Annotated in this window: 93 protein-coding genes, 4 tRNA genes and 3 pseudogenes (1 of these 100 running past the window's edge); 74 read left to right on the forward strand and 26 right to left on the reverse strand. The window is 34.6% G+C overall.

Annotated elements, in window-relative coordinates; all coding sequences use genetic code 11:
• Positions 1 to 79: 79 nt before the first annotated feature.
• The 3 genes from AC1Q8L_RS25860 (at position 80) to AC1Q8L_RS25870 (ending at position 331) form a co-directional block, all read left to right on the forward strand.
• A tRNA-Gly gene (locus AC1Q8L_RS25860) sits at positions 80 to 154 on the forward strand.
• A gap of 14 nt (positions 155 to 168) precedes the next feature.
• A tRNA-Cys gene (locus tag AC1Q8L_RS25865) sits at positions 169 to 239 on the forward strand.
• 10 nt (positions 240 to 249) lie between these two features.
• A tRNA-Leu gene (locus tag AC1Q8L_RS25870) sits at positions 250 to 331 on the forward strand.
• A gap of 186 nt (positions 332 to 517) precedes the next feature.
• Here the strand turns inward: AC1Q8L_RS25870 and AC1Q8L_RS25875 are convergent.
• A complete protein-coding gene (locus tag AC1Q8L_RS25875) occupies positions 518 to 838 on the reverse strand; it encodes a DUF3884 family protein (RefSeq protein WP_000149819.1) in 321 nt (106 codons plus the stop codon).
• A 352-nt stretch (positions 839 to 1,190) separates the two neighbouring features.
• Here AC1Q8L_RS25875 and AC1Q8L_RS25880 point away from each other — a divergent pair, with 352 nt between their 5' ends.
• The 13 genes from AC1Q8L_RS25880 (at position 1,191) to AC1Q8L_RS25940 (ending at position 17,941) form a co-directional block, all read left to right on the forward strand.
• A complete protein-coding gene (locus AC1Q8L_RS25880) occupies positions 1,191 to 1,910 on the forward strand; it encodes a YebC/PmpR family DNA-binding transcriptional regulator (protein WP_000532949.1) in 720 nt (239 codons plus the stop codon).
• 147 nt (positions 1,911 to 2,057) lie between these two features.
• Entirely contained in the window at positions 2,058 to 2,519 is a 462-nt protein-coding gene (locus tag AC1Q8L_RS25885) for an NUDIX hydrolase (RefSeq protein ID WP_000400463.1), read from the forward strand.
• 483 nt (positions 2,520 to 3,002) lie between these two features.
• Entirely contained in the window at positions 3,003 to 3,779 is a 777-nt protein-coding gene (locus AC1Q8L_RS25890) for a transglycosylase domain-containing protein (protein ID WP_000664716.1), read from the forward strand.
• A 187-nt stretch (positions 3,780 to 3,966) separates the two neighbouring features.
• Positions 3,967 to 4,617 (forward strand): DsbA family protein, encoded by a 651-nt coding sequence (locus tag AC1Q8L_RS25895; RefSeq protein ID WP_000841308.1) that lies wholly within the window; start codon positions 3,967 to 3,969, stop codon positions 4,615 to 4,617.
• A gap of 115 nt (positions 4,618 to 4,732) precedes the next feature.
• Positions 4,733 to 4,806 (forward strand) — tRNA-Gly (locus AC1Q8L_RS25900).
• Between the two features lie 202 nt (positions 4,807 to 5,008).
• A complete protein-coding gene (gene queG, locus AC1Q8L_RS25905) occupies positions 5,009 to 6,151 on the forward strand; it encodes a tRNA epoxyqueuosine(34) reductase QueG (protein ID WP_000345209.1) in 1,143 nt (380 codons plus the stop codon).
• A 44-nt stretch (positions 6,152 to 6,195) separates the two neighbouring features.
• Positions 6,196 to 7,083, forward strand: coding sequence for an amidase domain-containing protein (locus AC1Q8L_RS25910; protein ID WP_000279322.1), 888 nt, complete (start codon positions 6,196 to 6,198; stop codon positions 7,081 to 7,083).
• A gap of 58 nt (positions 7,084 to 7,141) precedes the next feature.
• On the forward strand, positions 7,142 to 7,630 hold the full coding sequence (trmL, locus tag AC1Q8L_RS25915) for a tRNA (uridine(34)/cytosine(34)/5-carboxymethylaminomethyluridine(34)-2'-O)-methyltransferase TrmL (protein ID WP_000538147.1): 489 nt from the start codon (positions 7,142 to 7,144) through the stop codon (positions 7,628 to 7,630).
• 127 nt (positions 7,631 to 7,757) lie between these two features.
• The gene (locus tag AC1Q8L_RS25920; RefSeq protein WP_000657161.1) at positions 7,758 to 9,827 is read left to right on the forward strand and encodes a sensor domain-containing protein; all 2,070 of its coding nucleotides are present in this window, start codon (positions 7,758 to 7,760) and stop codon (positions 9,825 to 9,827) included.
• Between the two features lie 391 nt (positions 9,828 to 10,218).
• Positions 10,219 to 12,114 carry a PrkA family serine protein kinase gene (locus AC1Q8L_RS25925; RefSeq protein ID WP_000353273.1) on the forward strand — a complete coding sequence of 632 codons (1,896 nt, stop codon included), beginning with the start codon at positions 10,219 to 10,221 and terminating at the stop codon, positions 12,112 to 12,114.
• A gap of 452 nt (positions 12,115 to 12,566) precedes the next feature.
• The gene (gene yhbH / locus AC1Q8L_RS25930) at positions 12,567 to 13,742 is read left to right on the forward strand and encodes a sporulation protein YhbH (protein ID WP_000503516.1); all 1,176 of its coding nucleotides are present in this window, start codon (positions 12,567 to 12,569) and stop codon (positions 13,740 to 13,742) included.
• Positions 13,743 to 13,870: 128 nt separating this feature from the next.
• On the forward strand, positions 13,871 to 16,921 hold the full coding sequence (locus AC1Q8L_RS25935) for an NEAT domain-containing protein (RefSeq protein WP_000812466.1): 3,051 nt from the start codon (positions 13,871 to 13,873) through the stop codon (positions 16,919 to 16,921).
• A gap of 156 nt (positions 16,922 to 17,077) precedes the next feature.
• Positions 17,078 to 17,941, forward strand: coding sequence for a GNAT family N-acetyltransferase (locus tag AC1Q8L_RS25940; RefSeq protein WP_000289530.1), 864 nt, complete (start codon positions 17,078 to 17,080; stop codon positions 17,939 to 17,941).
• Positions 17,942 to 18,020: 79 nt separating this feature from the next.
• Here the strand turns inward: AC1Q8L_RS25940 and opuD are convergent, their stop codons facing one another.
• Entirely contained in the window at positions 18,021 to 19,571 is a 1,551-nt protein-coding gene (gene opuD / locus AC1Q8L_RS25945) for a glycine betaine transporter OpuD (protein WP_025118071.1), read from the reverse strand.
• Between the two features lie 246 nt (positions 19,572 to 19,817).
• Here opuD and colA point away from each other — a divergent pair, with 246 nt between their 5' ends.
• From colA to AC1Q8L_RS25980, 7 genes and pseudogenes are all read left to right on the forward strand, one after another.
• Positions 19,818 to 22,715, forward strand: coding sequence for a collagenase ColA (gene colA, locus AC1Q8L_RS25950; RefSeq protein ID WP_001036411.1), 2,898 nt, complete (start codon positions 19,818 to 19,820; stop codon positions 22,713 to 22,715).
• A gap of 246 nt (positions 22,716 to 22,961) precedes the next feature.
• Positions 22,962 to 23,510: an NfeD family protein gene (locus tag AC1Q8L_RS25955; protein ID WP_001173144.1), complete on the forward strand. Its 549-nt coding sequence runs from the start codon at positions 22,962 to 22,964 to the stop codon at positions 23,508 to 23,510.
• Positions 23,511 to 23,522: 12 nt separating this feature from the next.
• Positions 23,523 to 25,091 carry a flotillin lipid rafts scaffold protein FloT gene (floT, locus tag AC1Q8L_RS25960; protein WP_000155000.1) on the forward strand — a complete coding sequence of 523 codons (1,569 nt, stop codon included), beginning with the start codon at positions 23,523 to 23,525 and terminating at the stop codon, positions 25,089 to 25,091.
• Between the two features lie 248 nt (positions 25,092 to 25,339).
• Positions 25,340 to 26,374, forward strand: a pseudogene (locus AC1Q8L_RS25965) (HAMP domain-containing protein); the annotation flags it as partial.
• An 81-nt stretch (positions 26,375 to 26,455) separates the two neighbouring features.
• Positions 26,456 to 27,316: a methyl-accepting chemotaxis protein gene (locus tag AC1Q8L_RS25970; protein WP_369812832.1), complete on the forward strand. Its 861-nt coding sequence runs from the start codon at positions 26,456 to 26,458 to the stop codon at positions 27,314 to 27,316.
• A 144-nt stretch (positions 27,317 to 27,460) separates the two neighbouring features.
• Positions 27,461 to 29,068: an ATP-binding protein gene (locus AC1Q8L_RS25975; protein WP_003269387.1), complete on the forward strand. Its 1,608-nt coding sequence runs from the start codon at positions 27,461 to 27,463 to the stop codon at positions 29,066 to 29,068.
• A 2-nt stretch (positions 29,069 to 29,070) separates the two neighbouring features.
• A complete protein-coding gene (locus tag AC1Q8L_RS25980) occupies positions 29,071 to 29,763 on the forward strand; it encodes a response regulator (protein WP_000503468.1) in 693 nt (230 codons plus the stop codon).
• Between the two features lie 46 nt (positions 29,764 to 29,809).
• Here AC1Q8L_RS25980 and AC1Q8L_RS25985 read toward each other — a convergent pair whose 3' ends face one another.
• Positions 29,810 to 31,114, reverse strand: coding sequence for a CitMHS family transporter (locus AC1Q8L_RS25985; protein WP_000880483.1), 1,305 nt, complete (start codon positions 31,112 to 31,114; stop codon positions 29,810 to 29,812).
• Positions 31,115 to 31,368: 254 nt separating this feature from the next.
• Between AC1Q8L_RS25985 and AC1Q8L_RS25990 the strand changes: the two genes are divergently transcribed.
• The 20 genes and pseudogenes from AC1Q8L_RS25990 to AC1Q8L_RS26085 all read left to right on the forward strand — a co-directional run bounded on the left by AC1Q8L_RS25990 (position 31,369) and on the right by AC1Q8L_RS26085 (position 51,375).
• Entirely contained in the window at positions 31,369 to 31,623 is a 255-nt protein-coding gene (locus AC1Q8L_RS25990; RefSeq protein ID WP_000857376.1) for a hypothetical protein, read from the forward strand.
• A 135-nt stretch (positions 31,624 to 31,758) separates the two neighbouring features.
• Positions 31,759 to 32,262, forward strand: a complete 504-nt coding sequence (locus AC1Q8L_RS25995) for a nitrous oxide reductase accessory protein NosL (RefSeq protein ID WP_000865665.1) — start codon at positions 31,759 to 31,761, stop codon at positions 32,260 to 32,262.
• A gap of 286 nt (positions 32,263 to 32,548) precedes the next feature.
• Complete coding sequence (locus tag AC1Q8L_RS26000; protein WP_000287336.1) at positions 32,549 to 33,418, forward strand: ankyrin repeat domain-containing protein; 870 nt, start codon at positions 32,549 to 32,551, stop codon at positions 33,416 to 33,418.
• 142 nt (positions 33,419 to 33,560) lie between these two features.
• A pseudogene (locus AC1Q8L_RS26005) lies at positions 33,561 to 33,836 on the forward strand (GNAT family N-acetyltransferase); the annotation flags it as partial.
• Positions 33,837 to 34,144: 308 nt separating this feature from the next.
• Positions 34,145 to 34,711, forward strand: coding sequence for a glycerol-3-phosphate responsive antiterminator (locus tag AC1Q8L_RS26010; RefSeq protein WP_098835750.1), 567 nt, complete (start codon positions 34,145 to 34,147; stop codon positions 34,709 to 34,711).
• Entirely contained in the window at positions 34,708 to 35,805 is a 1,098-nt protein-coding gene (locus AC1Q8L_RS26015) for an ABC transporter ATP-binding protein (protein WP_000571384.1), read from the forward strand. Before AC1Q8L_RS26010 ends, AC1Q8L_RS26015 begins: the two co-directional genes overlap by 4 nt.
• On the forward strand, positions 35,805 to 36,737 hold the full coding sequence (locus AC1Q8L_RS26020; RefSeq protein ID WP_000573796.1) for a carbohydrate ABC transporter permease: 933 nt from the start codon (positions 35,805 to 35,807) through the stop codon (positions 36,735 to 36,737). Before AC1Q8L_RS26015 ends, AC1Q8L_RS26020 begins: the two co-directional genes overlap by 1 nt.
• The gene (locus AC1Q8L_RS26025) at positions 36,734 to 37,555 is read left to right on the forward strand and encodes a carbohydrate ABC transporter permease (RefSeq protein WP_000635946.1); all 822 of its coding nucleotides are present in this window, start codon (positions 36,734 to 36,736) and stop codon (positions 37,553 to 37,555) included. The genes AC1Q8L_RS26020 and AC1Q8L_RS26025 overlap by 4 nt, the downstream gene beginning before the upstream one ends.
• Positions 37,556 to 37,576: 21 nt before the next feature.
• Positions 37,577 to 38,953 (forward strand): ABC transporter substrate-binding protein, encoded by a 1,377-nt coding sequence (locus AC1Q8L_RS26030; RefSeq protein WP_000060580.1) that lies wholly within the window; start codon positions 37,577 to 37,579, stop codon positions 38,951 to 38,953.
• Between the two features lie 437 nt (positions 38,954 to 39,390).
• Positions 39,391 to 40,095, forward strand: a complete 705-nt coding sequence (locus AC1Q8L_RS26035) for a metallophosphoesterase family protein (RefSeq protein WP_000821970.1) — start codon at positions 39,391 to 39,393, stop codon at positions 40,093 to 40,095.
• A 195-nt stretch (positions 40,096 to 40,290) separates the two neighbouring features.
• The gene (locus AC1Q8L_RS26040) at positions 40,291 to 40,962 is read left to right on the forward strand and encodes a response regulator transcription factor (protein WP_001238622.1); all 672 of its coding nucleotides are present in this window, start codon (positions 40,291 to 40,293) and stop codon (positions 40,960 to 40,962) included.
• On the forward strand, positions 40,959 to 42,209 hold the full coding sequence (locus AC1Q8L_RS26045) for a sensor histidine kinase (protein WP_080017751.1): 1,251 nt from the start codon (positions 40,959 to 40,961) through the stop codon (positions 42,207 to 42,209). The genes AC1Q8L_RS26040 and AC1Q8L_RS26045 overlap by 4 nt, the downstream gene beginning before the upstream one ends.
• Before the next feature lie 230 nt (positions 42,210 to 42,439).
• Positions 42,440 to 43,261: a hypothetical protein gene (locus AC1Q8L_RS26050; RefSeq protein WP_000728588.1), complete on the forward strand. Its 822-nt coding sequence runs from the start codon at positions 42,440 to 42,442 to the stop codon at positions 43,259 to 43,261.
• Positions 43,262 to 43,268: 7 nt separating this feature from the next.
• The gene (locus AC1Q8L_RS26055) at positions 43,269 to 44,024 is read left to right on the forward strand and encodes a C39 family peptidase (protein WP_080017752.1); all 756 of its coding nucleotides are present in this window, start codon (positions 43,269 to 43,271) and stop codon (positions 44,022 to 44,024) included.
• 394 nt (positions 44,025 to 44,418) lie between these two features.
• Positions 44,419 to 45,321, forward strand: a pseudogene (locus AC1Q8L_RS26060) (HAMP domain-containing protein); the annotation flags it as partial.
• 120 nt (positions 45,322 to 45,441) lie between these two features.
• Positions 45,442 to 46,260, forward strand: a complete 819-nt coding sequence (locus AC1Q8L_RS26065) for a methyl-accepting chemotaxis protein (protein ID WP_434166820.1) — start codon at positions 45,442 to 45,444, stop codon at positions 46,258 to 46,260.
• A gap of 78 nt (positions 46,261 to 46,338) precedes the next feature.
• Entirely contained in the window at positions 46,339 to 47,943 is a 1,605-nt protein-coding gene (locus AC1Q8L_RS26070) for a sensor histidine kinase (RefSeq protein ID WP_000746401.1), read from the forward strand.
• Positions 47,940 to 48,647, forward strand: coding sequence for a response regulator (locus tag AC1Q8L_RS26075; protein WP_000598688.1), 708 nt, complete (start codon positions 47,940 to 47,942; stop codon positions 48,645 to 48,647). The genes AC1Q8L_RS26070 and AC1Q8L_RS26075 overlap by 4 nt, the downstream gene beginning before the upstream one ends.
• Positions 48,648 to 48,769: 122 nt before the next feature.
• Complete coding sequence (locus AC1Q8L_RS26080; RefSeq protein ID WP_000528101.1) at positions 48,770 to 50,116, forward strand: 2-hydroxycarboxylate transporter family protein; 1,347 nt, start codon at positions 48,770 to 48,772, stop codon at positions 50,114 to 50,116.
• A 59-nt stretch (positions 50,117 to 50,175) separates the two neighbouring features.
• Positions 50,176 to 51,375, forward strand: coding sequence for an NAD(P)-dependent malic enzyme (locus AC1Q8L_RS26085; RefSeq protein ID WP_000880783.1), 1,200 nt, complete (start codon positions 50,176 to 50,178; stop codon positions 51,373 to 51,375).
• A 292-nt stretch (positions 51,376 to 51,667) separates the two neighbouring features.
• On the opposite strand, the gene AC1Q8L_RS26090 is transcribed toward AC1Q8L_RS26085, so the two are convergent.
• On the reverse strand, positions 51,668 to 52,192 hold the full coding sequence (locus tag AC1Q8L_RS26090) for a DUF4871 domain-containing protein (RefSeq protein ID WP_000719680.1): 525 nt from the start codon (positions 52,190 to 52,192) through the stop codon (positions 51,668 to 51,670).
• A 187-nt stretch (positions 52,193 to 52,379) separates the two neighbouring features.
• Entirely contained in the window at positions 52,380 to 53,306 is a 927-nt protein-coding gene (locus AC1Q8L_RS26095; protein WP_001059049.1) for a DMT family transporter, read from the reverse strand.
• A 120-nt stretch (positions 53,307 to 53,426) separates the two neighbouring features.
• Here AC1Q8L_RS26095 and pdxR point away from each other — a divergent pair, with 120 nt between their 5' ends.
• Positions 53,427 to 54,827, forward strand: coding sequence for a MocR-like pyridoxine biosynthesis transcription factor PdxR (gene pdxR, locus AC1Q8L_RS26100; RefSeq protein WP_098311686.1), 1,401 nt, complete (start codon positions 53,427 to 53,429; stop codon positions 54,825 to 54,827).
• A gap of 32 nt (positions 54,828 to 54,859) precedes the next feature.
• Here pdxR and AC1Q8L_RS26105 read toward each other — a convergent pair whose 3' ends face one another.
• The 3 genes from AC1Q8L_RS26105 to AC1Q8L_RS26115 form a co-directional block, all read right to left on the reverse strand.
• A complete protein-coding gene (locus AC1Q8L_RS26105; protein WP_000351212.1) occupies positions 54,860 to 55,372 on the reverse strand; it encodes a GNAT family N-acetyltransferase in 513 nt (170 codons plus the stop codon).
• 145 nt (positions 55,373 to 55,517) lie between these two features.
• Positions 55,518 to 56,972, reverse strand: a complete 1,455-nt coding sequence (locus AC1Q8L_RS26110) for a HAMP domain-containing sensor histidine kinase (protein ID WP_000041025.1) — start codon at positions 56,970 to 56,972, stop codon at positions 55,518 to 55,520.
• Positions 56,973 to 57,037: 65 nt separating this feature from the next.
• A complete protein-coding gene (locus AC1Q8L_RS26115) occupies positions 57,038 to 57,709 on the reverse strand; it encodes a response regulator transcription factor (RefSeq protein ID WP_000238956.1) in 672 nt (223 codons plus the stop codon).
• Between the two features lie 330 nt (positions 57,710 to 58,039).
• On the opposite strand from AC1Q8L_RS26115, the gene AC1Q8L_RS26120 reads away from it, so the two are divergent.
• Positions 58,040 to 58,162 carry a hypothetical protein gene (locus AC1Q8L_RS26120; RefSeq protein WP_001085006.1) on the forward strand — a complete coding sequence of 41 codons (123 nt, stop codon included), beginning with the start codon at positions 58,040 to 58,042 and terminating at the stop codon, positions 58,160 to 58,162.
• Between the two features lie 357 nt (positions 58,163 to 58,519).
• Here AC1Q8L_RS26120 and AC1Q8L_RS26125 read toward each other — a convergent pair whose 3' ends face one another.
• Entirely contained in the window at positions 58,520 to 59,026 is a 507-nt protein-coding gene (locus AC1Q8L_RS26125) for a GNAT family N-acetyltransferase (protein ID WP_000405868.1), read from the reverse strand.
• Positions 59,027 to 59,257: 231 nt separating this feature from the next.
• On the reverse strand, positions 59,258 to 60,064 hold the full coding sequence (gene fdhD / locus AC1Q8L_RS26130; protein ID WP_000529236.1) for a formate dehydrogenase accessory sulfurtransferase FdhD: 807 nt from the start codon (positions 60,062 to 60,064) through the stop codon (positions 59,258 to 59,260).
• Positions 60,065 to 60,363: 299 nt separating this feature from the next.
• Between fdhD and fdhF the strand changes: the two genes are divergently transcribed.
• The 7 genes from fdhF (at position 60,364) to AC1Q8L_RS26165 (ending at position 71,927) form a co-directional block, all read left to right on the forward strand.
• Positions 60,364 to 63,300 carry a formate dehydrogenase subunit alpha gene (gene fdhF, locus AC1Q8L_RS26135; protein ID WP_098311687.1) on the forward strand — a complete coding sequence of 979 codons (2,937 nt, stop codon included), beginning with the start codon at positions 60,364 to 60,366 and terminating at the stop codon, positions 63,298 to 63,300.
• 12 nt (positions 63,301 to 63,312) lie between these two features.
• Positions 63,313 to 63,795: a helical membrane plugin domain-containing protein gene (locus AC1Q8L_RS26140; protein WP_001040540.1), complete on the forward strand. Its 483-nt coding sequence runs from the start codon at positions 63,313 to 63,315 to the stop codon at positions 63,793 to 63,795.
• Between the two features lie 155 nt (positions 63,796 to 63,950).
• Entirely contained in the window at positions 63,951 to 65,822 is a 1,872-nt protein-coding gene (locus AC1Q8L_RS26145; protein WP_001164721.1) for a glycerophosphodiester phosphodiesterase, read from the forward strand.
• 368 nt (positions 65,823 to 66,190) lie between these two features.
• Positions 66,191 to 67,324 (forward strand): alanine dehydrogenase, encoded by a 1,134-nt coding sequence (ald, locus tag AC1Q8L_RS26150; protein WP_001219741.1) that lies wholly within the window; start codon positions 66,191 to 66,193, stop codon positions 67,322 to 67,324.
• A 103-nt stretch (positions 67,325 to 67,427) separates the two neighbouring features.
• Entirely contained in the window at positions 67,428 to 68,843 is a 1,416-nt protein-coding gene (locus AC1Q8L_RS26155) for an amino acid permease (protein WP_098311688.1), read from the forward strand.
• Between the two features lie 316 nt (positions 68,844 to 69,159).
• On the forward strand, positions 69,160 to 69,537 hold the full coding sequence (locus tag AC1Q8L_RS26160; protein ID WP_000918378.1) for an ArsR/SmtB family transcription factor: 378 nt from the start codon (positions 69,160 to 69,162) through the stop codon (positions 69,535 to 69,537).
• A gap of 23 nt (positions 69,538 to 69,560) precedes the next feature.
• Entirely contained in the window at positions 69,561 to 71,927 is a 2,367-nt protein-coding gene (locus AC1Q8L_RS26165) for a heavy metal translocating P-type ATPase (RefSeq protein ID WP_000796573.1), read from the forward strand.
• A 175-nt stretch (positions 71,928 to 72,102) separates the two neighbouring features.
• Here the strand turns inward: AC1Q8L_RS26165 and AC1Q8L_RS26170 are convergent, their stop codons facing one another.
• On the reverse strand, positions 72,103 to 73,566 hold the full coding sequence (locus tag AC1Q8L_RS26170; protein ID WP_000150177.1) for a nicotinate phosphoribosyltransferase: 1,464 nt from the start codon (positions 73,564 to 73,566) through the stop codon (positions 72,103 to 72,105).
• A 198-nt stretch (positions 73,567 to 73,764) separates the two neighbouring features.
• Here AC1Q8L_RS26170 and AC1Q8L_RS26175 point away from each other — a divergent pair, with 198 nt between their 5' ends.
• The 3 genes from AC1Q8L_RS26175 (at position 73,765) to AC1Q8L_RS26185 (ending at position 77,037) form a co-directional block, all read left to right on the forward strand.
• The gene (locus AC1Q8L_RS26175; RefSeq protein ID WP_001187938.1) at positions 73,765 to 75,036 is read left to right on the forward strand and encodes a helix-turn-helix transcriptional regulator; all 1,272 of its coding nucleotides are present in this window, start codon (positions 73,765 to 73,767) and stop codon (positions 75,034 to 75,036) included.
• 2 nt (positions 75,037 to 75,038) lie between these two features.
• Positions 75,039 to 75,170, forward strand: a complete 132-nt coding sequence (gene nprX, locus AC1Q8L_RS26180; protein WP_000738910.1) for a quorum-signaling peptide NprX — start codon at positions 75,039 to 75,041, stop codon at positions 75,168 to 75,170.
• 166 nt (positions 75,171 to 75,336) lie between these two features.
• Positions 75,337 to 77,037, forward strand: coding sequence for a M4 family metallopeptidase (locus AC1Q8L_RS26185; RefSeq protein ID WP_000730376.1), 1,701 nt, complete (start codon positions 75,337 to 75,339; stop codon positions 77,035 to 77,037).
• Positions 77,038 to 77,100: 63 nt separating this feature from the next.
• Here the strand turns inward: AC1Q8L_RS26185 and AC1Q8L_RS26190 are convergent, their stop codons facing one another.
• The gene (locus AC1Q8L_RS26190) at positions 77,101 to 77,649 is read right to left on the reverse strand and encodes a TVP38/TMEM64 family protein (RefSeq protein ID WP_000852231.1); all 549 of its coding nucleotides are present in this window, start codon (positions 77,647 to 77,649) and stop codon (positions 77,101 to 77,103) included.
• A gap of 398 nt (positions 77,650 to 78,047) precedes the next feature.
• On the opposite strand from AC1Q8L_RS26190, the gene AC1Q8L_RS26195 reads away from it, so the two are divergent.
• A complete protein-coding gene (locus AC1Q8L_RS26195; RefSeq protein WP_000822706.1) occupies positions 78,048 to 78,566 on the forward strand; it encodes an RNase A-like domain-containing lipoprotein in 519 nt (172 codons plus the stop codon).
• Between the two features lie 16 nt (positions 78,567 to 78,582).
• Positions 78,583 to 78,855, forward strand: a complete 273-nt coding sequence (locus AC1Q8L_RS26200) for a hypothetical protein (protein ID WP_000288806.1) — start codon at positions 78,583 to 78,585, stop codon at positions 78,853 to 78,855.
• A gap of 42 nt (positions 78,856 to 78,897) precedes the next feature.
• On the opposite strand, the gene AC1Q8L_RS26205 is transcribed toward AC1Q8L_RS26200, so the two are convergent.
• The 3 genes from AC1Q8L_RS26205 to AC1Q8L_RS26215 all read right to left on the reverse strand — a co-directional run bounded on the left by AC1Q8L_RS26205 (position 78,898) and on the right by AC1Q8L_RS26215 (position 82,776).
• Entirely contained in the window at positions 78,898 to 80,160 is a 1,263-nt protein-coding gene (locus AC1Q8L_RS26205) for a VanW family protein (protein ID WP_000777371.1), read from the reverse strand.
• A gap of 234 nt (positions 80,161 to 80,394) precedes the next feature.
• Positions 80,395 to 81,411 carry an LCP family protein gene (locus tag AC1Q8L_RS26210; RefSeq protein ID WP_002153524.1) on the reverse strand — a complete coding sequence of 339 codons (1,017 nt, stop codon included), beginning with the start codon at positions 81,409 to 81,411 and terminating at the stop codon, positions 80,395 to 80,397.
• 186 nt (positions 81,412 to 81,597) lie between these two features.
• A complete protein-coding gene (locus AC1Q8L_RS26215) occupies positions 81,598 to 82,776 on the reverse strand; it encodes a NupC/NupG family nucleoside CNT transporter (RefSeq protein WP_000668876.1) in 1,179 nt (392 codons plus the stop codon).
• A gap of 91 nt (positions 82,777 to 82,867) precedes the next feature.
• On the opposite strand from AC1Q8L_RS26215, the gene gloA2 reads away from it, so the two are divergent.
• The 3 genes from gloA2 to aspA all read left to right on the forward strand — a co-directional run bounded on the left by gloA2 (position 82,868) and on the right by aspA (position 86,268).
• Positions 82,868 to 83,254 carry an SMU1112c/YaeR family gloxylase I-like metalloprotein gene (gene gloA2, locus AC1Q8L_RS26220; RefSeq protein WP_001017682.1) on the forward strand — a complete coding sequence of 129 codons (387 nt, stop codon included), beginning with the start codon at positions 82,868 to 82,870 and terminating at the stop codon, positions 83,252 to 83,254.
• Positions 83,255 to 83,362: 108 nt separating this feature from the next.
• On the forward strand, positions 83,363 to 84,661 hold the full coding sequence (locus AC1Q8L_RS26225; protein WP_072941006.1) for a hemolysin family protein: 1,299 nt from the start codon (positions 83,363 to 83,365) through the stop codon (positions 84,659 to 84,661).
• A 173-nt stretch (positions 84,662 to 84,834) separates the two neighbouring features.
• Positions 84,835 to 86,268: an aspartate ammonia-lyase gene (aspA, locus tag AC1Q8L_RS26230; protein ID WP_000562125.1), complete on the forward strand. Its 1,434-nt coding sequence runs from the start codon at positions 84,835 to 84,837 to the stop codon at positions 86,266 to 86,268.
• 39 nt (positions 86,269 to 86,307) lie between these two features.
• On the opposite strand, the gene AC1Q8L_RS26235 is transcribed toward aspA, so the two are convergent.
• Positions 86,308 to 87,927, reverse strand: coding sequence for an L-lactate permease (locus tag AC1Q8L_RS26235; RefSeq protein WP_000109093.1), 1,620 nt, complete (start codon positions 87,925 to 87,927; stop codon positions 86,308 to 86,310).
• Between the two features lie 818 nt (positions 87,928 to 88,745).
• On the opposite strand from AC1Q8L_RS26235, the gene AC1Q8L_RS26240 reads away from it, so the two are divergent.
• Both AC1Q8L_RS26240 and AC1Q8L_RS26245 read left to right on the forward strand, forming a co-directional pair.
• Positions 88,746 to 89,033 carry an ArsR/SmtB family transcription factor gene (locus tag AC1Q8L_RS26240; RefSeq protein ID WP_000081428.1) on the forward strand — a complete coding sequence of 96 codons (288 nt, stop codon included), beginning with the start codon at positions 88,746 to 88,748 and terminating at the stop codon, positions 89,031 to 89,033.
• Between the two features lie 191 nt (positions 89,034 to 89,224).
• Positions 89,225 to 89,404 (forward strand): acid-soluble spore protein H, encoded by a 180-nt coding sequence (locus AC1Q8L_RS26245; protein ID WP_000382679.1) that lies wholly within the window; start codon positions 89,225 to 89,227, stop codon positions 89,402 to 89,404.
• A gap of 37 nt (positions 89,405 to 89,441) precedes the next feature.
• Here AC1Q8L_RS26245 and AC1Q8L_RS26250 read toward each other — a convergent pair whose 3' ends face one another.
• Positions 89,442 to 90,791 (reverse strand): peptide MFS transporter, encoded by a 1,350-nt coding sequence (locus tag AC1Q8L_RS26250; RefSeq protein ID WP_000338315.1) that lies wholly within the window; start codon positions 90,789 to 90,791, stop codon positions 89,442 to 89,444.
• Positions 90,792 to 91,171: 380 nt separating this feature from the next.
• Positions 91,172 to 92,140 carry an ABC transporter substrate-binding protein gene (locus AC1Q8L_RS26255; protein ID WP_001010277.1) on the reverse strand — a complete coding sequence of 323 codons (969 nt, stop codon included), beginning with the start codon at positions 92,138 to 92,140 and terminating at the stop codon, positions 91,172 to 91,174.
• Between the two features lie 172 nt (positions 92,141 to 92,312).
• On the opposite strand from AC1Q8L_RS26255, the gene AC1Q8L_RS26260 reads away from it, so the two are divergent.
• From AC1Q8L_RS26260 to AC1Q8L_RS26270, 3 genes are read left to right on the forward strand one after another with little or no spacing between them, the layout of a single operon-like run.
• Entirely contained in the window at positions 92,313 to 93,317 is a 1,005-nt protein-coding gene (locus tag AC1Q8L_RS26260; protein WP_000925211.1) for a FecCD family ABC transporter permease, read from the forward strand.
• Complete coding sequence (locus tag AC1Q8L_RS26265; protein WP_000760059.1) at positions 93,314 to 94,372, forward strand: FecCD family ABC transporter permease; 1,059 nt, start codon at positions 93,314 to 93,316, stop codon at positions 94,370 to 94,372. The genes AC1Q8L_RS26260 and AC1Q8L_RS26265 overlap by 4 nt, the downstream gene beginning before the upstream one ends.
• A 12-nt stretch (positions 94,373 to 94,384) precedes the next feature.
• Positions 94,385 to 95,206: an ABC transporter ATP-binding protein gene (locus tag AC1Q8L_RS26270; protein ID WP_001167953.1), complete on the forward strand. Its 822-nt coding sequence runs from the start codon at positions 94,385 to 94,387 to the stop codon at positions 95,204 to 95,206.
• A gap of 28 nt (positions 95,207 to 95,234) precedes the next feature.
• Here the strand turns inward: AC1Q8L_RS26270 and AC1Q8L_RS26275 are convergent, their stop codons facing one another.
• Positions 95,235 to 95,966 carry a class I SAM-dependent DNA methyltransferase gene (locus tag AC1Q8L_RS26275; protein WP_000885964.1) on the reverse strand — a complete coding sequence of 244 codons (732 nt, stop codon included), beginning with the start codon at positions 95,964 to 95,966 and terminating at the stop codon, positions 95,235 to 95,237.
• Positions 95,967 to 96,179: 213 nt separating this feature from the next.
• On the opposite strand from AC1Q8L_RS26275, the gene AC1Q8L_RS26280 reads away from it, so the two are divergent.
• From AC1Q8L_RS26280 to AC1Q8L_RS26295, 4 genes are all read left to right on the forward strand, one after another.
• Positions 96,180 to 97,370, forward strand: a complete 1,191-nt coding sequence (locus AC1Q8L_RS26280; RefSeq protein WP_000095904.1) for a glycine C-acetyltransferase — start codon at positions 96,180 to 96,182, stop codon at positions 97,368 to 97,370.
• A 44-nt stretch (positions 97,371 to 97,414) separates the two neighbouring features.
• The gene (locus AC1Q8L_RS26285; RefSeq protein ID WP_000723124.1) at positions 97,415 to 98,380 is read left to right on the forward strand and encodes an L-threonine 3-dehydrogenase; all 966 of its coding nucleotides are present in this window, start codon (positions 97,415 to 97,417) and stop codon (positions 98,378 to 98,380) included.
• Positions 98,381 to 98,492: 112 nt separating this feature from the next.
• Positions 98,493 to 99,035 (forward strand): orotate phosphoribosyltransferase, encoded by a 543-nt coding sequence (pyrE, locus tag AC1Q8L_RS26290; protein WP_000417032.1) that lies wholly within the window; start codon positions 98,493 to 98,495, stop codon positions 99,033 to 99,035.
• Positions 99,022 to 99,444: an NUDIX hydrolase gene (locus tag AC1Q8L_RS26295; protein ID WP_001189939.1), complete on the forward strand. Its 423-nt coding sequence runs from the start codon at positions 99,022 to 99,024 to the stop codon at positions 99,442 to 99,444. Before pyrE ends, AC1Q8L_RS26295 begins: the two co-directional genes overlap by 14 nt.
• A 37-nt stretch (positions 99,445 to 99,481) precedes the next feature.
• Here AC1Q8L_RS26295 and AC1Q8L_RS26300 read toward each other — a convergent pair whose 3' ends face one another.
• The 3 genes from AC1Q8L_RS26300 to AC1Q8L_RS26310 form a co-directional block, all read right to left on the reverse strand.
• Complete coding sequence (locus tag AC1Q8L_RS26300) at positions 99,482 to 101,365, reverse strand: vWA domain-containing protein (RefSeq protein WP_001248879.1); 1,884 nt, start codon at positions 101,363 to 101,365, stop codon at positions 99,482 to 99,484.
• Positions 101,366 to 101,368: 3 nt separating this feature from the next.
• Positions 101,369 to 102,262 (reverse strand): ATP-binding protein, encoded by an 894-nt coding sequence (locus AC1Q8L_RS26305; protein ID WP_000892992.1) that lies wholly within the window; start codon positions 102,260 to 102,262, stop codon positions 101,369 to 101,371.
• 127 nt (positions 102,263 to 102,389) lie between these two features.
• Entirely contained in the window at positions 102,390 to 103,919 is a 1,530-nt protein-coding gene (locus AC1Q8L_RS26310) for a cardiolipin synthase (protein WP_000743035.1), read from the reverse strand.
• Positions 103,920 to 104,133: 214 nt separating this feature from the next.
• On the opposite strand from AC1Q8L_RS26310, the gene AC1Q8L_RS26315 reads away from it, so the two are divergent.
• On the forward strand, positions 104,134 to 104,487 hold the full coding sequence (locus AC1Q8L_RS26315) for a hypothetical protein (RefSeq protein ID WP_001106379.1): 354 nt from the start codon (positions 104,134 to 104,136) through the stop codon (positions 104,485 to 104,487).
• Positions 104,488 to 104,967: 480 nt separating this feature from the next.
• The gene (locus tag AC1Q8L_RS26320) at positions 104,968 to 106,671 is read left to right on the forward strand and encodes a putative bifunctional diguanylate cyclase/phosphodiesterase (protein ID WP_000893346.1); all 1,704 of its coding nucleotides are present in this window, start codon (positions 104,968 to 104,970) and stop codon (positions 106,669 to 106,671) included.
• A gap of 31 nt (positions 106,672 to 106,702) precedes the next feature.
• Here the strand turns inward: AC1Q8L_RS26320 and AC1Q8L_RS26325 are convergent, their stop codons facing one another.
• Positions 106,703 to 108,100: an amino acid permease gene (locus AC1Q8L_RS26325; protein WP_000448445.1), complete on the reverse strand. Its 1,398-nt coding sequence runs from the start codon at positions 108,098 to 108,100 to the stop codon at positions 106,703 to 106,705.
• A gap of 449 nt (positions 108,101 to 108,549) precedes the next feature.
• On the opposite strand from AC1Q8L_RS26325, the gene treR reads away from it, so the two are divergent.
• From treR to treC, 3 genes are all read left to right on the forward strand, one after another.
• Entirely contained in the window at positions 108,550 to 109,260 is a 711-nt protein-coding gene (gene treR, locus AC1Q8L_RS26330; protein ID WP_000987242.1) for a trehalose operon repressor, read from the forward strand.
• Between the two features lie 142 nt (positions 109,261 to 109,402).
• A complete protein-coding gene (gene treP / locus AC1Q8L_RS26335) occupies positions 109,403 to 110,830 on the forward strand; it encodes a PTS system trehalose-specific EIIBC component (protein WP_000513942.1) in 1,428 nt (475 codons plus the stop codon).
• Positions 110,831 to 110,843: 13 nt separating this feature from the next.
• Positions 110,844 to 112,505, forward strand: coding sequence for an alpha,alpha-phosphotrehalase (treC, locus tag AC1Q8L_RS26340; RefSeq protein ID WP_000656151.1), 1,662 nt, complete (start codon positions 110,844 to 110,846; stop codon positions 112,503 to 112,505).
• 33 nt (positions 112,506 to 112,538) lie between these two features.
• Here treC and AC1Q8L_RS26345 read toward each other — a convergent pair whose 3' ends face one another.
• The 3 genes in view from AC1Q8L_RS26345 to gerKA are tightly spaced (each overlapping or abutting the next) and all read right to left on the reverse strand, a layout consistent with a single transcriptional unit that may run on beyond the window.
• Positions 112,539 to 113,663 (reverse strand): Ger(x)C family spore germination protein, encoded by a 1,125-nt coding sequence (locus tag AC1Q8L_RS26345; RefSeq protein ID WP_000474045.1) that lies wholly within the window; start codon positions 113,661 to 113,663, stop codon positions 112,539 to 112,541.
• Positions 113,644 to 114,750, reverse strand: a complete 1,107-nt coding sequence (locus AC1Q8L_RS26350) for a GerAB/ArcD/ProY family transporter (RefSeq protein WP_000185797.1) — start codon at positions 114,748 to 114,750, stop codon at positions 113,644 to 113,646. Before AC1Q8L_RS26350 ends, AC1Q8L_RS26345 begins: the two co-directional genes overlap by 20 nt.
• A protein-coding gene (gene gerKA, locus AC1Q8L_RS26355; RefSeq protein ID WP_492339516.1) for a spore germination protein GerKA crosses the window boundary here: on the reverse strand, positions 114,731 to 115,343 show its 3' portion. It continues 890 nt past the right edge of the window; only the last 613 of its 1,503 coding nucleotides appear in the window; its start codon lies off the right edge, out of view; it ends in the stop codon at positions 114,731 to 114,733. Before gerKA ends, AC1Q8L_RS26350 begins: the two co-directional genes overlap by 20 nt.

The raw sequence follows: 115,343 nt of genomic DNA on the forward strand, positions 1-115,343 counted from the left end.
GGGCTATAGCCAAGCGGTAAGGCAACGGACTTTGACTCCGTCATGCGCTGGTTCGAATCCAGCTAGCCCAGCCATTTTTGCGGAAGTAGTTCAGTGGTAGAATACAACCTTGCCAAGGTTGGGGTCGCGGGTTCGAATCCCGTCTTCCGCTCCAATAAAATTTAATATGGCGGCATAGCCAAGTGGTAAGGCAGAGGTCTGCAAAACCTTTATCACCGGTTCAAATCCGGTTGCCGCCTTTTCTTTTGTGCCGATGTGGCGGAATTGGCAGACGCGCACGACTCAAAATCGTGTTCCTTCTGGAGTGTCGGTTCGACCCCGACCATCGGTATCATGAACGTCGTAAAAAAACTCTATACAATTAGTATAGAGTTTTTTTGTGTTTTCTTTTCATTACATGACAAAATAAGCACAAAAAGTGTACGGTGAGTAAACTGCGAAACATTAAAAGGATAAAAACAAACATTCAATTTTATCCTTTTAATTGCGGTATTCTATAATATGCCCTTCGAGCACTCTAGAGAGAATTTCTCCACCCGGGTGACATGAAGTTAAATCCGACACCACCAGTAGATATTAGTACATGATCAGCTGTTAATTTCGTAATTTCTAAAAACTTCTTTTCAAACTTTTCTCTGTTGTATTTGTACATAGTTGAGTGGCACGACCACATGTGCGTTGAAGTACTCAACCAGTCCCTTAATTCCTTCAATTCAGGAAACGCCTCAAATTGGATTGGTTCATCTAATTTCATGAATCTTACTTGATAGATAGTTGGGTTTAACTCCTCTCCTATTCCTTTAAAAGCATGTAATTTTTTCTCATTTGAATGTGTCATAATTCCCCCTTTACCTTTTCTTCAAATTTTTCCCTATTTTTATTGTACAACAATAGAAAGTAATTATGGGGATATTATGGAAATCGGTATCTGCAATATAAAAAGACTCTAATAGAAATGTTAGAGTCTTTTTTGTTAAATTATATTATGTGATGCTAAAATTCGTAATAAACTTAGGAATTCATGTATAATATAACTTGTCGAAAGAACAAAATGATAGTGATTTATATTATGTCTGTAATATGAATCAAAAATGAACTTTTTATATTTCTTTTAAAAATGTGTTGAACACACATTATATTTCATATTAATATTTTTATGTAGATTTAAAACGAGAAAGAGAGTGGAAAGTATGGGCCGTAAATGGAACAATATTAAAGACAAAAAAGCATCAAAAGATGCAAATACAAGCCGTATATACGCGAAATTTGGACGTGAAATTTATGTGGCGGCAAAACAAGGCGAGCCAGATCCAGAATCAAATCAAGCGCTTAGAGTCGTATTAGAACGTGCGAAAACATACAATGTACCAAGAACAATTATTGATCGTGCAGTTGAAAAAGCAAAAGGCGGTTCAGAGGAAAATTATGACGAGCTTCGTTATGAAGGATTTGGACCAAATGGAGCTATGGTTATTGTAGATACACTTACAAATAACGTAAACCGTACTGCAGCAGATGTACGAGCTGCATTTAGCAAAAACAGTGGTAACATGGGTGTAAACGGTTCTGTAGCTTACATGTTTGATGCGACAGCTGTTATCGGCCTTGAAGGTAAAACATCAGATGAAGTTCTTGAAATTTTAATGGAAGCAGATGTAGATGCACGTGACATTCTAGAAGAAGAAGATGCTGTTATCGTGTATGCTGAACCAGATCAATTCCATTCAGTACAATCTGCACTTAAAGGTGCTGGTGTTGAAGAATTTACAGTTGCAGAATTAACAATGCTTGCACAAAGTGATGTTACACTTCCTGAAGATGCTCAAGTACAATTTGAGAAAATGGTTGATGCATTAGAAGATTTAGAAGATGTACAACAAGTTTACCACAACGTAGACTTAGGAGAGTAATACGATGAAAGCCCCTTTTCGTTTAACGAATAGGGGCTTTTTTTATGAAGTTAATTAAGGTGATGAATTATTAAAGGTATTTTGGTGTAGATAGGGAATATGCTTATAGGGATATATGAAATAACCATTATTTCTAGGAGGCTTAGTATGGAACATAAGACACCAAAGCATATAGTTGCCGTAGCAGGTTATTTAACAAATGAGAAAAATGAAGTGTTATTAACAAAGGTACACTGGCGAGCTGATACGTGGGAAATGCCAGGAGGACAGGTAGAAGAAGGAGAAGCACTCGATCAAGCTGTCTGTAGGGAAATAAAAGAGGAAACAGGGTTAACGGTGAAGCCTATCGGAATTACCGGGGTTTATTATAATGCCTCTATGCACATTCTAGCTGTTGTTTTTAAAGTAGCATATGTGAGTGGCGAAATAAAAATTCAACCTGAAGAAATACAAGAGGCTAAATTTGTTGATTTAAATGAAGAGAACATAGATGAGTATATAACTCGTCCTCATATGAAATCCAGAACGCTTGATGCAATGAGAGCAACACATTGTATTCCGTATGAAACGTGGGAAGTACAGCCATATAATTTAATAGGAAGATTGTAAAGAAAAGAGTAGCTGATTTGAGATACATTCAAATCACTACTCTTTTTTGTATACTGTTTAAGAAAAAGGTCAAAATAATAATAGTGTTAGTATTGATTTATAGAACGTTTGTTCTGTATAATGTATATGTTATATACATTAAGATTACTAGATACTCAAAAGTACATATATTTGTAGATGATATAATTAAAGTATAAAGTGAAAATATAATAGCCTTAAGGCTTACTCTGTTATTGGTTATTCGTGATTGAATATAATCTATATTCAATATTTCAGATGAATAGTAGATAAAAAAGGTCTGTGATACAATACTTTTTTACCCCGCTATTTGCCGGGAACGTGATTGGTGAGGGCTGATTAAAGTTTCACTTTATACCTTACAATGATGTAAGGTACGTGTAAGAGAAATCGATGGGATATTTTTTTACAACAATGTATTCTTAAAGTAAGAGTTATATGCTGTGTGGAAAAGAGGTGTTCAAGATGAAAGAACGAGTATTATCTAGGGTGAACTATCATCAAAAAGTTGCATTAAATCCAATGACTAAACTTTTTTATAAAGCCATTATATTATTATTATTGTTAAGTTGTACGTTATTATTCATTGGAAATGTAATGATTGAGAAAAGTGACATTAGTAAATTACATGTACCGGCTAATTTAGAGGTGCCAGAATCATTAACACATGCATTTATTGCGACAGAAGATAAAAGATTTTATCATCATAACGGTTTAGATTATATAGCAATTATTAGGGCCTCTGTTGAGAATATAAAGGCTGGTGGTGTCGTGCAAGGAGGAAGCACGATTACACAGCAGCTATCTAAAAATGCTTTTTTAACTAATGAGCGTACATTTTCTCGTAAGTGGAAAGAGATTTTTTATACGAAAAAAATTGAACGCACATTTACGAAGGATGAAATTTTAAAATTATATGTAAGTAACATTTATTATGGTGAAGGAGCATGGGGAATTGAAAAAGCAGCAAACCTTTACTTCGGTAAAAAGGTGAACCAATTAACGTTGGCTGAAAGTGCAATGATGGCTGCTGTAGTAAAAGCACCTGCTTATTACTCACCTGCCCAAAATTATGATAAAGCAGTAGAGAGACGAAATGTTGTGTTGAGACTAATGGAGAAAGAAGGCTATATAAGCCATGATGAGTATGTTCAAGCAGTTAGTGAGAAATTAGTAATTCGTCATGATATAAAAATAGAGCAGTCGATGTTAAATAGTGCGCGTAAAAAAGCAGTAAGTTAAGAGAAGTTCCTACAGAGGAGCTTCTTTTTTTGAATAAATTGTGACAAATTGTGACACAATATCGTCACAATTATTGTGTTTTTGTAATTTATGTGAGCGTGTTCATTGCGTGACGTATATAAGTGTTGATATTATGTGTATTGTGTACAATGCTGTATACAGAATATGAATTTAAAGAGGAATGTATATGAAATCAAATAAACTCATGGCTCTTGGTATAGTTTTTTCTATCGCAGTATTGATTGTAATTGGAACAATTGCGTATAGCATCATAAATGACAAGAAAGATAAAGGGAATGAGATGTTTGCTTATTCCACGCAACAATCTTTAGGGAAAGATGATGCTCCAGTTAAGGTAGTTGAATTTGGAGACTTTAAATGTCCTGCTTGTCGTACTTGGGATGTAACAGTATTACCTCGATTAAAAGAAGAGTATATTGATAAAGGCAAAGTGCAGTTATATTTTATTAACTTCCCATTTATCGGAAAAGACTCGGATTTAGGTGCAGCAGCTGGTGAAGCAATTTATAAACAAGATAAAGATTCATTCTGGATTTTCTATGATGAGATTTATCAAAATCAAAAGAAAGATACGGAAGAATGGATTACAGAAGATTTGCTTCTTAGCATTGTGAAAGAGAAACTTCCAAAAGTTGATGTAGAGCAATTTAAGAAAGATTTACACAGTAAAGAAATTACAGAAAAAGTACGTAAAGATTCAGATCGTGCTCAAAAATTAAAAGTTCAAGGTGCTCCTTCAGTATATGTAAACGGAAATCTTGCAAACCCTGATTTCGATAGTATGAAGAAGGCCATTGATAAAGAATTGAAAAAGTGATGAGGTCTCTCATCACTTTTTCGACTTTTTTCGATAAAATTCTTGCCTCTAATTTTTTAACATGCTATACTACTTTACATAAGTTATTCTAATATCTTATATGTAATTCATATTTGCGGGTGTAGTTTAGTGGTAAAACAAGAGCCTTCCAAGCTCTGGTCGAGAGTTCGATTCTCTTCACCCGCTCCAAATTTTATTAAATGTTTTTCTATAAATTGTGATCAACGCAGTGTTTCGTTTCCGAGATAAACGAGGCATTGCGTTTTTTAATGTTTGAAAAATATAATTACATGCGAAAATAGAAGTAAATAATAGTATTCCAAAAGTGAATTACTAACCAATAAAGTCGTTACATAAGGGATGATGGATTCATCTGAGGAGGCGATTAAGAGTGGATTTTGAACAATTAAAGCAAGATGTAATTGCGTATAGTAAAACAATTGGCATAGATAAAATAGGCTTTGCGAGTGCTTCTCCTTTTGAGGAATTAAAGCAGCGCTTAATCCAGCAACAACAATTAAATTATCAATCTGGATTTGAAGAGCCTGATATAGAGAAGAGAACGAATCCGCAACTTTTATTACCGGGTGCTAAATCAATTATTGCGATTGCTTTAGCATATCCTTCAAAATTAAAAAATGCACCATTAAGTAAGCGTGGAGAACGCCGTGGAATTTTTTGCCGTGCTTCTTGGGGACAAGATTATCATCTTGTTTTACGAGATCGTTTGCAAAAATTAGAAGCATATTTAATTGAAAAACTTCCAGATATAGAAGTGAAGTCCATGGTTGATACAGGTGAATTAAGTGATCGAGCTGTATCAGAGCGTGCAGGCATTGGCTGGAGTGGGAAAAACTGTGCTATTATTACACCTGAATTCGGTTCGTACGTATACTTAGGGGAAATGATTACAAATGTTCCATTCCCGCCAGATAAGCCGATAGAAGATCAATGCGGGGGCTGTACGAAATGTATCGATATTTGTCCTACAGGTGCTTTAATACAGGGGGGACAGTTAGATTCGAAGAAGTGTATTGCGTTTTTAACACAGACGAAAGGATTCCTACCTGAAGAATATCGCGATAAAATAGGAAATCGTATATATGGATGTGATACGTGTCAGACTGTTTGCCCGAAAAACAAAGGAATGGATTTTCATAATCATCCTGAGATGGAGCCGGATCCTGAGCTAGTTAAACCATTATTAACGCCACTTTTAACAATTAGTAATCGTGATTTTAAAGAGAAATATGGGATTATGTCAGGGTCATGGAGAGGGAAAAAGCCACTGCAAAGAAATGCGATTTTAGCATTAGCACATTTTAAAGAAGCATCGGCAATTCCTGATTTAATTGGTGTTATGAAAGATGACCCAAGACCGGTATTGCGCGGAACGGCAGCATGGGCACTTGGGAAAATTGGGGGAGATGGAGTAGGCGAAGCGATTGAGAAAGCGATGGAACGTGAGAAAGATGAAGAAGTACTTCATGAAATGAATCGCGGGCTTGAATTGTTAGCACAGAAAAAAGAGTAGATAATATTTCCCTTTTTCATATTGTAATATGGGAGGGAAACGAAATGGCTGTAAAAATGAATATTGAAAAGCAAGTACAACAGTTTTTAGCATATATCACAGAGAAACGAACAGACGTGGATGGTATTGCTGAGGATTTACTACAAATGGCACAGAGAAAGAAACAATTGTTTCAAAGGCGTAGTGCACATATAGTGAAAGCAATTGCGGATGTTTCTTTCATTAGACAATTAAATAGTAATGACCATCAAGAAATTGATTATCAAATACATTTTAAATATTTAATTAAGCATAAAGAATTATTTTATATTGAAGAGGAACAATTAAAACGAAGAGTTTGTTTAAATAATAGTCGGATTATAGGCGATTATGATATTGAAGTGTCAGAAGAAATTAGAATGGGTGAGACATTAGAAAGGGAAATTACGAAAGAGAAGTACGGTTCTTATCAGTATAATCGTTTAGAGGCAGTGAAATATGCAGAGCGTTGGTGGGATGACCGAAATCCTATGTATCGTAATTTCCCTGATAATTGTACGAATTTCATTTCTCAATGTCTTCATACTGGAGAAGTACCTATGAACGGATATCCTAATATTCGTAAAGGATGGTGGCAAAGGGAGAATCAGTGGAGTTGGAGCTGGGCTGTTGCACATTCTTTTTATTGGTATTTGTCAGGTGCTACAACAGGACTTCGAGCAGAGGCGGTAGAGAGGCCAGAAGAACTTATTCTTGGAGATGTAATTGCTTATGATTTCGAGGATGACGGAAGATGGAATCATACGACGATTGTAGTAGCAAAAGATGCAGATGGTATGCCGCTTGTAAATGCACATTCAGCAAATAGCCGTCGACGTTATTGGAACTATGAAGACTCTAGTAAATATACACCACAAATGAAATATAAATTCTTTCATATTATTAATGGGTAGAGATTTTTCGCTCAAGTGGTATAATACGTAGTAGACAAAAAACAGAGGTGAATATCGCGTGGGAGTACATGTTGTTTTATATCAGCCAGAAATTCCAGCAAATACAGGAAATATTGCTCGTACTTGTGCAGCAACTGGAACAGAATTACATTTGATTAGACCGCTTGGATTTTCAACGGATGATAAAATGTTAAAGCGTGCCGGATTAGATTATTGGCAGCACGTGAAAATTACGTATTATGATTCAATTGAAGAATTTTATGAAAAAAATAAAGATGGTGAATTCTTCTATTTAACGAAGTATGGCGAGAAAGCTCATACAGCGTTTGACTATAGCAAGCGCGAGAAGGATTACTATTTTGTATTTGGAAGAGAAACAAACGGCTTACCAGCTAATGTAATCGAAGAAAACTTTGATCATTGTTTACGTATTCCAATGACAGATAAAGTACGTTCATTAAATTTATCTAATACAGCAGCAATTTTAATTTATGAAGCATTCCGTCAACAAAATTACCCTGGATTAGATTTAGAAATCGTTTATTAAAAGTCGCCATATGGCGACTTTTTTTTATAAAATAAAAATAATATGTGATCATACGTTTAAAAGAGAGGACATAATCATATAGAATGGGATATATGATTAAAAATAGATAAGACGGGTTGAGATAAATATGAAGGAAGAATATAGTAATCAAAATACCTTTTTAAGTATGATAGATATGGATTTAATTAGACAAGGGTTATTACATGCTATTCAAGATTTAGTATTTATATTGAAAGTTATTGATGATGAAACGTTTAAATATATGTATGTGAATAAAATAGGAATGGATTATGCTAGGTTAAGCGAAGAGTGCTATGGAAAAACTTTTGCAGAAGTATTACCGAAAGATATAGCGGGGATATTGCAAAGGCAATATGAAAAAGTAGTGAGAGAAGCGAAAGCACACACTTTTTGTGATGTAGTCAAATTACCAAAAGGTGAGATACATTATGAATCTTCACTTAATCCTGTCTGCGATGAAGAAGGAATATGTCAATTTGTTATTTGTATTACAAGAGATATTACAGCTCAAATTGAGGAGAAGACAGAGATAGAGGAAAAACAAATGTTATTTAAGTCGTTACTGGAATATAATAATGACTCAATTATATCTATAGATTCTATAGGGAGAGTTACATATGCAAATCCGGCAACGTATGAAATATTTGGATACCGGTATGAGGAATTAAATAATAAATTTATTTTTGAATTTATTAATAAAGAATATGAAAAAGATTTTCAAATTATATTTAAGGGATCGATGCAAGGAAAAGCAAAACAAATTGTTTCAAAGAAATATGTTCATAAAGAAGGGTACGAGCTATATATTTCTTTGAGAACTATCCCGATTATTGTGAACGGTGAAATTGTTGGAGTGTATATTGTCACGAGAGATGTTACAAGGCAAGTATTAAACGAAATGCGAACAGAATATTTAGCTTACTATGACCAGTTAACAGGATTAATGAATAGAATTTCATGTACAAATAAGTTAAATACTTTTTTAAAAGAGAGTATAAATTTTGCGCTTGTATTTATAGATTTAGATGAGTTTCATCGTATTAATGATACATTTGGTCATAAAGAGGGAGATAAAGTATTACAAAAAGTGACAGAATGTTTAAGCAATCTAAAAATAGAAGGTATGCACTTATTTAGAGAACACGATGATCAATTTGTTATGTTGATAGAAAATATAACGAAAGAATGTGTAGAGGAAGTTGCAAAAAGCATACTGAAAAATATTAGTGAATATTTTGTAATTGAGAAAGAAGATGTATATTTAAGTGCGTCAATTGGAATTGTAATGGCTCCAGCAGATGGAGAAGATGAAAAAATACTATTTCAGAGAGTCGATGCTGCCTTAGAAAAAGCAAAAGACAAAGGAAAAGGACATTATCATTTTTATTGTAGTGGATTAGACTGTGAGCGTGAACAAAGGTTTATAATAGAAAACCAGTTACATCGTGCTATAGAAAAAAATGAATTTTTCTTATATTATCAGCCACAAATTAATATTGAGACGAAAAAAATAGCTAGTATGGAAGCTTTAATAAGGTGGGAGAATAAGGAATTAGGATTTGTTTCTCCAAACCAATTTATTCCGTTGGCAGAAAGAACAGGATTTATTATTAAGCTCGATGAATGGGTAGTAAATCAAGTGTGTCAGCAACTGCGCGAATGGTTAAATAAAGGATATGAAGTGGTCCCAATTGCAGTTAATATTTCAGCTAGACACTTTCGCTCTATTACATTAATAGAGATGATTACACGGGCTTTAAATAAGTACAATGTACCAGCTCATTTATTAGCGATAGAGGTTACAGAAGGAGCTCTTATACATAAAGATATATCGAAGAGAGTGTTACTACAATTAAAAGAAGAAAATTTAAAGATTCATTTAGATGATTTTGGAACAGGTTATTCATCTTTAAGTTACTTAAAAACATATCCAATTGATACTTTAAAAATTGATCGTTCTTTTATGGAAGGTATACATATAGATGAACGTGATACGAATATTACAGCTGCAATTATTCATTTAGCTCATACTTTAGAATTGAATGTAATTGCAGAGGGAGTAGAAAAAAAGGAGCAAATACAGTTTTTGAAAGAAAAGAATGTGAAGCTTGTACAAGGTTATTATTATAGCCGACCACTATCCAAATATGATATGGAAAATATGTATTATAAATAATGCATAAAAAATGATGTGCTAAAAGCACATCATTTTTTATGTGTACCTGGTTTGTCATTGTAACCGGATGTAAAAATCGCTGTAAGAAATGTGAGTGATACACCTAAAATTAATAATAATTTCATACTAATATCCTCCTTACTTTTTTCGGTTCACGAGTTTTATTTATTACCCAAAATGTATGTAAGGTTCTTAGAAGAAAAGAATTTATTTATAATGAATAGCAGTGTAAAAACGTTAATACCTATATTATACAGAATTTTCTTTGAATTTTGGAGAGAATTTTAGCGTGCTATTATATATTTCGTTTTGATTTAAAGAATGTTTAAGGACATCCTAGCATACCTTTTATAATAATCCGATTGAACAAGGAGATGGGGGAGGAGCTATAATGGATATTCTAAAAAAGATTGAACAGCATCGAGCAGCAGAAGAACGTTTACAATGGGAAGGTACGTTTGCGGAGTATTTGGAGCTTGTGAAAGAAAGACCATGGGTGGCTCAAACAGCACACTCTCGCATTTACAATATGATAAAAGATGCCGGAATTGAAGAAGTTGATGGTAGAAGAAAGTATAACTTCTTTAGTAATCAGCTCTTTGGATTAGAGGATGCTCTAGAACGTCTTGTAGAGGAATATTTTCATCCATCTGCAAAACGATTAGATGTTAGAAAAAGAATTTTATTATTAATGGGTCCTGTTAGTGGAGGGAAATCAACGTTAGTTACGATGTTGAAACGAGGATTAGAAACATATTCAAGAACAGATCGCGGAGCAATTTTTGCAATTAAAGGATGCCCAATGCATGAGGATCCACTGCATTTAATTCCACATCATTTACGAGATGATTTCTTTGATGAGTATGGAGTTAGAATTGAAGGGAATTTATCACCACTAAATGTCATGCGTTTAGAGCAAGAATACGGATCAAGAATTGAGGATGTAGTTGTAGAGCGTATTTTCTTCTCTGAAGATCGCCGTACAGGGATTGGTACATTTAGCCCGTCTGATCCAAAATCACAGGATATTGCAGATTTAACAGGTAGTCTGGACTTTTCTACGATTGCAGAATATGGTTCAGAATCAGATCCCCGTGCGTATCGATTTGATGGAGAATTAAATAAGGCAAACCGAGGAATGATGGAGTTCCAAGAGATGTTAAAATGCGATGAGAAGTTTTTATGGCACTTATTATCGCTTACGCAAGAAGGGAATTTCAAAGCGGGAAGATTTGCGCTTATTTCAGCAGATGAATTAATTGTAGCACATACGAATGAAACAGAGTATCGCTCATTTATAGCAAATAAGAAAAATGAAGCATTACACTCAAGAATTATTGTAATGCCAGTTCCTTATAATTTACGAGTAAGTGAAGAAGAACATATTTATGAAAAAATGATTCGTGAAAGTGATGTGTCGAATGTTCACATTGCACCACATACACTTCGCGTTGCAGCAATGTTCACTATTTTAACTCGTTTAAAAGATCCGAAGCGTCCGGATATTGATTTAATTAAAAAGATGCGTTTGTATGATGGAGAAACGGTAGAAGGTTATAATGCGATTGATGTAGAAGAATTACAACGCGAATATCAAGATGAAGGTATGAAGGGTATTGATCCTCGTTATGTCATTAACCGAATTTCGTCTACAATCATTCGAAAAGAGGTACCATCTATTAACGCGTTAGATGTACTTAGATCTTTAAAAGATGGGCTGGATCAGCATCCATCGATTAGTAATGAAGACCGTGAACGTTATATGAATTTCATCTCATTAGCGAGAAAAGAATACGATGAAATCGCGAAGAAAGAAGTACAAAAAGCGTTTGTTTATTCATATGAAGAATCAGCTAAGACGCTTATGGATAATTACTTAGATAACGTCGAGGCGTACTGCAATAAATCGAAATTACGTGATCCGTTAACAGGGGAAGAAATGAGTCCAGATGAAAAACTAATGCGCTCAATTGAAGAGCAAATTGGAATTTCAGAAAATGCTAAGAAAGCATTCCGTGAAGAGATTTTAATTCGCATTTCTGCTTATGCCCGTAAAGGAAAACGCTTTGATTATAATTCACATGAACGTCTTCGTGAAGCGATTCAGAAAAAACTATTTGCTGATTTAAAAGATATAGTGAAAATTACAACATCAACGAAAACACCGGACGAAAATCAGCTTAAGAAAATCAATGATGTTGTTGCACGTTTAATTGATGAGCATGGCTATAATTCTTCTTCAGCAAATGAATTACTACGCTATGTAGGTAGCTTGTTAAACCGATAGTTTGATAACAAAACGCTGTCTCTTGTATTTTGCGGGACAGCGTTTTATTATCCGTTCATATGTGTGTAAAGTGTCATACCTTGTCCAAATGTAATAAATTAAGATGCAATTTCATGAATTTATTGTCAATTATTTTTACAATATGCATATGATAGAGTAACCAACCATTCATACGAAAAAAGCCAACACAATACAATATGTTGCAAAGTAAAAATGTGTGCAACAATGCATTGTGTTTCTTTCTTATCAGTGGCTGAATATTTCTTTCTATTATGTGAGTGGCAAAATTTTGTTTAGGATGCTCGGGGTATTGTATGAAAAACGTTATAAATGTTTATGGGATGATTTTCTATGGGCAGTTACCTTTCAAATATTCTAGCTTGCACATTACAGAACAAAATTTGTAGCTTGCTGTTCATACAGGAAGACAATTACAGTAAGGAGGGAAAGGAATGGGCGAAGAAAATCAACCAAATTATACGATTTCACAGGAAAACTGGTCCCTCCATCGCAAAGGATATGACGACCAACAGCGCCATCAAGAAAAAGTACAAGAGGCAATTAAGAATAATTTACCCGATCTTGTAACAGAAGAAAGTATAGTTATGTCTAATGGCAAGGATGTTGTAAAAATACCAATTCGTTCTCTAGATGAATATAAGATTAGATACAATTATGATAAAAATAAACATGTTGGGCAAGGAAACGGTGACAGCAAAGTTGGTGATGTCGTTGCGAGAGATGGATCAGGTGGTCAAAAACAAAAAGGGCCAGGAAAAGGGCAAGGAGCAGGAGATGCAGCTGGGGAAGATTACTATGAAGCTGAAGTCTCTATTTTAGAATTAGAGCAAGCGTTTTTCAGAGAGTTAGAGCTGCCTAATTTAAAGAGAAAAGAAATAGATGAAAACCGGATTGAACATGTTGAATTTAATGACATTAGAAAAACAGGATTATGGGGAAATATCGATAAGAAACGAACAATGATATCCGCATATAAACGAAATGCGATGCGTGGTAAAGCATCTTTCCATCCAATTCATCAAGAAGATTTAAAGTTCCGTACTTGGAATGAAGTATTAAAGCCAGATTCAAAGGCTGTTGTGTTAGCGATGATGGATACGAGTGGATCGATGGGAATGTGGGAGAAGTATATGGCACGTAGTTTCTTTTTCTGGATGACAAGATTTTTACGCACAAAGTATGAAACAGTTGATATTGAATTTATTGCTCATCATACAGAAGCGAAAGTCGTTACAGAAGAAGAATTTTTTTCAAAAGGAGAAAGCGGTGGAACAATCTGCTCCTCCGTATACAAAAAAGCACTCGAGCTAATCGATAATAAATATTCACCAGACCGCTATAATATTTATCCATTCCATTTTTCAGATGGTGATAATTTAACATCAGATAATGCTAGATGTGTAAAGCTTGTGGAAGAATTAATGAAGAAATGTAATATGTTTGGATATGGGGAAGTGAACCAGTATAACCGCCACAGTACACTCATGTCAGCCTATAAAAATATTAAAGATGAAAACTTTAGATACTATATTTTAAAGCAAAAAGCAGACGTATTTCATGCGATGAAAAGCTTTTTTAGAGAAGAATCAGGTGAGAAAATGGCATAACCTCTTTTAAAGAGGTTCTTTTTTTGTAAACTTTTTATTTTTTCAGTTGACAATGATAATGAAAATCATTATCATTTATTCGAGAAATGATTACATTTCGAATTATATATTTCAGAGGAGATGTAAAGTTGAAACAAAATAAAAGAAAACGTATAAATGCAATGATTATAGTGGCGACGTTATCACTTCCGTTTGCTGTTTATTCAACACCTGCTTTAGCGGCAGTAGCAATTGAGACGAATAAAACGGGACAAGGTTTAGAAGATGGTACATATGACGCTGTTATTAAGGCGTATAAAGATAAAACGAATGAAGAGTCTATGGCAGCTGTTTATATAAAGGATCCGAAACTAACAATTGAGAATGGAAAGAAAATTGTAACAGCAACGTTAAGTGATAGTGATTTCTTTCAATACTTGAAAACAGAGGATATTCATACTCCAGGTGTGTTTCATGATGTGAAAGTAATATCAGAAGATAAAAAGAAAAATGGAACGAAAGTGATTCAATTTGAAGTAGGGGAATTAGGAAAAAGGTATAATATGCGAATGCATATTTATATTCCAACAATGGCCTATGACAATAAGTACCAAGTACAGTTTGAAGTAAATACATTGAATTTAGAGAACAATGTTCCAGAAAAACAAAAGGAAAATAAAGAGGATAAAGTGGATCAACAAGATGAAATTGGAAATGTAATAGTAGATAAGCAACTACAAAGGCATATTAATAAATATAATTTGAATAGAGAAAATCTAGATACCCCAATAACTAAGGAAGATTTATTAAAAGTTAAATCTTTAATAGTCGTTGAAGCTAAAAATAAAGGAATACAAGACGTAAGCGGTCTAGAATATATGACGAACTTAGAAAACTTAAAGTTGGAAGAAGTTAAGTTAAAAAATATAAAATTTATCTCGGAATTGAGACAATTAAAATCATTAAGTATAACCTATGGTGAACTTGAAGATATTGGACCTTTGGCTGAGTTAGAGCATATTGAGTTTTTAACTTTGAGAAACAATAAAATCTCAGATTTAAGCCCATTAAGCCAAATGAAGAAGATTAAAATGCTAGATTTAAATAGTAATTATATAAAAGATATTAAACCATTATTTACAGTGAAATCTTTAAGGACTTTGACTGTGGCAAATAATCAAATTAGTAATGATAACCTTGCTGGAATTGAGCAATTGAAAAATGTAAAAAACTTATCTTTAAGTAACAATGGACTTACGAATATTGAACATATTACATCAATGAAAAAATTAGTAGAGTTAGATCTTGCTAAAAATGAATTAGAAAACATCGAACCTTTATCAAGATTATCTACTGTACAATCACTTAATTTAGAAGAAAACTATATTTCAGATATAACGCCACTTAGTCACTTAACAGACTTATATGATTTAAAGCTAGGTTCAAATGAAATTCGTGATGTTAGACCTGTTCAAGAGCTAGGAAAAAGAATATATATCGATATTCAAAGACAAAAAATCTTTTTAGATAATGTAGAAAAAGATAAGGAAGTTAAAATACCTATCTATAATTTACAAGGAGAGCCACTTGATACTATTCAATTGAAGAGTGAAGATGGGATAGTTAATAATGGTTCTGTTAAATGGGGGACTACTGGTGAAAAAACATACGAATTTACGTTGGATATAAAGCCAGAAGAGAATCGTATTAAGTTTAATGGAACAGTAATTCAAAATGTTGTTGAAAGATTAGACGAAATCAAGGAAACAATAAAAGAGGATAATGAACAAAAGGAAAATGTAATTCTCGATAAAACTTTACAACAACATATTAATAAAGAGAATTTAGGTAGAGAGAATTTAAACGCTTCTATTACAAAAAAAGATTTATTACAGATTAAAAAATTAGAGATACTTAAAGAAAATGGAAATGAGATAAAAAATATAACAGGTTTAGAGTACATGACGAACTTAGAAAAACTCACTTTAGAAGGAGTAGGCCTGAAAAATATTGAGTTCATCTCAAACTTGAAACAATTGAATAATGTGAATGTATCTCATAATCAAATTGAAGATATAACACCACTATCTTCATTGGAAAATTTACAGTGGTTAAATCTTGCGGACAATCATATTAAAGATGTAACGGTTATTGGTTCCATGCTAAACTTATTTAGCTTAAATTTAGCTGGAAATGAGATTCGTGATGTAAGGCCGTTAATACAATTAGGTCAGTGGTTTACAATTGATGTTGGAAGACAAAATATCATTTTAAATGATGCAAAAATAAACGAAGAAATTCAAGTTCCTGTATATGATTTAGAAGGAGAAAGTATTGAAAATATTCAATTGGTAAGTGAGGGAGGGACGTTTAATAACGGAGTAATAAAATGGAGTACCCCAGGTGAAAAGGTGTATAAATTTGATTTAGATTCTGATGAAATTAGCATAAGGTTTAACGGAACAGTAATACAGAATATAGTGGAAAAAGAAGAAGAAAAAGAGCCGGTAAAAGAAATTGAAGAAACAAAAGAAGAAGTGAAAGAACCGGTAAAAGAAGTTGAAGAAGCGAAAGAAGAAGTAAAAGAACCGGTAAAAGAAGTTGAAGAAGCGAAAGAAGAAGTAAAAGAACCGGTAAAAGAAGTTGAAGGTACACAAGAAGAAGTGAAAGAACCGGTAAAAGAAGCGAAAGAAGAAGTAAAAGAGCCAACAAAAGAAGTTGAAGAAACAAAAGAAGAAGTGAAAGAACCGGTAAAAGAAGTTGAAGAAGCGAAAGAAGAAGTAAAAGAGCCGGTAAAAGAAGTTGAAGAAACAAAAGAAGAAGTGAAAGAACCAACAAAAGAAGTTGAAGAAGCGAAAGAAGAAGTAAAAGAGCCAACGAAAGAAGTTGAAGAAGCGAAAGAGGAAGTGGACGAGCCAACAACAGGAGTTGAAGGATCGAAAGCGGAGGTAAAAGAAACAGGAAAAGAAATTGAAGGTTCAAAAGACGCGGTAAATCAATCAGCAGTAGTCCAAGAACAAAACGTGAATAATCAAGTTGTGAAAGAAAATAAACAAGCTGTTAATAAGCAAGAAGAAAGTAAGAAATCATTAGGAGCAACAGGTGGACAAGAGAATACATCAACATTACTTTCAGGCATAGCGTTAGTTCTTTCAGCACTGAGTATGTTTGTATTTAGAAAGAGATTATTTAAGAAATAAAAAACGTTTTATCTTATTATAACGTAAGATGATTATATGAGTTTTTGAGAAGACATTATCATGGCGATTTCATTTTGAAATATGCTTATGGTGATGTCTTTTTTAGAAGGATATAAATGGAAAAGGTGTGAATATATTAGTGAAGGAGGAGAGGTTATGTATGTCAGTTCTATTTTGAAAATTGAAGAGGTGGCAGCATTTATTGCGAATATGAATAAAGATGCTACTCATCATGTTGGCTATTGTGGAGATGAGAAAGAGGAGTTGTTACAGACAATTATTCATGATTTTTCAGATATAGGCTGGGAACAATCTTTTGTTGCTACTTATGAGAATAATAATTTAATAGGTTTATTAGGATTTGATGTGGATGAAGTAAAGAAATGTGCAGAGATATGGGGACCGTTTATTATCGCAGAGAATTGGGAAGAAGTTGCTTTACATATGTGGAAGGAACTTATAGAAAAGGTGCCTTTTCATATTGAGAGATTTTATGGTTTTTATCATGTGGAAAATAATAATTGTGCCCGTTTAATGAGGAATTTACATGCAAAAGAACAAGGTCGACATAGTATTCTCGTTTTAAATAATATTGTGGAGCACCGTATTATATGTAATGTAGAAGAGGCTTTACCACAAGTGTTTGAGCAGTTTATCGCTTTACACAATCATGTATTTTCTAATACGTATTATGACGGAAACGAAATTATTGAACGTTTAAGTAATACGAATAAATTATTTGTAAGTATGAAGAATGATAAGTTAGAAGGTTATGTATATGTGGAAGTAAATCCAGAGTTTCAAGAAGCGAATATTGAATTTATTGCAACCGCTGAAAATAGTAGAAGAAAAGGTGTCGGAGAGCGGATATTACAAGGGGCAATTCAGTATATTTTCTCCTTCCAAGGGATGAGAGAGACAGTACTATGTTTGAATACGAATAATGATCGTGCGATGAAATTGTACAAGAAAGTAGGTTTTGAGGAAAAAGCATGTTTACAACACTATATAATAGAGTGAAAAACCCATTCATATGAAAATGATATTTCATATGAATGGGTTTTATTACGGATTTAAAAGTAATTTGAGGTGCCAATTGTTACATAACTTTTTTTATTTTTTGAGATACTTCTTTCGTTTGCGAATTAACATCTTCTTTTCGCAGCTCTTTAAAGAGCGAAGTAACCATAAGAACGACTACGATAGAAAATGGTAGTGCTGCGATTATAGCTGCAATTTGTAGTGCATTTAATCCTCCAGCTTGTAATAAAAGAGCTGCAATGATCGCGATTGTTAATCCCCATATAAGTTTTAAACTATTTTTCGGTGATAAGCTTCCGTTACTCGTTTGCATGGAAACAACAAATGTTGCTGAATCAGCAGAAGTAACGAAAAATGTGGCTACTAAAATTAACCCGATAATCGTTAAAAATGTAGAGAATGGTAGATGTGAAATAACAGCAAATAATCCAATCTCTGTACCATTTTTTGCAATTTCATCAGCTATTCCAAGCAATTGGAACATTTCCATATGAATTGCGGTACCACCAAATACTGCAAACCAAAATGTACAGATAAGAGTTGGGACTAATACAACTCCAAAAATAAATTCTTTTATTGTACGCCCTTTAGAAATACGTGCGATAAATGTGCCGACGAATGGAGACCAAGAAATCCACCATCCCCAATAGAAAATAGTCCAGTTTTCAATCCAAGAAGAAGATTTTTCATTAAATGCTCCTAAATTTAATCCCATACTAGGCAAAGCTCCAATATAAGAACCGAGTGTAGATGTGAAATATTTCATAATAAATACGGTTGGCCCTAAAAGTAAGAAAGAGATGAGTAAAATACCTGCAAGAGAGAAATTCAAGTTACTCAAATATTTAATCCCACGATCTAAGCCAGTTTGTGCACTTGTTAAATATAAAACAGCGAAGATAGCTATAAGTACGAGCTGGGTAAGTAAAGTGTTATAAATGGAAGGGAATAAATAGCTTAATCCTCCAGCAATTTGTTGAGCACCAATCCCAACAGATGGTACAATGCCAAACACTGTGGCTAAAACAGCTAAAATATCAACTGTTTTTCCGATACGAGAATTTTTCGATCGATTAAATAATGGAGTAACTGTAGCCCCGATAGTGCTACCTTTTTGTTTGCGGAATGTGAAATATGCAATTGTTAAAGCGACCATTGCGTATAGTGACCACGGAAAGAGTCCCCAGTGGAAAAATGAATATTGCATAGCGAGTTTGGCGCTTTCTTCTGTACCTGCTTTTCCTGTTAATGGATCTGTAAAATGTGAAATCGGTTCAGCGATTCCATAAAAGAGGAGTCCAATTCCCATTCCTGCCCCAAACAACATGGATAGCCAAGATGGATAATTATATTTTGGCTTTTCTCCATCTTTACCAAGACGAATAGAACCGTACTTAGAAAATGCTAAATAAGCAGCCAAAATAATCATTGTAGTCATAAGTAGAGAGTAAAACCACCCAAATTTATTGAGGATAAATGAGTTTAAAGAAGATGTAACACTTTGTAAATCGTAGCCTTGTATCCAACTTGCTGGGGTAATTCCCCATATAATGAATAATGTTGTTAGCAAGAAGGAGATATAAAATACACTGTTTTCTTTTTTTATCATAGAATCCCACCCTTATTTAATAAAGTTAACAATTATAATAATCATAACAATTAAGTTTTTAATTGTCAAAAAATTTCCTTTTTATAATGTGAAAGGATGCAATTTGTTTTAGGTAGGTAAAGAGCAATGTGTTCACGATATGTACAAATTATAGGAAGAAATAATATGAAATATTGCATTTTATATTGTTACATCCGGATTTTATGTTAAATTCTTGAATGGAATATTAAAATAGGGGGCAAGGATATGAACAAGAAATCAAAGATCAATAAAGTGATGCTTAGCATTAGTACAATGGCTTTATCGTTAGGCGCACTTCAAACTCATGCAGCAGCGGAAGAAAAAGTACCGTATAACGTGTTGAAAACGAAACCGGTTGGAATTGAAAAGTCGGTAGATGAAGTTGGACATATTTCAAAAGTTGATGAAACTTTATCATTTCAAGAACGTTTAAAAGTAGGAGATTTTTCACAGCGACCAGCATCTATTACGAAGAAAACTGCAGTAAAGCAAGTTAAAGAAAGCTATTCAATGGCTGATTTAAACAAAATGAATGATCAAGAATTGGTTGAAACGTTAGGCAGTATTAAGTGGCACCAAATTACAGACTTATTTCAGTTTAATGAAGATGCAAAGGCTTTTTATAAAGATAAAGGAAAAATGCAAGTCATTATAGATGAATTAGCTCATAGAGGTAGTACATTTACAAAAGATGATTCAAAAGGAATTCAAACGTTTACTGAAGTGTTGCGTTCAGCTTTTTATCTTGCATTTTATAATAGTGAATTAAGCGACTTAAATGAAAGAAGCTTCCAGGATAAATGTTTACCTGCTTTAAAAGCAATCGCAAAAAATCCAAACTTTAAGCTTGGTACAGTTGAACAAGATACAGTCGTATCTGCATACGGTAAATTAATTAGTAATGCTTCAAGCGATGTTGAAACGGTTCAATACGCATCGAATATTTTAAAGCAATACAATGATAATTATACTACTTATGTAAATGATCGAATGAAGGGACAAGCAATATACGATATTATGCAAGGTATTGACTATGATATACAGTCGTACTTAACTGAGGCTCGTAAAGAAGCGAATGAAACGATGTGGTATGGAAAAGTAGATGGGTTTATTAATGAAATAAATCGTATTGCTCTTCTAAATGAAGTAACGTCAGAAAATAAATGGCTCGTTAATAATGGCATTTATTTTGCTAGCCGTTTAGGGAAGTTTCATAGCAATCCAAATAAAGGATTAGAGGTTGTTACACAAGCGATGCATATGTACCCGCGCTTAAGTGAACCTTATTTTGTTGCGGTAGAACAAATTACAACAAATTATAATGGTAAAGATTATAGTGGGAATACAGTAGATTTAGAGAAAATACGTAAAGAAGGAAAAGAGCAATACTTACCAAAAACGTATACATTCGACGATGGATCAATTGTGTTCAAAACAGGAGATAAAGTATCAGAAGAAAAAATTAAGAGACTATATTGGGCTGCGAAGGAAGTAAAGGCACAGTATCACCGTGTAATTGGAAATGACAAAGCGTTAGAGCCAGGAAATGCGGATGATGTATTAACGATCGTAATTTATAATAGTCCAGATGAATATCAGTTAAATAGACAATTGTATGGATATGAAACAAACAACGGTGGAATTTATATTGAAGAGACAGGAACATTCTTTACATATGAGCGTACGCCAGAGCAAAGTATTTATAGTTTAGAAGAGTTATTCCGTCATGAATTTACTCATTATCTGCAAGGGAGATATGAAGTTCCTGGTTTATTTGGAAGAGGAGATATGTATCAAAATGAAAGGCTAACTTGGTTCCAAGAAGGAAATGCAGAGTTTTTCGCAGGATCTACTCGTACGAATAACGTTGTACCAAGAAAGAGTATAATTAGCGGATTATCATCTGATCCTGCAAGCCGTTATACAGCAGAGCGTACACTATTTGCTAAATACGGTTCTTGGGATTTCTATAATTACTCGTTCGCATTGCAGTCTTATTTATATACGCATCAGTTTGAAACATTTGATAAAATTCAAGATTTGATTCGTGCGAATGACGTGAAAAATTATGATGCATATCGTGAAAATCTAAGTAAAGATCCTAAGTTAAATAAAGAGTATCAAGAGTATATGCAGCAGTTAATTGATAATCAAGATACATACACTGTACCAGAAGTAGCTGATGATTATTTAGCTGAACATGCAACGAAGTCATTAGGAGCGGTGAAGAAAGAAATTAGTGATACGTTGCCTATGAAAGATACAAAAATGACAAAACATAATTCTCAATTCTTTAATACATTTACATTAGAAGGTACGTATACAGGTAGTGTCACAAAAGGTGAATCAGAAGATTGGAAAGAAATGAGTAAAAGAGTAAATGAATCTTTAGAACAATTGGCGCAAAAAGAATGGAGTGGCTACAAAACTGTTACAGCATACTTTGTCAATTATCGTGTGAATAGCTCAAATGAATTTGAATATGATGTAGTCTTCCATGGAATCGCAAAAGATGATGGAGAAAATAAAGCTCCAACGGTTAATATAAATGGCCCTTATAATGGTCTTGTAAAAGAGGGAATTCAATTTAAAAGTGATGGCTCAAGCGATGAAGATGGAAAAATTGCTTCTTATTTATGGGAATTTGGAGATGGAAGCACAAGTGCAGAAGTGAATCCAGTACATGTATATGAAAGAGAAGGTTCTTATAAAGTATCGTTAAGAGTAAAAGATGATAAGGGAAAAGAGAGCAGAAGCGAAACAACTGTTACGATTAAAGATGGAAGTTTAACAGAATCAGAACCAAATAATCGTCCAGAGGAAGCAAATCGTATCGGGCTAAATAGTACTATAAAAGGTAGTCTTATTGGTGGGGACCACACTGATGTTTATACATTTAATGTAGCATCAGCGAAAGATATCGACATTTCTGTTTTAAATGAGTATGGAATTGGGATGACATGGGTACTTCACCATGAATCAGATATGCAAAATTATGCGGCTTACGGTCAAGCTAATGGGAATCATATAGAAGCAAAATTTAATGCAAAACCAGGTAAGTATTACTTGTATGTATATAAATATGATAATGGCGATGGAACATACGAATTGTCAGTAAAATAAGCGCTTTTCCAATGTATGTTTAACTTTACTTTTTGTGGAAAATAGTATATTATATAGATATATAATATATCGGTTATTTTCTAGGAGGAGCCTGTCACAATAGGTTTCTCCTGTTCTTTTTTAGAGGCCTGTCTTACAGGCTTTTATTTAAAAGGGAAATGACTGAAAATTAAGAATGATAATCTTTGAAAGAGGTGGGGCATACACATAACAAAAAAGGGATTGTTTAAGAGAGGGGGATAAGAAATGGCTTTGTTTGGTTATCCACTTGAAACAATTTATTTATATGGATTTATTATTGCTACTATACTCACTGTTATTTATATCTTTTTTGGAGATATATTTGAATCGATATTTAGTTTTGGGGGCGGATCTGTATCCGTTGTTACTTTATTACTTAGTTTTTTCGCCATGTTATGTGGACTTAGTTATATAGGAGAATATTTATTTTCCTTTAATAGCATTCTTATTTTTGGGGCTGCATTTGCTATATCTTTTATCGGTGTTTTCATCATGAAAATACTAATTTTAAAACCGATTGCAGAAGCAGAACAAAATACCGTACAACGTATGGATGAATTTATCGGTTGTAAAGGAGAAGTCATTACGACAATTCCTACAGAAGGATTTGGTGAAGTATTAATTTCATCCCAATTTGGAAGTAATGCAATCCCAGCTAAAACTGTTGGAAAAAAAGATATTTCGCAAGGAACAGAGGTTATTATCGAGGGAGTCCAAGATGGTGTTTTACTTGTACAAAACATCGCTTATTCTTTAAAGAAACCAAAATTATAAGGGGGAATTTACATGACGATTCCATTAATTATCGGTGGAGTTTTACTCGCAATTTTAATTCTACTCATTTTAGTATTTATTACGAAGTATCGTACGGTTGGTCCGGATGAAGCGTTAATTGTTACAGGGAACTGGCTTGGTGGAGGAAAGAATGTAGTTACCACTGATGATGGAAAGAAGATTAAGATTATTCGCGGGGGCGGTACTTTCGTAGTTCCAATTATGCAAAGAGCAGAGCCTTTAAGCTTATTAAACTATAAATTAGAAGTTGGTACACGTGATACGTATACGAAACAAGGTGTACCGATCACAGTAAACGGTGTTTCTATTATTAAAGTGGGATCAACAATTGAAGAAGTTTCCACAGCAGCTGAACAATATTTAGGAAAAGAAACAGAAGAGTTAAAAATAGAAGCAAAAGAAGTTTTAGAAGGGCATCTCCGTGCTATCTTATCTTCTATGACAGTAGAAGATGCGTATAGTAATAGAGAGCAATTTGCTCAAAAGGTACATGAAGTAGCTTCTACAGATTTAAAGAAGATGGGACTTCGCATTGTTTCTTTCACAATTAAAGAAATAATGGATAAAAACGGATACTTAGATGCGCTTGGTCAGCCCCAAATTGCGACAGTTAAGCGTGATGCAACAATTGCGAATGCAGAGCGTGAAAAAGAAGCACGTATTGAAAAAGCCCGTGCTGAAAAAGAGGCAAAAGAAGCAGAATATCAACGTGATGCACAAATCGCTGAAGCTGAAAAACATAAAGAATTAAAAGTACAGTCTTATAAGAGAGAACAAGAACAAGCGCGTGCAGATGCGGATCTTTCTTACGAATTACAACAAGCGAAAGCACAACAAGGTGTTACAGAAGAGCAAATGCGCGTTAAAATCATTGAGCGTGAAAAGCAAATTGAGTTAGAAGAAAAAGAAATTGCGCGTCGTGAAAAGCAATATGATGCAGAAGTTAAGAAAAAAGCCGATGCAGATCGCTATGCTGTTGAGCAATCAGCGGAAGCAGAAAAAGTAAAACAAATTAAAAAAGCCGATGCGGATCAATATAAGATTGAAGCAGAAGCGAGAGCACGTGCAGAAGAAGTACGTGTAGAAGGTTTAGCGAAGGCGGAAATTGAAAAAGCACAAGGTCAAGCGAAAGCGGAAGTACAAAAAGCGCAAGGTACAGCAGAGGCAGATGTTATTAGATTAAAAGGTTTAGCAGAAGCAGAAGCGAAACAAAAAATCGCAGAAGCATTTGAATTATATGGTCAAGCGGCAATTATGGATATGGTTCTTAAAATGCTTCCAAGTTATGCGAAGGAACTTGCAAGTCCGCTTAGTAATATTGATAAAATCACAGTTGTCGATACAGGCGGCGGTGGTAAAAATAGCGGGGCCGGAAAAGTTGCGGGTTATGCGACTGATTTAATGGCAACGATGCAAGAAACGTTAAAAGCTTCTTCTGGCATTGACTTAAAAGAGCTATTAGAAGGATTTGCAGGAAAAGGAGCGGTACAACAATTATCAAGCGATAAACCTGTTGTATCTGTAGTAGAAGATGAGAAAAAAGAAGTAGAAAAAGAATAGTAAGGTGAAAAGAACCTCTAGTAAGTGAAATACTAGAGGTTCTCCTATGAATTATAATATTTCGAATAATATACATTTTTATACATTGTTTTAATTATTTAATTTATATAGAATGAAAAAGATATGTATCAATTCTTTAGATGTATAAAAAGATAGAGAGTCTCATTGATACATTTAAATCGTATTATTTTTATAGAAAGATTAAATGTTAATTAATTACATTTAAAACGGTATGGAGGGGTAGAAGTATGTTTCAAGGGAAATTAAGGAGTAGTAGTTTAAAAACAAAGTTACTTGTATCATTTATTATTATTTTAATTCTTCCAAGTATTGTAATTGGTTGGACGTCTTATCAACAGGCGAAGACGAATTTTAATGAAACAATTTTAAACTCGGCGAAAGATAATATAAAAATTTTGGATAATGTAATTAATAAGGAATTGGATAGTAAAAAAATAGATGCAACTTATTTTACGAAATTATTTACACAATCAAGTTACCAAGCAGATCAAATTCAAAACATACAAAATAAACTAGAAGAATACAATAAACTGCATCCAGAAATGGAAGCAATCTATACAGGATCTAGTAATGGACAGTTCATTCAATCACCAGCTATTCAGATGCCAGATGGATATAATCCTACAGAAAGAGATTGGTATAAAGAGGCAGTGAAGAAAAGCGGAGAAGTAATTGTAACTGCTCCATATAAGTCAAAAACGACAGGAAATATTGTTATTACACTAGCAAAACAAAACGAGGATAAAAGTGGAGTTCTTGGGATTGACTTAATCATTAATGATATCGTTACTACTTCTAAGATGGTTAATATCGGTAAGGAAGGATATGTAGCGATATTTGATCAAGATAAAAATGTAGTAGCGCACCCGAAAATGAAGCCAGGAGAGAAATTAGAAGAGAAACTTAGTAAAGAATTGTATAAACAGGAAGCTGGGGATTTTCATTATTCATTAGATGGTGAAGATCGCAATATCACTTTTAAAACGAATAAGAAAACTGGATGGAAAATAGCAGGAATTATGCCTTCCAAAGAAATTATCGAAGCGGCTGAACCTATTTTCTATAAAACAATAACTGTTCTTGGAATTTCACTAATAATCGGTGGGATTGTAATTTACTTCATAATTGCGTCTATTATTAAACCGTTAAAACAACTTGTCATATCATCGAAGAAGATTAGTGAAGGTGATTTAACAGAATCAATTACAGTTCATTCTAAAGATGAAATTGGACAGCTAGGAGAAAGTTTTAACGAGATGGCTGCATCGTTACAAAGTGTCATTTCTAATATAAACACTTCAGCAAGTCATGTAGCGGCATCTTCAGAAGAATTAACAGCTAGTATGAAGCAGACAAGCGAAGCAACGGAACAAATTACACAGGCTATAGAGCAAGTATCAAGTGGTGCAGAAATACAAACGAAAGAAGTTGAAGAAGGAGCAACATTGTTAGAAGAAGTTACAGAAGGAATTCAGCGTGTTGCAGATAGTTCTTCATTAGTATCTACAGCCTCTATGTATACGAAGAAAAAAGCTGAAAATGGTGGGAAGTTAGTTGAACAAACTGTGAATCAAATGCAATTAATTCATGAGTCTGTTTCACAGTCAGACAAAATCATTGGTTTGTTAGACGATAAGTCGAAACAAATTGGAGCAATCCTTGAAGTAATTCAACATATTGCAGAACAGACAAATTTATTAGCGTTAAATGCGGCAATTGAGGCTGCGAGAGCTGGAGAGCAAGGTAGAGGATTTGCAATTGTAGCAGATGAAGTGCGAAAGCTAGCGGAACAATCAGGACAGTCTTCTACGGAAATTGGGAAACTAGTGAAAGAGATTCAATTTGATATAAAAGAAACAGTAAGCTCTATGAATCAAGTTGGAGCAGAAGTACAATCAGGACTTGTAGTTGCAAATGAAACGAAGCAAAGCTTTGTCGAAATATTGAAGTCTACAAATGATACAGTTGTACAAATTGATAGCATGGTAGATGTAGCAAAACAAATGACGGTAGATGCAAAACAAGTAAGTGCATCTATTAATGAAATTGCAGCTACGATTGAAGAAAATGCCGCAAGTGTTCAAAATATTGCTGGTTCCTCTGAGGAACAATTAGCTTCAGTAGATGAAATAAATGCAGCAGCAGTCCATTTATCACAAATGGCAGAAGAATTACAAGAGATGATTGGTAAGTTTAAAATATAATAATAAACTGTTAAGAAACGAAGTAGTACTTATGCTTCGTTTCTTTTTTTATGAAGATAAAAAAGAAAGAAATATATAGTAACCGTGTTATGATAATAAAAAACTGTATTTTCTTTAAATTCTATCTTTAATCATGTTAGGGGAATGGTTTTGAAATTTAAAAAATTAAAACTCCAACCGAGAATTACATTAACTATTAGTACACTTATTTTAGTTGTACTTATGCTAACGAGTTATTTGTTTTATTACATATTATCTGAAACGGTAGAAGAGCAAATTGGTAAACGGGCTTTGCATGTTGCGAAAACAGTTGCCGCGATACCAGAAATTCAGGAAGCTTTTCAAAAAGAAAATCCAGCTTCTATTATTCAGCCAATCGCAGAAAAAATTCGAATTGATACAGAGGCTGACTTTATTGTAGTTGGAAACAAAGAGGGGATTCGTTATGCGCATCCTGAGCGAGATAAAATAGGAGAAAAAATGGTTGGCGGAGATAATAAAGGCGTTTTATTAGAAGGGAAATCTTATGTTTCTAAAGCTAATGGATCATTAGGCCCTTCGTTGCGTGGGAAAGTCCCAGTCCGTAACCAGGAAAATGAAATTATTGGTGTGGTGTCTGTTGGGTTTTCAATGGCTGATATTCATGGAGCGGTAGAAGTGTATGGAAAGCGTGTATTTTGGATTACAATAATAGGTCTTTTAATTGGAATAATCGGCTCTATATATTTAGCGGCAAGTATAAAAAGAATGATGTTCGGGATGGAACCAGAAGAAATTTCATCTTTATATGAAGAGCATAGTACAGTGATTCAATCTGTACGTGAAGGGATTATTGTAATCGATAAAAATGGCATGATTAGTTTAGTCAATCAAGCAGCTTATGATATTCTTTCGCTAGATAAGCAACAAAATATTATTGGGGAATTTATTTTAAATGTAATTCCTAATTCAACGATACTAGATGTACTTCAAACTGGTGAAGAACAGTTTGATCGTCAATTAAATATAAAAGGACAGGCTGTTATTGCGAACCGTCTACCTATTAAAGTAAAGAATAAAGTAACTGGCGTTGTATCGAGCTTACGTTTGAAATCTGAAATGGATCAGTTAACAGCAGAATTATCTCAGACGAAGCAATATACAGAGGCATTACGAGCGCAAACGCACGAATATAACAATTTATTGTATACGCTTTCAGGTCTTATCCAATTAGAATCATACGAAGATGCTTTAGAGCTTATTCATAAGGAAACAGCGGTATATCAAGATTTTGTTCAATTTATTATGAAGCGGATTCAAAATCCATGGCTAGGTGGAATTTTAATTGGATTTTATAATAGAGCACGAGAGTTGAAGATTGATTTTATGCTAGATAGAGAAAGTGGTTTAGACAAATTAAGTCCACATATTGAGAGTAATTATGTCGTTTCTATTTTAGGAAATTTAATTACGAATGCATTTGAAGCAATTGAAAAAAATGAAGAGAATGATAAGAAAGTAAGGATGTTTGTAACTGATATTGGAGAAGAAATATTAATTGAAGTGGAAGATTCAGGGCAAGGGATTCATGATGAAATAATTACTAGCATATTCTATAAAGGCTTTTCGACGAAAGAAGGAGGAGAGCGAGGGTATGGATTAGCAAAAGTGAAAGAGTTAGTAGAAGATTTAAATGGAAGTATTGCGATTGAAAAAGGGGATTTAGGTGGTGCGTTATTTATTATTGCACTACCGAAAGAGAGAGGCGAATAGTAATGGGTGAGGAGATTGAAGTATTAATTGTAGAAGATGATATTCGGATTGCTGACATTCATCGTCGTTTTACTGAAAAAATTGAGGGATTTAAAGTAATTGGAACGGCAACGACTGGAGAACAAGCGAAAGAATGGCTAGAGCTTGTGAAGCCACAGCTCGTGTTATTAGATGTGTACTTACCTGATATGCAAGGAACGGAACTTGTCACATATATTAGGAATCATTTGCACGATACAGATATTATTATGATTACAGCGGCATCGGAAACAGATGTAGTGAGGCACGCCCTACGGGGCGGAGTAACAGATTATATCGTAAAGCCACTAATGTTTGATCGATTTAAAGCAAGTCTAGAAGGCTATCAAAAAAAGATTATACAGTTAAAGAAGAACAATCAATTATCTACGGAACAAATTGAATATTTATGGTCTCAAAGAGGCGTGAAGGGAGATCAAATAGAATATGCCCCGAAAGGGATAGATCCTTATACTTTAGCGAAAGTAAAAAAGCATATGTTAACAGTTAATGAAGAAGGGATTACAGCAGAAATGTTAAGCTCAATGATTGGAGTAAGCCGATCAACGGCAAGGCGCTATTTAGAGTATTTGATATCTGGGAAGAAAGTCCACGCAGAGCTAATATATGGAAGTGTTGGGAGACCGGAGAGACGGTATTTTCTTGCTTCTTCATAATAAAAAACAGTAGAGGATTTTATTTCTTCTACTGTTTTTTTGCATCTTATATTGGAATAATCCCAATTACAATTCCGGTAATTAACATAACCATTGTCGTTCCAACGGCCCACAATAAAGTGAAGCGTTGATGTTCACCGAAATCAACTTTGGCCATTCCGACCAATAAATAAGTGGAAGCGACAAGAGGACTTAATAAGTGAACGGGTTGCCCAAGTAAGGAAGCGCGTCCCATTTCAGCTGCACTAATTCCGTAAGTAGCAGCAGCTTTCGTCAAAATAGGTAATACCCCGAAGTAAAATGCATCATTAGACATGAAAAATGTGAATGGCATACTGAGAAGTGCTGTAATAATTGGTAGTTGTGGTCCAAGTGCATCTGGTATAAGAGTTACTACACTGTTAGCCATTGCATCTACCATTTTTGTTCCAGATAAAATACCAGTGAAAATACCGGCAGCAAATACGAGAGAAACAACTGCTAATACATTCCCTGCATGAGAAGCAATACGTTCTTTCTGTTGCTCTAGGTTTGGATAGTTAATCATAACAGCAATAGCAAAAGCGACTGTAAATAAAACAGGTAACGGCATAACTTCTAGTATGAGACAAACAAGTAATGCAGCGGTTAATAAAAAGTTAATCCATAGAAGTTTAGGGCGTTTATGCGCTGCAGCTTCAACAGTTGCAGCTTGCTCATCCATTGTTTGCATTTGTTTTAAATACTGTACATCCATAATTCCTAAACGTTTTCTTTCTTTTTTTCCAAGATAGTAGGCAACGAAAACAACCCAAATTGCACCAGCAATCATTCCTGGAATAAGAGGTGTAAATAATTCGGAAGCCTCAAGTCCAAGTGCGCTCATAACACGAGCTGTGGGTCCACCCCAAGGTGTAAGATTTGTTACCCCCGCCCCTAACATAACAACTCCAGCCAATATGAGGGGGTTCATTCCAAGGCGCTTATATAGTGGATACATTGCAGAAACTGTAATCATGTATGTTGTTGTACCATCACCATCTAGAGAAACGATAATAGTCAATATAGCCGTTCCGACAACGATTTTTAAAGGATCTCCTTTTACAAATTTTAAAATCTTACTAATGACAGGATCAAATAAACCGCTATCAATCATAATCCCAAAATATAAAATAGCGAACATAAGCATAATACCAGTAGGTGCTAATTTTTGAATCCCCTCTAACATCATAGGCCCCATATTGGCATAGAATCCGCCAATTACTGCAAAAACACTCGGAATTAATATTAAGGCTACTAGTGCTGACATACGTTTCGTCATAATTAAAAACATAAAGACAAATACCATCACAAATCCAAGTAGTGCTAACATGTAATTTCCCCCTCAAAAGAATGATTGCGCTTTCAAAATAGAATAAAAATTCAGAAAAAGGTTTTTTATTTATAATAAAAGCATCTATTCAAATGGTAAATAATTTGAAAAATAACATCATTAGAAGCATAATTTTTATTTTGTTCATTTTGTTCACGGTAGTTAATTTGAATTTTTAAAAAGTAAGCCACTCCTCGTAAGAATGGTAGAATAAGATGAAAATAGTGAAGTGTGAAATAGGGAGTAGATGTTATATGAAAACGAGAATAGAAGAGATTTATAGCTCTTATGAAGGAAAAGTAGAGGAGATTTTTATTAATGAATCTTCTTACGTATATGAATGGGAAAAATTACTGATGATCCGAAAAAATGACGGTGAGCTAAAAAAAATTGCAGTCGGGATTAGTGGAAATATAAGATTGGTAAATGTAGAAGTTGGACAGGAAATTAGTGCGGATACATTATTAGTTAAATTAGAAGATGATTTATTAATTACAGGTTGTGAGTGATGAGAGATGTGTAGAAATAACTACACATCTTTTTTTGTTTCCTATATTACAAAAAGCACATTGTTTTTTCACAAATCTCACACAACCTTTTGGTATTCTTTTCGTGGAGTATACGGTTTCTAGGGAGGAATATTGATGAAAGTAAAATATGTCGTACTTGCTATATGTTTATGTTTCGTATTTACAGTAGTCGGGTGTGGGAAAAAGGAAACAGCAGCTGTTGCCATTGATGAGAAACATGATAAATGTGATATTTGCCAAATTGGGGTAACAGATAATCAATTTGCAACAGAAATTATTTTAGAAAATGGAAAAGCGTTAAAGTTTGATGATATCGGTTGTATGTATAAATGGATGGAGATCAACTCAGATGAAAAGACGAAAGAGAAATTTGTCCGAGATTATGATTCGAAAGATTGGATTTCGTTAGAAGACGCTACTTACGTATATGATAAAACAATAACGACACCGATGGCTTATAATGTCATTTCATTTAAAAATAAAAAAGATGCAGAGAGCTTTGTATCTAACTATAAGGGGAAAGTTCTTTCGTATAAAGAGCTAGCAGAGCATAAATGGGAAATGAATAAAGAGATGATGGGGAAACCGAAAGCAGGAAATCATGGTGGACATCATTAATAGAAAAAGACAACTATGTAGTTGTCTTTTTCTATTATTACTCAGGTGCAAATATAGAAAAGGTGTAAAATTTTTAGCAGAACGGTTACAATGGAATATAGTAACCTAAAGCAATCATTTATGTACTTTTTAGAAATGTATACAAATGCGGTAAAAACGTGCTAAACTAATTGCTTCATAATGTTAATGATGGGGCCATCAGGCGTATCATTTCAATAGGTTGAGAAACATAGTATAAGCTTAAGATAATCCGATTAAAGAAGGAATCTAAAGGGCTTATGGATAAATGTACTCAAGAAGAGTTATTGTATGTGATGGAGGAATGGTTAAGAAAACATTATCTTTCATAGGAGCTGTAGTTGTGAGAAAACAAAAAATTTTATTATGTATTTTATTAGGACTTTTAATGACGGTAGTGGCTTGCGATAAGCAAGAAGAACCAGAATCGAAACCGGTTCATGTGAAAAATGAAAAGAAAAAAGAGAAGCATAAAGAACAGGAAGAATCTAAAGAAGAGAAAAGTATAAATTTAATGGACAAACAGTTGTTACTTTCAGCTACTCTTGGAGACACAGAGACAGCTATGAAGTTGATTCAGGATGGAGCGAATATAAACGTAGAAGGTGACAACGGAGAAACGCCTGTCCTTGCAGCGACGTACCAAAATCATGTAGAGACAGTTAAAGCATTAATTGGTGCAGGTGCTAATATTGAAATTAAAGATGAGAAAAAAAGTAATCCACTTCTTTATGCAAGTAGAGAAGGATATACGGATATTGTAAAAGTATTAATTAATGCAGGAGTTAATACGAAAGAAACGACTAGGTCAGGTGGGACAGCACTTATTTCTGCATCTGAACGTGGCCATGTAGAGGTTGTTAAAGAATTATTAGAGCATACAGATATTGATGTGAATTATAAAAATGAACGTGGTGGAACAGCGCTATTAGAAGCAATTGTATTAGGAAATGGTAGTGAAAACCATAAGAAAGTAATTCAATTGCTTATTGATCACGGTGCAGATGTAAACATGGCTAACAAGGAACATCTGACGCCACTGCAATACGCTGAAAAAAGAGGTTTTAAAGATATTGTAAATATGTTGAGGGTAGCTGGAGCGAATGAAGTAGTACAGCCACAACAACCAGTAGAGTAAAAAACGAAAAATAATCCCATTTAGATAGACAGAATGAAGAAATCAGTTAGTATGATGGATTCAGTAATGTGTATTTGAATGGGATTTTTATTTTGAACATGAAAAATAGATTATGAATGGATGGTATATGGAGTAAATAAGGAGGCAACCTTATTTGGCAATTGTAAAAAATGAAAAAGTAGTTTCTGTTTGTTGCAGTGCCAGAAGTACGCCCGTAGCTGCTGAGGCAAGTGTGGAAACTTTAGCGGAGTTTCAAGGGAACGGATATGGTACTGATGTTGTTACAGCCTGGGCCATATCAATACAAGAGAAAAGGCGCATTCCACTTTATAGCACCGCTTGGGATAACTTTAGTTTGCAAGCAGTGGCAAGCAAACTAAAAATCATTAACTATGGAATGAATTTACATATTGATTGAATTTTAAGTATTGTTTCGTTCTATTTATTTATATTTTAATATCTAGATTAATGTAAAAAATGATGTGGTGAATATTAACATTCGATTAACACCTAATTAACAATCTATCAAAACTGACTTAATAAATGCGTAATATAGTAAAAGTAACAAAATAACTAGGGTAGAGAATATTTGAGAACACCCACTTACATATAATGTGCCACTTTCTTAGGTGTGCTCTATTCCCTAGAGTTCAAATAAGGAGAAAGGCGTTCTATGTAAGTAGGTGTTTTTAGTTTGGATAAAAATAGAACAGTTAGGTGGAATGAATGTTTAAAGAACCTTATATTACGATGATAAAGGATTGGAAAGGATACAAAGCATACAAAAAATTGCCGAAAACAGTTTTTCTTATGACTGGTTCAATGCTGGAATTACCAGAGCGTGTATATGAATTGCAGAAACATGGACATGATGTATTTCTTCATTGTGATTTTATACAAGGTTTAAATACGAATACAGAGGAAGCGCTTTTGTATATTCAAGATGTTATCGGGGCACAAGGTATTATTTCAACAAAGGGTTCGACAATTCGAAATGCTAATAAAATTGGATTGAAAACAATTCAACGTATTTTTATTGTAGATACTTTATCTCTTACTAAATCAATTGAAAATTGTAAAACGACTAAACCAAATGCAGTAGAGATTATGCCGGGGATTATGCCTTCTATAATTAAACAGCTAGTAGAGGAAATAGAGTTTCCTATTATTGCAGGCGGGTTGATTCAAACGCGAGAAGATGCGGAAATTGCAATTCGTGCAGGAGCAAGTGCGATTTCAACAAGTCATTATGAAGTATGGATACATGAAGAAAAAAGGAGTGCAACTTTGTGATTGAATTGAAAAATGTTTCAAAGGTATATAAAAATGCAGAAGAGACAGCGGTTAAAGGCGTATCGGTTCATATTAAGAAGGGCGAATTTTTTGTTTTAGTTGGGCCTTCGGGATGCGGGAAAAGCACATTATTACGAATGATCGCTGGCTTAGAAGAGATTTCTTCGGGAGATTTAATTATTAATGAACGTGTTGCAAATGATCTAGAGCCGAAAGACCGTAATCTATCAATGGTATTTCAAAATTATGCATTATATCCACACTTATCTGTAGAAGAAAATATTTTATTTGGACTTAAGGTAAGAAAAGTACAAAAAGAAGAGCGACAAAAGCGACTAATGGAAGCTATTGAAATGGTAGGACTGAAAGAGTATGTGAAAATGAAACCAGGTCAATTATCAGGCGGACAAAGACAGCGTGTTGCGCTTGCTAGGGCGATCGTGAGTCAAGCACCAATCTGTTTAATGGATGAACCACTTTCGAATTTAGATGCGAAATTACGTGCGCAAATGAGAATTGAAATTAGAGAAATTCAGCAGCGATTAGGAATTACGATGATTTACGTTACCCACGATCAAATAGAAGCGATGACTATGGGAGATCGTATCATGGTTTTAAATAAAGGAAGTATACAGCAAGTTGGAACACCACTTGACATATATAACGAACCAGCAAACGAATTTGTTGCAAGCTTTATAGGTTCTCCTTCTATGAATATAAATGATGGAGAAGTGGATAAAGAAAAAGGTGTATTACATATAGGGAAATTGCAAATTCCATTATCTATTAGACAGTTAAAGCAATTACCAGAAGGAACAATTCGCATAGGCATGCGCCCTGAGCATATTGCACTGTCTGAGGAGGGACAAGAAGTGACGTTGCAATCTGTAGAAGTATTAGGGAATGAATCTATATTGAACTTTGCGGTAAATGGAACAACTTGGAGTGCGAAAGTTATCGGACAGTTACTCCTGAACAAAGGTGACAAAGTAAAATTATTATTCTCGCAAGAAAAGTTATGCTTCTTTAACGAAAACACGAATGAACGCTTAAAAGTGGTAGCTGAAGAAGAGTTGAAAGTGGTGGCGAAATAATGATCGAAGTAAGTAAGTTACCAGTTCAAACAAAGGTGTCAAAAAAGAAAAAATTATGGGAGAGAACGAAAGATTTAAGAATAGGATTATTGTTTTTGGCGCCATCTATTTTGCTATTTTCGATTTTTCTGTTCTATCCATTGTTTAGGACGATTTATTATAGTTTTTATTTAACCGATATACATGGAGAAGCTAATCTCTTCGTTGGCTTAGAAAATTATCAATATTTATTCTCTGATCCAGCCTTCTACAAAAGTATAAAATCAACTTTATTATTTGTTTTATATACAGTTCCTACGAGTATTATATTTGCTTTGTTTCTTGCATTGATTGCAAATGGAAAGGTAAGAGGTATTGGGTTATTCCGAGTTCTGTTTTCTTCGACGATGGGAATATCAGTAGCTGCTAGTGCAGTGATTTGGCTATTTTTATTTCATCCAAGTGTAGGATTATTTAATAATATATTAGCCTCTATGAACCTTCCTGCAATCGCATGGTTAACGAGTCCGGACTGGGCACTATTCTCTGTATCAGTTACAACAGTTTGGGTGAATACAGGTTTTGCATTTTTAGTTATATTAGGTGGTTTACAAAATATTGATACGTCTTTATATGAGAGTGCATCTATAGATGGTGCTAGTTATTTATATAAGCTTCGCCGTGTTACATTACCGATGCTATCGCCAACTTTATTCTTTATTGTAACAGTAACATTAATTAGTGCGTTCCAAAGCTTTGGACAAATTGATATTTTAACGCACGGTGGACCAAATGATGCAACGAATTTAATTGTGTACTCGATTTACAAAGAGGCGTTTGTGAATCATCAATTTGGAACAGCAAGTGCACAAGCGATGGTATTATTTGTTTTCATTTTCATTGCTACATTACTTCAATTTAAGTTTGCTGAGAGAAAGGTGCATTATAAATGATTGTTAAACAGTGGAAGCAAAATTTCCTATTATACATGCTGCTCATAATTAGTGCAGTAATGGTATTTTTTCCTGTACTGTATGCGTTTTTAATAAGCTTTATGACACCAGACGATATTCAAATGAGAAGGTTATTTCCAACTCAATTTACTTTTGATAATTTCATTAATATTTTTCAAAAAGTACCACTTTTTACATACTTATATAACAGTTTAATTGTATCGACAGTCGTTATGATTGGACAACTTATCGTATCAAGCTTAGCGGCGTATGCTTTTGTTTTTCTTCAATTTAAAGGGAGAAACTTAATTTTCTTCCTGTTTATTTCAACGATGCTTATTCCGTGGGAAGCAACGATGGTACCTAACTTTTTAACGATTCAAAACTTTGGCTGGATCAATAGTTTCGCTGGGATGACAGTGCCGTTTTTTGCAACAGCTTTCGGTATTTTCTTGTTACGCCAACATTTTATGACACTCCCGAATGAACTGAAAGAAGCTGCTTTTATTGAAGGGATTGGAAATATAAGATTTTTATTCAGCGTTGTAATACCGTATTGTAAAACGAGTTTTATTACGCTTGGAGTATATAGCTTTTTAACAACATGGAATATGTATTTATGGCCACTTTTAGTGACCACTGATGAAAAAGTAAGAACAGTGCAAATCGGTGTAAAGCAGCTTCAGTCTCAAGAAGTTGCAACTGATTGGGGGAGTGTAATGGCCGGTGTTACGGTTATCGTTATTCCAACATTGATTTTACTATTTTTAGGACAAAAACAATTACAACAAGGATTAACAAAAGGTGCAATTAAATAACTAAGAGAAGGTGAGCTTAAAATGAGTTTAGTAAAAAAAGGTGCTGCTCTATTAATGGCAGCAACAATGGCATTATCTAGTGCCGCTTGTTCAAATAGTAAAACAGAGGGAAAACCTGAAGCGCAGGCAAAAGTAGCACCAGTTGAAAAAAATGGTGATAAAACTGTAATTCGCTTCTGGCATGCGATGGGTGGAAAAACACAAGGTGTACTAGATGGTCTTGTTGCAGACTATAATAAGTCACAAAATAAATACGAGATAAAGGCAGAGTTCCAAGGGACATATGAAGAGTCTTTAACAAAATTTAGAACGATGTCTGCAACGAAAGAAGCGCCAGCTCTTGTTCAATCGAGTGAAATTACAACGAAATATATGATTGATAGCAAAAAAATCACACCAATTGATAGCTGGATAAAAAAAGATAAGTACGATACGTCAAAATTAGAAAAAGCAATTACAAATTATTATTCAGTTGATGGAAAAATGTATTCTATGCCATTTAATTCATCTACACCAGTATTAATTTATAATAAAGATGCTTTTGCAAAGGCGGGCTTAGATCCAGAGAAAGCTCCGAAAACATATGCGGAATTACAAGAAGCAGCGAAAAAGTTAACGATTAAAGAAGGCGGAAATGTAAAACAATATGGATTCTCCATGCTTAACTACGGTTGGTTCTTTGAAGAATTGTTAGCGACACAAGGTGCTTTATATGTAGATAACGAAAACGGCCGTAAAGATGCTGCAAAGAAGGCGGTATTTAACGGTAAAGAAGGACAGAAAGTATTTGGAATGTTAGATGATTTAAATAAAGCTGGCGCACTTGGAAAGTATGGAGCAAGTTGGGATGATATTCGTGCCGCGTTCCAGTCTGGACAAGTTGCTATGTATTTAGATTCTTCAGCAGGTGTTCGTGATTTAATTGATGCATCTAAGTTTAATGTAGGTGTTTCATATATTCCGTATCCAGAGGATTCGAAACAAAATGGTGTTGTTATTGGTGGAGCATCATTATGGATGACGAATATGGTTTCAGAAGAAACGCAACAAGGTGCTTGGGACTTTATGAAATATTTAACGAAGCCAGACGTACAAGCAAAATGGCATACTGCAACAGGTTATTTCTCAATTAATCCAGATGCATATAATGAGCCATTAGTAAAAGAGCAATATGAAAAATATCCGCAGTTGAAAGTAACAGTAGATCAACTGCAAGCGACGAAGCAAACTCCGGCAACACAAGGTGCTTTAATTAGTGTATTCCCAGAATCAAGAGATGCAGTTGTAAAAGCATTAGAAGCAATGTATGACGGGAAGAATAGTAAAGAAGCGTTAGATGAAGCTGCCAAAGCAACAGATAGAGCAATTAGCATTTCAGCTCGTACGAGTCAAAAATAAGAGAAAGCCGTATCCTTAAAAGGGATACGGCTTTCTCTATAGGGAGATAAGGGATCAAAGAAATGATGAAGTCTTATCTCTTTTATATGAGTAAAGGGTCTAGAGTGAATGTTGTCCTTTTCATTATTTATTTAACTCCATTGCGACTTGTTTACCATTTACGAAAACCTCTACTACCGCTACTACAACTTCCATTACTTTTTTCATCTCTCATCTCTCCTTATTTTTTGTTTCATTTCTTACTCTCAGTATAAGGAAATACAGTAATTACAACTATCGAATTGGATGACAAGAGACTTACATTGTTGTAAGGATAATAGTTTAGTTTGTAATAAAGTGAAACTGTAATCAGTGGGGGACTTACTGCCCGTTAATGCGGGATTTCAATTCTGAACTTTCTGTCGTTTTGAACTATAATTAGAAAGAGGGGGGATAATATGAAAAGAATTCTTGTTATTAGTGATATTCATGGAGAGATAGAAAAGTTCGAACAGTTATTGGAAGAAGCTCAATATGATGCGAAACAGGATCAATTAATCTTACTGGGAGATTATGTAGATCGTGGTCCAAATGCGCGTGCTGTAATTGAAAAGGTAAGAGAATTGAAAGAAGAGGGAGCACTCATTTTAAAAGGAAATCATGAAGATATGATGATTAAGGCGTTAACGACAAATGAGGAACGTTCATGGAACCATTGGGTAAAAAGAAATGGTGGAGATAAGACATTATATAGCTATGGATTTGTAGAAGAGGATATTGCGGTTAATGAGAAAGACTTCCAAAAACCGATGTTACAATCTCGTGTATTAGAGGAACATATAAAGTTTATTCAAGAATTAGATCATTACATTGAAACAGAAGAGTATATATTTGTACATGCTGGGGTTGAACCGATGAAACGAGTTTCTGAATCTGAACCATATACGTTAATGTGGATCCGTAATGAATTTCATAATGGATATAGTGGTGAAAAGGTTGTTGTATTTGGGCATACGGAAACAAAAACGCTTCATGGTAGTGAGGATTGCGGAGTGTATTTTGGGAGTAATCGTATTATTGGAATTGATGGCGGGGCTGTGTATGGTGGTCAGCTAAATTGTTTGGAGTTGCCGAGTAAAAAGGTATATGTAATAAAAAATTGAAAGAGATAAGAGGAATCTTATTTCTTTCAATTTTTTATTAAGCTAAATTTAAGACAAAGTTTTTATAATAAAACTTCAAAATTTTAGAAGGAAATAGTTAAAAATGAAAATACGTAATGTAACTACATTCTTTTGTTATGAAGAGAAGAAATGTAATAATAAATAGAATTGAACTATTTGATGGAAGGTGAGAGCATGCGATTACTTGTAGTAGAAGATAATGCCTCGTTATTAGAGTCTATCGTACAAATTTTGCGTGATGAATTTGAAGTAGATACGGCAATAAATGGAGAAGATGGATTGTTTTTAGCGCTTCAAAATATATATGATGCAATTTTGCTGGATGTGATGATGCCAGGGATGGACGGATTTGAAGTAATTCAAAAAATACGTGATGAAAAGATTGAAACACCAGTCCTGTTTTTGACAGCGAGAGATTCTTTAGAAGATCGGGTGAAGGGATTGGATTTTGGTGGAGATGACTATATAGTTAAGCCATTCCAGGCCCCTGAATTAAAAGCGAGAATTCGCGCTTTACTACGCAGAAGTGGTAGTTTAACAACCCAGCAAACGATTCGTTATAAAGGGATTGAATTGTTCGGAAAAGATAAAGACGTTCAAGTAGATGGACAAAATATTAAGTTGACATTGAAACAATATGAGCTACTAGAGTATCTCATTCAAAATAGCGGGAAGATTTTAATGCGTGAACAAATTTTTGATCGTGTTTGGGGATTTGATTCAGATACGACAGTAGCCATTGTGGAAGTGTATGTGCATCATTTGCGTAAAAAATTAGAACCATTCGGTTATCAGAAAGATATTCAAACCGTTCGAGGTATTGGATATATATTAAAAGAACAATGAAAAAGGGAAGTATGTTTCAAAAGACACGCATTCGTTTGACTATAGTGAATTCATTAGTATTTATCCTATTAATAGGTATATTAGGTAGTATTATTTATTCATACACATATAAGCGTATTTATAATGAAGTGGATCAATCTATAAAAATGATGGCTCAGTATAGAGAAAAATTAGATGTTAAAATACCACCAAGAAAACGTATGGAGAATATCCAAATTGGAGATCCGCGAGTAACTAGAATAACTTGGAATGGGAAAATAGTGAAAATAGAGGGCGATAACCGTAAATTCCGTTCTATTTTTGAAGAGAATTTGGAAAAGTTTTCTCCGGAAAAAATAGGGGAGTTACAAGATATCAAAGTACAAGGACGATATTTTAGAGCATTTTCGCTTCAAAAAGATGGAGAAATAGTTCAAATCGTGCGAGATATAACAGCGGAAGAAGGAATGTTAAATACTTTATTTTTAATTCTTATTATAGGTTGTAGCATAGGAAGTTTATGTGCAATAGGAATCGGCTTTTTCTTAGCTGGTAGGGCACTCGTACCTATTCAAAATTCATGGGAGAAACAGCAGCAATTCGTTTCTGATGCATCACATGAACTCAGGACACCACTTGCAGTTATTCAATCAAAAACGGATGTTTTATTCCAGTCACCATCCGCTACGATAGAAGAAAAAGCGATGGATATTTCTACAATTTCAAAAGAATGTAGGCGGTTATCGAAACTCGTTAGTAATTTATTATTGCTAGCACGTTCTGATTCTAATCAAATTGAGATGGATAAGAAAACATTTGAACTTGATAAATTGTTAGAAGAAATAGTAGCTCCATATAAGGAGATTGCTTCTTATCAAGAAAAAGAAATGATGCTAAAAGTAGAACGTGGTGTATCTTTTATGGGGGATAGAGAGCGGATTCATCAAATGATGGTCATACTGTTAGATAATGCGATGAAGTATACAAACGAAGGTGGGCATATTCAAATCGATTGCACGCAAACGAGTAGTTCAATTCGTATACATGTGAAAGATGACGGGATAGGAGTGAAAGAAGAAGATATTCCGAAATTATTTGATCGTTTTTATCAAGGGGATAAAGCAAGAAGTACGTCAGAAGGAGCTGGATTAGGTCTTTCAATCGCAAATTGGATTGTAGAAAAGCATTATGGAAAAATATCAGTAGAGAGCAAATGGGGAGATGGAACTTGCTTTGAAGTGATTTTCCCTAAAAATCAAAAAATATAAGTAAGAAGACGATCTTGTTTTTACAAGGTCGTCTTTTTTAAGGGAAAGTTAAGAAACTATTTATATTATGTATGGCATAAAGAAAGTTCGTTACATGAAGAAGAGACTAGGTGTATGTGAGTGAGTTTTATCAATCATAATGTTATCTCAAGCAGCGATGAGATGTATGTATAGTATTAAAAAAACTAGGGGAATGATGGGAAAGAAAGTATAAGAGGGAGGAATTAATTTTGAAAAAGAAAATGATGACGGTATTCACTATTGGAGTAATGAGTTTAAGTATATTAGGGGGTGCCTCTCCTTCTGAAACACAAAAAGGAAAGACAGATTACACACAGCGCAGTAAAGAACAATTGAACAATGGTAAGATACATGCAGTGCATACAGAAGAAAAAGCAGAGAAACTAGGTATTGAAACGGAAGGAAAAGAACAAATTACACTAGAAAAAGAAATTCATGAAACAGAAGTAGGAAGGGAAGCAGAGCAGTTAGGCATATCGATTGAAGGAAAAGATGTTGGGACGCTGTCAGAAGAAATCTATGAAACAAAAGTAAAGCAAGAAGCGTTAAAGCTAGGTATATCTATAGAGAATACATCAATTGTAGATTTAATTACTCAAATTAATGCGATTAAAATTAAAGATGAAGCAGATAAATTAGGTATTTCGACAGATGGACAAGAAATCGAAGACATCGCGGAAGAAATCTACGGAAAGAAAGTAAGAGAAGAAGCAGGAAAGTTAGATATTTCTCAAAAAGGAAAAGAAATTGAAGAGTTAGCACAAGAAGTGTACGAACAAAAAGTACAGGAAGAAGCAAAAAAATATCATATTGATTTGTATGGTAAAGATATATATCAAATATTAAGAGAAATTAATGAACAAATGGTGCTACAAATGGCAGATGAGCTTAATATGGATAAAATGAATATGAATATTCAAGAGTTAGCGGAAAAGATAAAAAAAGATCAGCCTGAAAAAGGAAAAGAACTAAATTTTGTACCGATGATACGAACGGATGCTGACGCATTTTATTCTTATTTAACGAATTAATAAGGGCGTGAAAGGGATAAGAAAATTGAAGTGGTATATATGTACAGCTTTACTAGGTACAGCAATATGGAGTGTATATACAAATGGAATTCCAAAGTATGTAGAGAAGTTAACATTCTCAAATATACAAAGAGGAAAAGAAACGGAGTTTAGTAATAACGATGAAAAAGTCATCTTATCAAATGTTCCATTAATTCAGCAGTTACCAGAATTGGATAGAGGCTGTGAAGTGACAAGCTTAGCGATGATGTTACAATACGCTGGTGTTTCAGTGGATAAGATGACATTAGCAAATGAAATAAAAAAAGTTGATTTTATAGACGATGGTGTGCGCGGGAATCCAAATGAAGGATTTGTAGGTAATATTTATACATTCTCTGAATCAGGATACGGTGTATATCATGGGCCACTTTTTCAGTTAGCGGAAAAATATTTACCTAATAAAGCTGTAGACTTAACAGGGAAGAATATAGAAGAAATTTATAAGAGGGTAAAAGCAGGGCAACCTGTAGTCATGATCACAAATGCAACATTTGCACCATTAGATGCAGATGAATTTACTACATGGGAAACAAATAGTGGAGATGTTTCAATTACGTATAATGAACATTGTGTAGTGCTTATTGGATATGATAAGGAATTTGTATATATTCGAGATCCTCTTAATGAAAGTTTAGATGTAAAAATACCGAGAGAAAGTTTTGAAAAGGCATGGATGCAAATGGGGAGTCAGGCGATTAGTTATGTGAAAAGCTCTAAATGAATGAGTAAGGAAAGAGATGTAAGGAATTGTAAGAGGAGTTTTTGTGGGGGTTTTTTGTTACGAAATAAGAGAACTTGAACTTATTATATAAGCTGAAGTTCTCTTATTTTTTTATGATTAAATCTTTAGAAGGAGTGAATATGAAAAAATGCATAATTGACGAAAAATTTACATGTTATCATTATATATTGTTTTATATATGTAAATTGTATAAAATGACACAAGTATCCACATTACATAAAGGAGGCTTATTATGCAAAAAATATTTAACGGGGTTAAATGTATGAGTATCAATAAAAAATTAATCATTTCATTTTTTATTATTTTAACTATACCAGGAATTATTATCGGTGGTGTTTCATATCAAACTGCCAAAACAAATTTTGAACATCAAATGACAGATAAGGCAAAGGAGAATATTTCGATTTTAAATACTGTTATTTCTCAAAATATAGAAGAGAAATTTGTTGATGCGACGTACTTTGCAGACATCTTAACAGAGGATACATATCCAAATGGACAAGAAGAAATAGTAAGAACGAAGTTAGCACAATATATAAAGCTTCATCCAGAAGTAGAAGGTATTTATATTGGAACAGAGACGGGAAAGTTTATAAGAGAACCATTTATTCAAATGGCTGATGGGTATAATCCAACAGATAGATCTTGGTATAAAGAAGCACATGAAAATAAAGGGAAAGTAATTGTTACTGCGCCATATCAGTCAGCATCTACAAAAAATATGGTAGTGACAATTGCGAAAGAAGTAAAAGATGGTAAAGGTGTTATAGGAATTAATTTAAACTTAGATAACATCTTAAAAATTTCCAAAATGATTAACATTGGTGAAAAAGGTTATGCAGTTATTTTAGATCAAAATAAGCAAATTGTTAGTCATCCATCTAGAAAACCAGGTACAAAAGTTACTGATCCTTGGATTAAACCAATTTATGAAGATAAACAAGGAAATGTGTCTTATACAGAACAAGATGATAAAAAGAATTTAATCTTTGCAACAAATGAGAAAACAGGCTGGAAAGTAGTTGGAGTTATGTTCGATGAAGAAATTACCCAAGCTGCAAATCCAGTGTTTTATAAGACTTTAATTGTTATTGCTATCGCTATTGTATTTGGTAGTGTATTAATTTATTTCATTACAAAGTCTATTACAAGGCCATTACGAAAAATAGCTGAATCGGCACATAAAATTAGTAAGGGAGATTTAACAGAGAAAATTACAATCCATTCCAAAGATGATATAGGGAAACTAGGGAATTCATTTAATGAAATGTCTACGTCTTTACAAGATGTTATTACCCAAATTAGCTTTTCAGCAGAACATGTTGCAGCATCGGCAGAAGAGTTAACAGCGAGCGTACAGCAAGCGAATGATGCGACAGATCAAATTACAATTGCAATGGAGCAAGTATCAGGTGGGGCTGAATCACAAAGCCAAGGTGTTGAAGAAGGTGCGGCTACATTACAACAAGTAAATACAGCAATTCAAGATGTAACTGGAAGCGCAGAGTCAATTTCTATTTCCTCATTACATGCGCGAGAAAGAGCTGAAGAGGGAGAAGATTTAGTTGAACAAACCGCAAAACAAATGCAGTCTATTTCTAGGTCGGTATCCGAGTCAGATGCTATTATTAAACTTCTTGATGAGAAATCAAAGCAGGTAGGAGCTATTTCTGAAGCAATTCAAAATATCGCTACTCAAACGAACTTATTAGCTTTAAATGCGGCTATTGAAGCAGCAAGAGCAGGTGAACAGGGACGAGGATTTGCTATTGTAGCAGATGAGGTTAGAAAATTAGCAGAGCAATCAGGAGAGTCATCTGGAGAGATTGCAAATTTAATTGCAGAAATTAAGGCGGATATTGAACATACTGTTAAGGCAATGGATAATGTGAATGGAGAAGTTCAACAAGGCCTTGATGTTGTAACAAAAACGAAAGTAAGTTTTACGGAAATTTTAAGTTCTACTACACATATTGTTTCTCAAGTTAATCAAATGGTAGAAACAACGAAGAGAATTGCGGGAGATGCAAATGAAGTGACAAATGCTATTGATGAAATTGCAGCGGCTGCAGAAGAAAATACAGCTAGTATGCAAAGTGTTGCAGCTTCAACAGAAGAACAAGTTAATTCAATGGAAGAAATTAGTTCTGCTTCGCAAAACTTAGCTGGGATGGCAGAAGAATTACAAGCGATGACTAGTAAATTTAAAGTATAATAACAGCAGATAAGTAAGGTGAAAATAATATCACCTTACTTATTTTTCTATTCAGCAATTAGGGGAGTCATTAACGGGATGAAAAAAAGAAAAAGACTATGGAATTTATGGAAAACGATTACATTGTTAGTTTGTACAGTTGTGATTTTTTCTTTACTTGTGACAGATATATTAATTAGTCACAATGTAGAACGGACAACGGAGGATAACCAAGCAGAGAAAGCAAAAACAATTGCACACATTGTGGCGAATGATTCGATTGTAATCGATGGCTTGATTGGGAAAGCAGATACTTCTGCAATCCAAACGTATACAAATAGGATATTAAAAAACACAGGTGTTCAATTTATTGTAGTTATGGACATGAATGGAATAAGAAAATCACATCCAAATCCTCAAAAAATAGGTCATCATTTTATTGGGGGAGATGAAGGGCCTGCATTGAAAGGAAAGGAACATGTATCACTGGCAGAAGGAACTTTAGGTATTTCAATGCGAGTGTTTGTACCTGTATTTTCTGAAACGGGTGAACAGCTTGGAGCGGTGGCGGTCGGTATTTCAGCAGATAATGTAAAAGAGAGAGTTAAGGAAAGTAGATATATCATTTATATTGGAGTTGGAGTTGGAGTATTAGTCGGAATTATAGGAGCGATATTGCTAGCTAGACATATAAAGAAAAGCTTATTCGGTCTTGAACCTCACAGGATAGCAAAAATTCTTGAAGAAAGAAATACGATGCTACAATCTGTAAAGGAAGGTATTATTGCTGTAGATAAAGAGGCTAGAGTAACGCTAATTAATAATGAAGCGAAACGTCTATTTAAAAAAAGCGGACTTGAAGAAGATTTTATCGGTAAAGATGTTGAGTTGTATATGCCGAATTCACGTATAAAAGAAGTATTGCAAACGGGAGAAGTACAATTAAACGAAGAACAAAATATTTATGGAATTACGATTGTGACGAATCGAGTTCCTTTATATGTAAAAGGAGAAATAGTTGGCGCAATTGCAACATTTCGTGATAAAACAGAGATTCGAAAACTAGCAGAGGAACTAACTGGTATTAGACTATATGCAGAAGCATTACGGGCACAATCTCATGAGTTTATGAATAAGATGCATGTCGTATTAGGGCTTACACATATGAAACAGTATGAAGAATTACAGAAGTATATAAGCGGTATGGTATCAGAGCATCAATATGAAATTGGTGGAGTTATGAAAAGAATAAAAAATCCAGTATTTGCTGGTTTTTTACTAGGTAAGCTCAGCTATGCTAGAGAGAAGAATATCAAATTAATTATAAGTGAAGATTCTCATATGCCGGAAATAGATGATGAAAGTATTACTCATGAACTTATTACGATTGTGGGAAATTTAATTGATAATGCGTTAGAGGCAGTGACGAATTGTGAAAAGAAGCAAGTTGAAGTTGAGATACAACAAGGGGATATATTAACTATTACAGTGCAAGATACGGGAAAAGGTATACAAGAAAAAGAAATAGAGGAATTATTTACGAAAGGTTATTCCACAAAGGGAGATAACCGCGGTTATGGTTTGTATCTTGTAAAAGAAAGTATACAGCGAATAAATGGGGAAATTGATATACATTCATTAGTAGGAAAGGGAACAACGATAACAATTGAAATACCTAAAGGTAGGGATGAGAGGCAAATATGATTAAAGTTTTAATTGTAGAAGATGACCCGATGGTAGCAATGTTAAATACGCATTATTTAGAGCAAGTAGGAGGGTTTGAACTTGTTCAAGCAGTTAACTCAGTAAAGTCGGCGATAGAAGTATTAGAGAAATCACGAGTGGATTTAGTATTACTTGATATTTTTATGCCTGAAGAGACTGGGTTTGAGCTTTTAATGTATATTCGGAATCAAGAAAAAGAAATCGATATTATAATGATTTCAGCTGTACATGATATGGGGAGTATTAAAAAAGCATTACAATACGGAGTTGTAGATTATTTAATTAAACCATTTACATTCGAACGATTTAAAGAGGCATTAACTATATATCGAGAAAAACTTACTTTCATGAAAGAACAACAAAAGCTTAGTCAATCGGAATTAGATTCGTTAATTTTACAAAAAGAAAAAAGAGAGCCTACTGTCACTAAAGAGCTTCCGAAAGGATTAACGAAGCAAACGTTGCAATTAATTTGGCAGAAGATCGAGTCGTTGAATGGACGAGCGTTTACAACAGATGAAATGGCACAATTAGTTGGAATTTCAAGAGTTTCTATTCGGAAATATGTAATGTTTCTGACTGACATTGGGGTGTTAGAAAACGAAATGATGTACCAACATGTGGGAAGACCTGTAAGTAAATTAAGATGTGTTAATCAAAAGAAAATAGAGTTTTACGTATAAGCGACTTAGTATAAGTCGCTTATACTTTTTTTAATTACAAAATCAATTACAAAACTTACAAAAACTATTTTTACTATTGAAAGCGTTTTAATATTGTTATTAAGAAAACGAGGGGGTGCCATATGGGAAATCAAAAGAATGTGGAAGCGGTATCATTTTCTGACGGAAATGAAGTACAAAGAGAATCTTTCGCTTCTAAAATTATGAATGTAAAAATCGGTGTTATACCTTTACCGTTATATGTAGTATTGGCTGCTATTATTTATGGGGCATCTGTATATAATAAATTGCCAGCAGATATGATTGGTGGATTTGCAGTTATTATGATCATGGGGATTTTCTTAGGCGATATTGGGATGAGAATTCCAATTTTAAAAAATATCGGCGGTCCAGCAATACTTTCGTTATTTATTCCATCATTACTTGTATTTTTTAACTGGATGAATCCAGCTTCAATGGAAGCTGCGACTATGTTAATGAAAAAATCGAACTTTTTATATTTATATATTTCTTGTTTAGTAGTCGGAAGTATTTTAGGAATGAACCGTAAAGTGTTAGTACAAGGTTTCGTTCGCATGTTTATTCCTTTAGTAGTAGGGACGTTAGCTTCTGTAGCAGTAGGGTTATTGGTCGGTTCATTATTTGGATTTGAAATGAAGCACACATTCTTCTTTATCATCGTACCAATTGTAAGTGGTGGTATCGGGGAAGGGATTTTACCATTGTCGCTAGCTTATAGTGATATTTTAAATGAATCGTCAGCAACGTTTGTATCACAGCTTATTCCAGCAGCTATTATTGGAAATATGTTCGCAATTGTAAGTGCAGGGTATATGAAGCGTTTAGGTGAGAAGAAACCGGAGCTTAGTGGTAACGGTGTATTAGTGAAAACAGACAATCAAGCAGAATTATTAAAAGAACAAAATACAGAGAAGCCAATTGACTTCTCATTAATGGGAGCAGGTTTATTAATTGCGTGTACGTTCTTCATCTTCGGAGGATTTGCTTCTAAGTTCATCGGTATTCCTGGGGCAATCATTATGATTTTTTCAGCAGCACTTGTGAAATACTTTAAATTAATGCCAGCAAAAATGGAGCAAGGAGCATTCCATTTATATAAATTTATTTCGAAGAATTTAACTTGGCCTTTAATGGTTGGATTAGGATTGCTATATATTCCGTTAAAAGACGTAGCAGCAGTTCTTTCAGTAGGATATGTTGTTGTGTGCGCATCGGTTGTTCTTACAATGGTAGCATCAGGTTTTCTTGTAGGGAAAGTGATGAAGATGTATCCAGTTGAATCGGCGATTGTAACTGGATGTCATAGCGGTTTAGGCGGAACTGGAGATGTTGCTATTTTATCTGCTTCAAATCGTATGGAATTAATGCCGTTCGCGCAAATTTCAACTCGTTTAGGCGGGGCGGCAATGGTTGTAACGGCGACAATATTATTAAAAATGTTTTCATGATCAAACAAGCTAGCTATATTCATATAGCTAGCTTGTCAAATTAAGGGGAGATTATAAGTATGTTAGCAAATCAAATTAATGAAAGATCATTGTTATTGCATAAAGAATTAGTAGGGAAAATTGAAATTACAAGTAAAGTGGAAGTAAATTCAGCGGATGATTTAAGCCTGACGTATACACCAGGTGTAGCGGAGTCTTGTAAAGCAATTGCGGCAGATGAAGAAACGGTGTATGACTATACAGCACGTGGTAATATGGTGGCAGTTGTTTCAGATGGAACAGCGGTACTTGGTTTAGGAAACATTGGACCGAAAGCGGCTATGCCTGTTATGGAAGGAAAAAGTATTTTATTTAAGAAATTTGCGAATGTAGATGCTTTCCCATTATGTTTAGGCACAACGGATGTAGATGAAATCGTTACCCTTGTAAAAAATTTAGAGCCTACATTTGCAGGGATTAATTTAGAAGATATTGCAGCACCACGTTGTTTTGAAATTGAAAAACGATTAAAAGAAGAGACGAATATTCCTGTATTCCATGATGATCAACATGGAACAGCTATTGTCGTTTTAGCAGCTGTTATTAATGCATTAAAAGTTGTTAGCAAACAAATGGATAATGTGAAAATCGTTATTAACGGTGCGGGTTCGGCAGGAATTGCAATTGGAAAATTATTATTAAAGGCTGGTACAAAGCACATTACGCTAGTTAGCCTAGAAGGTATTGTTTGTGAAGGTGAAACATGGATGAACGAAGCACAAATTGAAGTTTCAAAAAAGACAAATCGTGAACATGTGCGTGGAACGTTAAAAGAAGCGATTCACCAAGCTGATATTTTTATTGGCGTATCTGCTCCTAACGTATTAACGAAAGAACTTGTACAGACGATGAATGAGAAAGCAATTGTGTTTGCAATGGCGAATCCAATTCCAGAAATCTTCCCTGAGGATGCATTAGAGGCTGGGGCAGCTGTAGTAGGAACTGGGCGCTCGGATTATGCGAATCAAGTAAATAATGTATTGGCGTTTCCCGGAATATTCCGCGGTGCGTTAGATGTGCGCGCAACTGATATTACAGAAGAGATGAAATTAGCGGCAGCATATGGGATCGCTAACATCATTACTGACGAAGAACGTAATGCGAATTATGTAATCCCGAATCCATTAGATAAAAGAGTTGTTCCAAGTGTTGCAGAAGCAGTAGCGAAAGCAGCTATTGATTCGGGCGTGGCGCAAATTACGAAAATACCAAGTTATTAATAGCTAAAAGCAGTGCCTAAAAGGCACTGCTTTTTTGAGATAAGAAATCAAAATAATGAAGAAGTGTAGAATTATTTATATTTCTTCACTATTTATTTAATTCCATTGCAACTTGTTTACCATTCACTAAAACCTCAGTTACTGCTACGATTACTTCTATCATTTTTTTCATCTCTCATCTCTCCTCGTTTCATTTCTTACTTTAAGTATAAGAGAAGAGAGATAATTCAACTATCGAAGTACATGCCGTAGAAATTACATTGTTGTAAGAAAGTGGTTTATTTTTGTCACTTTACTCAGCGGTGATTACAAACTGATCATAATATTTTTCATTCACATATATATTTAATAACCATAATCCAGATGAAGGTAGTGACATAGTGAGAGGGAGTTCGTTTGCAGTAGAATCGATTGTATTTGAAGTGGTCCAAGTTTGTTTGGAAGTTTCTTTTTGAAAGAGTACTGGTGTCGGAGTTACAGATCCTTGTTTTAGCGCAATAATAGACAATTTTCCAGTTGGTATTTCAGAATCTAGAAAGTACCACATTATTTCATTTTGTTCATTCGCGATAATAGGACTATCAGCCATTGCGATTTTTCCTTCGATGCCTTTTAAAGGTATTTTTCCGTCTATGAATGAGGGGGCTTCTTCCCAATTTACATCTTTTAAAACACTAAGATGAAAGAAGGAAGGTGCGTTCACTTGATTGGATGACGTTGCGACAGCTTCAGTTTTAGATGCTTTTGAATCAGGTTGTGCTGGTGTGCATCCAGTGATGAGGAAGGAGAGAAGTAGCATAGTTCCGATTTTTTTCATGGTGCCACACTCCTAGTTTTTATTGTTAGTGTAATTGTATTTGCTAGAAGGCGGGACAATTCCTTTAAAGTATAAAAAGAGGTCATAAGTTTTGTACGACCTCTTTTGACATTTTTTATCCCGTAAAAGCCCGATTGGTGTAGGTTAATAATCAGTGGGAGATAGCCCCACTAATTAAAGTTTCACTTTATACTTGTTCAGTTGTATAGGTTGGTTCGGTTTCTTTTTGAGGCATCGTCAAAAAAATAACGGACAGAACGATACATACGCCGCCTAATAATTGATATGTTCCAAAAGATTCATTTAGCCAAGTAATTGAAACGATGGCAGCTACAAGGGGTTCAATGCTAGATAAAATGCTTGTTTCTGTTGCTGCTAAATATTTAAGACTACCGATATATAGAAGGAAAGAAAGGGTACCACTAATAATGATAAGGATAAGCATAGAAAAAGTTTTTAGTGTAAGGGTTTGTGAAAAGTGATTCCACCCGAATGAACGATTATAAATAAGTAGTGCAATTCCTCCGATTAACATCCCCCAACCAATTACTACAGTTGTCCCACATTCTTTAATGAGAGAAGCCGGATGAAGGGTATAAAATGCAAATCCAATTGCTGTTAATAGTCCAAAAATAATAGCTTCTTTAGATAAAACAACATTTTCAATTGAGCCATTTGTAATAATAAAGTATGTTCCTATTAGCGCGGCTATAATTGCGAATAGTTGCATGGAAGCAGGGAATTTTCTTTGTTCAAATGCAACATACATGGTTATAAGAACAGGACCTAGAAATTGAAATAGTGTTGCTGTGACCGCGTTACTAATATGAACTGTTTCGATAAAGGCGTATTGCGCACCAAGCATGCCGAGAATAGAGAAAATAATAAGTTGTATAAAATATCTAGGGTGTTTCCAAATTTGAAATATGTTTTGTTTCTTTATAAGTAAGAAAGACAAAATAAATATTCCTGCGAGCAACAATCGAATTGTTAAAAAATCAATTGAGGATACATTAGTATGTTGAAATAGCCACTGAATCATTGGACCAGATAATCCCCATAATGTAGCCCCTGTAATAATCATAATGAGTCCGATACGTCTACCATTGTTCATTATCATGTTTCTCCTCTCCAGTATTTGATTTTTTATGTGTGACATGATAAAAGGAATTATATATAACTTCTGGTACTGTAAAAAGTATCAGATTTTATTTTTATTAAGGGGTCAGATATTATGTTAGAATTAACGCCTAATTTAAATATGAATAGTAAAAAGGCATTGTATGTGCAATTGTATGAGTATATAAAAAAAGAAATTAAAGATGGATCGATTGTCCCTTTTACGAAATTACCGGCTAAGCGAAAGTTAGCGATACATTTACAAGTAAGTAAAAATACAGTAGAGGCAGCGTACGAACAATTACTTGCAGAAGGTTATATTGAGTCGATATCGAGAAAAGGTTATTTTGTATGCAAGATTGAGCAAATGGTTCATATAGAGGATAGCGGAGAGAGAATAGAAGAAGTACCGTTTCAGGAGAAGAGTTATAAATTTGACTTTACACAAACAGGAATTGATACAAATGCTTTTCCATTCAATATGTATCGGAAAATTGTAAATGAAATATGGCAGCCGCATAATAACGAACTTCTCTTTCTAGGACACCCTCAAGGGGAAGCGAGCTTAAGAGAAGAGATTACGAATTATTTGTATGAATCTAGAGGTGTACGTTGTTCAGCTAGTCAAATTATATTAGGAGCGGGAACACAAATATTAGTGAAACTATTGTTTCAATTGTTAAAGGGAAGCAATTATGCAGTTGAAAACCCAGGGTATCATAGAAAGATGGTTGTTTTTGAAAAGGGGGAAGCAAGAGTCCAAATGTTATCTTTAGATAGAGATGGAATTTGTATTGCAGATTTAGAAAATAGCAATGCGAATGTTGTATTTGTTACACCTTCCCATCAGTTTCCATATGGAATGATTATGCCTATTACGAGAAGGATGCAGCTTTTACAATGGGCAAAGAAAGAAGAGAGCAGGTATATTATTGAAGATGATTACGATAGTGAATTTCGCTATTCTGGAAAGCCTATACCGGCGCTGCAAGGGTTAGATACAGAGGGGAAAGTTATTTATATGGGGACGCTATCTAAAGCATTATTGCCATCGCTACGGATGAGCTATATGGTGTTGCCGAAGAAATTAATTAAAAAGTATCAACAGCAATATTTATTTTATACACAAAGTGTTTCAAGAATGGACCAAGAAGTGATTAGAAGATTTTTAAATGAAGGCTATTGGGAAAAACATATTCATAAAATGCGTGTCGTCTACCGAAAGAAGAGAGATCGACTTGTTTTTGAAATAGAGAAGTATTTCTCTAATCGTGTTGAAGTGATAGGAGAAGATTCGGGATTACACATTTTATTAAAAGTGCATAATGGAATGCGGGAAGAAGAATTAATTCAAGAAGCTGCGAAACATAGTATCAAAATATATCCTGTGTCTACGTACTATAAAGACGGTACGGCGCCTGAGAGTGTAGTTTTACTTGGGTTTGCGATATTATCAGAGGAAGAAATTGCGAAAGCGATTCAATTATTACACACGGCATGGTTTACAAGAAAGTAAAAAACATCCTCCAAACATGAGGATGTTTTTTATTATTTATTTTCATCTAAGAATAAGACCATATGCTCTTCGTCCCAATATTGTCCGTTATATTTTAATGAACGTTCTTGTACACCGAATGTTTTAAAACCTAATGATTCATAAAGTTTTTTCGCTCCATCGTTTCCAACAACAACATCAAGCATAACTTGTTCTACTTCTAAAGATTTAGCAAGCTCAAGACATTCTTTAATAAGTGCTTTTCCTGCTCCAAGTCCGCGTGCTTTTGGAGATACATATACAGAACCGATTTTAGCTTTATGTTCTTGTTTTACATATGGTTTCGTTTCCAGTGTTGCAACCCCGATTAATTTTCCATCTTTAAATGCACCTAGCGTATAGTTTTCATCTTGTGCTAATTTTTGTGCTTTATATTCAATCGCACACTCTTTATTAATAATATCTTCATAAGAAGAGCTGAATGCTTCAGGGTTTTGCTTTAATCCTTCTACGCGAAGTTCTAAGTAAATTTCTGCTTCGTCTTTTGTTAATACATGGATATCCAATTATATCACCCTCCAAATCTTTGCAAATGTACCTTTATTTTATATTGAAATAAGAATAATTTCAAAAGCTTAGCTTATATGAACTGTTTTTATGAACAAAATAACACCAGTAGTGTTTACTACTACTGGTGTTTTCACACGCATATTATTCAAAAGGTAGCTCGATTATAAAGTTTGTTCCCGCTCCTAATTGGCTTGTTACTAGAATAGAACCGTTATGCAATTCTACAATTTCCTTTGCAACAGCTAGCCCGATACCTTTTCCGCCTGTAGCTCGTGTTCTAGATTTATCGACACGATAAAAACGGTCAAATATATGCGGGATATCTTCTTCAGGAATACCTTCACCTTCATCTTGTACACTTATTGTAAAAGAATCTGTTTTTGTAAGTACACGTATCGTAATGGCTGTGTTTTCTGGCGAATGTTGATAAGCGTTGTGTAATAAATTTAACATAACTTGTTCCATACGTCTTTCGTCTATACAAACTTCTAAAACATCTTTGCAATATACATGAAGTTGCATTTGCTTATTTGTTAATGTTGTTTTTGTTTTTTCTACCATTCGTTCTAAAAATGGCTGAAGAAGCACTTTTTGTTTTTTTATAACAAATTGGTGTTGTTCTAATTGTACAAGCATAAATAAATCTTGGACGAGATCGGTTACACTATCCGTTTCATCCTCAATGATTTGTAAGTATTCTTCTCGCTCCTCTTTTGTTAAAGAGTCTCTCTTTGCTACCTTCGCATAACCTTTCATATAGGTCAATGGAGTTAATAGTTCATGAGCGACACTAGCGAGAAATTCATTGCGCTCTTTTTTCATATACGTAAGTTCACTCGATAAATCTTCAATTGTTTTTGCTAAACTTCCGAGTTCATCATTTCGTTTAATACCTAATTGAATTGGCTTGTTTAATTTTGACATTTTTTCTGTCGCTCTCTTCATTTTTACAAGTGGTTCTGTAATAACGCGTGAAAAAACAAAGACAGAAATTGTTGTTAAAATAATTGTTAAAACGCTAATGATAAGAAATTGGTTCATGAGTTTAAGCAACATATTTTCTAGGAAAGATGTTTTTAATAACATATATAGCTTTCCTTGAAACTTTGTTGTGTTAAGTGGGCTTACTGTTGTGATGAACTTTGATTTTTTCCAGTTCCTTTCAACGACTAAGCCGCCGTCTGGGACAGTTTCTGTTTTACAAGTAAGTTGTTTTTGCATATCTTTTGTTACGGGTTCTGAGGTGGAAATAATTTTGCCGTTATGGTCAGTAATAATGATAGCTATATCGGAGTTAGAAATTGATTCCGATTCAACTAAGTGTGCAGCCTCATTCGTAATATCGAACTCAGGGTACACAGGACGTTTAGGATTTTTATTATGTTCAGCGTGTTTCATTTCTTTATAATATTCATCCCGTCTCTCGCGGCTTTTAATTTTTTTACTATAGCGATTACCTTTCTCTAAAAGAGCATCTGTTTCCTCTACAATACGCATTTTTGAAAGGCTTTTATAAAAAGATACGAAAGCAATTGTTTCAATACATAAAGCTAATATTAAAAAGTATGTCCCAATTTTAAGGGAAAGTTTACTCATTTTTTCACCATACCTTATTCATAATAAAGAGTCAGTGGTATACGATTTCCCACTGACCGAAGTAATTATTCACTTTTCCATTTATATCCGACTTTATAGACCGTTTCTAGGTAATCTTCAATCGGAAATCCTTTTTTGCGTAGTTTATCACGGATATTACGAATGTGTGAGTCAATTGTTCTATATTCGATATCTGTTTCATAGCCCCAAATTTTTTCGATTAAATCATCTCGGCTATAAGCACGGTTTGTATTTTGCAAAAATAGCCCGAGTAACGAAAATTCGATAGGAGTTAGCGAGATTTTTTCATCATAAACTGTGACAGTATGTTTCGTTTTATCCCACTCAATACCATTGAAACTAACAAAGCCATCTTTTTTTGTACGGCGTAATATAGCCTCGATTCGTGCGACTAATACATGCTCATCAAATGGTTTTGTAATATAATCATCTGCGCCCATCGTGAGGCCTTTCACCATATCGTAGTTTTGGTTGCGAGCTGTTAACATAATGATAGGAACGTTGGAAATTTGACGAATTTGATAGCAAGTATCCCATCCATCCATATTTGGCATCATAACATCTAATAAAATAATATCGAATTCTTTTTGTTCGATTAATTTTAGTGCTTCAAGGCCAGAGGTAGCTTTCATACAAAAATAGCCGCGAGGGCTTAAGAACAGATCTAATAATCGTAACATACGTTCTTCATCGTCTACTAATAAAATTTTTACCATAATCTTGTGCACCCCAAACTGTTCATTCTACTTGTATAGTTTACATGAAAATAATAAAAAACTCTTTTTATGTGATTGAATGGAGGGCTGATTTTTTCGCTCAGAGTAATTGACATAAAAAATGCACTAGTTTTGCACAACTATTTTTTATAATAGAAAACGTAGCGACACAAAATACCCTATGTTGCGACATAACGTCATGTCATTTTATTTATAAAATGACAATTCCATTCTATTGTGTATGTGAGATAGAGAGGGTTTTCGTATTCACCTCGCATCGGATAAGAAAAATTTCCTATCTCACACTTTTTTTAAAAGGAGATCATACACATGAATTCAAAAGAAGAAATTTCAAAAAAAGAAAAGCAAGATCGTAATACGGTTGTCATGTGCGTTGCCGTATCTATGGTTATTATTATAAGTTGCGTAAATAAAATTTTGGGGATTTTATAATATAAAAAAAGCTGATTGCTTCTTAAGAAGCAATCAGCTTTTTTCGTTGTTAGGGGGAGTATTTCTATATAATAAACCAAGGTAAAATTGCTAATCCAGAAGTTATAATTGCTGTAGTAAATATTAAAAGCATAGCTCGTTTGTTTTGTTTCATGTCACATTCTCCTTTACATATCAAGTACATGCGATCAGTGTGAGATGTGGTTCCCCACTGAGTAAAGTGTCACTTTATATTTTTAGTATAATGAATGGTAAGGATTGGTACGATCGATAAAGGTGACATGAAGATTACATTGTTGTAATGAAAAAAGCATCTTTCTTAATAAAAAGATGCTTTTGGAAAACTATATTGAAGTATTAATCATTTAAGAACAGAACCATATGTTCCTCGTCCCAATATTGACCGTTATGTTTTAATGAACGCTCTTGTACGCCGTAAGTTTGGAAACCTAATGATTCATATAATTTTTTGGCACCGGCGTTACCAACTACAACATCGAGCATAAGTTGTTCTACATGTAATTTATCGGCATTTTCAATAATTGCTTTAATAAGAGCTCGTCCTGCTCCAAGGCCACGCGCTTTTGGGGAAACGAAAACGGAACCGATTTTTGCTTTATGTTCTTGTTTAATAAAAGGCTTTGTTTCTAAAGTAGCAATGCCGATTAAATCATCATCTTTGAAGACCCCTAGAGTATACTTATCCGGATTGCTTAATCGTTTTGCCATAGCAGCTACAGGATCCTCATGTTTCAAAACATCTTCATAGGAAGAGCTAAAAGCTTCCGGGTTCTTCGTTAAACCTTCCATACAAACTTTTAAATATATTTCTGCGTCCTCTGTCGTTAATAAGCGAATTTCCATAGTTGTAACCTCCTTGGTCGATTTCAAATAAAATAAATCCATTACTTTTATAAGATTGTGTATGTGTTTTGTTAGCAGTCTCTTTTAATTTGTAAAAGAATGAAAAGATATATGCTACAATGCTTTGTTTTTTAATATGTAATGAAATTATATATTAACTTTATTAACTATTCAAGTATTTAATATATTACATTTTCATAACTAAAATAACTCCTCAATTGAGGAGCTATTTTAGTTATTCGATTGATAACCATCAATTCGATGTGGATGTGTGTAAATATTACAAGATTCATTTCTAATAAATCCTACGACTGTAATGCCTAAATCGTGAGCAAGTTGCAATGCTAGTTTTGTTGGGGCAGATTTAGATAGAACAATTTCACATCCGATTTTTGAAACTTTGAGTAAAATTTCGGATGAAATACGTCCGCTAAATGCGATAATTTTTCCTTTAACAGATATATCATTGCGTAAACAATGACCGTATATTTTGTCTAATGCATTATGTCTTCCGATATCCATTCTTGATAGAAGGATATTATTTCGATCACATAGCGCGGTATTGTGAACACCACCAGTTTGGCGAAAGGTAGTGGAAGATTGTTGTAAAGTATTCATTAAGTAAAAACATTCTTCAGGAGTAATTTTTACATGTATATCATGTAAGTCTTTTGCTTTTGCCGCATCGTTTACGAAAATAAAACCTTGTCTACCTTTTCCGCAGCAAGAAGTGATGTATCGTTTATTATATAAAGTTTGATAGAGCAGATTCACTTTTGATGATTTTACATGGACAATTCCGTTATCTTTTTGAACCCATAGTTCTTCAACATCGTTATAGGAAGAAATAATCCCCTCAGAAATTAAAAAACCAATTACCATATCTTCAATATAATTTGGTGTGCATACGACTGTTACATATTCTTCACCATTCAATTTAATAGTAATAGGAGATTCTGTAACAATCTCGTCAAGTTGTTTTGAAAATGTACCAGATTGATAACGTACAATTGTATAAGTCTCTTGCGTAGGCCCCATATTTAATTCCCCTTTTATATGTATTTCTCTCCCACATTTATCATAAAACAATGGGAAAATAAAAACACCTATTAACAAGAAGATCACAGATTATTTTGGTTATTATTGTATATGTACGATATAATAGAACTGTAGAATAGTGATATTTTCAAGCTTTCGTAGTTATACCTTATAACATCTAGAATCGACTTCATAAGAAAGTATTTGGGTAGAGCGTTTCAAAAATATGTACAGTAATGCGATTTTGAAAACGGATTCATAATTGTGTTGTACAGTTGGTTGTAAGGAGAGGGGAAACTATGGCAGAACAGACAGTCCGTGTAACCGTCGATGGTAAAGAATTTTCTGCATCAGGTGAAAAGACGATACTACAATTATTTAACGAGAGTAATTTGGAACATCCTCAAATTTGTCATGTACCAGAAGTAGATCCAATTCAAACTTGTGATACGTGTATTGTAGAAGTAAATGGAAAGTTATTGCGTGCTTGTTCAACGAAATTAGAGAACGGTATGCATATCGAAAGACAGTCCCAGCGTGCAAAAGAGGCACAGACTGAGGCAATGGATCGAATATTAGAGAATCACCTACTGTATTGTACCGTTTGTGATAACAATAATGGTAACTGTAAAGTCCATAATACAGTACATATGATGGGAATTGAGGAACAGAAATATCCGTATGAGCCAAAAGTAAGTGCGTGTGAAGTGGATATGTCACATCCATTTTATCGATATGATCCAAATCAATGTATTGCTTGTGGGCAGTGTGTAGAAGTATGTCAAAACTTACAAGTGAATGAAACTATATCGATTGATTGGAGCTTAGACCGTCCACGTGTTATATGGGACAATGGTGTAAGTATAAATGACTCATCTTGTGTAAGTTGCGGGCAATGTGTAACAGTATGTCCATGTAATGCGTTGATGGAGAAATCAATGTTAGGTGAAGCTGGATTCATGACTGGATTGAAACCAGATGTGTTAGATCCGATGATCGATTTTGTAAAGGATGTAGAGCCTGGATATAGTAGTATTTTAGCAGTTTCAGAAGTAGAGGCTGCGATGCGTAAGACGAAAGTGAATAGAACAAAAACAGTTTGTACATTTTGTGGTGTAGGTTGTTCATTTGAAGTATGGACGAAAGACCGCCACATTTTGAAAGTACAGCCTGTTTCAGATGCGCCGGTTAACGGTATTTCCACATGCGTAAAAGGCAAATTTGGATGGGATTTTGTAAACAGTGAAGATCGAATTACAAAGCCATTAATTCGCCAAGGAGATATGTTTGTTGAAGCTTCATGGGAAGAGGCTCTTGAAGTTGTTGCATCCAATATGCAGCATATTAAATCAGAATATGGAAGTGATGCATTTGGGTTTATTTCTTCTTCGAAAGTAACGAATGAAGAAAATTATCTTATGCAAAAACTAGCCCGTCAAATATATGGAACGAATAATGTAGACAACTGTTCCCGTTATTGTCAATCTCCAGCAACAGACGGTTTATTTAAAACTGTCGGTATGGGCGGGGACGCTGGAACAGTGAAAGATATTGCGGAAGCTGGCCTTGTCATTATCGTTGGAGCAAATCCAACAGAAGGACATCCTGTACTTGCAACGCGTGTAAAACGTGCTCATAAATTACATGACCAAAAATTAATTGTGGCGGACCTTCGTAAACATGAAATGGCAGAGCGTGCGGATTTATTCATTCATCCGCGCCAAGGAACTGATTATGTATGGCTCGCTGGTATTACGAAATATATTATTGATCAAGATTGGCACGATAAAAAGTTCATAGCTGAAAATGTGAAGAATTTTGATGAATATAGCAAAATGGTAGAAAAGTATACGCTTGATTATACAGAAGAAATTACGGGGATTTCGAAAGAAAATCTGAAAGAAATGGCTCGTATGGTATATGAAGCAGATGGTACTTGTGTACTTTGGGGAATGGGTGTAACGCAAAATACTGGAGGAAGTACAACTTCAGCAGCAATTTCAAATCTATTGCTTGTTACGGGTAATTATCGTCGTCCTGGTGCAGGAGCATATCCATTACGCGGACATAATAACGTACAAGGCGCTTGTGATATGGCAACATTACCAAACTGGCTTCCAGGTTACCAAGCAGTTTCAGATGATGCGCTCCGTGCGAAATTTGAAAAAGCATACGGTACTACAATTCCGAAAGCACCAGGCTTAAATAATATTGCAATGTTACTTGCGGCAGATGAAGGAAAACTGCGTGGTATGTATGTTATGGGTGAAGAAATGGCTTTAGTAGATTCGAATGCCAACCATGTACAACATATTTTAGCGAATTTAGATTTCCTTGTTGTTCAAGATATGTTCTTATCGAAAACAGCTCGTTTTGCTGATGTTATTTTACCGGCAGCACCAAGCTTAGAAAAAGAGGGAACATTTACGAATACAGAGCGCCGTATTCAAAGATTATATGAAGTATTGAAGCCGCTTGGTGATTCAAAGCCAGACTGGTGGATTTTACAAAAAGTAGCTCGTGCACTTGGCGGGGACTGGAATTATGAAAATCCAAGTGAAATCATGGATGAAATTGCATCGCTTGCACCTTTATATTCTCAGGCAACATACGATCGTTTAGAAGGATGGAATAGTTTATGTTGGGGTAGCCATGATGGCAGCGATACACCACTATTATATGTGGACGGATTTAACTTCCCAGATAAACTAGCTCGTCTATCATTAGATGAATGGGTACCACCAGTTGTAGCGCCAGATGAGTATGATTTACTTTTAAATAATGGTCGTATGTTAGAACATTTCCATGAAGGGAATATGACGAATAAATCGGCTGGTATTTTATCTAAAGTATCTGAAGTGTTCGTTGAAATCTCGCCTGAACTTGCCCTAGAGCGCAATGTGAAAGATGGTGGTCTTGTAGAATTAGCATCACCATTTGGGAAAATTAAAGTACAGGCACTTGTTACAGATCGTGTAACGGGGAAAGAGCTATATTTACCGATGCATGCAACGGTAAATGAAGAGGCAATCAATATTTTAACTGGAACGGCGACAGATCTTTATACGTGTACACCAGCGTACAAACAAACGATGGTAAAGATGCGTGTACTACGTGAAAAAGGGAATCGTCCGTTACCATCTTCAAACCCGAGAGATAAAAAGCGTAATCCGCAAAACGGTGTTGAAATCCAGCAAAAATGGCAAAGAAAACAATACGTATCAATTGTGGACTAGGGGGCGGAGAGAGTGGCGAAAGAAATTACTGTAATTAAAAAGAAAGTTGTAACAGAGGAAGAACAGAAACAGCAAGTAGCAGATGAACTTCTAAATGAGCTATCTAATAATCGTGAAGCAGTAGAAGAAACGATGCAGCTTTTAGCACAGTTGCAGAAGGCTGGTATATTAGATGCGGCAATTAGTTTGCTTGCTGCGAAGGAAGATGTTTCAAAAATCGCTGTGGAGCAATTAAATCGTGAACCCGTTAAAAATGCGTTAAATAATATGATGGGGGCAGGAGAAGCGTTATCTTCAGTTGACCCAGAAATAACGAAGCAAATTACGTCAAGTTTAGTTACAGGATTGCAATTTGCAACAGATGAATTAAATAGTGGCAAAAAAACAAAAGTGATGGATTTCTTTAAAGTATTAAAAGATCCAGATATCAATAGAGCTATTACATTCGGTTTTAGCTTCTTGAAAGCATTTGGACAAGGGCTAGAGAAAAAATAGAATAAATGAAAAAGTGATGGGAAGTAGCCATCACTTTTTTCATTATATGTATAAGAGTGTTCATGTTAAGCGGAATATATTATTATTAAAAAGATGGATTAGAACTGGAAATATGGAATCCATCTCAAATACCGTTTTAGAATTTGGAGGAATATATGCAACACCGTAAAAAACTATCTATACCAGGAGTAATGAGACATTCCTTTCAAACAGTTAAATTTGCTTTTTGGAATGTATTAACTTTTCAACTTGCTTATAAATTATTAGCAGCGATTGTGTTTGTTCCGCTATTTGGAATTATTTTTAATAAGTTATTGTATTTTGGTGGTTATGCAAATGCGACAAATGATGAATTATTAGCGTTTTTAAAGACGCCTTATGGCATCTTAGCAATCGTAATTTTATCATTGTTAGCACTGTTTCTTATCTTTACGGAATTTGCGGTGCTTATTATTATTTCGTATTTCGCTCATAAAAGACAGAAGGTGAAATTACGTCCGATTTTATATAAAACGGTAACGTATTTACCTACTCTTTTCACATATTGCTTACCAGGATTTATTTTATATGCTGTCGTATTGTTGCCTCTTTTAAATATGGGATATGAAACGGCATTAATCCCGCAAATTCAAATTCCTAACTTTATTACAGGAGAACTGTTTAAGACAACGATGGGGCAAGTTGGTTATTACACGTTCTTTGCTGTAGTCGCGTATTTGAATCTTCGATGGATTTTCGTTCTACCTATTGTTGTTTTAGAGCAAAAATCATTTCGCGTGGCAGCACGTAAAAGTGCAAATTTAGTAAAGGAAAGCTTTTTTAAAGTACTACTCTTTTTAGTAGGATTTTTTATTTCAATTGGAATTGTATATGTCGTATTTTTGGGAATATATTTATTGTGCCTATGGGGTGTTTATGAATTTACAAACCCGAAAGGAACATTTGCATTATTAGCTGAATCAACGATTTCTGTATTTTTAACGAGCACATTGTATTTATTCAGCTTTATCGTGACGCCATTTTATATTATGGCGATTACGCGATTATACTTACAAAAGGTACCGGTTGAAGATGTTTTATTAGAAGAAGGATTAGATTATTCGAAAACGAAAGCAGATAAATGTTTCTTCCAAAAACATCGTTGGAAATTCATTGGCGTATACATTGTAGGGATTATTACTGCGGGAATGGTCGTTGCCTTCATTGTAACGTTTATTTCAAATTCGTATAAAGAACCGATTATTATGGCGCACCGCGGGTATATATCAAAAGGCGTAGAAAATACGAAAGAAGCTGTGCAAGGTGCTATTGATGCAAAAGCAGACTACGCTGAAATAGATGTATTACAAACGAAAGACGGTGAACTAGCGGTTATACATGATTTGAAGCTGAAACGTCTCGCAAATGCAAATGTGCATGTGTCAGATTTAACGATGGTTGAGTTAAGGCAGCTTACCCTTAGTCAAGATGGACTTTCAGGACAAATAAGTACACTTGATGAAATCATTAAGCTAGCAAATGGCAAAATCAAACTTAATATAGAAGTGAAGCTTCATGGGGGCGAAAAAGACTTTGTAAACAAAGTCTTAAAAACGATTAAAGATAATGAATTTGAGAAGCAATGTGTAATTCAAACGTTACACTATCCGCTTATTAAAGAGTTTAAGCGTGCAAATCCAGATATAAAAGTAGGGTATATATTGTATGCAAGTAGAGCTAACTTAAAGAATGTGAAGGCTGACTTTTACGTAGCAGAAGAATATATGTTAAATAAGAAATTAGTAAAAGAAGCAAGGAAGTTAAACAAACCAATTTACGTATGGACAGTAAATGATATGGAAAATTTAAAGGCATATTATAAGTTAAACGTAGATGGTATCATAACTGATTACCCTGAAGATGCACGTGAAACAATTAAGATGTTAAAAGAGCAAGAAGCGGAAGAAAGTGATCTGTTTGATAAAATTACTGAAACGACAGATGATTTGTTTTTAAAATTATTTATAAGTTACCCAGCTGCTAGCTAAATGCTAGCAGCTATTTTTTTGTGAAAAGAATATATCTCTAAAGTATTAAGTAAAGTAATAACTGTATATGTATACGTTATCGCTTAGTTTTTTACATTGTTACATTATTGTCAAATAATAAATGATTACTGTTTATTTTGAAGAAGTATAATAAAAATTGAGTGAAAGATAATGGAATGTCACGAAACCCCTAATAGAATCAATGTTTTATATATTTACACTATTCTAAATATATAAACTTTAGAAAAATGATATGTTAGCGTTTTCATAACTTTTAAGTTATGCTAGAATAAGGACATAAGTTATTAATTATTACAAAAAGAAAAAAGAATCTCTTTTTTCTGTTAATTATAAGGGGGCATTTCATTATGCGTATTGGGGTACCAGCAGAAATTAAAAACAACGAAAACCGTGTGGCAATGACACCAGCAGGTGTTGTACATTTAATTCGTAACAATCACGAAGTATTCATTCAAAAGGGTGCAGGTTTAGGATCTGGTTTCACAGACGCTCAGTATGTTGAAGCGGGAGCAAAAATTGTTGATACAGCTGAAGAAGCTTGGAACATGGAAATGGTTATGAAAGTTAAAGAACCAATTGAAAGCGAATACAAACACTTCAGTGAAGGCTTAATCTTATTCACATACTTACACTTAGCTCCAGAGCCAGAATTAACAAAAGCGTTAATTGAGAAGAAAGTTGTTGCGATTGCATATGAAACAGTACAATTAGAAAACCGTTCTCTACCATTACTTGCACCTATGAGTGAAGTAGCTGGTCGTATGGCTGCACAAATTGGTGCGCAATTCCTTGAGAAAAACAAAGGCGGTAAAGGTATCTTACTTGCAGGTGTTCCAGGAGTTAAACGTGGTAAAGTAACAATCATCGGTGGTGGACAAGCTGGTACAAATGCTGCTAAAATTGCAGTTGGACTAGGTGCGGATGTAACAATCATCGACTTAAGCGCAGAACGTCTTCGTCAATTAGATGACATTTTCGGAAACCAAGTAAAAACTTTAATGTCTAATCCTTACAATATTGCAGAAGCTGTAAAAGAGTCTGATCTTGTAATCGGTGCAGTATTAATCCCAGGTGCAAAAGCTCCAAAACTTGTAACAGAAGAAATGATTAAATCAATGGAACCAGGTTCTGTTGTTGTAGATATCGCGATTGACCAAGGTGGTATTTTCGAAACAACTGACCGTATTACAACTCATGATAACCCAACTTACGAAAAACACGGCGTTGTTCATTATGCAGTTGCAAACATGCCAGGTGCGGTTCCACGTACATCAACTCTTGCATTAACAAACGTAACAGTACCATATGCAGTACAAATTGCTAACAAAGGCTACAAAGAAGCTTGCCTAGGCAACTCTGCATTACTAAAAGGTATTAACACATTAGATGGCTATGTAACATTTGAAGCAGTTGCAGAAGCTCACGGTGTAGAGTACAAAGGTGCTAAAGAATTATTAGAAGCAGAAACAGTATCTTGCTAATAGAAGCATTATACAAAACAAAATCGAACAATATATAATACAACATGATAAGAGCTAAGAGATAATACCTCTTAGCTCTTCTTAGTAAAAGGGGGCATACATCGTGGCCAACCTATTTAAAAAGAAATCCGTTACGCAATTGTTAGGGGAAAGTAAAAGTAAAACTTTGACGAAAACGCTAGGGGCATTTGACCTAACAATGCTAGGGATTGGTGCGATAATTGGTACAGGAGTTCTAGTATTAACTGGATTAGTAGCAGCAAGAGATGCTGGTCCAGCAGTTATTTTTTCATTTATGATTGCAGCAATTGTTTGTGGATTTGCAGCATTATGTTATGCAGAAGTTGCATCTACACTTCCTGTTTCAGGTAGTGTGTACACATATTCGTATGCAACAATTGGTGAGTTTGTTGCTCATTTAATGGGATGGACATTGTTATCCGTATATGTCGTAACGACTGCCGCAGTAGCTGGCGGATGGACGGGTTATTTCAATAATTTAGTGAGTGGACTGGGACTTGAAATTCCGAAAGCGTTGCTAACAATTCCAGCGCAAGGTGGTATGGTAAACTTACCAGCAGTTATCGTTACGTTAGTGATAACTTGGTTATTATCACGAGGTACGAAAGAAAGTAAGCGTGTGAATAACATAATGGTATTAATTAAAATTGGTATTGTTGTTTTATTCATTGCAGTTGGTGTATTCTACGTGAAACCAGAAAACTGGATACCATTTGCACCTTACGGTTTAAGTGGAGTGTTCGCAGGGGGAGCAGCAGTATTCTTTGCTTTCTTAGGATTTGATGCATTAGCAACTTCTGCTGAAGAAGTAAAAAATCCGCAACGTGATCTACCAATTGGTATTATTGCTTCGTTAGTTATTTGTACAATCATTTATGTTGTAGTTTGTCTCGTTATGACGGGTATGGTTTCTTATAAAGAGCTAGATGTACCGGAAGCGATGGCATATGTGTTAGAGGTTGTAGGACAAGATAAAGTGGCTGGTGTAATTGCTATTGGAGCTGTAATCGGTATTATGGCTGTAATTTTCGCTTACATTTATGCGACAACACGTGTATTCTTCGCAATGAGTCGTGACGGTTTATTACCAAAATCTTTTGCGAAAATTAACAAGAAGACTGAAGCGCCAACATTTTCAGTTTGGTTAACAGGAATTGGTAGTGCTTTAATTGCTGGATTTATCGATTTAAAAGAATTGTCGAATTTAGCGAATATTGGAGCGTTATTAACATTCGCCATGGTTGGTGTAACTGTTATCATTCTTCGTAAAACGCATCCGAAATTACAACGTGGTTTTATGGTACCACTTGTACCGATCTTACCGATTATTTCAATTGCATGTTGTCTATTCTTAATGGTAAATTTACCGTTAACAACATGGATATACTTTGGTATTTGGTTAGCGATTGGAGTAGTTGTATACTTTGTTTATTCGAAAAAGCATAGTCATTTAAAAGACGATGGAAGTTCGCAGGATAATTTAAATCAAGCTAATTAAAGGGATATAAACACAGTAAGCCTTGTGCGTCTAGGGAGCGCGCAAGGCTTTTTCTTTTGTTGAAATAAAGGGAACATATATTACTTTGTTGAATTTTTATGTCGGAATATGAAAAAAGGGTGTGCGAATTGTACATCCTTTTTTGTATGAGAATATAGAGGATGCGGAAAATATGTATATGCCTTACTAAAATGTGAACGGAATGTTCATAAAAAAAATTCAGATTTCATTGACACATATGAGTAGGCGCTCATATAATAAGAGTATAAGATATATGAATGATTGTTCATATGTTCAATTAAAGAGGTGAGCTATTATGGCTGGAAATAAAGTAGAAACACCACAAGAGACATGTTCTCAAACGATAATTCATGAAGAAGTTGTAGAGCAAGTAAAACAAACAATTCCAACTGATGAAAGTTTAAGTAAAGTAGCAGAACTATTTAAAGTATTAGGTGACCGTACACGTACGAGAATATTACATGCGCTATTTGAAGCTGAAATGTGCGTTTGTGATTTAGCTTATTTATTAGGAATGACACAATCATCTATTTCGCATCAGCTTCGTGTGTTAAAGCAAGCGAAACTTGTGAAGAATCGTAAAGAAGGAAAGGTTGTTTATTATTCGTTAGCTGACCAGCACGTAATTCATATCTTCGAGCAAGCATTTGAACACGTAAACGAAGAAGAATAAAAAGAACGCGAGGAGGGAGAACGATGGCTGAAGCGTTAGTGAAAAAGAAACTGATGTTAGAAGGTTTAGATTGTGCGAATTGTGCAATGAAAATTGAAAAAGGTGTTGGGAATATAGAAGGAGTAAATTCTTGCTCTGTAAACTTCGCAACAAAGACAATGATCTTAGAAACAGCACAAAATAAAGAAAACGAAGTTGTTACGGAAGCAAAACAACTCGTTACAAAATTAGAACCGCATATTAAAGTGCAAGAAGAGCAAAAAAATAAAATTGCTAAAGAAGTATTTATATTAGAAGGTTTAGATTGCGCGAACTGTGCAATGAAAATTGAAAATAAAGTGAAGGAAATGCCAGCTGTCTCAGAAGCAACTGTTGATTTCGTATCGAAGAAACTACGAGTAGAAGTTGCGAATAAAAGAGAACTAGAAGCAACTGTAGCAAATATAACAAATGTCGTTCAAAAGTTAGAGCCAGATGTGAAAGTTGTTCGTGAAGAGAAGAACGGTCATGACCACGGACATAGTCACGATCATGGTGAAGCAAACGTGAAAAAGATGGTAGGGAGATTAGTGGTCGGCGGAATTTTGACAGCAATTGCTGCATTAGCGAGCTTACCACAAATGGTAACAATTCCGTTATTCGTCCTTGCTTATTTATTAATAGGTGGAGATATCGTTTGGAGAGCGGTAAGAAACATGACTCGCGGCCAAGTATTTGATGAAAACTTCTTAATGGCAATTGCAACTGTAGGAGCCTTTGCAATTCAGCAATATTCAGAAGCCGTAGCAGTAATGCTATTTTATCAAGTAGGAGAACTATTCCAAAGCATTGCGGTAAACCGCTCTCGAAAATCAATTACTTCATTAATGGATATTCGTCCTGATTATGCGAATGTAAAGATTGGGAATGAAACGAAACAAGTATCACCAGAAGATGTACAAATTGGCGATTATATTATCGTTAAGCCAGGTGAGAAAGTACCATTAGACGGAAAAGTAATTGAAGGAACATCAATGGTAGATACTTCAGCATTAACTGGTGAATCTGTACCACGTGAAGTTGAAGTTGGAAATGATGTATTAAGTGGCTTTGTGAACCAAAGCGGTGTATTAACAATTGAAGTTACAAAAGAGTTTGGTGAATCAACTGTATCGAAAATTTTAGATTTAGTTCAAAATGCAAGCAGTAAAAAAGCACCAACAGAAAACTTTATTACGAAGTTTGCGCGTTACTACACTCCAGTTGTAGTTATTACAGCGGCGATCATGGCGTTTATTCCACCGCTTATTTTAGAAGGGGCTACATTCTCTGAGTGGATTTATAGAGCTTTAGTGTTCTTAGTAATCTCTTGTCCATGTGCGTTAGTTGTATCCATTCCTCTTGGATTCTTTGGAGGTATCGGTGGTGCATCTAAAAGTGGTGTGTTAGTAAAAGGTAGTAACTATTTAGAAGCTTTAAATGATGTAAAATATATTGTTTTTGACAAAACAGGAACATTAACAAAAGGTGTTTTCAAAGTTACAAAAATGGAACCGAGCGAAGGTACTACAAGCGAAGAGTTATTAGAGTATGCGGCATTTGCTGAAGTGTATTCTAACCATCCAATTGCCCAATCTATTCGAAAGGCATATGGAAAATCAATTGATGAAAAAATAATCGATGATTATAACGAAATTTCTGGTCACGGTACAGTCGTAAAAGTACAAGGAAAAGAAATTTTTGCAGGTAATGCAAAATTAATGAGAAAAGAAAATATTGAATTTAAACAACCAGAAACAGTAGGAACATTAGTTCACGTTGCTGTAGATGGAAAATATGCAGGTTATATTGTTATTTCTGATGAGGTAAAAGAGGATTCGAAACAAGCGATTCAAAAGTTAAAAGAACTAGGTATTAAAAAGACAGTAATGTTAACTGGTGATGCAAAAACAGTTGGTGAAGCTGTCGGTAAAGAATTAGGCTTAGATGAAGTTCATGCGGAATTACTACCGCAACAAAAAGTAGAAGAGATTGAAAAAATTGATGCAGCGAAGCATGGAAAAGAAAAAATTGCCTTCGTTGGTGACGGTATTAACGATACACCAGTATTAGCCCGTGCAGACGTTGGTATTGCGATGGGTGGTTTAGGATCAGATGCAGCAATTGAAGCGGCAGACATCGTTATTATGACTGATGAGCCTTCAAAAATTGCGACAGCTGTAAAAATTGCAAAACGCACAAGAAGTATAGTGTGGCAAAATATCATCTTTGCTTTAGGTGTAAAAGGGATCGTTCTATTACTTGGTGCCTTTGGTATTGCAACAATGTGGGAAGCTGTTTTCTCAGATGTTGGTGTGACACTACTTGCAGTGTTAAATGCAATGCGTGTATTACGAGTGAAAGGTTTATAAAAAAGAGGACGCAACCTGCGTCCTCTTTTTTATTGGTTATTTTGTTGAAATTGATTTAATAAAATAATATAATATTAAAATTTACAAATAAAAAACATTCGTCGTATTATTTTAATATATTTTTTACAAATATCCATATAGTATTGAAAAAACAGAGAAGGAGAAACTTCTCTGTTTACTTTTGTATGTTTTTTTCAACTTGTTCTCGAACAGTTTGAATGTAATTCATTTTATGATCCCAACATTCTTGGCTTAAATCGACAGGATACTCTTCGGGATTTAAAGTTCGCATGTATTCTTCCCAAAATAGAGCGAGACTCTGTTCATTATATTGTTGAATATCTAATATACTTGGTAGTTCATATGTTCTTTCACCGTTAACGAAAATGTCTTTATGGAGTTCACGGGCTTCAAAGTTTGTTACAAATTTACTTATATATGTGTGAACTGGATGGAACATTTTTAAGCGCTCTTCTTTTCCAGGTTCTTCAGAATCTAACGCAATATAATCGCCTTCTGCATGATCGTTAACCCGATTGATAATACGATAAATTCGTTTCAGTCCTGGAGTGGTAATTTTTTCAGGATTAGATGAAATTTTAATCGTATCATTTAATTTTCCGTCAGTATCTTCAATTGCAACTAGTTTGTAAACAGCCCCTAATGCAGGTTGCTCAAAGGACGTAATTAATTTCGTCCCAACACCCCATACGTCAATTTTTGCCCCTTGAGATTTAAGGTGCATAATTGTGTATTCATCTAAATCGCTAGAAGCGATAATTTTTGTATTTGTAAACCCTGATTCATCTAGTAGTTTTCGTGCCTTTTTCGATAAATAAGCCATATCACCACTATCAAGACGTATACCATAGAAATCAATACGATCCCCAAATTCTTTTGCAACACGAATTGCATTTGGAACACCAGATTTCAATGTGTCATATGTATCAACGAGAAAGACGCACTTCTTATGAGTTTCAGCGTATTTCTTAAACGCAACGTATTCATCGCGATATGCTTGAACGAAAGAGTGAGCGTGTGTGCCAGCTACAGGGATCCCGAAGCGTTTCCCAGCACGAACGTTGCTTGTAGAGGAGAAACCACCAATAAAGGCAGCGCGTGTCCCCCAAAGGGCGGCATCGAACTCATGGGCACGTCTTGTGCCGAACTCTAAAAGCTCATCATTACTTGCAGCATGTTTCATACGAGCAGCTTTTGTTGCAATTAATGTTTGGTAATTCACAATATTTAAGAGGGCGGTTTCAATAATTTGTGCTTCACCCAGTGGTGCATCAACACGTAATAAAGGCTCGTTATTAAATACAACTTCACCTTCTTGCATACTGCGAATCGTCCCAGTGAATTTCATATTTTGTAAATAATGAAGGAATTCTTCTTCAAATTTTAATTCTGCTAAATAAGCGATATCGCTTTCAGTAAAACTGAAATTTTCTATGTACTCTACAATTTTCTCAAGGCCAGCAAAAACAGCGTAGCCGTTCTCAAATGGAAGCTTTCGAAAATATAAATCAAAAACAGAACGGCGATTATGAATACCATCTTTCCAATATGTATAAGCCATGTTGATTTGATATAGGTCTGTATGTAAGGCATAACTATCGTCTTTATAATGAGTCATCGCGAGAACACCTCCATAATTTGGTTATAGTATACCAATTTTTCACCATTCGTAGCAAAGAAGAGATATTGAAGTGAAGTCAAGAGAGAAAAAAATGAAATTATGCATATTTTTTAGAAAATTTATATTTATCAATTTATATTTCTCCAGATTTTATGTATTATTAGAGTAATGGGGTAATGAGAATGGAGGAGGACAATGCAACAAACATTAGAAAAAATAGGCAAACAAGTCTTTTACAAACGGCTTCAGCAAAAAATGACACAAGAAGAATTATGTCAGGGCATTTGTTCTGTCTCATACTTAAGTAAGATCGAAAATGGAAAGATCGAAGCATCAGAAGAAATTCTACAATTGCTCTGCGCAAGACTAGAAATTGCTGTGACGGATTTGAGAGATGTAGAAGAAGATGTGAAGGGGAAGCTAGATGAATGGTTAAATGCACTAGTTCATTTAGACAAGCAACAAGTAGAACGTATATATGAAGAGTTGCAAGGTGAAATGAAGCATGTGTTGGATTTTGAAATTATAAATTATTATAAACTGCTGTATACACGTTATTTAATTATGAAAAGGGATATTTCTGCACTCGAAGAAGAATTAGATAAGTTGAAGAAGGTATATAAAAAATATTCTCCATTTCAGAAGTTGTTATATATGTATAGTAGAGGATTATTGTGCTGTTTACAGTATAGATGGAAGGATGGGCTAGATTACTTATTAAAAACAGAAGTAATGGCCAAAGAACAAGGGTATCATGAAACAGGTTTGTATTATAATATAGCGCTTGCATATACTCATTTAGATATTCATCATCTTGCAATTCATTTTGTAAATATGGCATTAGAAGGATTTCGTAGTGAATATAAGTTTAGAAACATAATTAATTGCCAAATCCTTATTGCGGTAAGTTATACAGAAAAAGGTCAGTATGAAGAAGCTTTAAAAATGTATGAGAGTATATTGAGAGAGGCCACATCTTTTGCTGATAAGGATGTACTATTAGCTATTACTTTAAGTAATATGGGAAGTATCTATTATAAAAAAGGCAAATATCAGCAAGCGAAAAAATATTATTTAGATAGTCTACAACTTCAAAAACAAATAGATTTAAACTATTTAGATACAATATACGAAATGGCACTAGTATGCATTAAATTAGAAGAATTGGAAGAGGCAAGGACATTAATTGATAAGGGAATTGATGCAGCAAAACAGGAAGAGAGATTTAATGCAAAATTATATTTGCTTTTAATGCTTAGATATAAATATTTTGAAGAAGCAAAAGATTATAAAGCATTTTTGGAAAATGAGGCTATCCCGTTGTATAAATCTGCAGGAAATAAAATAGAATTAAAGAAAGTATACGTTGAACTAGCAGAACATTTTTCCAGTTTATCGAGATTTGAAGAAAGTAATCGATATTATAGGTTAGTTATTGATTTAATGAATGATAATAAGGAGGAATAAACATGAAAAAGATGGTATTTGGAGTATTGGCGTTTATATTGACTCTTACAGTTGCTGGAGGAATACATCAATATAGCAGTAAACCTGATATTGTTGGTCAACAAGCTAAAACTGTTGAACAAGTTAATTTATAATCTCCACCCTTTCCAATCGGAAAGGGTTTTTTCAATATTTGTTCCTCAAAATTCTACAAAACTTGAGAAAATAATTATTTGAATTTTTAGTATATTAATAGTGGAAACATAATGCTAATATGAAACTACTCTTTTTCAAAAAAATTTTTTATTAGGGGGAAGGTTCATGAAAAAGAAAAGTTTAGCGTTAGTGTTAGCGACAGGAATGGCAGTTACAACGTTTGGAGGGACAGGCTCTGCATTTGCGGATTCTAAAAATGTACTCTCTACGAAGAAGTACAATGAGACAGTACAGTCACCTGAGTTTATTTCTGGTGATCTAACTGGAGCGACTGGTAAGAAAGCAGAATCTGTTGTGTTTGATTACTTAAACGCAGCAAAAGGTGATTACAAGCTAGGGGAAAAGAGTGCGCAAGATTCTTTCAAAGTGAAACAAGTGAAGAAAGATGCTGTAACTGATTCAACAGTAGTACGTATGCAACAAGTTTACGAAGGAGTACCTGTATGGGGTTCTACTCAAGTAGCTCACGTAAGTAAAGACGGTTCTTTAAAAGTATTGTCTGGAACAGTTGCACCTGATTTAGACAAAAAGGAAAAGTTAAAAAATAAAAATAAGATTGAAGGCGCAAAAGCAATTGAAATCGCGCAGCAAGATTTAGGGGTAACACCGAAATATGAGGTAGAACCAAAAGCGGACTTATATGTATATCAAAATGGTGAAGAAACAACATATGCATATGTTGTAAATCTAAATTTCTTAGATCCAAGTCCAGGAAACTACTACTATTTCATTGAAGCAGACAGCGGTAAAGTATTAAATAAATATAATAAATTGGATCATGTAGCAAATGAAGATAAATCACCAATTAAGCAAGAGGCTCCTAAACAGGATGCGAAAGCAGTAGTAAAACCTGTAACAGGAACAAATAAAGTAGGAACTGGTAAAGGTGTATTAGGAGATACGAAATCACTCAATACAACATTATCTGGCTCATCTTACTACTTACAAGATAATACGCGCGGAGCAACGATTTTCACATATGATGCGAAAAATCGTACTACATTGCCAGGAACTTTATGGGTAGATGCAGATAATGTTTTCAATGCAGCGTATGATGCAGCGGCAGTAGATGCTCATTACTATGCAGGTAAAACATATGATTATTATAAAGCTACATTTAATAGAAACTCTATTAATGATGCAGGGGCACCGTTAAAATCAACAGTTCATTACGGAAGTAAGTATAATAATGCATTCTGGAACGGCTCACAAATGGTATACGGAGATGGAGATGGTGTAACATTCACTTCATTATCTGGTGGAATTGACGTAATTGGTCACGAATTAACGCATGCTGTTACGGAAAATAGCTCGGACTTAATTTATCAAAATGAATCAGGAGCGTTAAATGAAGCGATTTCTGATATCTTTGGTACTTTAGTAGAATTCTATGATAACCGTAACCCAGATTGGGAGATTGGTGAAGATATTTACACGCCTGGTAAAGCGGGAGATGCGCTTCGCTCTATGAGTGATCCAGCGAAATATGGTGACCCAGACCATTATTCTAAGCGTTACACTGGTACTAGTGATAACGGTGGGGTTCATACAAACAGTGGTATCATTAATAAACAAGCTTATTTATTAGCAAATGGTGGTACGCATTCGGGTGTAACTGTAACGGGCATTGGTAAAGATAAGTTAGGTGCAATTTATTACCGTGCAAACACACAATATTTCACGCAATCTACTACATTTAGCCAAGCTCGTGCTGGTGCAGTACAAGCTGCAGCTGATTTATATGGTGCGACTTCTGCGGAAGTAGCGGCAGTTAAGCAATCGTTTAGTGCTGTTGGTATTAACTAAGGATTTAAAGGATAGCTATTAATAAAATACCTCAAAAATAAAGAAGGAGCATAGGCTCCTTCTTTATTTTTTTCTCCATTTTTTCCACAAATAATATAATCCGATACAACCTGCGATTGTCACAATCCACTTCGCTTCATTTGTTCCGTTCATGACTTGGTATGCCGAATATACTTCAATCAATAATGCCGGTATTTTACCTATTGTACTGGCAATACTGAAGGAGAGTAATGACATTTTCCCTAGAGCTGCAAATAAAGTCACGATACTTGATGGGATGAAAGGTATCAATCGAAACGATAGAACGAGTAGAAAGGCCTCTCTACCTTGTACATAAAGAAGACGCTCTACCTTTGGGTACTTATTTACTTTATCGTGAGTGAACTTTTGAAGGCCTATGCGGTAAATATAAAACGAGATAATAGCCCCTAAGGCCTCACCTGCGATTGAAATGATTGTGCCATTTGTTACACCGAAGAGCTGTATATTAATGGCGGTTAAAAAGATGCTAGGAATAACGCCTAAAAGACTAATGATGATGTTAATTAAGATACTAAGTGGAATTGCGATTGAATAGTATTCTGTTAAGAAATTTTGAATCGTTTCAGCCATTGTTTAAAATCCTTTATCTTTTTTTGCATTACACCATATTTCGTTTGTATAGGCAAGGGTAAATTTACATAATGTAGAAAAACGTTGATAAGAAGGGGTCTTTATACCTTATGTGGGTATTGGGTATATAAAAACAGGGGTATTTTAAAATGTTTTGAAAAACACTATAAAAACCTTTGTATAAAAGAGTTTTATAGTTATATTATCACTGTTTTTATATGGGAAATAATCATAAAATATAGGGGGTATATATTATAAAAGTCGAAAAATAGAGGATTGATGAAATTGCGCGGGTAAATATGGAAAAATAGATGAAAAAAATGAAAACTGATAGATTTTTTCGTTGTGAAATTGACTTTTAGTGAAGTTGCGATAATAATCATGAAAGAGGTGATATGATGAAACGAATAAGTAGTCTTTTCTTGAGTGGTTTATTGGCACTAATGCTGATCTTAAGTGGATGTGCAGGAAAAGAACAAAAAACAGAGAAACAAACAGGGAATCAATCGACATCAGTAGAAAAAATTAGTGATAATATTTTAGATGAAATGGAAGGGCCACCTAAAAATGGTCATACGATTGAAAGACATGTAGGCAAATCAGAAGAAGATTTGAAGAATCGCTTGAAGACAGATAAAGTATCAGCAGCAAGTACATACTATGACAAGGAAACAGCAACGAAAGCTGTAAAAGATAGTTTGAAGCAGCATGATAAGGAAATTCAAGACTGGTTAAAAAATTCTAAAGAGGCTCGTCTCGTATTAAATACAACACATTCATTCCCGGTTGGAAAAACGGTAATAAAGAAAAATATGAGTGTAAAAGACAAGTTGGTAAAAACTGTTACTGTTTTAGCAAGAGATAAGTCAGGAGAATTAGGGTTTAAGATTATTACTTCTTATCCATCTGATAAATAAGAAGGGGGAGTACATTATGTATACGACATTACAATACTTTCTTAAATCGTACTGTACGTTAAGTATTCATGAGGATGAAATAGTAAGCGTGATGGAAGAGTTTATTGAACAAGAAGACGAAGAAATCGTTTTGAAATTACGTGATGAATTAATAAATATGAAGAAAAAGAACGTGTGGGAAGAGGCGTGTGTATTAGCTGCGAAGGAAGGGAATCGTATGTGGTCTTTAGAAGAAACGAAAGACCATCTTGAAACTTTTTTACTATTACTGCAAAAGAAAAAGGCGTGATTAAATCACGCCTTTTTCTTTATGCTATTCGGTTGATATTATCTATTCTTTTGGAGCGCTTTTATATACGCTTTTTGAAATTTGTCCATTTGATATTACTGCCCCGTTTTGTGTTACTTTTTTATACGTAACCGCTGTGATTTTATCACTAGTCCTACTAATTACTTGGGAAGAAACTTCAACATTTTTACCAGTATTTGTACCGAAAATGCGTGTAGTAATACTACCTCCATTTGAAAATGCTTGAATATAAATATGATTGCCCGTATTATTTTTAAATTTTAAATCTGGACCATAATCTGCTACTGCTGCATCTTGCCCAAGTGGTAAATAATTTACCGGCATAGAATGATTGCTTCGAGAAACAATGCCTAAATCTGCCCTTAAAGCTGCGCTGTATAAAGTACTACTGACTTGGCAAACTCCTCCGCCTGCACTTTGTATTACTTTACCTTGTGAATATACTGCTGCAGATTTATAACCATGTGCAGCATCAGTTACGCCAACGCGGCCATTAAAACTAAATGTTTCATCAGGTGCGACAATAACCCCACTTAAAGTATTGGCTGACTTATTTACGTTAAATGATTGATTTCCGTTACGGCCGGCCATTGGAGTAGAATATTCAGCGATGACTTCTTTAATACCCATTTTCTGTATGTCTTCTGTAGAACGTTCTGGTTTTATAAATGTAACTGGCAATGTAACATCTGATTTACCAGTAGTAATAGCTTCGTTTGTTAAATCGTTTAGTTTCCCTTTATCAATTTTTTCTCCGTTTTGGCTTTGACTAACATTTACTGTTGAGCCTTCAATACTCAATTCTGCATTAACAGGATTTTTTAATGTTTCATTATATTTATCTTTTATAAAGGTTTCATAAGCTGTTGCATTTAATTGTGGTGTTAATTTATAGTCACGTTTTAATTCACCGTTTTCAGCTTGCTTACGCATTTTGTAACGATTCATTACGTTTCCTTCTTGTTCTTTGAAGATTTTGTCAATAATATCTTTCTCTTTATAATTTATCCCTAAATCTTTCCATGTGTAAGTTTGTTTATCGTTTTGGAATATGTAGGTAAGGGATTTTTGATCTAACTCAGTTACCTTTTGATTAATAATTGCTTGAATATCTTTCCTATTTTTTCCTTCGAGAGAAATACCTTCAAATGTAGTATTTGGTAATGCAGTAGTATTTAATTGATTATTTAATTTGGATACATATTGATATCCCCCAACACCGCCTACACAAAGTAATATGCCCCCAGCAATTGCAGAACCAATCAGTATTTTACTTAGCTTCATTTATTTCCCCCCAGAAATTTATGTATAAATATATGTATTACATTTTTTGTATAAAAATGATGAAAATAACATTATGTACGTACTAGTATACTATTATTTTCACTGTGTGTGTAATGTTTTCATAAAAAATGTTACATAGCTGTAATAATTGTCACTTCTTGTCACAATGTGTATGAAAAATATGTTGAAAAATATAATAAAAAGGCTGTCTAGAAAGATCTAGCAGCCTTTTTATTATAATTTTTTATGTTCATTTTTATTCGTAACACCGAGATGTTTTTGAAGGGTAGTTGAAATAGTGTCGACGCTTTTTTCATTTGGAACGTAATAATAAATACCACCTATATATTTATCTGTACCTTCTACTTGCATTTTTTCCATCTTTAAATTTGAATCCATTGAATTTTTTGTAATTGTCATCATATCATCAAACGTTAAATTGGTTTTTAAATCCTTATCGACAGCGTCTAGTAGGCCACCGATTTTATTAATGGAATTAAGAGATAGTGCCTTTTCAGCAATGGCCTCTAATACAAGCTGTTGTCGTTGGCCACGCATATAATCACTATCGATATGACGAGTTCTAGCTAGCGCCAATGCTTCTTCTCCATTTAAATGTTGACGTCCTTTTTTAAGATGAATTGCATCTGCTTCATCTTTACTATTTTGCTCTGTGAACTCAACTGGAACGTCTACAGTAATACCACCAAGAGAATCAACAATTTTAATAAAGGATTTAAAGTTGAATTTTACATAGTAATCAACTGGAACATCTAAAAAGTTCTCTACCGTATCAATTGTGCTGTCTACACCACCGAATACGTGCGCATGTGTAATTTTATCGTATTTATCACGTGATTTAATGTAGACGCGTGAGTCACGTGGAATGCTTACAAGTTTAACGGATTTATCGTTTTTATTAATTGTTGCAAGTAATAACGCATCTGTTCGAGTCGCTTTTCCATAACCTTTTTCCCTAATTTCACTTTCATCAACACCCATAATAAGTACGGAAATGTTGTCGGTCATAGGTTTAACAGCTTTTTCACGTTTACTGGACTTATCTCCTCGACCTAGTTCAGCATAAGCATTATTTAAGACGGACTTTGCTTTACTGTATATATGGAAGGAGTAGCCTCCTGCTCCAAGTGCTACAATTAGTAATGGAATAAGAAGGAACCAAAGTAGGCGTTTTTTCTTTGAGCGTCCTTTTTTGGCTCGCGTATTGTTGTTCGTGTCGGATTTCATCATTTTTTCTCCTTTAAAACTATCAAAGTGTATACATTTAGAAGTGTATTCAAACACATAAAAAATATTTTACGCTAAATAAAAGCGATTGTACATGTATAAAAAATAGATGTCTTGATTATTTATAAGACACCTATTCGTTATTGTATACAAAAGATAGGGATAAGAAAATGATAAAATTTTACCTAATTACAACATAATGCTTACGATAATTGCAGATAAAATGCTAACGAGAGTAGCTCCATATAGTAATTTAAGGCCAAACCTCGCAACAACGTTTCCTTGTTCCTCGTTTAGTCCTTTTACCGCACCTGAAATAATACCAATGGAAGAGAAATTGGCAAAAGACACAAGGAAAACAGAAATAATACCAACTGTACGGGGGGAAAGGCTATTAGAAATTTTACTGAGGTCCATCATTGCAACAAATTCATTTGTTACAAGCTTCGTTGCCATAATGCTGCCAGCTGCGACAATTTCAGAACTTGGTACACCGATAAGGAATGCGATAGGTGCAAATATATAGCCGATTAATTGTTGGAACGTAATACCGAATATAATGAGGAACAGGTCATTAATACAACTAATTAATGCGACGAATCCGATGAGCATAGCGCCGACAACAATGGCTACACGAAAACCATCAAGAATGTATTCTCCAAGCATTTCAAAAAAGCTCTGTTTTTCACCTTTGATTTCTAAAATATCTTCGTCATCTTTAACGTCGTAAGGGTTAATGATGAGTACGATAATAAAACCGCTAAATAAATTGAGAACGAGTGCAGTTACTACATATTTAGGTTCAATCATTGTCATATAGGCACCTACGATAGACATAGATACGGTTGACATAGCAGAGGCACAAAGTGTATAAAGACGGTGTTTTGGAATTTGAGCTAATTGCTTTTTCACTGTAATAAAAACTTCTGATTGGCCGACAATGGCAGAGGCAATAGCGTTGTAAGATTCTAATTTCCCAAGACCATTTATTTTACTAAGAAAGTACCCGATCCAATGAATAAAAAATGGTAGTATTTTGAAATGTTGTAATATGCCAATTAAAACAGAAATAAAGACGATTGGTAATAATACATTAAGGAAAAATGGCATTTCACCTTTATTTGCAAGACCACCAAATACGAAATTTATTCCATTAGCAGCATACTCGAGTAGCTTGGTAAACAAACTGGAAATGATTCTAATTAGTATGAGGCCGACTTCTGTATTTAGTAGTAAATAGGTTAAAATTAACTGTATAATAAGCATGATAAAAATTGGTTTAAATTTAATATGCTTCTTATTATTGCTAGCAATATAAGCGAGCAAGAAAACAACAATTAGTCCGACGAAAAAAGTAATGAATTTCATGATAAGCCCCCTAAAAGAGATATTCTGCTATATATGTTTTTCATTTCAAGAGAGAATATGCATCTTTGGTAAAGAAAGGAATAGAGAGAGTATGAATATATGTAGAGTGCATCACGTTGCAATTATTTGTTCGAATTATGAGACGTCAAAGTATTTTTATACTAGAATATTAGGATTTAAAGAACTGAATGAAGTATATAGAAAGGAACGAGATTCTTATAAATTAGATTTATGTGTAGGAGAAGAGTATCAAATCGAATTATTTTCATTTCCAAATCCGCCTGAGCGCAAAAGTTTTCCAGAAGCAGCAGGTCTTAGACATTTAGCATTTGCTGTTACAAATATAGAAGAAGCTGTGAAGCATTTAAATCAATGTGGTGTTGAGACAGAATCGATCCGTATTGATGAAATAACGGAGAAGAAATTCGTCTTTTTCCAAGATCCCGATGGTTTACCTTTAGAATTGTATGAGGTTTGAAAATTGGTGGATTTTATATAGAGTTGCTTTCCAATAATTGAAGAAACTAAAGTGAAACTTCTTTTTAAAAGGAGGTGTAACTTTAGCTAAGAAAGCTAAAGGACATATGTGGATATTTTAAAATTATTGATGGTAGTCATTCTTATTGGGTTAACAGCATTTTTTGTGGCTGTTGAGTTTGCAATTATTAAGGTACGTAGCAGTCGTATTGATCAACTCGTTAGTGAAAAAAGACGAGGTGCACTGTCAGCTAAAAAGGTAACTTCAAATTTAGATGAGTATTTATCGGCCTGTCAGCTAGGTATTACAATTACTGCTTTAGGGCTCGGGTGGTTAGGGGAACCAACTATTAAACATTTACTCGAGCCGTTGTTTTTAAAATTACAATTCTCACCTGCAATTTCCAGTACAGTTTCATTTATTATTGCCTTTGCAGTAATTACATTTTTACATGTTGTCATTGGGGAACTTGCTCCAAAGACATTTGCTATACAAAAAGCAGAACAAGTTAGCTTATTGTTATCGAAACCACTTATTTATTTTTACCGAGTTATGTATCCGTTTATTTGGGCTTTGAATGGTTCAGCGAGGGTTGTAACTGGTTTATTCGGATTACATCCAGCTTCTGAACATGAAGTAGCTCATTCAGAAGAAGAATTAAGGTTAATCTTATCTGAGAGCTATGAGAGCGGAGAGATTAACCAAAGGGAATTTAAATATGTAAATAATATTTTTGAATTTGATAATAGAGTAGCAAAAGAAATTATGGTACCTCGTACGGAAGTTGTAGGCTTATATGAGGACGAACCATTTGAAACACATATTAAAGTAATCGCACAAGAAAAGTACACGAGATATCCTGTATTTGGTGAAGATAAAGATGAAATTATTGGGATGGTTAATGTAAAAGATTTATTTATTCGTTATATGGATGGGAATCGGGACGAGGAGTGCTCGATTATGCCATATACAAGGCCAGTTATTGAAGTGCTAGAAAATATTCCAATTCATGATTTACTATTACAAATGCAAAGAAAACACATTCCATTAGCTGTATTGTATGATGAATATGGTGGTACAGCAGGGATTGTTACACTAGAAGATATTTTAGAAGAAATTGTTGGAGAAATTCGAGATGAATACGATGAAGATGAGAATCCACCTATAGAGCATGTAAGTGAAGGTTATAAAATCGTAGAGGGAAAAGTGCTTATTAGTGAAGTAAATGATTTGCTTGGCATACATTTAATTGCTGATGATGTAGATACAATTGGTGGCTGGATTATGGTACAAAAACAAATCGTTGCTGAAGGAGATGTTATTGAGAAACACGGTTTTTATTTTAAAGTCCTTGAAAAGGATATGCATCAAATTAAACGAGTGGAAATAAGGAAAGTAGAAGAATGATTTTCTATAAACTTTAATAAAAAGGATATACAGAAAAATAAATGTTTGCGCTTTCAAAAAAGGTGCTATATAGTGAAGGTGGATACTGAAAAATTCTTCTGAATGATACTCGTGTTTTTAGAGGGCGGATTTTTTGGATAAGGATTTAGAATGAAAAAGTATAGGTGATAAAAATGATAGCAACGAAGGATATACGTATAGAAAAAGATTTTTTAGGTGAAAAAGAAGTACCAAATGCAGCTTATTATGGTGTACAAACATTACGTGCCGTAGAAAACTTCCCAATTACAGGATATCGCATTCATCCATCACTCATTACAGCAATGGCAATCGTGAAAAAAGCGGCGGCACTTGCGAATATAGATACTGGTTATTTAGCTAAAGACATTGGACATGAAATTGCAGAAGCAGCGCAAGAAATTGTTGATGGAAAGTTTCATGATCAATTTATCGTGGATCCTATTCAAGGCGGAGCCGGAACTTCTATTAATATGAATACAAATGAAGTAATTGCGAATAGAGCGTTAGAACGTATGGGGTATGAAAAAGGTGCGTATGCGAAAATTAGTCCAAACACTCATGTGAACATGGCCCAATCAACGAACGATGCGTTTCCAACAGGGATTCATATTGCAACTCTTATGATGTTAGAAGAGCTTCTTATTACAATGGAAGCACTTCATTCTGCTTTTCGTAAAAAAGCAAAAGAGTTTGATCACGTTATTAAAATGGGACGCACACATTTACAAGATGCAGTTCCAATTCGCCTTGGACAAGAATTTGAAGCGTATAGCCGAGTGCTTGAGCGTGATATAAAAAGAATTAAACAGTCTCGTCAACATTTATATGAAGTGAATATGGGGGCGACAGCTGTTGGTACAGGATTAAATGCAAATCCTACGTATATTGAACAAGTGGTAAAACATTTAAGAACGTTTAGTGGATTCCCACTTGTTGGTGCAGAGCATTTAGTTGATGCAACGCAAAATACAGATGCATACACAGAAGTATCTGCAGCACTTAAAGTATGTATGATGAACATGTCTAAAATTGCAAACGATCTTCGTATTATGGCGTCTGGTCCACGTGTTGGGTTAGCTGAAATTCAATTGCCAGCACGTCAGCCGGGTTCATCGATTATGCCAGGTAAAGTAAATCCAGTTATGGCAGAAGTGATTAACCAAGTCGCATTCCAAGTAATCGGAAACGATCATACAATTTGCTTAGCATCAGAAGCAGGACAATTAGAGTTAAACGTAATGGAGCCTGTGCTTGTATTTAATTTAATTCAATCTATAAGTATTATGAATAATGGATTCCGTGTATTCCGTGAATATTGTATTGAAGGAATTACAGCAAATGAAGAATTGCTGAAGCAATATGTTGAGAAAAGTGTTGGAATTATTACAGCAGTTAATCCTCATATTGGTTATGAAGCAGCATCTCGTATTGCACGTGAAGCAATTGAAACAGGAAAATCTGTTAGGGAGTTATGTTTAGAACATGGTGTACTGACAGAAGAGGAATTGGATATTATTTTAGATCCATTCGAAATGACTCACCCTGAAATTGCTGGAGCTTCTTTATTAAAAAATAAAAAAATGTAATGTGAAAAACACCGATCCATTTGGATCGGTGTTTTATTTTTAAAAGATATTAAATACAGCGTTTAATTGAAGTAAGCTAATAACAGCTAAGAAGATTAAACTGTATTTCATTGCTGTTTTAAATAGAGCAGATTCTTTCCCAACTAGTCCAACTGCGGCACAAGCAACTGCTACAGATTGTGGTGAAACCATTTTTGCCATTGTACCACCTACTACGTTTAAGGCAACGAGTGTAGAAGGAACGATGTTTAACTGGTCTGCTGTTACTGCTTGAAGTGGTGCGAATAAAGAACCACTTGAAACTACTGAACCTGTAATGAATACGCCAATCCATCCTAAGATTGGAGAAAGAACTGGGAATGCATTACCAGTAGAAGAGAATGCAAGTCCAAGTGTAGATGACATACCAGAGTAGTTCTCTACGTAAGCTAAAGCGATAACGCTACAAATTGTATATACTGGAGCTTTTAATTCTTTCATTGTTTCAATCATTAATTCTTTAACCATTTTACCTTTTACGCGGTAAACGATAAGTGAAACGATAATTGCTAGTACAATCGCAGTAGTTGTAGAAGAGAATACATCGAATTTGAAAACAGCTGCGAAAGGTGTATCAGCTTTTGTAATTGGTGTAGTTTTCATAACAGCATTATGAAGACCAGGGAACTGAATGTTAAATACTAAGTTCGCTAACGCACCATCTGGAGCAAATAAAGCTTTAATCGGTTTTAAGTTAAAGATTGTTACAAATGCAGTTAAGAATACGAATGGAGACCAAGCATATAAAATTTGATTGAATGTATGTGATACTTTAGTTTCTTGTTTTTCTTCTTTAGTAGAAGATTTTGGTTGCCAAACACGTAAGAATAATGCAAGAGCAATCATACTTACAACGGCTGCGAAAATATTAGTAAGTTCTGCACCTAAGAAGTAAGTTACAGCGAATTGAGTAATTGCGAAAGAAACACCACTTACAAGAATACCTTGCCAAGTTTCTTTAATACCTTTAATTCCATCGACCATTGAAACAAGTAAGAAAGGTAAGATGATACTAATGAAAGGTAAAATAAGAACAGTTTGACGACCGATAGTTAATGCGTCAAGTTCAGTTAATTGTGCTGGTACTGTAACTGGAATACCCATAGCACCCATAGCACCACCAGCGATATTAGCTACTAAACAAATACCTGCTGCTTTTAATGGGTTAAATCCCATACCTACAAGTAGTGCAGCTGTAATAGCAACTGGAACCCCTAGACCAGCTGCGCCTTCTAAGAAAGCACCGAAAGAATAAGCGATTAATAATACTTGTAAACGTTGATCATTTGTAATGCTTGAAATACTATCGCGAATAATATTGAATTGCTCTGTTTTAACAGTTAATTTGTAAAGGAAAATTGCGGCGATAACGATAGTACAAATTGGATAAAATCCAGATAAAACACCGAATCCGGCAGATGCTACAGCTACTGTTGCTGGCATTTTATAAACAAATATTGCAAGGATAATAGCGACAATCACACTATAAAGACCAGCCATGTAACTTTTCATTTTGAATCCCATTAAACAAATGATGAAACAAAAGATTGGAAGTGCTGCGATTAGTGCAGATAGCCAAATATTGTTTAATGGGTCATAAATTTGTGTCCAAGTACTCATAATAATGACAACTCCTATCTATTATATGTGAAGAAATTCACATTATTTGTGAAACTATTCACAATCAACTTACATGCTTAGTATATTCTCCTTCAACACTATTGTCAACGTAAAAAAGTATAATTATTCCATAATAGTGTTAAAAGAAAAGCTTTGTTCATAAAGTAGACAAAAAACACACTCAAATGAATTTAAGTGTGCTGTATAAGTTATTTGCATATTATTTTGCTTATTCAGATGGCATGTTCCTTATAGGCGTATATTAGATGCATCTTTTATATCGAGTATAAAGTTTGATATATGAACTGATCTGTCCTGTTTGATCTAGTGAGGGAGGAATGGTGAGTAGATTTAATAGGAAGTTTGGCACAACAGTCCAACCGCTTGCAATACGAATAAAAAATTAGAAACAAATTTTTAATACCACATCATCTCTTTTTACTGAAAATTCCTTTTAGCGTAACAAAGAGGTTAAGTATAGTTCAGCTACATTACGATAGGTTATCAATTATAGACGGTATTTTACAATACCGTTACTGTGCATTTCAATGAGGTGAAAATATAACAAAAAGCCTGATAAAACAACGTTTGCAAGCAAAGTATTCGTAGGCCATTATTTTGCTTTTTCGTTATATCATATAGTATAATATTCAAAATCAACAAGGATTTTTTCCTGAATTTTTGTTGATGAAAATGGAAAAATTTTTCGGCTTTATAGGTTGATAAAGTTATGTCGTAACAGGAAATATAAGAACAGATATATAAATAAATAAAAAGAACATAAAAACGCAAATAAAAACGAAAATGAGGGGAACTTTATGAGCCAAAATCAATTCGAATGTCGTATTTCAGAAGAAGATGTACAAATGTTAAGAGCGTTAGCTCACCCACTTCGTCTACGTCTAGTAATGGAACTTATGCAAAGAGGAACATGTAATGTAACACAACTACAGGAAGTATTAGAAATTCCGCAATCAACGGTTTCACAACATTTAACGAAGTTAAAGCAAAATAAAGTAGTGCGCTTTGAAAGACGAGGATTAGAAGTGTATTACCAAATCCATAATGATAAAGTAAGTGCGGTAGTAAAAACATTATTTTCTTAAAATTTGAATATTATGGAAAAAGACGTGTAGAATATACGTCTTTTTTTATTTGTCGGAAAGGTAGCGAGAGAGTAAATATTAGCATGTGAGGAAGAAATGACTATCAATCAACATGCTGCTTTACGGAATATATTCTAAAAGGAAAAGAAAAAATAGAAAGGAGTGTAGTAAGCAAAAGGAGGGATATTAGTATGGATGTGAAACGTGTGAAACAAATCTTATCTTCTTCAAGTAGAATTGACGTTACATATGAGGGCGTACCAGTATGGATTGAGAGCTGTGATGAGCAGAAGGGGAGTGCTCAAGTGTATGATGTATCTAATCCTGGTGAGAGCGTTCATGTGGACGTGACAGCTTTAGAGGAGAAATAATAAAAAAGACGCTTCTAATTTTAGAAGCGTCTTTTTGTTATTCCATCATATGTGCAATTTTCTTAGAGAACATAAGAAGTACTAATCCCAGTACAATTACGATAATACCGATGCTTGCGAATACTTCTAAATATCCTAAAGATTGAGTGAAAGCGGCTAATTGTCCTGCTAATAAGTTTGCGAAGCCAGTACCAGCTAACCATACACCCATTAATAATGATGCTAATTTAACAGGAGCGATTGCACTTACCATAGATAATCCGATTGGTGATAAGAATAACTCACCGATTGTGTGGAACATGTAAGTGAATACAATGAATAGTAAGTTTGCTTTCATTGTAATGTTACCTTCATCGCTACCAGTTTTTAAAACAGCTAAAGTTAGAACTAAATATCCAATCCCTAGTAAAATCATACCTAATGCCATTTTTGTTGGGATTTTTAAATCACCATTTTTTGTTTTTGAAAGCTTAATCCATAACGCAGAAACAGGTAATGCTAGTAAGATAATGAATAGTGGGTTTACAGATTGGAACCAAGGTGTTGGAATTGTAAATCCACCAATTGTACGATCTACGAACTTATCTGTGTAAAGTGTTAAAGAACTACCAGCTTGTTCAAAGCCTGCCCAGAAGAATACAACGAAACAAGTTAAAATTAAAATTGCAACAGTACGTTTTTTCTCTTGTGGTGTTAAAGGTTTTTTCTCAACAGCTTTTGCATTTTGTTCTTTAGATTTTTTACCCACAACTGTTGTTCCAGCTGATCCTAAGTAACGAGGTGCTAATAAGTTAAATGCAATCTGTCCAATAATCATACCGATACAAGCTGTTAAGAAACCGTATCTATAATCTGCGAAGTACCCGCAAATGAATGGAGCGATAAGAGCTCCTAAGTTAATCCCCATGTAGAAGATAGTGAAGGCACTATCACGACGAGAATCGTTGTCGCTATATAATTGACCTAATAAAGTCGAAATATTCGGTTTGAAGAATCCGTTACCGATAACTAATAATCCTAATCCTAAAAATAGTCCAGTTTTCGTATTCATTGAAAATAGTACGAAGTTACCAAGCGCCATAATGATACCACCAATAGTAATGGCATGTCGCTTCGTAATGAAATGGTCAGTTAACCAACCACCAATAATAGGTGTGAAATATACAAGCATTGTGAAAATACCGTAAATTTGAACTGCAACTGCTTTATCAAATCCTAAACCGCCGCTTACTAAGCTCGTTGTTAAATAAAGAACTAATAAGCCACGCATTCCGTAATAACTAAATCTTTCCCATGCCTCTGTAAAGAACAACAAGTATAACCCTGGTGGATGTTTTTTTGGTGATTGTTGCTCTCCAGCTTTGTCTAATTTTAAAGCTGCATCCATGTTTGTTTCCCCCTAATCCTGTATAACGGATATTTATGTAATCATTTTAATTTACAAAATATTTAGAAGTCAATAGAATTATATGGAAATAGAAAGAAAATTTCTAAAAAAGTTCTATTTTTCTTCAACCGTTACTGTATTTTGCCCTGAAAACGAGATGATAAGCGTTTTCAAATGTAATAATTGAATTCTAAAAGAAAATAAAATAGTGATTAATCAGAAAATTTAGATTAAAATATTTATTCTGATATAGAGAAAAAATATTTTATTTACTTTTATAATATAACATATTGGGAATAAAAATACAAAATGAAATAATGTGACACTTCAGTGAAATGAAAAAACCAGCTCCATCAAAGAGAGAGCTGGTTAGAATGAAATTATTTAACAAAGCGCTTTTCGATATCATCTAGTAATAGGTTAGCAGCCATTACACCGCCAGCTGTATTCCAAATAACATCGTCGACTTTGTATGCTTTACCATTTTTTACGGCATTTAAATTTTTAAATAGAGGATCGTTTATATATTCTTTTTCTAGTTCAGATCCTTTTTTCTCATTTCCTTTATCGAATGTGAAGTAGAATAATACGTCACCATCCATAGCAGAAATACGCTCTTTAGATACGTTACGCTCTGCAAAATCATCTTTGTTTTGATCTCCAGGACGTTTAAATCCAAGTTCTTTTAAAATAACACCAGAGAATGTATCGCCATGATAAATACGAACATCACCAGGCATGAAACGAACCATAGAGATTTCTTGATTTACTTTATCGCCAAGTTTGCCTTTTAAATCTTTCATACGTGATTCGTAATCAGCTACAACTTTTTGACCTTCTTTTTCTTTATTTAATGCTTTTGCATAAAATTTGAAGTTATCTTTCCATTCCCCACGTAATGTTTCTGAGAACACAGTAGGTGCAATTGCTTTTAGTTGTTCGTACACTTTTTCGTGACGCATTTTGTTACCGATAATTAAGTCTGGTTTTAAAGAAGCAATTGTTTCAACGTTAACTTGTCCTTCATCACCAACAACTTTTACATCTTTCATTTTATCCTTAATATGTGGATACCATGGATCACCAGTCCAAGACTTTACAGCACCAACTGGTTTCACACCTAATTCAAGTAAAGCTTCAGTTCCTTCATTTGTTAAGATAACTACACGTTTTGGATTAGCAGGAACTTCTGTTTTACCCATTGCATGTTCTACAGTAACCACTTCTTTTTTATTATCTTCTTTTGTAGATTCTTCTTTGTTATTTGATTTTCCACAAGCGCTTAAAAGCATTGAAAATGCTAGTAAAAATACAAATACTGTAAACGATTTTTTCCGCATGAAATTCATTATGTACCCCCTACATGTTGAGAATATTTTTCAATAGCAAGCATGATATTAAGCCTTTATCTTTTGATTGTCAATACATATGGTTGAAAATAATTCTCATTTCCGTTGACAATAAGAATTAAGTTGAAATACACTTACAACGTATCATTATACATTGAAGGGGAAACGCTGCATGTTATTAAAAACAAATCAAGCAAAATGGATTGGATTATTTGTTGGAATCATTGCAGTCGTTATTTGTATTTGGGGAAGTATTATTTTCGGATATACAAATACGAGCTGGAAATTAGCGCTAGATGCTTTTTTCCATTTTAATGGTTCTAATGAACATATTATTATTCAAAATGTGCGCCTTCCAAGGGCACTTATAGCAGCAAGTGTTGGTGCTAGTTTAGCCATCGCGGGTTGTCTTATGCAAACTTTAACTAAGAATCCACTTGCTTCTCCAGATTTTATTGGATTAAATTCAGGTGCTGCGTTCTTCATAGTTGTAGCAATTGTAATCTTTTCAGTAACATCATTATCAGCTTTCACATGGATTGCCTTTTTAGGAGCGGCGGTTGCCGCTGTACTTGTATTTGCTTCTAGTTCTTTAGGAAAAGAAGGGACTACTCCTCTTAAGTTAACGTTAGCAGGGGTCGCAATTAGTGCGTTATTTTCATCATTAACACAAGGATTACTTGTGTTAAATGAAAAAGCGCTTGAAGAGGTATTATTTTGGCTTGCCGGATCTGTGCAAGGGAGAAAGTTAGAAATTTTACAATCTGTATTCCCATATTTATTAATAGGATGGATTGCATCTCTTATGATGGCAGGGAAAGTAAATACATTGATGATGGGAGAAGACGTCGCGAAAGGACTTGGACAACGAACAATTTTAATGAAATCATTCGTGTTACTTATTATTGTACTATTGTCTGGTGGTTCAGTTGCGGTTGCTGGCCCAATTGGATTTATTGGAATTATTACTCCGCATTTTGCTAGATTTCTTGTTGGAGTTGACCACAGATGGAGAGTGCCTTATAGCGGATTGTTAGGTGCAATACTACTAATATTGGCTGATATAGCAGCAAGATATGTCATTATGCCACAAGAAGTACCAGTAGGAGTTATGACAGCATTTATTGGAGCACCGTTCTTTATTTATATTGCACGTAAGAGAGGGCTTAGCAAATGAAGAAATATATTCCGTTTCGTATAGGAAAAGGCGAGCTCTCGTTTTTAATGTATAAACGAGCTTGTCTCGTCTTGTTAAGTTTACTAGTTGTTTTAATAGGATTATTCTTTGCGAGCGCAGGTATGGGAGACATGAAAATTGCTCCTTATGACGTATGGCAAGCAATTACCGGAAATGGCGATGCAATGTCAAATATGGTTGTAAATAAGTTTCGTATGCCACGTATTTTAATTGCTATCCTCGTAGGAATTGCGCTTGCGGTAGCGGGCTGTATTTTACAAGGGCTCGTTCGAAATCCACTTGCTTCTCCTGATATCATCGGGATTACGGGCGGGGCAAGTGTCGCAGTTGTATTATTTTTAGCGTTATTTAGTGATAAAAATAATGCACTAACGGTAAGTATTCATTATATGCCGCTCGCAGCTTTTGCAGGAGCAACGATTGTAGCGGTTTTTGTATACTTATTTGCATGGCAAAATGATGGATTATCACCAATTAGTCTCGTTTTAATTGGTGTTGGATTTTGGGCATTAACGAAGGCGGCGACAACATTATTTATGTTGCTAGCACCAATTTATCAAGCGAGCCAAGCGAATGTATGGATTACGGGTACCGTTTACGGCTCTTCTTGGCAAAATGTTATGGTACTTGCGCCTTGGGTTCTCATTTTAACAGTAATATCATTTATCGCAGCTAGGCATTTAAATGCACAAGAGCTAGGGGATGATATAGCGGTAGGACTTGGGGTTCCTTTAACGAAGTCGCGTGTATTTATGTTATTACTTAGTACAGCTTTAATTGGTGGTGCGGTAGCTTTTGCCGGAGGGATTGGATTTGTCGGTTTAATGGCACCTCATATTTCACGAAGATTAGTTGGTTCTTTATACGGTGCATTACTCCCAGTTGCAGCTATTGTCGGTGCAATTCTAGTACTTGCTGCAGATTTAATAGGGCGTACAATTTTTACACCACTTGAAATTCCAGCAGGGGTATTTACATCAGCAATTGGTGCACCTTATTTCATTTATTTACTTTATAAAAGTCGGAATTCATAAAGGGAGATGAATATGCAAAAAGCATTGGAGACGAAACGCTTGACGTTGTCTTATGGTGAAACAATTATTATTGATGAGCTGAACTTAGAAATTCCAAAAGGAGAAATTACAATTTTTATCGGTTCTAACGGTTGCGGGAAATCAACTTTATTACGTTCACTAGCCAGATTATTAAAGCCAACAAATGGTGATATTTTGTTAGATAATCAAGCAATTCAAAGTATGCAAACGAAGCAAATTGCTCGTCAAATGGCGATTTTACCGCAAGGACCACAAGCACCAGAAGGACTTACAGTATTACAACTTGTAAAGCAAGGACGCTATCCATATCAAACATGGCTGAAGCAATGGTCAGAAAAAGACGAGGAAATGGTACAGAAGGCACTTGCAGCAACAGGTATGACAGAATTTGCTGAGCGTGATGTGCATGCTCTTTCAGGTGGGCAGCGTCAACGTGCTTGGATCGCAATGACACTTGCACAAGATACAGATATCATTTTACTGGATGAGCCAACTACATACTTAGATATGACTCACCAAATTGAAGTGCTAGATTTATTATTCGAATTAAATGAAACAGAACAAAGAACAATTGTTATGGTATTACATGATCTGAATTTAGCATGCCGCTATGCAGATAACATTGTAGCAATTCAAGATAAACAAATATATGCACAAGGTAAACCTGAAGAAGTGGTAGATGAGAAACTAGTACGTGATGTATTCCGAATGGAGTGTCAAATTAGTACGGATCCGTTGTTTGGAACACCGCTTTGTATCCCTCACGGAAGAGGAAGACGTGTAGTTAAAGAAGTTGCTCAGGCAATGAGATAAAAAAACGATGAGTGAGTCATCGTTTTTTTTATTTGGTACAAGAAAATAAGAGGAAGAGAGGAATACGTAAGCGACGTTTATACTCTTCTTCATCTTGAAAATAGGTTGGATTTGGTGTAGCTTCTTTTAATGATGTAATGGTAAATCCAGCTTGCTGTAATAATGTGAAATACTCTTCCGTTGTACGATGATATTTAATAACTTCTTGGTCAATCCATGGTTCAACCCGTTTGCCTAGTTTAAAATAATCATCGACGAGCCAACTCGTTCTTTTACCACTTGTTTGTAAGCTTTCAAATGAAGAAGTAATAACGGGATGTTGAACGCTAAAGATAAAGGTGCCATTTGTTTTTAAAGTTTGAAACACATTTTGAAAAATGATATCAAGATGTTCAATATAATGTAAGGCGAGTCTAGAGGTTACTAAATCAAAAGTGGAAGAGGGATAGGTATAATCTTTGAGGTTTAAAAAATGAACAGATCCATTTTTATTTTCTAGTTGTTTTTTAGCTTTTCCATACATAAGCTCGGAGCCTTCAATGCCGGTGTAAGAGTAGCATCCCTTTTCTAATAATTCCGCACCAAACTTAGCATCACCACAGCCTAAATCGAGAATTTGTTTTCCTTGCACATGACCAATGAGCTGAAAGAATACTGGTTTTTCAATGGATTCATTTGGGCTATTTTCTCGGTATTTTCGTTTCATATATTGTTCGAAAAATGCTGTGTTATTGTATACATCAGATTCTGTAAATGCCATGTTTGAAGCCTCCCTAAATATTTTTTTAATTCTATCAAATATGAAAAGTAAATGATAGATTTATTGTAATGAATCATATATAATCTAGAATTGTAAGCGGTTACTTTAAACTATTTTTCTATAATAAATTCTGAAAACGTGTTAAGCTAGTAGAGGGATTATTAGAACTATTAAGACAATAATCCGCTTACATGAACGATGGGAGGCTTCACAATGTCTAGTAAAACACTTGCGAAATTTTTAGAAGAAAATTTAGAGGATTTAAAATCAAAGGGGCTTTATAACGTAATTGATCCGCTTGAGAGTTCGAATGGACCAATCATTACAATTGGCGGAAAAGAATATATTAACTTATCTTCAAACAACTATCTTGGATTAGCAACAGATAGCCGTTTGCAAGAAGCAGCAATTGGTGCTATTCATAAGTACGGTGTTGGAGCAGGGGCTGTTCGTACAATTAACGGTACTTTAGATTTGCATATTAAGTTAGAAGAAACAATTGCAAAGTTTAAACATACAGAAGCAGCAATTGCTTATCAATCAGGATTTAACTGTAATATGGCAGCGATTTCAGCTGTTATGGATAAAAATGATGCGATTCTTTCAGACGAATTAAATCATGCATCTATTATTGACGGTAGTCGTCTATCAAAAGCAAAAATTATTGTTTATAAACATTCTGATATGGAAGATTTACGCCAAAAAGCAATCGCGGCGAAAGAATCAGGTCTTTACAATAAATTAATGGTAATTACAGACGGTGTTTTCTCAATGGATGGAGATGTTGCAAAACTACCAGAAATTGTTGAGATTGCAGAAGAGTTAGATTTAATGACATACGTAGATGATGCACACGGTTCAGGTGTACTTGGAAAAGGTGCAGGAACTGTAAAGCACTTCGGTCTTTCTGATAAAGTTGATTTCCAAATTGGTACATTATCAAAAGCAATTGGGGTAATTGGTGGATATGTAGCAGGGAAACAAAACTTAATTGACTGGTTAAAAGTTCGTTCACGTCCATTCTTATTCTCTACAGCATTAACACCAGCTGATGCGGCAGCTTGCATGAGATCAATTGAAATCTTAATGGAAAGCACAGAGTTACATGATCGTCTATGGGAAAACGGTCGCTATTTAAAACAAGGGTTAAAAGAACTTGGCTTTAACATTGGGGAAAGTGAAACGCCAATTACACCTTGTATTATTGGGGACGAAGTATTAACACAAGAATTTAGTAAACGTCTAAATGAAGAAGGCGTATACGCAAAATCTATCGTGTTCCCAACTGTAGCAAAAGGAACAGGTCGTGTTCGTAATATGCCTACAGCAGCTCATACGAAAGAAATGTTAGATGAAGCAATTTGTAAGTATGAAAAAGTAGGGAAAGAAATGGGCATCATTTAAGTAACGACATCTTTTGAATAGCTTGCAAATGAGGAGTGGGGAAAATGAAAAAAATTCTAGTAACCGGTTCTTTAGGGCAAATTGGTTCTGAACTAGTAATGAAACTTCGTGATGTATACGGCGCATCAAATGTTATTGCAACAGATATTCGTGAAACAGATAGTGAAGTAGTAACGTCTGGTCCATTTGAAACGTTAGATGTAACAGATGGACAAAAACTACATGATATCGCAAAGCGTAATGAAGTAGATACAATTATTCATTTAGCAGCTTTACTTTCAGCAACAGCAGAAAAAAATCCGCTATTTGCATGGAACCTAAATATGGGTGGACTTGTAAATGCTCTAGAAGCAGCTCGTGAATTAAACTGTAAGTTCTTCACGCCAAGTTCTATCGGTGCATTCGGTCCATCAACGCCAAAAGATAATACACCGCAAGATACAATTCAACGTCCTACTACGATGTATGGGGTAAACAAAGTAGCGGGAGAATTACTGTGTGATTATTATCATCAAAAATTTGGCGTAGATACGCGCGGTGTCCGTTTCCCAGGTTTAATTTCTTACGTAGCTCCTCCAGGAGGCGGAACAACTGATTATGCAGTTGAAATTTATTATGAGGCGATTAAAAAAGGTGCATACACCTCATACATTGCTGAAGGAACGTACATGGACATGATGTATATGCCTGATGCTTTACAAGCGATCATTTCATTAATGGAAGCTGATCCAAGTAAGCTAGTGCATAGAAATGCATTTAACATTACAGCAATGAGCTTTGAGCCAGAGCAAATTGCAGCGTCAATTCGTAAACACATTCCGACGTTTACAATGGATTATGCAGTAGATCCAGCTCGTCAAACAATCGCTGATAGCTGGCCAAACTCTATTGACGCAACAGCAGCAATGAAAGAGTGGGGCTTCAAAGCAGAATACGATTTAGATAAAATGACAACTGACATGCTGGCTAAGTTAAAAAAAAAGCTTGCAGCTGAGTTAGTGATGAATTAATAGGAAGGGTCGATTCTTAGGAATCGACTCTTTTTATTTGTATTTTGGGAATATGCAAATAATTACAAATGTGATAGAATGAGTTAATTTGTGTGTAAAGGGGAGACAAGGAATGGAGAAATGGGAGTTAGCAAAGGAAATTTACAATACGTCACGTTTAACGGGAACATTTAAACTTCGATCAGGACAAGTATCAAATCAATACTTTGATAAGTACTTATTTGAATCTAATCCAGTACTGTTATTAGAAATTACTAAACAGTTGAAAGAGCTCATTCCTCCTGATACAGAAGCACTCGCTGGTTTAGAGATGGGAGGAATTCCAGTAGCAACGGCATTATCTTTACAAACAGGTATACCAGTCGTATTTGTAAGAAAAGAAGCGAAGAAGTACGGCACATGTAAGTTGGCAGAGGGTGTTGATATTGCTGGGAAAAATGTTTGTGTTGTTGAAGATGTCATTACGACAGGCGGTCAAATATTATTAAGCACGAAAGATTTAAGAGAACTAGGTGCGAAAGTTAATCATGTTCTAGGTGTGATTGAACGAACAAAAGAAGGAAGAGATAACTTATTAGAAGATGGATTGCAGTTGCACTCCTTATTTACAATGGATGAGTTAATTGAAGGGGAAATGCAACATGCAAAGAGTTGATGTCGTATATGCACTAATACATGACGAAGAGACAGATAAAATATTAATGGTACATAATGTAGAACAAAACGTTTGGTCATTGCCAGGCGGGGCTGTGGAAAAAGGTGAAATATTAGAGGAAGCACTAATAAGAGAAGTGAAAGAAGAGACAGGTTTAACTGCTGCGTTAGGTGGACTTGTTGCGATCAATGAAAAATTCTTTGAAGAATCAGGGAATCATGCACTATTTTTTACATTCCGAGCGAATGTAGTAAAAGGTGAACTTATTGCGGAAGATGAAGGTGAAATTTCTGCAATAGAGTGGGTGGGTCGAACAATTGCGAATGAGCGCTTCCCATACTATGACGGAGGATTTGAATCTTTGTTAGAAGTAGCCATTCCATACAAGTTTCAACCAGAAACAAAGTAATTGAACGAAAAAACAGGAGCCACAAGGCTCCTATTTTCTATTCAATCGTCTTCAGTAATAACTTTTTCAATAGTGGTTTAATCTTTAGACGTAAATCTTCAGCGTGATTTGCAACTAAGAAGTGATGGTTATAAATGTTTTTCATCAATTGATAAGTTGCTTCTTTCGCTTCGCCTTCTTCGATGAAGATACCGATTACTTCCATACCACTTTTACGCGCGAGTTTAACAGCTTCATGCGTATCTAAAATTCCGTCTTGTTGATAGTCTAGCGCAGAAGGCTCACCGTCTGTGAAGACTAGTAAGAATTTATGTTTCTCAGGTCTTTTGGCAAGCTTTTCAGAAACGATACGAATAATATATCCGTCGCGGTTATCTTCTTCTTCACGAAGTTGCATAATTTCTGGACCAACGTTTGGTAACGTTGAGTTTTTATAATTTACAACTTCATGGATAACGTTCGGCTTATCTTCAGGTTTAGCGCTAGAGGCATCTTCCCAAAATCCGCTAATAGCGTGCGGGATTTTTAAAGATTTTAAAGCTTCATGGAATAGTACAACACTCTTCTTCGTTTCTTCCATTTTGTTATACATAGAACCAGAACAGTCAACTAACAGTTGGAATGCAACATCGAGTTCTTGTGACTCTTGTCCTTTTTTATAAAACATCCGCGGTTGTTTTTCGGTATAAATACGGAGGAATTTCTTACGAAGTCTTCCGTAATATTTATCACTATTCGCATTCGTTTTATTTTCAATCGTTTTTTCGATAATTTTCTTTAATTCTTTTACATCTTTATTGACGACTGATTTGATAGCTTGGTAATCTTTTTTCTCATCAATATTTACTTTGCGAGCTTCTTTAAATGTATGAGAAGCACCTACATTATACTTCCCATATGCACCGTCGTGCTGGCTAGAAGCGTGTGAAGCCCTTGCTTCTTCTGTATCAGCGCCATCAAAGTTGGATTGTGTACTTTTTTGAGAAGTACCTTGTACAGAACCAAGTGCTTGGTCGCCATCTTCTGATTCACGAGCAGTATCGCCCATCATGTTTGTTTTTGTTCCGCTTTCTAATTCAAAGCGTAAAAAGTTCTCGTTTTCGTTATTTTTATTTTCACGATGCCATGTGGAGAAACTTTCATCCATTTTGTTTTTATTTTCATCGTCATCTATAAGCTGCGTATCATCATTTGCTAAATCTTCGACGCGACAGTTCTTTTCGTCTGCAAGAACAGATAAGTAAAGTGGAGCATGTCCGAAATAGTTGTTAAGCATATCACTTTCAAGAAGCGCCTCTAAGCGATAGCGAATTTTCTCAACGATATACATAATATCTTCTGTATTACGTGCTTGGAATGTTTCATGTAAAATCGCTTCAATTTGCTCGAAATATTCATTATTAAACATTTCATATTTATCGCTCGTTAATGAAAGATAGCATAGGCAAAATAGACGATCAGCGTGATAATTACGAACACGGTTTATTTCATTTTGGGAGCCGAAGTAATTGCGGTACATTTCTTTTCGGCGTTTAAAAACATGCTTTGTGCCAGGACGTAAGTTCTTTACGATTTCCTCAACGCGTAAATCTTCTAATAGAACAAATAATTGTGTTAAAAACTTTCTTAGGGGCGATTCTTGCAATTCAATTGCATAAGAACGAATTAAAGTCATGTCCGAGTAATGTTTATTACCAAGTGCTTTTAAGAACACTTCGCTTTTTAATCCGATTACTGTATCTTCTTCTTTTCGATCATCCCAAAAGTGACTAATGACAACTTTCTTTTCAATTTCGTCGTAGTATGCTTTATAGCCATATTCAAGATAGGCATCGTCTTCTTTTAGAAGGGCATACATTAAGTTTTCCATTTGTAGAAACAGCGACGCATCAATTTTTTTGTCACTAAAAATTTGTCTCATAAATTATCCCTCAAAGAAATAACTTTCTGCTAATTCACGGACAGTCATTTGTTCTGTTTCATCATTAAGTTTTGCAATTATGCTTCGTTCAATCGCTCGCATAACAGGAATATATACACCTAAATCACATGCGTCGATAATACCACGAATACTTGCTGCTTCTTCACTTACACGTCCATCGCGAGCTAAAGGCATAAGGTCGCTTGCAAATGCAACAAACTTTTCAATTGTTGCAACATCATTTAATTTTGATTCTGCTAATAATAGTTCTTTTAATGTGTCACCTTGAATGTAAGGAACTTCAATAATAACGAAACGGTTTTTTAATGCTTCATTTAGTTCACTTGTTCCAACGTAACCTTCGTTAATCGCAGCAATTACACGGTATTCGTCATCACCGTATACAACCTCTTGTGTAAATGGGTTTGTGATCATTTTACGGTAATCTAATGCGCCGTGAAGTAGCGGTAAAGTTTCAGGTTTTGCCATATTGATTTCGTCAATATATAGGAAGTGACCGTTCTTCATTGCTTTCATAAGAGGACCGTTAACGAATGAAACTTCAGATGCACCATCGTTCGTTTGTAGTGTGTTGTATCCTAAAATACCTTCTACATCTAAGTCGACAGAGCAGTTAATGCTATGCATTGGTTTTTGGAATAAAGAAGAAAGAGTTTCCGCTAGTACTGTTTTACCACTACCAGTCGGTCCTTTTAATAGAATGTTCTTGCCAAGAAGAAGTGCTGTAATCGCATCTTCAATAATGCTATTATCAGACGCTTTATATATTTTCGTTCCGATTAAATGTGCATTTTCACCAGCTTCTTGTTTATTCTTTTCATGAATCGTAGAAAGCTGTTGTTTTAAATCAGAATGTATATGAAATTGTTCTAACATGTATTTCCCACCTAACATTATTTTCATAAAGTAATACATCTTATGATAACTTGTTTTAATATGGTATGCAAAGAAAAGGAAGGAGGATAAAGGGAAAAGAAAAAGCAATCAAGATGAAGTTGATTGCTTACAGTAAAGGAGAAATGAGCCTCATGAAAGACTCCAATATGCGTTTTTTTATACTTCTTTTTTGGAAAGAGTTCCATTTAATTTCAGTTGAATGTTTAAAGTCTTCTTCAAAATCATGTTTAATATCGTGAACTGTTTTTGATTCATAAAGTACGCTAATAATTTCGTAATTCAATTCAAAGCTACGTACATCCATGTTTGCTGTTCCAATAGTTGCAATTGTATCATCAACGAGTACAATTTTTGCATGCATAAAACCATCTTTATAACTGTAAATAGAAGCACCAGCCTTTAAAAGCGGAGTGAAATAGGATTGAGATGCTTGATCACTAATGATGCTATCACTTTTACCTGGATATAAAATCCGTACATCTATTCCGGCAATTGCACTTAAGCGTAATAATGTTAAAGTTTCTTGATCTGGAATAAAGTAGGGTGTAGCAATCCAAATTGATTTTTTTGCAGAGCCCATAACAGCTAATAATGTATTACGAATACTTTTATCATCGGAGCTTGGTCCGCTGGCTACGATTTGAACAGCACCTTCTGCATTTGAAATCTCTTTACCTGGGAAGTATTGTCTATTCATGAATTGATCCCAGGAATAAGTATTTAAACCACTAGAGGCATAGAGCCAGTCTTCTAGAAAGATTGCTTGTAATTTATATAATGCTTTTCCTTCTATTTTTAAATGACTATCACGCCAAACAGGAAATTTCTTTGAACGGCCAAGATATTCATCACCGACATTGAGTCCTCCGGTAAAACCAATTTCTCCATCTACAATAACAATTTTTCGATGGTTACGATAATTGACAGTTTCAAGTAACCAAGCTGAAAAAATAGGGTCAAATTCTACAATTTCAATCCCAGCTTCTTTCATAGGTTGTAAAAATCGTCTTCTTAACGTATTACTTCCAAGGCCATCATAAAGGAAGCGTACAATAACACCATCTTTTGCTTTTTGTATTAAAGCATCTCGAACTTTTGTACCAATTTCATCAGATTTATAAATGTAGTATTGAATATGTATATGATGTTTTGCCTGCTCTATAGCTCGCAAAATTTCTGAAAATGTTTGATCTCCGTTTGTTAAAAGTTTTGTAGTTGTTTTATCTGCGGCAGGACCGCCTCCAAATTTTTGTATGACTTCTGTTAAATGTAAGGAACGTTCATTTAGTGGGACTGTGAGTAATAACTCTAGTCTTCTTCCTTCTAATATTTCACGGAATAATTTTCTTTGTTCTTCTGAACGATGGAGATGTTTTTTTCTTCTCCAGCGGCTGCGTCCAAAAATAGCGTATAAAAGCACACCTATAATAGGAAGAAGTGCTAATACTAAAAACCATGCTAATGTACTTTGTGGAGATCTATTTTCTATAAAAATAACGAATGAAATTCCTACGATTGTGATGGACCATAGAGCACCGACAAATGTATATAACGAGATATACGATGTATTTAATAGGAACAGAACGATAGATACAATTGTAAATATTAATAGTAATTGAACGATAGGCTTCTTCATTTCTATATAATTCCCCTAATCTTTTTTCAATATAGACTTCTTAAATAGAAGATGTAATATGACATCTTTATTATAAGGTGTTTTGCTTTTTTTACAAAATATAGACATTTCACCTATACTTTCCGCATTTGTCCTACATACAGTGTACTATCCCATTTTTTATCTCACTCTTAACGCATATGAAAATGAAAAAATCGAAAAGGAGCGGAGAAACATGAATTATATAGAAAATAATGGATTGTACTATCGGAATCATCATGGAGGACACAATCATGGTGGGCATAATCATAACGGCGGACATCATCACCATGGAGGACACAATCACTATGATCACCATCATCATCACGGAGGCGGATGGGGCTGGGGTGGTGGTAGTTCATGGGGAGGCGGATTTTTCCCTGGAAGCTTTGCAGGAGGAGTGTTAGGCGGACTGACAGCGGGTGCGTTAACAGGTGCAACAAGTGGAGGATATTATCCGGCTCCATATCCAGTAGCTTATCCATCACCATACCCTGTAACGTATCCAATGCCATACCCAGGTTATCAGCAAATACCATATTCGTATTAAACTAAAAAAGAGGCTATCCTCTTTTTTAGTTTAATACGGTATTTATTTATAAAATACTTCCAAAATTAAGGTGAAAATATGTTAATATTTTGTTATTGTAATTCAAAAACATATACATTGATGTAGAGTTTTATATTATTATTCGTGAATAGTTATGTAGTATGTTCTAATTTCTATTTCGTTATTAAAAACAAAGAGATCAGATGTGAGTGGTATTAGTTGGAAATAAGGCTTGCATAGAGCCACTTAAAGGGATTGCAGTATAATAAGGCGCGAAATAATTAGGGAGATGAGAAGCTACTAGTTATAATTGGAACGGTATAATATTGCTTTTTATTACAAATAATATTATGTTATTTTAATCGGTCTATTTAAAAAGATAATTTATGTAATGGGCTAGTGTTAGAAAATGAAATATCTCTATTTCTATGAAGAGAAACAGGTTGTGTTTTAGTCAGATAGAAGCAAGGAGAGATGCGCATGCTAGAACAGAGAGGTCATGCATTATATGACTCTTCATTGCGAGATTTAAAGTTAGCATTAGATGAGTCTTCAATTGTTGCAATTACAGATCGAAAAGGTCTTATTACATATGTAAATGATAAATTTTGTGAAATCTCTAAATACAAAAGAGAAGAATTAATTGGAAAAGATCACCGTATTTTAAATTCAGGACATCATCCAAAAACCTTTTTTCAAGACTTATGGAAACGTATTTTGAATGGGAAAGTATGGACAGGTGAGATTCGGAATCGAGCAAAAGATGGTACATATTATTGGGTCAAAACAACAATTGTTCCATTTTTAAATGAAAAAGGAGAGCCATACCAGTTTATCGCAATTCGAAATGATATTAGTAGTAGAAAAGAAGCGGAACATAGATTGCGGCTAAGTGAAAGTCGTTATAGGGAACTTGCCTATCATGATGCTTTAACGAGTTTGCCTAACCGTTTACAATTAATAACGACCGTTAATAAATTGATTGCAGATAAAAAAGAATTTGGTATGATTTACTTTGATTTGGACCGTTTTAAATTAGTAAATGATACGTTAGGTCATATGATAGGGGATTTACTTTTAAGCGAAGTTGCTTCACGGTTGCATTATGTACTAGGAGAGAAAGATGTTCTGGCTAGGCTAGGTGGCGACGAATTTGTGCTGTTAACAAAAAATCATAGACAAGATGATATGAGTCAGTTAGCGACATCTGTGTTGTCATGTTTTCAGGCACCATTTATGCTGGAAGGCCATGAAGTATACATTTCAGCTAGTCTAGGACTTTGTTCTTATCCACAAGACGGACAAGATGTGGAAACTTTATTGAAAAACTCTGACTTAGCTATGTATAGTGCAAAAGAACAGGGGAGAAACGCTGCGTGTTTCTTTACAGATGAGCTACGCGCGAAAATAAATCGTAGAATGAAAGTTGAGTTTGCTTTGCAAAAGGCAATTCGTGATGAAGAGTTAGATGTAGCATTGCAGCCTATTATTGATTTGAAAACGAAGAGATATTCTGGTATAGAAGCTCTAGTACGTTGTATGACAGAAGACGGACCTATTTCACCAAGCGAATTTATCCCTGTTGCTGAAGAGTCTGGACTTATTATAAAGCTAGGAGACTGGGTATTAGAAAAGTCATGCCGATTGTTTAAAACTTTGCCAAATTATCAAGAAGGACTAAAGTTATCTGTGAATTTATCTATACAACAATTAATGCAGAAACGTTTTATTTTGTCTGTACGTAGCATTTTAAAGAGAACTGGTTTTCCTCCGAACCGTTTAATATTAGAAATAACGGAAAGCATTGCAGTTCGCCATTTTGATTATATTATTGCTACATTACAAGAATTAAGAAATATGGGTGTTTTAATTGCTTTGGATGATTTCGGAACTGGCTATTCTTCCTTATATTATTTAAAACAACTACCACTGGATATTGTAAAAATTGATCGTAATTTTATTCGTGAATTTCATTATGATCATGCACAACCAGAACGAACGATTGTAAAATCCGTTATTGAAATTGCTCATAGTTTAAATTTAGCAGTAGTTGCTGAAGGGGTAGAAACAGTAGAGCAAGAGAGTTTGTTACAATCAATGAGCTGTGATTATGTACAGGGATTTTATTATGCGAAACCTTTATCTGTAGGAGAGCTAAAAGAAAAGTTAATTACAGATTTTTAATAAAAAAGAGAAGCCAGCAGCTTCTCTTTATTTAATCCGTTTTTTGTGAGTCTTTCATTAGTACAGGATAAAGAATAAGACCTAATACGAACAATCCAATTCCTAAGAAGAACGTTTTTAAGTCAGCAGTTCCTGTTTTGATAACCCAAATTGAGTATATAAATGCTAATGTAGTGATGATTCCGTCCTTTATTCGAGAACCAGGCATTATATCATACGTTTCTCCTGTAATAACCAGTTTGAATTGGTACAGAGTAGAAACAAGGTATGGAATTAAATAGGCTAATGTTGCTACGACGATAGCGAAACTATACGCTTCTGAAACAGTACCAGAAATCGTTGAAAATAAGAAGATTTGCGTCATTACATTTGTAATCAATAATGATTTTGAAGGACTACCTTTTTTATTTGTTTTCCCGAAAAACTTAGGGAAAAGTCCATTCTTTGCTGCCTGGTAAGGTACTTCTGAACTAACAACAATCCAGCCAACTGTAGATCCAAATAAAGATATAAGAGCGAGTAAAGCCATGATATATGCGCCTTTATTTCCAATTGCTAAATTTAATGCGTCTACTAATGGTTTTTGAGACTCTTTTAAAGCATCTTGCGGAAGAGCTCCCATTGTAAGTAAAGTAATTGACATGTAAATAAGAAGAGCGATAATTAATCCGAAAATCGTAGCTTTTTTTACATCGCGCTGTGATTTTGCACGATTAGAAAGCATAACTGCTGATTCAATACCGATAAATGCCCAGAGTGTTGCAATAGCAGCTGAATTGATTTGTCCCCCTAACGAGATGGATTGTCCTGCTTCATTCATAAAGGTTTGACCGTCTCCGAAATTAGAGGCATTGAAAATGAATAATGTAATTACAATAAACATTGTAAATCCGATAATTTTTGCAATGGTAGCAAGTAGATTCATGTTTCCAGCTCGATCAATATTTTGAGAAAGAATATATTGAATTCCCCACAGCATAAGGCTACATACGAGGAAAGTTAATCCTTTTCCGAGTTCCAGTGAAAATCCATTTATTGAAAAAAGAATTTGCTTACTTTGTAAAACTGGAAAGAATGTTGATAAATATCCAGCAAAGGAAATAATAACAGATGCTGTTGCAGCCCAGTTAGCAGCCCAATATCCCCATGCCATACTATATCCTGCAACTTTACCAGCTTTTTTTGAAGGAAACATAGCTTGAGCATAGCTTTGTGGTCCAGCTTTTAATTCTGGTTTCCGAATCGCTAAATTTCCAAATACAAGTGCAATCATAAATACGCCAAGTCCTGTAATACTCCATGCGAGTGTAGAACCCATCGGACCTGATACTTGTGCTAAATTTGCTGGAAGCATAAATACGCCACCGCCAACCATATTCCCGATAACAAATGCTGTTAAAACCCATAATCCCCATTTTTTCGTTTCCATTTTTGTTAACTCCTTTGTAGTAAGTTTTGCTTAAACATCATTTTTTACTAGCTTTTTGACAATAAAAAAAGAGCCATGTAGATAAAAAATACCTACATGGCTCTTTGCCTAACGTAGGTACAACGGGAATAACCCTTGTACCTACGCGTAATTTTTCCGCTAGGTTTCAAGGGTTACGTATGATGATGATGTTTTTGTGCAAATGTAACTACAGTTGTTGTATAAGTAAGCATAGTTCTTTGCTCCCTTTCTCCTCTGATTTTGAAGTTAGTATACTACATGTTTTTTTGAATGAAAAGAAAAATATAAAAATTTTTATAAAAATACGTTTTAAAGATTAAATATTTACCTATATTTTTCTTGTACTGGAAAATAAGTGAGAGATTGGCAGAAGAGTGAAGCATGTTATAATACATATAGAATTAGAAGGTGACAAGGGGCTATTGTAGATGATGAGTAAGTATGAACAAATTTATACAGAAATCAGTAAATCTATTGATAATAAACAATTAAAAGAGGGATGCAAAATTCCATCAGAAACAGAATTAATGAAGCAGTATGAGGCAAGCCGAGGCACGGTAAGAAAAGCTGTAGATTTACTGCAAGAGCGTGGATATGTGCAAAAAATTCATGGAAAAGGTGTTTTTGTTTTAAAGCGAAAAAATATTGAATTTAATTTTGGCGGTATTGTAAGTTTCCAAGAAGAAAATGAACGTTTAGGACGTCATTGTATTACGGAAGTTGTGGAAATGGACAAAGAAAAAGCCACAAAAGAAATTGCGAAATTATTAAATGTAAAAGAAAAAACAGAGATTGACCATATTAAACGTGTACGAAATATTGATGGAGAAAAAGTAATTTTAGATATAAATCATTTTGTATCTGAATTTATTCCAGGATTAACGAAAGAAATTGCAACAGCATCGATTTATAAATACATCGAGAAAGAGCTTGGGCTACATATTAGTTATTCGCAGAGGGTAATAGAAGTACAGCCATGTACAGAGGATGACAGAAAGTATTTAGATTTAAATGGAACAGACTATGTTGTCGTTGTGAAAAACTTTACACATTTGTATGATGGAAGTCAGTTCGAATATACAGAATCACGCCACCGTTTAGATATTTTTCATTTTTCGGATGTGGCACGCAGGAAGTAAAGAGGTGGAACAAAATATTGTTTCATCTCTTTTTTTATAAAAAAAAAACACGAACTCGTATATACGAGTGTTGACTAACTTATATATACGAGTTAATATGTAATTGTAAACGGTATCAAAAAAAGAAAAGAGGGACGGGAATATGGGGAAAGACTATCGTAAAACAGCAGAGGAAGTGTTGCAGTATATTGGTGGGAAAGACAATATTGAACAAGCTGCACATTGTGTGACGAGGCTCCGTATCGCTTTAAAAGATGAAAGTAAAATAGATAATGATAAATTACAGTCTGTTTCATTAGTGAAAGGAGCGTTTCATAACGCTGGTATATTTCAAGTTGTAATTGGTCCAGGGGATGTAGATCGTGTTTACGCTGAATTGATAACGCTTGCAGGTATGAAAGAATCGACTGTAGCTGACGTAAAAGACTCTGGAAATCAGAAGTTAAATCCAGCTCAAAAGTTTGTAAAAATATTTTCGGATGTATTTATGCCTATATTACCAGCGATCGTAACGGCTGGTTTACTAATGGGTATTAACAATCTATTAGGGGCAAAGGACTTATTTTTTGATGGGAAAAATTTATTAGATGTTTATCCGAACTTAGGTGGGCTTTGGGATTTAATTAATATGATGGCCAATACAGCATTCGTATTCTTACCAGCACTTGTCGGGTGGTCAGCAACGAAGCGTTTTGGTGGTAGTCCAATACTAGGGATTGTTATGGGATTAATGCTTGTGCACCCGGCCTTATTAAACGCTTGGGACTATGGAAAAGCAGCGACTGGTTTAGAGGGTCAAAAGATTGAGTACTTCAATATTTTAGGACTATTCCAAATTGAGAAGGTAGGATATCAAGGACAAATTTTACCTGTTTTAGTAGCAGCATTTGTATTAAGTAAAGTGGAAATTTTCTTAAAGAAACATGTACCAAATGCAATTCAATTATTAGTTGTACCAATTACAACAATCGTTGTGACAGGTGTGTTAGCACTAGGAATTATCGGTCCGGTTACACGTCATATTGGAGATTTATTAACAGTAGGATTAGTAGGTGTATATGAAACAGTACCAGTAGTTGGAGCAGTATTATTTGGAGCGTTATATGCACCCCTTGTAATTACAGGTATGCATCATATGTTTATTGCAATTGATTTACAATTGATTGCACAACATGGCGGTACATTTATTTGGCCGATGATCGCTCTTTCTAACATTGCGCAAGGTAGTGCGGCACTTGCGATGTTCTGGATTTCTAAAAATCAAAATGATAAAAGTATGGCATCAACATCAGCCATTTCAGCATACTTCGGTATTACAGAACCAGCGATGTTTGGTGTGAATTTACGAAATAAGTTCCCGTTCTATGCAGCGATTATAGGGTCTGCTGTGGCAGCGATATTCATTACATTAAATGGTGTATTAGCACCTGCTATCGGAATTGGCGGATTGCCAGCATTTATTTCTATCATTCCGAAATCGATTCCAATGTTTATTGTAGGAATGATTATTGCAGTTGTAATCCCATTTACTTTAACATGGTTATTTGCAAAAAGAGTCAAACAGAAGTAGGAGGAAGTTAAACATGAAGGATTGGCATAAAAGTGTAGTCTATCAAATTTATCCGAAGAGCTTTAATAGTTATTACAATAGAGAAACCGGTGATATAAAAGGGGTTACAGAGAAACTAGATTATTTAAAAGAACTCGGAGTGGATTATATATGGTTAACACCGATATACCAATCACCACAAAATGATAATGGATATGATGTAAGTGATTACTACAGCATTGATCCATCTTACGGAACGATGGAAGAGTTTGAAGAACTTTTAGCAGAAGCGAAAGTACGTAACATTGAGATTATGCTTGATATTGTTGTAAATCATAGTTCGACTGAACATAAGTGGTTTAAAGAAGCGAAGGAAGATAAAAATAGTCCATATCGTAATTACTATATTTGGCGTGATGAAAAAAATAATTGGCAGTCTAAGTTTGGTGGATCTGCTTGGAAATATGAGGAGAAGACGGAGCAATATTATTTACATTTATTTGATGAAACACAAGCAGATTTAAATTGGGAAAATGAAAAACTTCGTGAAGAAGTATATGATATGATGCGTTTTTGGCTGGATAAAGGGGTAACAGGATTCCGATTAGATGTCATTAACTTAATTTCAAAAGACCAATGCTTTTTAAACGATGAAGGTAGTACTGCGACAAGTGATGGACGCAAGTATTATACAGATGGTCCGCGTGTTCATGAATATTTACAAGAGATGAACCGAAATGTTTTTGCAGGAAAAGATGTCATTACAGTTGGAGAAATGTCATCTACGACAATTGATAATTGTATTAAATATTCTAATCCTGAGCGTAATGAATTAAGCATGACGTTTAGTTTCCATCATTTAAAAGTAGATTATCCGAATGGTGATAAGTGGACGAAAGCAGAGTTTGATTTTATTAAATTAAAAGAGATTATGTCTAACTGGCAAATTGAAATGCAAAAGGGCGGAGGATGGAATGCGTTATTTTGGTGTAATCATGACCAGCCTCGCATCGTGTCACGCTTTGGTGATGATGGAAAGTACCGAAACGAATCTGCAAAAATGTTAGCGACAGCCATGCACATGCTGCAAGGAACGCCTTATATTTATCAAGGGGAAGAAATCGGTATGACGAATCCTAAATTTGAGTCCATCGAGCAATATCGTGATGTAGAATCGTTAAATATATACGATATAAAGCTAAAAGAAGGGCTATCAAAAGAAGAGATTATAGGGATTTTAAAGCAAAAATCTCGTGACAACTCTCGCACTCCGATGCAGTGGAATGAAGAGATGAACAGTGGTTTTACAACAAGTACACCTTGGATTTCAGCGGCTGAAAATTTTAAAGAAATAAACGTAGAGAAAGCATTAGAAGATAAAGAGTCCGTATTTTATCATTATAAAAAGTTAATAGAGCTTAGAAAAACGTATGATGTAATTACAGAAGGAGAATATGCTATTTTGGATAAAAATGATCCTAAAATTTGGGCATATACTCGTACTACAGAAAGTGAAGTACTACTTGTTATAAATAACTTCTATGGAGAAGAAATAACGTATTCAGTACCAGCGCACGTTCAGTTAGATGGAATGAAACAAGAAGTACTACTTTCGAATTATAAAGATGCCAGCAAGGATATTGCAAAACTTAACTTAAGACCATATGAATCAATTGTGTATCGATATACGAAATAAAAAGGTTGTATGCCCGAGCGGCATACAACCTTTTTATTTTAAGACACCACTATACAAAATGCTTACTTCTACTTCAGGTTTGAATTTTACTTTTGCATAATCTTTATTCCAATTTTTTTTCTTCCATAAGTTAGGATGATAAGCGATAAGATGTCTTCCAATACCGAAAGCATCACAATTTGCTTTTTGTAGTTTTCGTGTTATTTTTTTCGCTTCTTTCGTGAGTTGTTTAGAAAGTTCTTTATTTAGTTTTTCTCTATCGTCCATTGTATACATATTATCTCTTGGAGATTCAAGTGCTATAACTTTTAATTGGAGCTTAATGTGAGCATAAACATTTCCTTTTTTATCTGTTGTTATTTTTAAGTCGCGTTTTAATTTTCGATTACTAATTTCCATTGTTAAATAATCAGATGTCTTCTCAGATTCATCACTAGTCAGTTTTTGGGTTATACGGGCACTTGTTCCCATTTTTCCGGTTAATAACACGAATAAAACAGATTGTTTCAAAGGTAAATGCCCAGTTAATTTATCATTGTTAAATAAAGCTAACCCGTTTGTAACTACTTCTTTTCCTTTTATTTTTATAGAAGGAAGGGTAAAGTCTTTACCGGGATCTAACATTTTTGTAGCAGCTGTTTCTAAAGTTTCTTTTGGAAATACACTCATATCTTCTAAGCTTTTCACTTTTTTCTTTAGAAAATCTCCAATTAGTAAATTTCCTATTTTCTTTTTTTCGAGTATCTCCGATGTTTCACCATCTACTGCAATAAGTTTTACTAAAGCAGTTGGGTTTGTTGGATCTCGAAAGCTGACATCTAAATAGGGGAGTATACCCTTTTTTAGAATTTTGGTTCCGAGTAATTGAACACCATATTTAAAATAGCGAATATTCCCAGTCACATTTTTTTTTAGGGCATCGCCTGTATCCATTATGTTATGCCCGGTTGCTGAATATATTTCATTCTCAAATGAAGATTGCTCTCCGCTTGAACTTTTTACGAGCTCGATTGTTTGCTGGAGTTTATTCTCTTCCGTAATATCAGCTCCAACGCTATAAGCTAAACTTGCCTCCCTTAATGGTTCTTGATCCCAACAGCCAGAAAGGAGGGAACTAGCACATAATATTAAAAGTAATTTAACTCTTTTTTTGAACATACTGTTCTCCTTTCTTATTTCGTATCACAGAATAAAGTAGAAATAAAAGAGGAAGGACAACTATGAAAATATAGGTGAACTTATCAGTGAAAGTTGAAATTACTTTTAATTCTTCAGGTGTATCTATAAATAAGGCTACACTAAAAGCAATAATACCAACGATTGGAACAGCCTTTTTATGATTAGCAAGGTTGAATATATGTCCAATTCCGATTGAAGCAGCGCAGTAATAACTAGCAATAGAAGCGACAACTGTTATCATCCAAATTGGGATGAAGATTAGGTCCGTTCGATCTATAATTCCAATATGCAAGGAGCGTAATAAGTAAGCAACTGGCTCTGGAATAAGCTCAATTTGCTTTGGACTAAATACGATAAAGCAAATCCAAACGGTAAAAGTATAAAAAAGAGTTACAAATCCATTGGCGATAGAAATGGCCTTCAGTTTTGCAATAGAACTCCCATTTACTTTTGGGAAAGCGATAAGAATAATTTCAAAACCATACATGGCTGTAATTGTTTCCTTGGATGCTTGAATTATATTCCACCATCCGGCTTCTGTAATAGGAAAAATATAAGAGAAATCAGCTCGTGAAAGCCCTAGGGCAATTAAAAGGGCCATTGGAATAATGAGAATAGAGGCCATGACATAAAATCGTACGATGACTTTAAATGTGTTATAAGCTACATAACAACAAGCTACTGTACATAATATGAGAATTGCAGACCACGGAGTTGCGTGTAAAACCCATACTTTAATGACGTTACAAGCATTCAACATAACCGTCATACCGATAAGGGTAAAATAAAAAACATAAGAAAAGCCCAATAGTTTTCCTAACTTATTACCAAATAGCATACAAACACTTTTATACATATCTGCATCAGGAAATCGTTTTAAGAAAAGCCACATAAGTAAAATAATAAGTTGAATGGCAAGCCCCGCGATGAGCGCAGAAATCCAACCACCACCTTTTGCTATCGGATGAAGCCGGTTAGGTAGAGATAGTATACCGACCCCAATTTGGCATTGAATAACGAAAAAGGTAAATTGAACAAGTGAAATTTTACTTTGCGTGTTTGTCACCGTCCTCATCCTCTCTCGTTACAGGTTGGCGCTGCATTTTTTTCGGTTTTGGATCATGTGGTCTTTCCCAAAATGACCAAATTGGTAGTCTTATGAAAGAATCTTTCATATCTTTAATCCGCATCGGGGCAACAGGAGAAAGATATGGTGTATGAAATGAATGAAGCTGACATAAGTGAACGAAAGTTATAATGAGACCGAATGATATTCCTACATATCCGAATATGGCAGCAAGGAGCATTAATGGAAAACGAAGAATCCGAACTGCTGAACTCATATCGTTTGATGGAACGAGAAAAGATGAGATTGCAGTTAAAGCTACAACGATGATCATTGTGTAAGAAACGAGTCCAGCTTTTACAATTGCATCCCCAATTACTAAACCACCTACAATACCGATTGTTTGTCCAACGCGGCTCGGCAAGCGAATACCAGCTTCTCGTAATAACTCGAAAATTAACTCCATTAAGAGAGCTTCAAAAATAGGAGGAAGCGGTACTTTCTCTAATGAAGCTTTAATCGTATACACAAGTTCGAGCGGTAACACATCAGGATGAAAAGCGACAGTTGCAATATATAAAGCTGGTAAGAGA

The sequence above is a fragment of the Bacillus sp. GW823-FHT06A11 genome, assembly GCF_058795355.1.

Bases quoted from the DNA above. Each gene is read 5' to 3' on its own strand.
- yhbH (WP_000503516.1), top strand. From the start codon at position 12,567: ATGGGCGAAGAAAATCAACCAAATTATACGATTTCACAGGAAAACTGG.
- treP (WP_000513942.1), top strand. From the start codon at position 109,403: ATGGGGAAAGACTATCGTAAAACAGCAGAGGAAGTGTTGCAGTATATT.
- AC1Q8L_RS26120 (WP_001085006.1), top strand. From the start codon at position 58,040: ATGAATTCAAAAGAAGAAATTTCAAAAAAAGAAAAGCAAGATCGTAAT.
- AC1Q8L_RS26075 (WP_000598688.1), top strand. From the start codon at position 47,940: ATGATTAAAGTTTTAATTGTAGAAGATGACCCGATGGTAGCAATGTTA.
- AC1Q8L_RS26270 (WP_001167953.1), top strand. From the start codon at position 94,385: ATGCAAAAAGCATTGGAGACGAAACGCTTGACGTTGTCTTATGGTGAA.
- AC1Q8L_RS26080 (WP_000528101.1), top strand. From the start codon at position 48,770: ATGGGAAATCAAAAGAATGTGGAAGCGGTATCATTTTCTGACGGAAAT.
- AC1Q8L_RS26030 (WP_000060580.1), top strand. From the start codon at position 37,577: ATGAGTTTAGTAAAAAAAGGTGCTGCTCTATTAATGGCAGCAACAATG.
- opuD (WP_025118071.1), bottom strand. From the start codon at position 19,571: ATGATAAAAAAAGAAAACAGTGTATTTTATATCTCCTTCTTGCTAACA.
- AC1Q8L_RS26240 (WP_000081428.1), top strand. From the start codon at position 88,746: ATGAGCCAAAATCAATTCGAATGTCGTATTTCAGAAGAAGATGTACAA.
- AC1Q8L_RS26190 (WP_000852231.1), bottom strand. From the start codon at position 77,649: ATGGCTGAAACGATTCAAAATTTCTTAACAGAATACTATTCAATCGCA.
- AC1Q8L_RS25875 (WP_000149819.1), bottom strand. From the start codon at position 838: ATGACACATTCAAATGAGAAAAAATTACATGCTTTTAAAGGAATAGGA.
- AC1Q8L_RS26160 (WP_000918378.1), top strand. From the start codon at position 69,160: ATGGCTGGAAATAAAGTAGAAACACCACAAGAGACATGTTCTCAAACG.
- AC1Q8L_RS26025 (WP_000635946.1), top strand. From the start codon at position 36,734: ATGATTGTTAAACAGTGGAAGCAAAATTTCCTATTATACATGCTGCTC.
- AC1Q8L_RS26300 (WP_001248879.1), bottom strand. From the start codon at position 101,365: ATGAGACAAATTTTTAGTGACAAAAAAATTGATGCGTCGCTGTTTCTA.
- AC1Q8L_RS26250 (WP_000338315.1), bottom strand. From the start codon at position 90,791: ATGGATGCAGCTTTAAAATTAGACAAAGCTGGAGAGCAACAATCACCA.
- treC (WP_000656151.1), top strand. From the start codon at position 110,844: ATGAAGGATTGGCATAAAAGTGTAGTCTATCAAATTTATCCGAAGAGC.
- AC1Q8L_RS26260 (WP_000925211.1), top strand. From the start codon at position 92,313: ATGTTATTAAAAACAAATCAAGCAAAATGGATTGGATTATTTGTTGGA.
- nprX (WP_000738910.1), top strand. From the start codon at position 75,039: ATGAAAAAGATGGTATTTGGAGTATTGGCGTTTATATTGACTCTTACA.
- AC1Q8L_RS26280 (WP_000095904.1), top strand. From the start codon at position 96,180: ATGTCTAGTAAAACACTTGCGAAATTTTTAGAAGAAAATTTAGAGGAT.
- AC1Q8L_RS26210 (WP_002153524.1), bottom strand. From the start codon at position 81,411: ATGATGAAATCCGACACGAACAACAATACGCGAGCCAAAAAAGGACGC.
- AC1Q8L_RS26090 (WP_000719680.1), bottom strand. From the start codon at position 52,192: ATGAAAAAAATCGGAACTATGCTACTTCTCTCCTTCCTCATCACTGGA.
- AC1Q8L_RS26235 (WP_000109093.1), bottom strand. From the start codon at position 87,927: ATGAGTACTTGGACACAAATTTATGACCCATTAAACAATATTTGGCTA.
- AC1Q8L_RS26035 (WP_000821970.1), top strand. From the start codon at position 39,391: ATGAAAAGAATTCTTGTTATTAGTGATATTCATGGAGAGATAGAAAAG.
- AC1Q8L_RS25885 (WP_000400463.1), top strand. From the start codon at position 2,058: ATGGAACATAAGACACCAAAGCATATAGTTGCCGTAGCAGGTTATTTA.
- AC1Q8L_RS26020 (WP_000573796.1), top strand. From the start codon at position 35,805: ATGATCGAAGTAAGTAAGTTACCAGTTCAAACAAAGGTGTCAAAAAAG.
- AC1Q8L_RS26195 (WP_000822706.1), top strand. From the start codon at position 78,048: ATGAAACGAATAAGTAGTCTTTTCTTGAGTGGTTTATTGGCACTAATG.
- fdhF (WP_098311687.1), top strand. From the start codon at position 60,364: ATGGCAGAACAGACAGTCCGTGTAACCGTCGATGGTAAAGAATTTTCT.
- colA (WP_001036411.1), top strand. From the start codon at position 19,818: ATGAACAAGAAATCAAAGATCAATAAAGTGATGCTTAGCATTAGTACA.
- AC1Q8L_RS25920 (WP_000657161.1), top strand. From the start codon at position 7,758: ATGAAGGAAGAATATAGTAATCAAAATACCTTTTTAAGTATGATAGAT.
- AC1Q8L_RS26295 (WP_001189939.1), top strand. From the start codon at position 99,022: ATGCAAAGAGTTGATGTCGTATATGCACTAATACATGACGAAGAGACA.
- AC1Q8L_RS25970 (WP_369812832.1), top strand. From the start codon at position 26,456: ATGAAGCAGACAAGCGAAGCAACGGAACAAATTACACAGGCTATAGAG.
- AC1Q8L_RS26165 (WP_000796573.1), top strand. From the start codon at position 69,561: ATGGCTGAAGCGTTAGTGAAAAAGAAACTGATGTTAGAAGGTTTAGAT.
- AC1Q8L_RS26320 (WP_000893346.1), top strand. From the start codon at position 104,968: ATGCTAGAACAGAGAGGTCATGCATTATATGACTCTTCATTGCGAGAT.
- AC1Q8L_RS25995 (WP_000865665.1), top strand. From the start codon at position 31,759: ATGAAAGTAAAATATGTCGTACTTGCTATATGTTTATGTTTCGTATTT.
- AC1Q8L_RS25925 (WP_000353273.1), top strand. From the start codon at position 10,219: ATGGATATTCTAAAAAAGATTGAACAGCATCGAGCAGCAGAAGAACGT.
- AC1Q8L_RS25990 (WP_000857376.1), top strand. From the start codon at position 31,369: ATGAAAACGAGAATAGAAGAGATTTATAGCTCTTATGAAGGAAAAGTA.
- AC1Q8L_RS26040 (WP_001238622.1), top strand. From the start codon at position 40,291: ATGCGATTACTTGTAGTAGAAGATAATGCCTCGTTATTAGAGTCTATC.
- floT (WP_000155000.1), top strand. From the start codon at position 23,523: ATGACGATTCCATTAATTATCGGTGGAGTTTTACTCGCAATTTTAATT.
- fdhD (WP_000529236.1), bottom strand. From the start codon at position 60,064: ATGGGGCCTACGCAAGAGACTTATACAATTGTACGTTATCAATCTGGT.
- AC1Q8L_RS25890 (WP_000664716.1), top strand. From the start codon at position 3,003: ATGAAAGAACGAGTATTATCTAGGGTGAACTATCATCAAAAAGTTGCA.
- AC1Q8L_RS26255 (WP_001010277.1), bottom strand. From the start codon at position 92,140: ATGAATTTCATGCGGAAAAAATCGTTTACAGTATTTGTATTTTTACTA.
- AC1Q8L_RS26285 (WP_000723124.1), top strand. From the start codon at position 97,415: ATGAAAAAAATTCTAGTAACCGGTTCTTTAGGGCAAATTGGTTCTGAA.
- AC1Q8L_RS26265 (WP_000760059.1), top strand. From the start codon at position 93,314: ATGAAGAAATATATTCCGTTTCGTATAGGAAAAGGCGAGCTCTCGTTT.
- AC1Q8L_RS26070 (WP_000746401.1), top strand. From the start codon at position 46,339: ATGAAAAAAAGAAAAAGACTATGGAATTTATGGAAAACGATTACATTG.
- AC1Q8L_RS26315 (WP_001106379.1), top strand. From the start codon at position 104,134: ATGAATTATATAGAAAATAATGGATTGTACTATCGGAATCATCATGGA.
- AC1Q8L_RS26110 (WP_000041025.1), bottom strand. From the start codon at position 56,972: ATGAGTAAACTTTCCCTTAAAATTGGGACATACTTTTTAATATTAGCT.
- AC1Q8L_RS26085 (WP_000880783.1), top strand. From the start codon at position 50,176: ATGTTAGCAAATCAAATTAATGAAAGATCATTGTTATTGCATAAAGAA.
- AC1Q8L_RS26045 (WP_080017751.1), top strand. From the start codon at position 40,959: ATGAAAAAGGGAAGTATGTTTCAAAAGACACGCATTCGTTTGACTATA.
- AC1Q8L_RS26305 (WP_000892992.1), bottom strand. From the start codon at position 102,262: ATGTTAGAACAATTTCATATACATTCTGATTTAAAACAACAGCTTTCT.
- AC1Q8L_RS26170 (WP_000150177.1), bottom strand. From the start codon at position 73,566: ATGACTCATTATAAAGACGATAGTTATGCCTTACATACAGACCTATAT.
- AC1Q8L_RS26175 (WP_001187938.1), top strand. From the start codon at position 73,765: ATGCAACAAACATTAGAAAAAATAGGCAAACAAGTCTTTTACAAACGG.
- treR (WP_000987242.1), top strand. From the start codon at position 108,550: ATGATGAGTAAGTATGAACAAATTTATACAGAAATCAGTAAATCTATT.
- AC1Q8L_RS25975 (WP_003269387.1), top strand. From the start codon at position 27,461: ATGGTTTTGAAATTTAAAAAATTAAAACTCCAACCGAGAATTACATTA.
- AC1Q8L_RS26065 (WP_434166820.1), top strand. From the start codon at position 45,442: ATGGAGCAAGTATCAGGTGGGGCTGAATCACAAAGCCAAGGTGTTGAA.
- AC1Q8L_RS25910 (WP_000279322.1), top strand. From the start codon at position 6,196: ATGGCTGTAAAAATGAATATTGAAAAGCAAGTACAACAGTTTTTAGCA.
- AC1Q8L_RS26310 (WP_000743035.1), bottom strand. From the start codon at position 103,919: ATGAAGAAGCCTATCGTTCAATTACTATTAATATTTACAATTGTATCT.
- AC1Q8L_RS25985 (WP_000880483.1), bottom strand. From the start codon at position 31,114: ATGTTAGCACTACTTGGATTTGTGATGGTATTTGTCTTTATGTTTTTA.
- pdxR (WP_098311686.1), top strand. From the start codon at position 53,427: ATGTTAGAATTAACGCCTAATTTAAATATGAATAGTAAAAAGGCATTG.
- pyrE (WP_000417032.1), top strand. From the start codon at position 98,493: ATGGAGAAATGGGAGTTAGCAAAGGAAATTTACAATACGTCACGTTTA.
- AC1Q8L_RS25940 (WP_000289530.1), top strand. From the start codon at position 17,078: ATGTATGTCAGTTCTATTTTGAAAATTGAAGAGGTGGCAGCATTTATT.
- AC1Q8L_RS26215 (WP_000668876.1), bottom strand. From the start codon at position 82,776: ATGAAATTCATTACTTTTTTCGTCGGACTAATTGTTGTTTTCTTGCTC.
- AC1Q8L_RS25980 (WP_000503468.1), top strand. From the start codon at position 29,071: ATGGGTGAGGAGATTGAAGTATTAATTGTAGAAGATGATATTCGGATT.
- AC1Q8L_RS26200 (WP_000288806.1), top strand. From the start codon at position 78,583: ATGTATACGACATTACAATACTTTCTTAAATCGTACTGTACGTTAAGT.
- ald (WP_001219741.1), top strand. From the start codon at position 66,191: ATGCGTATTGGGGTACCAGCAGAAATTAAAAACAACGAAAACCGTGTG.
- AC1Q8L_RS26345 (WP_000474045.1), bottom strand. From the start codon at position 113,663: ATGTTCAAAAAAAGAGTTAAATTACTTTTAATATTATGTGCTAGTTCC.
- aspA (WP_000562125.1), top strand. From the start codon at position 84,835: ATGATAGCAACGAAGGATATACGTATAGAAAAAGATTTTTTAGGTGAA.
- AC1Q8L_RS26325 (WP_000448445.1), bottom strand. From the start codon at position 108,100: ATGGAAACGAAAAAATGGGGATTATGGGTTTTAACAGCATTTGTTATC.
- AC1Q8L_RS26185 (WP_000730376.1), top strand. From the start codon at position 75,337: ATGAAAAAGAAAAGTTTAGCGTTAGTGTTAGCGACAGGAATGGCAGTT.
- AC1Q8L_RS25955 (WP_001173144.1), top strand. From the start codon at position 22,962: ATGGCTTTGTTTGGTTATCCACTTGAAACAATTTATTTATATGGATTT.
- AC1Q8L_RS25895 (WP_000841308.1), top strand. From the start codon at position 3,967: ATGAAATCAAATAAACTCATGGCTCTTGGTATAGTTTTTTCTATCGCA.
- AC1Q8L_RS26205 (WP_000777371.1), bottom strand. From the start codon at position 80,160: ATGAAGCTAAGTAAAATACTGATTGGTTCTGCAATTGCTGGGGGCATA.
- AC1Q8L_RS26145 (WP_001164721.1), top strand. From the start codon at position 63,951: ATGCAACACCGTAAAAAACTATCTATACCAGGAGTAATGAGACATTCC.
- AC1Q8L_RS26010 (WP_098835750.1), top strand. From the start codon at position 34,145: ATGTTTAAAGAACCTTATATTACGATGATAAAGGATTGGAAAGGATAC.
- AC1Q8L_RS26095 (WP_001059049.1), bottom strand. From the start codon at position 53,306: ATGAACAATGGTAGACGTATCGGACTCATTATGATTATTACAGGGGCT.
- AC1Q8L_RS26245 (WP_000382679.1), top strand. From the start codon at position 89,225: ATGGATGTGAAACGTGTGAAACAAATCTTATCTTCTTCAAGTAGAATT.
- AC1Q8L_RS25880 (WP_000532949.1), top strand. From the start codon at position 1,191: ATGGGCCGTAAATGGAACAATATTAAAGACAAAAAAGCATCAAAAGAT.
- AC1Q8L_RS26000 (WP_000287336.1), top strand. From the start codon at position 32,549: ATGTACTCAAGAAGAGTTATTGTATGTGATGGAGGAATGGTTAAGAAA.
- AC1Q8L_RS26275 (WP_000885964.1), bottom strand. From the start codon at position 95,966: ATGGCATTTACAGAATCTGATGTATACAATAACACAGCATTTTTCGAA.
- AC1Q8L_RS26115 (WP_000238956.1), bottom strand. From the start codon at position 57,709: ATGGTAAAAATTTTATTAGTAGACGATGAAGAACGTATGTTACGATTA.
- AC1Q8L_RS26125 (WP_000405868.1), bottom strand. From the start codon at position 59,026: ATGGAAATTCGCTTATTAACGACAGAGGACGCAGAAATATATTTAAAA.
- gloA2 (WP_001017682.1), top strand. From the start codon at position 82,868: ATGAATATATGTAGAGTGCATCACGTTGCAATTATTTGTTCGAATTAT.